Annotated in this window: 108 protein-coding genes and 2 pseudogenes (2 of these 110 only partly in view); 56 read left to right on the top strand and 54 right to left on the bottom strand. The window is 59.8% G+C overall.

Annotation, left to right across the window (positions count from 1 at the left end; translation table 11 throughout):
• From ACA057_RS04650 to ACA057_RS04640, 3 genes are all read right to left on the bottom strand, one after another.
• Positions 1 to 662, bottom strand: partial view of a LuxR C-terminal-related transcriptional regulator gene (locus tag ACA057_RS04650; protein ID WP_497346289.1) — the 5' end (the start) only. The gene continues 1,894 nt to the left of window position 1, outside the view; only the first 662 of its 2,556 coding nucleotides appear in the window; it begins with the start codon at positions 660 to 662; its stop codon lies beyond the left edge, outside the window.
• A 139-nt stretch (positions 663 to 801) separates the two neighbouring features.
• Positions 802 to 2,169 carry a DUF1329 domain-containing protein gene (locus ACA057_RS04645; RefSeq protein ID WP_497346287.1) on the bottom strand — a complete coding sequence of 456 codons (1,368 nt, stop codon included), beginning with the start codon at positions 2,167 to 2,169 and terminating at the stop codon, positions 802 to 804.
• A 23-nt stretch (positions 2,170 to 2,192) separates the two neighbouring features.
• Positions 2,193 to 3,986 carry a DUF1302 domain-containing protein gene (locus tag ACA057_RS04640; protein WP_497346285.1) on the bottom strand — a complete coding sequence of 598 codons (1,794 nt, stop codon included), beginning with the start codon at positions 3,984 to 3,986 and terminating at the stop codon, positions 2,193 to 2,195.
• A gap of 750 nt (positions 3,987 to 4,736) precedes the next feature.
• Here ACA057_RS04640 and ACA057_RS04635 point away from each other — a divergent pair.
• On the top strand, positions 4,737 to 6,779 hold the full coding sequence (locus ACA057_RS04635) for an S-type pyocin domain-containing protein (protein ID WP_497346283.1): 2,043 nt from the start codon (positions 4,737 to 4,739) through the stop codon (positions 6,777 to 6,779).
• Entirely contained in the window at positions 6,776 to 7,033 is a 258-nt protein-coding gene (locus tag ACA057_RS04630) for an immunity protein (protein ID WP_497346281.1), read from the top strand. The genes ACA057_RS04635 and ACA057_RS04630 overlap by 4 nt, the downstream gene beginning before the upstream one ends.
• Positions 7,034 to 7,091: 58 nt before the next feature.
• On the opposite strand, the gene ACA057_RS04625 is transcribed toward ACA057_RS04630, so the two are convergent.
• The 5 genes and pseudogenes from ACA057_RS04625 to ACA057_RS04605 form a co-directional block, all read right to left on the bottom strand.
• The gene (locus tag ACA057_RS04625) at positions 7,092 to 8,003 is read right to left on the bottom strand and encodes an SDR family oxidoreductase (protein WP_497346279.1); all 912 of its coding nucleotides are present in this window, start codon (positions 8,001 to 8,003) and stop codon (positions 7,092 to 7,094) included.
• 239 nt (positions 8,004 to 8,242) lie between these two features.
• Positions 8,243 to 9,145 (bottom strand): alpha/beta fold hydrolase, encoded by a 903-nt coding sequence (locus ACA057_RS04620; protein WP_497346277.1) that lies wholly within the window; start codon positions 9,143 to 9,145, stop codon positions 8,243 to 8,245.
• Entirely contained in the window at positions 9,145 to 9,927 is a 783-nt protein-coding gene (locus tag ACA057_RS04615) for a class II aldolase/adducin family protein (RefSeq protein WP_497346275.1), read from the bottom strand. The genes ACA057_RS04620 and ACA057_RS04615 overlap by 1 nt, the downstream gene beginning before the upstream one ends.
• Before the next feature lie 130 nt (positions 9,928 to 10,057).
• A pseudogene (locus tag ACA057_RS04610) lies at positions 10,058 to 10,165 on the bottom strand (LrgB family protein); the annotation flags it as partial.
• Between the two features lie 21 nt (positions 10,166 to 10,186).
• Entirely contained in the window at positions 10,187 to 10,642 is a 456-nt protein-coding gene (locus ACA057_RS04605) for a flavodoxin (protein WP_497346273.1), read from the bottom strand.
• Positions 10,643 to 10,788: 146 nt separating this feature from the next.
• On the opposite strand from ACA057_RS04605, the gene ACA057_RS04600 reads away from it, so the two are divergent.
• Entirely contained in the window at positions 10,789 to 11,265 is a 477-nt protein-coding gene (locus tag ACA057_RS04600; RefSeq protein ID WP_497346271.1) for a PAS domain-containing protein, read from the top strand.
• A gap of 54 nt (positions 11,266 to 11,319) precedes the next feature.
• On the top strand, positions 11,320 to 11,925 hold the full coding sequence (locus ACA057_RS04595) for a hypothetical protein (RefSeq protein WP_401356277.1): 606 nt from the start codon (positions 11,320 to 11,322) through the stop codon (positions 11,923 to 11,925).
• A 3-nt stretch (positions 11,926 to 11,928) separates the two neighbouring features.
• Here the strand turns inward: ACA057_RS04595 and ACA057_RS04590 are convergent, their stop codons facing one another.
• Positions 11,929 to 12,888, bottom strand: coding sequence for a MerR family transcriptional regulator (locus tag ACA057_RS04590; RefSeq protein WP_497346269.1), 960 nt, complete (start codon positions 12,886 to 12,888; stop codon positions 11,929 to 11,931).
• Between the two features lie 212 nt (positions 12,889 to 13,100).
• Here ACA057_RS04590 and ACA057_RS04585 point away from each other — a divergent pair, with 212 nt between their 5' ends.
• The 11 genes from ACA057_RS04585 (at position 13,101) to ACA057_RS04535 (ending at position 22,014) form a co-directional block, all read left to right on the top strand.
• Positions 13,101 to 13,670 carry an antibiotic biosynthesis monooxygenase gene (locus ACA057_RS04585; RefSeq protein WP_497346267.1) on the top strand — a complete coding sequence of 190 codons (570 nt, stop codon included), beginning with the start codon at positions 13,101 to 13,103 and terminating at the stop codon, positions 13,668 to 13,670.
• A gap of 157 nt (positions 13,671 to 13,827) precedes the next feature.
• Positions 13,828 to 14,538, top strand: a complete 711-nt coding sequence (gene folM, locus ACA057_RS04580; protein ID WP_497346265.1) for a dihydromonapterin reductase — start codon at positions 13,828 to 13,830, stop codon at positions 14,536 to 14,538.
• 21 nt (positions 14,539 to 14,559) lie between these two features.
• The gene (folE, locus tag ACA057_RS04575) at positions 14,560 to 15,135 is read left to right on the top strand and encodes a GTP cyclohydrolase I FolE (protein WP_497346263.1); all 576 of its coding nucleotides are present in this window, start codon (positions 14,560 to 14,562) and stop codon (positions 15,133 to 15,135) included.
• Between the two features lie 2 nt (positions 15,136 to 15,137).
• Entirely contained in the window at positions 15,138 to 15,509 is a 372-nt protein-coding gene (gene folX, locus ACA057_RS04570; RefSeq protein WP_401356262.1) for a dihydroneopterin triphosphate 2'-epimerase, read from the top strand.
• 111 nt (positions 15,510 to 15,620) lie between these two features.
• Entirely contained in the window at positions 15,621 to 15,917 is a 297-nt protein-coding gene (locus ACA057_RS04565; RefSeq protein WP_059403283.1) for a DUF1244 domain-containing protein, read from the top strand.
• Positions 15,910 to 16,248, top strand: coding sequence for a HopJ type III effector protein (locus ACA057_RS04560; RefSeq protein WP_497346261.1), 339 nt, complete (start codon positions 15,910 to 15,912; stop codon positions 16,246 to 16,248). The genes ACA057_RS04565 and ACA057_RS04560 overlap by 8 nt, the downstream gene beginning before the upstream one ends.
• 132 nt (positions 16,249 to 16,380) lie before the next feature.
• Entirely contained in the window at positions 16,381 to 17,631 is a 1,251-nt protein-coding gene (locus tag ACA057_RS04555; RefSeq protein ID WP_497346259.1) for a 2-aminoadipate transaminase, read from the top strand.
• 289 nt (positions 17,632 to 17,920) lie between these two features.
• Positions 17,921 to 18,895 (top strand): amino acid ABC transporter permease, encoded by a 975-nt coding sequence (locus ACA057_RS04550; RefSeq protein WP_497346257.1) that lies wholly within the window; start codon positions 17,921 to 17,923, stop codon positions 18,893 to 18,895.
• A 69-nt stretch (positions 18,896 to 18,964) separates the two neighbouring features.
• Complete coding sequence (locus ACA057_RS04545; protein WP_497349809.1) at positions 18,965 to 19,693, top strand: amino acid ABC transporter ATP-binding protein; 729 nt, start codon at positions 18,965 to 18,967, stop codon at positions 19,691 to 19,693.
• Positions 19,694 to 19,738: 45 nt separating this feature from the next.
• Entirely contained in the window at positions 19,739 to 20,566 is an 828-nt protein-coding gene (locus ACA057_RS04540) for a transporter substrate-binding domain-containing protein (RefSeq protein WP_497346255.1), read from the top strand.
• A 164-nt stretch (positions 20,567 to 20,730) separates the two neighbouring features.
• Positions 20,731 to 22,014 (top strand): NAD(P)/FAD-dependent oxidoreductase, encoded by a 1,284-nt coding sequence (locus ACA057_RS04535; RefSeq protein ID WP_497346253.1) that lies wholly within the window; start codon positions 20,731 to 20,733, stop codon positions 22,012 to 22,014.
• Between the two features lie 175 nt (positions 22,015 to 22,189).
• On the opposite strand, the gene trxB is transcribed toward ACA057_RS04535, so the two are convergent.
• On the bottom strand, positions 22,190 to 23,152 hold the full coding sequence (gene trxB, locus ACA057_RS04530) for a thioredoxin-disulfide reductase (RefSeq protein WP_497346251.1): 963 nt from the start codon (positions 23,150 to 23,152) through the stop codon (positions 22,190 to 22,192).
• Positions 23,153 to 23,467: 315 nt separating this feature from the next.
• Between trxB and cysZ the strand changes: the two genes are divergently transcribed.
• Both cysZ and ACA057_RS04520 read left to right on the top strand, forming a co-directional pair.
• Positions 23,468 to 24,223 carry a sulfate transporter CysZ gene (gene cysZ, locus ACA057_RS04525; protein ID WP_497346249.1) on the top strand — a complete coding sequence of 252 codons (756 nt, stop codon included), beginning with the start codon at positions 23,468 to 23,470 and terminating at the stop codon, positions 24,221 to 24,223.
• A 40-nt stretch (positions 24,224 to 24,263) separates the two neighbouring features.
• Positions 24,264 to 25,463 carry a glycosyltransferase family 4 protein gene (locus ACA057_RS04520; RefSeq protein ID WP_497346247.1) on the top strand — a complete coding sequence of 400 codons (1,200 nt, stop codon included), beginning with the start codon at positions 24,264 to 24,266 and terminating at the stop codon, positions 25,461 to 25,463.
• A gap of 126 nt (positions 25,464 to 25,589) precedes the next feature.
• On the opposite strand, the gene ACA057_RS04515 is transcribed toward ACA057_RS04520, so the two are convergent.
• The 3 genes from ACA057_RS04515 to ACA057_RS04505 form a co-directional block, all read right to left on the bottom strand.
• Positions 25,590 to 26,693: an NADH:flavin oxidoreductase gene (locus tag ACA057_RS04515; protein ID WP_497346245.1), complete on the bottom strand. Its 1,104-nt coding sequence runs from the start codon at positions 26,691 to 26,693 to the stop codon at positions 25,590 to 25,592.
• A 208-nt stretch (positions 26,694 to 26,901) separates the two neighbouring features.
• A complete protein-coding gene (locus tag ACA057_RS04510; protein WP_497346243.1) occupies positions 26,902 to 27,384 on the bottom strand; it encodes a glutathione peroxidase in 483 nt (160 codons plus the stop codon).
• Positions 27,385 to 27,508: 124 nt separating this feature from the next.
• Positions 27,509 to 27,994: an FKBP-type peptidyl-prolyl cis-trans isomerase gene (locus tag ACA057_RS04505; RefSeq protein WP_007901600.1), complete on the bottom strand. Its 486-nt coding sequence runs from the start codon at positions 27,992 to 27,994 to the stop codon at positions 27,509 to 27,511.
• Here ACA057_RS04505 and ACA057_RS04500 point away from each other — a divergent pair.
• The 3 genes from ACA057_RS04500 to yihG are packed head-to-tail and all read left to right on the top strand — an operon-like array spanning position 27,963 to position 31,355.
• Positions 27,963 to 28,289, top strand: a complete 327-nt coding sequence (locus tag ACA057_RS04500) for a DUF3565 domain-containing protein (protein WP_497346241.1) — start codon at positions 27,963 to 27,965, stop codon at positions 28,287 to 28,289. The genes ACA057_RS04505 and ACA057_RS04500 overlap by 32 nt on opposite strands.
• A 60-nt stretch (positions 28,290 to 28,349) precedes the next feature.
• Entirely contained in the window at positions 28,350 to 30,449 is a 2,100-nt protein-coding gene (pta, locus tag ACA057_RS04495; RefSeq protein WP_497346239.1) for a phosphate acetyltransferase, read from the top strand.
• Positions 30,450 to 31,355, top strand: a complete 906-nt coding sequence (yihG, locus tag ACA057_RS04490) for a 1-acylglycerol-3-phosphate O-acyltransferase, YihG family (RefSeq protein ID WP_497346237.1) — start codon at positions 30,450 to 30,452, stop codon at positions 31,353 to 31,355.
• A gap of 169 nt (positions 31,356 to 31,524) precedes the next feature.
• Here the strand turns inward: yihG and cysN are convergent, their stop codons facing one another.
• The 3 genes from cysN to ACA057_RS04475 all read right to left on the bottom strand — a co-directional run bounded on the left by cysN (position 31,525) and on the right by ACA057_RS04475 (position 35,358).
• Complete coding sequence (cysN, locus tag ACA057_RS04485) at positions 31,525 to 33,423, bottom strand: sulfate adenylyltransferase subunit CysN (RefSeq protein ID WP_497346236.1); 1,899 nt, start codon at positions 33,421 to 33,423, stop codon at positions 31,525 to 31,527.
• Positions 33,424 to 33,432: 9 nt separating this feature from the next.
• A complete protein-coding gene (gene cysD / locus ACA057_RS04480) occupies positions 33,433 to 34,350 on the bottom strand; it encodes a sulfate adenylyltransferase subunit CysD (protein WP_059403267.1) in 918 nt (305 codons plus the stop codon).
• 249 nt (positions 34,351 to 34,599) lie between these two features.
• Positions 34,600 to 35,358: a Nif3-like dinuclear metal center hexameric protein gene (locus tag ACA057_RS04475; RefSeq protein WP_059403266.1), complete on the bottom strand. Its 759-nt coding sequence runs from the start codon at positions 35,356 to 35,358 to the stop codon at positions 34,600 to 34,602.
• Between the two features lie 102 nt (positions 35,359 to 35,460).
• On the opposite strand from ACA057_RS04475, the gene algW reads away from it, so the two are divergent.
• Positions 35,461 to 36,633: a Do family serine endopeptidase AlgW gene (algW, locus tag ACA057_RS04470; protein ID WP_497346234.1), complete on the top strand. Its 1,173-nt coding sequence runs from the start codon at positions 35,461 to 35,463 to the stop codon at positions 36,631 to 36,633.
• A 122-nt stretch (positions 36,634 to 36,755) separates the two neighbouring features.
• On the opposite strand, the gene hisC is transcribed toward algW, so the two are convergent.
• The 10 genes from hisC to ACA057_RS04420 all read right to left on the bottom strand — a co-directional run bounded on the left by hisC (position 36,756) and on the right by ACA057_RS04420 (position 44,709).
• A complete protein-coding gene (gene hisC, locus ACA057_RS04465) occupies positions 36,756 to 37,808 on the bottom strand; it encodes a histidinol-phosphate transaminase (protein ID WP_497346232.1) in 1,053 nt (350 codons plus the stop codon).
• A 2-nt stretch (positions 37,809 to 37,810) separates the two neighbouring features.
• Positions 37,811 to 39,136, bottom strand: coding sequence for a histidinol dehydrogenase (gene hisD / locus ACA057_RS04460; protein ID WP_059403263.1), 1,326 nt, complete (start codon positions 39,134 to 39,136; stop codon positions 37,811 to 37,813).
• A gap of 124 nt (positions 39,137 to 39,260) precedes the next feature.
• Positions 39,261 to 39,896 (bottom strand): ATP phosphoribosyltransferase, encoded by a 636-nt coding sequence (hisG, locus tag ACA057_RS04455; protein WP_007901570.1) that lies wholly within the window; start codon positions 39,894 to 39,896, stop codon positions 39,261 to 39,263.
• A 127-nt stretch (positions 39,897 to 40,023) separates the two neighbouring features.
• Complete coding sequence (gene murA / locus ACA057_RS04450) at positions 40,024 to 41,289, bottom strand: UDP-N-acetylglucosamine 1-carboxyvinyltransferase (RefSeq protein ID WP_059403262.1); 1,266 nt, start codon at positions 41,287 to 41,289, stop codon at positions 40,024 to 40,026.
• 22 nt (positions 41,290 to 41,311) lie between these two features.
• Positions 41,312 to 41,551 carry a BolA family protein gene (locus ACA057_RS04445; RefSeq protein WP_007912386.1) on the bottom strand — a complete coding sequence of 80 codons (240 nt, stop codon included), beginning with the start codon at positions 41,549 to 41,551 and terminating at the stop codon, positions 41,312 to 41,314.
• Between the two features lie 114 nt (positions 41,552 to 41,665).
• A complete protein-coding gene (locus tag ACA057_RS04440) occupies positions 41,666 to 41,971 on the bottom strand; it encodes an STAS domain-containing protein (RefSeq protein ID WP_401356216.1) in 306 nt (101 codons plus the stop codon).
• On the bottom strand, positions 41,968 to 42,624 hold the full coding sequence (locus tag ACA057_RS04435) for an MlaC/ttg2D family ABC transporter substrate-binding protein (RefSeq protein WP_401356214.1): 657 nt from the start codon (positions 42,622 to 42,624) through the stop codon (positions 41,968 to 41,970). The genes ACA057_RS04440 and ACA057_RS04435 overlap by 4 nt, the downstream gene beginning before the upstream one ends.
• Before the next feature lie 11 nt (positions 42,625 to 42,635).
• Positions 42,636 to 43,103: an outer membrane lipid asymmetry maintenance protein MlaD gene (gene mlaD, locus ACA057_RS04430; RefSeq protein WP_401356211.1), complete on the bottom strand. Its 468-nt coding sequence runs from the start codon at positions 43,101 to 43,103 to the stop codon at positions 42,636 to 42,638.
• On the bottom strand, positions 43,103 to 43,900 hold the full coding sequence (gene mlaE, locus ACA057_RS04425) for a lipid asymmetry maintenance ABC transporter permease subunit MlaE (protein ID WP_497346228.1): 798 nt from the start codon (positions 43,898 to 43,900) through the stop codon (positions 43,103 to 43,105). Before mlaE ends, mlaD begins: the two co-directional genes overlap by 1 nt.
• Entirely contained in the window at positions 43,900 to 44,709 is an 810-nt protein-coding gene (locus ACA057_RS04420) for an ATP-binding cassette domain-containing protein (protein ID WP_059403257.1), read from the bottom strand. Before ACA057_RS04420 ends, mlaE begins: the two co-directional genes overlap by 1 nt.
• 272 nt (positions 44,710 to 44,981) lie before the next feature.
• Here ACA057_RS04420 and ACA057_RS04415 point away from each other — a divergent pair, with 272 nt between their 5' ends.
• The 10 genes from ACA057_RS04415 (at position 44,982) to ACA057_RS04370 (ending at position 52,098) form a co-directional block, all read left to right on the top strand.
• Entirely contained in the window at positions 44,982 to 45,956 is a 975-nt protein-coding gene (locus ACA057_RS04415; protein WP_497346225.1) for a KpsF/GutQ family sugar-phosphate isomerase, read from the top strand.
• Positions 45,956 to 46,480 carry a KdsC family phosphatase gene (locus ACA057_RS04410; protein ID WP_059403255.1) on the top strand — a complete coding sequence of 175 codons (525 nt, stop codon included), beginning with the start codon at positions 45,956 to 45,958 and terminating at the stop codon, positions 46,478 to 46,480. The genes ACA057_RS04415 and ACA057_RS04410 overlap by 1 nt, the downstream gene beginning before the upstream one ends.
• A gap of 7 nt (positions 46,481 to 46,487) precedes the next feature.
• Complete coding sequence (gene lptC / locus ACA057_RS04405; protein WP_497346223.1) at positions 46,488 to 47,060, top strand: LPS export ABC transporter periplasmic protein LptC; 573 nt, start codon at positions 46,488 to 46,490, stop codon at positions 47,058 to 47,060.
• Positions 47,047 to 47,595 (top strand): lipopolysaccharide transport periplasmic protein LptA, encoded by a 549-nt coding sequence (gene lptA / locus ACA057_RS04400; RefSeq protein ID WP_497346221.1) that lies wholly within the window; start codon positions 47,047 to 47,049, stop codon positions 47,593 to 47,595. The genes lptC and lptA overlap by 14 nt, the downstream gene beginning before the upstream one ends.
• Positions 47,595 to 48,320 (top strand): LPS export ABC transporter ATP-binding protein, encoded by a 726-nt coding sequence (gene lptB / locus ACA057_RS04395; protein ID WP_054049904.1) that lies wholly within the window; start codon positions 47,595 to 47,597, stop codon positions 48,318 to 48,320. The genes lptA and lptB overlap by 1 nt, the downstream gene beginning before the upstream one ends.
• A gap of 273 nt (positions 48,321 to 48,593) precedes the next feature.
• Positions 48,594 to 50,087 (top strand): RNA polymerase factor sigma-54, encoded by a 1,494-nt coding sequence (locus ACA057_RS04390; protein WP_497346219.1) that lies wholly within the window; start codon positions 48,594 to 48,596, stop codon positions 50,085 to 50,087.
• Between the two features lie 74 nt (positions 50,088 to 50,161).
• Positions 50,162 to 50,470 carry a ribosome hibernation-promoting factor, HPF/YfiA family gene (hpf, locus tag ACA057_RS04385; protein ID WP_007941242.1) on the top strand — a complete coding sequence of 103 codons (309 nt, stop codon included), beginning with the start codon at positions 50,162 to 50,164 and terminating at the stop codon, positions 50,468 to 50,470.
• A gap of 12 nt (positions 50,471 to 50,482) precedes the next feature.
• On the top strand, positions 50,483 to 50,947 hold the full coding sequence (gene ptsN / locus ACA057_RS04380; protein WP_401356195.1) for a PTS IIA-like nitrogen regulatory protein PtsN: 465 nt from the start codon (positions 50,483 to 50,485) through the stop codon (positions 50,945 to 50,947).
• Between the two features lie 2 nt (positions 50,948 to 50,949).
• Entirely contained in the window at positions 50,950 to 51,807 is an 858-nt protein-coding gene (gene rapZ, locus ACA057_RS04375) for an RNase adapter RapZ (RefSeq protein ID WP_401356193.1), read from the top strand.
• A 15-nt stretch (positions 51,808 to 51,822) separates the two neighbouring features.
• Positions 51,823 to 52,098: an HPr family phosphocarrier protein gene (locus ACA057_RS04370; protein WP_497346216.1), complete on the top strand. Its 276-nt coding sequence runs from the start codon at positions 51,823 to 51,825 to the stop codon at positions 52,096 to 52,098.
• 24 nt (positions 52,099 to 52,122) lie between these two features.
• Here the strand turns inward: ACA057_RS04370 and ACA057_RS04365 are convergent, their stop codons facing one another.
• The 6 genes from ACA057_RS04365 to pmbA form a co-directional block, all read right to left on the bottom strand.
• Positions 52,123 to 53,016, bottom strand: a complete 894-nt coding sequence (locus ACA057_RS04365; protein WP_497346214.1) for a ZIP family metal transporter — start codon at positions 53,014 to 53,016, stop codon at positions 52,123 to 52,125.
• 28 nt (positions 53,017 to 53,044) lie between these two features.
• On the bottom strand, positions 53,045 to 53,656 hold the full coding sequence (locus tag ACA057_RS04360) for a superoxide dismutase (RefSeq protein WP_401356186.1): 612 nt from the start codon (positions 53,654 to 53,656) through the stop codon (positions 53,045 to 53,047).
• 1 nt (position 53,657) lies between these two features.
• Positions 53,658 to 54,086: a DUF2753 family protein gene (locus ACA057_RS04355; RefSeq protein WP_497346212.1), complete on the bottom strand. Its 429-nt coding sequence runs from the start codon at positions 54,084 to 54,086 to the stop codon at positions 53,658 to 53,660.
• Positions 54,087 to 54,113: 27 nt separating this feature from the next.
• A complete protein-coding gene (locus tag ACA057_RS04350; RefSeq protein ID WP_497346210.1) occupies positions 54,114 to 55,490 on the bottom strand; it encodes a class II fumarate hydratase in 1,377 nt (458 codons plus the stop codon).
• On the bottom strand, positions 55,471 to 55,878 hold the full coding sequence (locus ACA057_RS04345) for a FagA protein (protein WP_497346208.1): 408 nt from the start codon (positions 55,876 to 55,878) through the stop codon (positions 55,471 to 55,473). The genes ACA057_RS04350 and ACA057_RS04345 overlap by 20 nt, the downstream gene beginning before the upstream one ends.
• A gap of 160 nt (positions 55,879 to 56,038) precedes the next feature.
• Positions 56,039 to 57,385, bottom strand: a complete 1,347-nt coding sequence (pmbA, locus tag ACA057_RS04340) for a metalloprotease PmbA (protein WP_059403244.1) — start codon at positions 57,383 to 57,385, stop codon at positions 56,039 to 56,041.
• Between the two features lie 108 nt (positions 57,386 to 57,493).
• Here pmbA and yjgA point away from each other — a divergent pair, with 108 nt between their 5' ends.
• Complete coding sequence (gene yjgA / locus ACA057_RS04335; RefSeq protein ID WP_033058015.1) at positions 57,494 to 58,018, top strand: ribosome biogenesis factor YjgA; 525 nt, start codon at positions 57,494 to 57,496, stop codon at positions 58,016 to 58,018.
• A gap of 59 nt (positions 58,019 to 58,077) precedes the next feature.
• Here yjgA and tldD read toward each other — a convergent pair whose 3' ends face one another.
• The 8 genes from tldD to mreB all read right to left on the bottom strand — a co-directional run bounded on the left by tldD (position 58,078) and on the right by mreB (position 69,382).
• Positions 58,078 to 59,520 (bottom strand): metalloprotease TldD, encoded by a 1,443-nt coding sequence (gene tldD, locus ACA057_RS04330; protein ID WP_497346205.1) that lies wholly within the window; start codon positions 59,518 to 59,520, stop codon positions 58,078 to 58,080.
• A 12-nt stretch (positions 59,521 to 59,532) separates the two neighbouring features.
• The gene (locus tag ACA057_RS04325; RefSeq protein WP_497346203.1) at positions 59,533 to 60,387 is read right to left on the bottom strand and encodes a carbon-nitrogen hydrolase family protein; all 855 of its coding nucleotides are present in this window, start codon (positions 60,385 to 60,387) and stop codon (positions 59,533 to 59,535) included.
• A gap of 178 nt (positions 60,388 to 60,565) precedes the next feature.
• Positions 60,566 to 64,369: a YhdP family protein gene (locus tag ACA057_RS04320; protein ID WP_497346201.1), complete on the bottom strand. Its 3,804-nt coding sequence runs from the start codon at positions 64,367 to 64,369 to the stop codon at positions 60,566 to 60,568.
• Positions 64,370 to 64,444: 75 nt separating this feature from the next.
• Positions 64,445 to 65,902: a ribonuclease G gene (gene rng / locus ACA057_RS04315; RefSeq protein ID WP_059403239.1), complete on the bottom strand. Its 1,458-nt coding sequence runs from the start codon at positions 65,900 to 65,902 to the stop codon at positions 64,445 to 64,447.
• A 57-nt stretch (positions 65,903 to 65,959) separates the two neighbouring features.
• Positions 65,960 to 66,556 (bottom strand): Maf family protein, encoded by a 597-nt coding sequence (locus ACA057_RS04310; RefSeq protein ID WP_497346199.1) that lies wholly within the window; start codon positions 66,554 to 66,556, stop codon positions 65,960 to 65,962.
• Between the two features lie 43 nt (positions 66,557 to 66,599).
• A complete protein-coding gene (mreD, locus tag ACA057_RS04305; protein ID WP_497346197.1) occupies positions 66,600 to 67,091 on the bottom strand; it encodes a rod shape-determining protein MreD in 492 nt (163 codons plus the stop codon).
• The gene (gene mreC, locus ACA057_RS04300; protein ID WP_497349807.1) at positions 67,091 to 68,203 is read right to left on the bottom strand and encodes a rod shape-determining protein MreC; all 1,113 of its coding nucleotides are present in this window, start codon (positions 68,201 to 68,203) and stop codon (positions 67,091 to 67,093) included. Before mreC ends, mreD begins: the two co-directional genes overlap by 1 nt.
• A 141-nt stretch (positions 68,204 to 68,344) precedes the next feature.
• On the bottom strand, positions 68,345 to 69,382 hold the full coding sequence (mreB, locus tag ACA057_RS04295) for a rod shape-determining protein MreB (RefSeq protein ID WP_002555108.1): 1,038 nt from the start codon (positions 69,380 to 69,382) through the stop codon (positions 68,345 to 68,347).
• 210 nt (positions 69,383 to 69,592) lie between these two features.
• Between mreB and gatC the strand changes: the two genes are divergently transcribed.
• The 6 genes from gatC to ACA057_RS04265 all read left to right on the top strand — a co-directional run bounded on the left by gatC (position 69,593) and on the right by ACA057_RS04265 (position 74,815).
• Entirely contained in the window at positions 69,593 to 69,880 is a 288-nt protein-coding gene (gatC, locus tag ACA057_RS04290) for an Asp-tRNA(Asn)/Glu-tRNA(Gln) amidotransferase subunit GatC (protein ID WP_007901429.1), read from the top strand.
• 16 nt (positions 69,881 to 69,896) lie between these two features.
• The gene (gene gatA / locus ACA057_RS04285) at positions 69,897 to 71,348 is read left to right on the top strand and encodes an Asp-tRNA(Asn)/Glu-tRNA(Gln) amidotransferase subunit GatA (RefSeq protein ID WP_401362979.1); all 1,452 of its coding nucleotides are present in this window, start codon (positions 69,897 to 69,899) and stop codon (positions 71,346 to 71,348) included.
• A gap of 10 nt (positions 71,349 to 71,358) precedes the next feature.
• Positions 71,359 to 72,804, top strand: coding sequence for an Asp-tRNA(Asn)/Glu-tRNA(Gln) amidotransferase subunit GatB (gatB, locus tag ACA057_RS04280; protein WP_497346194.1), 1,446 nt, complete (start codon positions 71,359 to 71,361; stop codon positions 72,802 to 72,804).
• A 148-nt stretch (positions 72,805 to 72,952) separates the two neighbouring features.
• Positions 72,953 to 73,327 carry a septal ring lytic transglycosylase RlpA family protein gene (locus ACA057_RS04275; RefSeq protein ID WP_059403233.1) on the top strand — a complete coding sequence of 125 codons (375 nt, stop codon included), beginning with the start codon at positions 72,953 to 72,955 and terminating at the stop codon, positions 73,325 to 73,327.
• 50 nt (positions 73,328 to 73,377) lie between these two features.
• Positions 73,378 to 74,448 carry a calcium/sodium antiporter gene (locus ACA057_RS04270; RefSeq protein ID WP_497349805.1) on the top strand — a complete coding sequence of 357 codons (1,071 nt, stop codon included), beginning with the start codon at positions 73,378 to 73,380 and terminating at the stop codon, positions 74,446 to 74,448.
• The gene (locus ACA057_RS04265) at positions 74,435 to 74,815 is read left to right on the top strand and encodes a carboxymuconolactone decarboxylase family protein (protein ID WP_059403231.1); all 381 of its coding nucleotides are present in this window, start codon (positions 74,435 to 74,437) and stop codon (positions 74,813 to 74,815) included. Before ACA057_RS04270 ends, ACA057_RS04265 begins: the two co-directional genes overlap by 14 nt.
• A 158-nt stretch (positions 74,816 to 74,973) precedes the next feature.
• Here the strand turns inward: ACA057_RS04265 and ACA057_RS04260 are convergent, their stop codons facing one another.
• From ACA057_RS04260 to kdgD, 5 genes are all read right to left on the bottom strand, one after another.
• Positions 74,974 to 75,915 carry an AEC family transporter gene (locus ACA057_RS04260; RefSeq protein WP_497346192.1) on the bottom strand — a complete coding sequence of 314 codons (942 nt, stop codon included), beginning with the start codon at positions 75,913 to 75,915 and terminating at the stop codon, positions 74,974 to 74,976.
• Positions 75,916 to 76,102: 187 nt separating this feature from the next.
• Entirely contained in the window at positions 76,103 to 77,656 is a 1,554-nt protein-coding gene (garD, locus tag ACA057_RS04255; protein ID WP_497346190.1) for a galactarate dehydratase, read from the bottom strand.
• Between the two features lie 11 nt (positions 77,657 to 77,667).
• The gene (locus ACA057_RS04250) at positions 77,668 to 79,035 is read right to left on the bottom strand and encodes an MFS transporter (RefSeq protein ID WP_497346188.1); all 1,368 of its coding nucleotides are present in this window, start codon (positions 79,033 to 79,035) and stop codon (positions 77,668 to 77,670) included.
• Positions 79,036 to 79,188: 153 nt separating this feature from the next.
• Complete coding sequence (locus tag ACA057_RS04245; protein ID WP_497346186.1) at positions 79,189 to 80,634, bottom strand: aldehyde dehydrogenase family protein; 1,446 nt, start codon at positions 80,632 to 80,634, stop codon at positions 79,189 to 79,191.
• 61 nt (positions 80,635 to 80,695) lie between these two features.
• Entirely contained in the window at positions 80,696 to 81,607 is a 912-nt protein-coding gene (kdgD, locus tag ACA057_RS04240) for a 5-dehydro-4-deoxyglucarate dehydratase (RefSeq protein ID WP_497346184.1), read from the bottom strand.
• 234 nt (positions 81,608 to 81,841) lie between these two features.
• Here kdgD and ACA057_RS04235 point away from each other — a divergent pair, with 234 nt between their 5' ends.
• Together ACA057_RS04235 and ACA057_RS04230 are read left to right on the top strand one after the other, a co-directional pair.
• On the top strand, positions 81,842 to 83,158 hold the full coding sequence (locus ACA057_RS04235; protein ID WP_497346182.1) for a phospholipase: 1,317 nt from the start codon (positions 81,842 to 81,844) through the stop codon (positions 83,156 to 83,158).
• Between the two features lie 14 nt (positions 83,159 to 83,172).
• Positions 83,173 to 83,364 (top strand): hypothetical protein, encoded by a 192-nt coding sequence (locus ACA057_RS04230; RefSeq protein ID WP_497346180.1) that lies wholly within the window; start codon positions 83,173 to 83,175, stop codon positions 83,362 to 83,364.
• Between the two features lie 144 nt (positions 83,365 to 83,508).
• Here ACA057_RS04230 and ACA057_RS04225 read toward each other — a convergent pair whose 3' ends face one another.
• From ACA057_RS04225 to ACA057_RS04210, 4 genes are all read right to left on the bottom strand, one after another.
• Positions 83,509 to 84,258 carry a FadR/GntR family transcriptional regulator gene (locus tag ACA057_RS04225; RefSeq protein ID WP_401363004.1) on the bottom strand — a complete coding sequence of 250 codons (750 nt, stop codon included), beginning with the start codon at positions 84,256 to 84,258 and terminating at the stop codon, positions 83,509 to 83,511.
• Positions 84,259 to 84,438: 180 nt separating this feature from the next.
• Positions 84,439 to 86,166, bottom strand: coding sequence for an ABC transporter ATP-binding protein/permease (locus tag ACA057_RS04220; protein ID WP_497346178.1), 1,728 nt, complete (start codon positions 86,164 to 86,166; stop codon positions 84,439 to 84,441).
• Positions 86,167 to 86,263: 97 nt separating this feature from the next.
• Complete coding sequence (locus ACA057_RS04215; RefSeq protein WP_008148925.1) at positions 86,264 to 86,830, bottom strand: response regulator transcription factor; 567 nt, start codon at positions 86,828 to 86,830, stop codon at positions 86,264 to 86,266.
• Complete coding sequence (locus ACA057_RS04210) at positions 86,823 to 88,085, bottom strand: ATP-binding protein (RefSeq protein WP_401363011.1); 1,263 nt, start codon at positions 88,083 to 88,085, stop codon at positions 86,823 to 86,825. The genes ACA057_RS04215 and ACA057_RS04210 overlap by 8 nt, the downstream gene beginning before the upstream one ends.
• A 342-nt stretch (positions 88,086 to 88,427) precedes the next feature.
• Here ACA057_RS04210 and ACA057_RS04205 point away from each other — a divergent pair, with 342 nt between their 5' ends.
• From ACA057_RS04205 to ACA057_RS04160, 10 genes and pseudogenes are all read left to right on the top strand, one after another.
• Entirely contained in the window at positions 88,428 to 89,144 is a 717-nt protein-coding gene (locus tag ACA057_RS04205) for an SIMPL domain-containing protein (protein WP_497346175.1), read from the top strand.
• A gap of 114 nt (positions 89,145 to 89,258) precedes the next feature.
• A pseudogene (locus tag ACA057_RS04200) lies at positions 89,259 to 89,492 on the top strand (ABC transporter substrate-binding protein); the annotation flags it as partial.
• A gap of 259 nt (positions 89,493 to 89,751) precedes the next feature.
• Positions 89,752 to 91,377: an ABC transporter substrate-binding protein gene (locus tag ACA057_RS04195; RefSeq protein ID WP_497346173.1), complete on the top strand. Its 1,626-nt coding sequence runs from the start codon at positions 89,752 to 89,754 to the stop codon at positions 91,375 to 91,377.
• 305 nt (positions 91,378 to 91,682) lie between these two features.
• Entirely contained in the window at positions 91,683 to 93,284 is a 1,602-nt protein-coding gene (locus ACA057_RS04190; protein WP_497346171.1) for an ABC transporter substrate-binding protein, read from the top strand.
• A 174-nt stretch (positions 93,285 to 93,458) separates the two neighbouring features.
• Positions 93,459 to 94,892 (top strand): OprD family porin, encoded by a 1,434-nt coding sequence (locus ACA057_RS04185; RefSeq protein ID WP_497346169.1) that lies wholly within the window; start codon positions 93,459 to 93,461, stop codon positions 94,890 to 94,892.
• Positions 94,893 to 94,971: 79 nt separating this feature from the next.
• Positions 94,972 to 96,567 carry an ABC transporter substrate-binding protein gene (locus ACA057_RS04180; RefSeq protein ID WP_497346167.1) on the top strand — a complete coding sequence of 532 codons (1,596 nt, stop codon included), beginning with the start codon at positions 94,972 to 94,974 and terminating at the stop codon, positions 96,565 to 96,567.
• A gap of 72 nt (positions 96,568 to 96,639) precedes the next feature.
• A complete protein-coding gene (locus ACA057_RS04175) occupies positions 96,640 to 97,650 on the top strand; it encodes an ABC transporter permease subunit (RefSeq protein WP_059403215.1) in 1,011 nt (336 codons plus the stop codon).
• A gap of 4 nt (positions 97,651 to 97,654) precedes the next feature.
• Positions 97,655 to 98,584: an ABC transporter permease subunit gene (locus ACA057_RS04170; protein ID WP_497346165.1), complete on the top strand. Its 930-nt coding sequence runs from the start codon at positions 97,655 to 97,657 to the stop codon at positions 98,582 to 98,584.
• A 10-nt stretch (positions 98,585 to 98,594) separates the two neighbouring features.
• Positions 98,595 to 99,563: an ABC transporter ATP-binding protein gene (locus ACA057_RS04165; RefSeq protein ID WP_497346163.1), complete on the top strand. Its 969-nt coding sequence runs from the start codon at positions 98,595 to 98,597 to the stop codon at positions 99,561 to 99,563.
• Complete coding sequence (locus tag ACA057_RS04160) at positions 99,563 to 100,543, top strand: peptide ABC transporter ATP-binding protein (protein ID WP_497346161.1); 981 nt, start codon at positions 99,563 to 99,565, stop codon at positions 100,541 to 100,543. The genes ACA057_RS04165 and ACA057_RS04160 overlap by 1 nt, the downstream gene beginning before the upstream one ends.
• A 167-nt stretch (positions 100,544 to 100,710) precedes the next feature.
• Here the strand turns inward: ACA057_RS04160 and ACA057_RS04155 are convergent, their stop codons facing one another.
• From ACA057_RS04155 to ACA057_RS04145, 3 genes are all read right to left on the bottom strand, one after another.
• Positions 100,711 to 100,962, bottom strand: coding sequence for a hypothetical protein (locus tag ACA057_RS04155; RefSeq protein WP_497346159.1), 252 nt, complete (start codon positions 100,960 to 100,962; stop codon positions 100,711 to 100,713).
• 155 nt (positions 100,963 to 101,117) lie between these two features.
• Positions 101,118 to 102,356: an MFS transporter gene (locus ACA057_RS04150; protein WP_497346157.1), complete on the bottom strand. Its 1,239-nt coding sequence runs from the start codon at positions 102,354 to 102,356 to the stop codon at positions 101,118 to 101,120.
• 244 nt (positions 102,357 to 102,600) lie between these two features.
• Entirely contained in the window at positions 102,601 to 104,184 is a 1,584-nt protein-coding gene (locus ACA057_RS04145; protein ID WP_401363043.1) for a peptide chain release factor 3, read from the bottom strand.
• Between the two features lie 444 nt (positions 104,185 to 104,628).
• On the opposite strand from ACA057_RS04145, the gene ACA057_RS04140 reads away from it, so the two are divergent.
• The 5 genes from ACA057_RS04140 to ACA057_RS04120 all read left to right on the top strand — a co-directional run bounded on the left by ACA057_RS04140 (position 104,629) and on the right by ACA057_RS04120 (position 109,709).
• Positions 104,629 to 105,345: an ABC transporter permease gene (locus tag ACA057_RS04140; protein ID WP_497346155.1), complete on the top strand. Its 717-nt coding sequence runs from the start codon at positions 104,629 to 104,631 to the stop codon at positions 105,343 to 105,345.
• Positions 105,346 to 105,365: 20 nt separating this feature from the next.
• Positions 105,366 to 106,259 (top strand): glycine betaine ABC transporter substrate-binding protein, encoded by an 894-nt coding sequence (locus ACA057_RS04135; RefSeq protein ID WP_497346153.1) that lies wholly within the window; start codon positions 105,366 to 105,368, stop codon positions 106,257 to 106,259.
• Between the two features lie 12 nt (positions 106,260 to 106,271).
• Entirely contained in the window at positions 106,272 to 106,925 is a 654-nt protein-coding gene (locus tag ACA057_RS04130; RefSeq protein ID WP_477790635.1) for an ABC transporter permease, read from the top strand.
• Complete coding sequence (locus ACA057_RS04125; protein WP_401363052.1) at positions 106,922 to 108,079, top strand: osmoprotectant ABC transporter ATP-binding protein OsmV; 1,158 nt, start codon at positions 106,922 to 106,924, stop codon at positions 108,077 to 108,079. Before ACA057_RS04130 ends, ACA057_RS04125 begins: the two co-directional genes overlap by 4 nt.
• Positions 108,080 to 108,545: 466 nt before the next feature.
• Positions 108,546 to 109,709: a type III PLP-dependent enzyme gene (locus ACA057_RS04120; RefSeq protein ID WP_033058084.1), complete on the top strand. Its 1,164-nt coding sequence runs from the start codon at positions 108,546 to 108,548 to the stop codon at positions 109,707 to 109,709.
• Positions 109,710 to 109,888: 179 nt separating this feature from the next.
• Here the strand turns inward: ACA057_RS04120 and ACA057_RS04115 are convergent, their stop codons facing one another.
• Together ACA057_RS04115 and ACA057_RS04110 are read right to left on the bottom strand one after the other, a co-directional pair.
• Positions 109,889 to 110,644, bottom strand: a complete 756-nt coding sequence (locus tag ACA057_RS04115) for a tetratricopeptide repeat protein (RefSeq protein WP_497346150.1) — start codon at positions 110,642 to 110,644, stop codon at positions 109,889 to 109,891.
• Positions 110,641 to 111,321 carry a Fe2+-dependent dioxygenase gene (locus tag ACA057_RS04110; protein WP_497346148.1) on the bottom strand — a complete coding sequence of 227 codons (681 nt, stop codon included), beginning with the start codon at positions 111,319 to 111,321 and terminating at the stop codon, positions 110,641 to 110,643. The genes ACA057_RS04115 and ACA057_RS04110 overlap by 4 nt, the downstream gene beginning before the upstream one ends.
• Positions 111,322 to 111,526: 205 nt before the next feature.
• Between ACA057_RS04110 and ACA057_RS04105 the strand changes: the two genes are divergently transcribed.
• Positions 111,527 to 113,381: the 5' portion of a TonB-dependent receptor gene (locus tag ACA057_RS04105; protein ID WP_497346146.1), read on the top strand. Its footprint extends 470 nt past the window's final position; only the first 1,855 of its 2,325 coding nucleotides appear in the window; it begins with the start codon at positions 111,527 to 111,529; the stop codon falls past the right edge of the window.

Here is a 113,381-nt window from a genome sequence, read left to right as displayed (position 1 = left end):
TCGCCCGCCCACTGACAGCCCTCGAGTAACGCAATCCGCACACCCGCGCACCAGCCACCACTGCGCTGGACAACCTTTCTGGCAGTCTTCGTCGCCACCGGTTGGGCGACATGGCGGAGCACCTGCTCGATCTCGTCCTCGGTGAACGCCAGCGTTCGCCCCTCGCATTCGTACAACTCATCATCGAGCAGCAAACGAGGCCAATTGCAGTGCGGACGTCGGCGGGCACTCAGCCACCAACTGAGTGCCGGGCTGCTGACCGCCAACAGCCGGTCGAGCAAGGTGTCGAGTTCAGGGTTCGGGACCCGGCAGTAATCATCGAGAAACAGCCAGGTCGGCACCTGCACACGGGCCAGGTGCCTGAGCAGCGCCGCTTCATCTTTCGACGGCAGCCCTAACGCCTCCGCCAAGCGACCACACAACTCGGCGCAATTAAATGTCGCACCGGCCAATGGCAACCAGTGGACAACGCACTGCGGCGGTGCCTGTAAAAGGCATTCGGCGAGCAATGCACTTTTGCCGCTGCCGGCCGGCGCACAGAGCAGTTTCACCCGGGCGGTCGAGGCGAGCAGCGGTTCGCTCAATCGCAGCCGCGACAGGTGATGGGACGACAAGCGAGGTAAAAAACCAGGGCGGTCCAGACACAGACTCATGGCGGTCATCGGGTGTGCCTTTTTATAGTTGTGAGGCCACCCTAGCCCTCTCCGGATCGCTTGTTGAGAAGTATTCAGCACGCTGATTGGCACCCATAAAAAAGGCGACCCGAAGGTCGCCTCGCGCATCATCAATGTATCAAAACCCTTACCGGACGCCCTCGGCACGCAAGGCCGATGGTGTGTAGTCGGCAGCCTTGGCTTCGAAGCCGAATTCGAAACTGTGCTTCTCTTCGTTCTTCATTCCCAGGGCAATGTATCGGCCAGCGATGATGTCGTAGAGCGCTTCGAGGGTGTAGGCCGGGGTCTGGTGATCGTAGTAGTACTGAGCGTGACCTTCGGCCACGCGCCACAGCTGACCGCGACCGTCGTAGTGGTCTGCCAGCGCCACTTGCCAACTGTCTTCGTCGATGTACATGTGGCGTTTGGCGTAGATGTGCCGCTCGCTTGGCTTGACCGTACCAATCACTTCCCAGACCCGATGCAACTCATAGCGCGTCAGGTCCTGGTTGATGTGCCCGGCTTTTACAATGTCGTCGTACTTGAGGCTCGGCGAGTCGAGCTTGTAGCTGTTGTAGGGGATGTACATTTCCTTCTTGCCGATCAACTTCCAGTCATAGCGATCCGGTGCGCCGGAAAACATGTCGAAGTTGTCGGAAGTGCGCAGGCCGTCGGCGGCAGTACCTGGCCCGTCGTAGGCCACTTGCGGTGCACGACGAACGCGACGCTGGCCGGCGTTATAGATCCACGCCAGACGTGGCTCTTTCACTTGATCGAGGGTTTCGTGCACCAGCAGCACGTTGCCCGCCAGACGCGCCGGAGCGGTCACTGATTGCTTGAAGAAGGTCAGGACGTTGGCGGCTTTTTCCGGGTCCAGGTCCTTCATCAGTTGCGGTACGGCGATCTCTTCTTCGAAGCGGATCGGCGTGTAGCTGCCGTTAGTCTGTGGCGTCACCTGAGTGATGATGCGGCGCAGGTTGCCGCCGTGATAACGGGTGATGTGGTTCCACAACACCTCCACGCCAGTCTTCGGAATCGGGAACGCGTAGTAACGGTTGCCGGTGAAATTGGCCAGGCCGTTACCGTCATTGATGCTGTTCACGTTCAGCGCGCTGCGCTTGGCCGACTCGTAGATTTCCGGCGGCACGGCCACGGTGCGGTGAGTCGGGTAGACCGGAATCTTGTAGGTTTCCGGGTAGCGCTTGAACATCGCCACCTGGCCTTCCGAGAGCTTGTCCTTGTACTTGTCGACGGTCGCCGCGGTGATGGTGAACAGCGGTTTTTCACTGGCGAACGGGTCAGCCAGGAAGCCTTTGCTGTCCACCGCGCCGGCGTTTTTCGGGATGCCGCCGGTCCAGGCCGGGATGGAACCGTCGGCGTTACCGGCCTTCTCGGCGCCCAGTGGCGTGAGGCTGGTGCCGAGTTTGTTGGCTTCTTCCGGCGACACCGCCGCCATCACGTTGGCCGCCAGCAGGCTCAAGGCCAGGGCGCCGCATTGCAGAATCATCTTGCGCATTAAAATCATCCTTCTCAGCCAGATCAGAAGTTCACGCCGAAGCTCAGCGCCAGGAAGTCGCGGTCTTCCAGGACGTTGTAGTCACCCCCGAAAAAGTCGGTGTAACTGAGGCTCGCGGTATAGGTGTTGCGGTAGTCGGCATCGACGCCGACGCTGACCGCCTTGGCGCCTTCGTTGAACAGCCCGTTGGGGCCATAGCCGGCGACGTCATGGGACCAAGACAGGTTGGGTTTGAGGTTGACCCCGCCGATCACGTTGGCGTAATCGAGGATGGCCCGGGCGCGATAACCCCAGGACGTCGAGGTGACGAAACCGTCGGTATCGCCACCAAAACCGTATTGGCCATAGACCGAGTCGCGGCCGTAACGCAGTTTGGTCCGGGACTCCAACCCACCGACGCGCACCACCGCGGCTTCACCCACCAACGTCAGCCGTTGGGCGCCGAGCACCTGATCGAAGAAGTGGGTCAGGGTGCTCTGGACTTGCGTCACTTCCTTGCGACGATAGCCTTTGTTGTCGGCGCCTGGCGTGGTGGCAATGGGCGATGCCGCGCCGCCGGCGATCGGGTTGAGCAAGGCCAGGGTCAGGTCGTTGGTGTTGACCTGCACGGGAGCGTTGGGGCGATAGCTGATCTCACCGGTCCACGCGGTGCCCGTGGGCAAAGTGGTGGAGAAGCTCGCGCCGTAGAGACGAATGTCTTCCGGGTAATCGAGGTAATACTGGCCGCGACCGAGCATCACACTTTGGGCGAGGCCCGATCCGCTGCCCGGTGCAAGACGGTTGGCGGTGGTGACAATGCCCGGAATGCTCGCCAGCGTACTCAGGCCGGCGGTGACGGTGCCGACCGTTGGGGTACGGCTGTGGTAATTCATGAAGTACAGGCCGTACTCGGTGTCGTCGCCGAGCCAGCGCAACGCGGTCCCCCATTGCCCGGAATCCCGGGCATCGCGGTCACCGCCACGCGGAACGATCACGCCTTCCTGACTGACTTCGAAGCCTTGGCCAAACGCCGCAGCGATCGGTTGCAACGGTGCGATCGCCGGGCTGGCAACCGTGTAATTCTTGTTGCAGCCGTCCGCCGCCACGTCGACGCCGAAGAACGTGCCGCAGTTGTCGAGAACGGTCTGGTCCCACTCCAGTTGATAGAAACCTTCCACCGAGAGTTGGTCGGTGAGGCCCTGGGAGGCGAACAGCATGTTCACCGGAATCAGGCCTTCCTTGATCTCGGCGCCGGGACGACGGAACGCGGAAACGTCGATCGGGTTGATGCTGTTGATCGAGTTGCCGATGAACGTACTTTCACCCCAGCTGACCACTTGCTTGCCCGCACGCACGGTGCCCGGCAGATCGGCGATGGAGTAGTTGTGATAGACGAAGGCATCGAGGAGTTGCGCGCCGGAGGACTTGGCGCCTTCCTTGCGGCCGTTGTCACTGATCTGCTTGAACTCGCGATCCTCGTCCTTGAGTTCGAAGTCATACCAGTACTTGCCACGGACGAACACACCGGTGTCGCCGTACTTCAGTTCAAGGTCGTGGATACCCTTGAAGATCTTCGAGAAGGTTTCACCTTTCTTGAAGTTCAGACGACCATCGTCACCGGTCGAAGACTGGCCGGTCCCGCCATTGACGGTGCCCACCAGGGATTTGTCGGCATCACGCATGCCCCAGCTCGCGCCGACCGACAGCGAGGAATCGAACTGCCCCTCGATTTCCCCGATGTTGAATGAAACAGCCTGCGCCTGGGCACAGCAACCCAAGGCCACCGCAGCGGCCAGCGCCTGCGGCTTGAAGATGGCGCGCATTGTTGTTTTTGTCATGCGTCTTCCCCGGTGAGTGACAGAAGGCCACACCCTACTGCCGCACGCCGAGAGCGATAAGCGCACCAAGGAGGTATTCGTGGTGTACCTCTAAAGGATGACTGCCCGCATGGGGCGGCGTTTTGCGCGAGGTATGGACGGGCTGGATGGAGGGTTATCAGTCTGACGCATCGGGCGCTGTGAACACGCACCTGCCGCGTCCGTCGAGGACGGGACTGTTACCCAGACTGCAACAGTGCATGTCTGGAATCGCTGTTTTTCCTTTGCCGGCAAGCGCTTATGCTGACCGGGCTTTCAAGGCGAACGGCCTGAAAGCACGAAGCAATGACGCGTGACCCGCCCGCGCCATGGGCAACAGATTTCAGATGAATTGAATATTTCGACTCATCACCCCGTGTTCACTGACGTTGATTTATAGCTCCTGATCAATCGTCTTACTTTGGCCGCTGCGTTTGCAGCGGCCTTTTTTATGGGCGAGTTTTAGCGCCAGGTACTTAAAACAGTCCTACAAGAAATTTCCTATAACAGCATAGGAAACATCTTTTTCAGCAAAGGATAATCTTTCCTTTGTTCCTTCCTTGTCGAAACCCCTCTCGACATCACGAGTAAAAACTCACACGTCTCTCAGACCCATTAATTTCAATATCGCTGTAGCTTGAAATGGCACAAAACGACAACTGGCATCCATTTTCCGGACAACCAACCAGCCACCCATTTTAAAAATATGAAGCACATTCAAAGGATATGAATATGCAAAAGCCTCCAGGGCCGCACGACAAAAACAGACCAGGCTTTCTTAATATCGATACGCCTGTCGTAACAATAGGTGTTGCACCCGACCACATGATGCCCGCCCCTCGAACATCAAATGACAATAGAGCAGGGCCATTCGGTCACGGCTTCGTGGGGACCTACAATCAAAATATGGTAACGATCCAACGCACAACCAAAGCACTGGAGCAAGAACTTCAGGTCCGAGCCAGTCAACTACCGAATTCCATTGAGTCCGAACTTGCAGCGGTTAGATCTGAAGGCCCCACTGATCCTGTTCCGCCGATTCATTCAATAGTCCGCGAACTGGGCGTTTTAAATAAGCTTTGGCAAATAAAAGTCGCTGAACATAATAATAAAATAGCAACTGCCAATGCGTTTTACGGAGGAGATCCTTTCTACCGGCATACTAACGAATTCATGGTAAAAGCCACGACGCTGGAAAAGTGGCCGGGACCGAACGGCATCGCCATGCAGGCCCTGAATCAATCACTCAGAGCCGCTGTTGACGTCAGGTTACTGTCGCAAACCATACACTCGCTAAATCAGCGATCTCTTAATCTGCAGCATTCCCTCAGTGTTTTGCAGGCGTCTGAACAAGCGCGCATTAAGGCAGAAGCTGAAGCACTGGCACATGCTCAAGAGCAGGCACGATTAACCGCGCTGGCAGAGGCCGAACGGTTGGCCGCCGAGCAAGCACGAATTGCCGCTGAAGCCGCCGCTCGGTACATCGCTGCTGAACAGGCACGTCTCGAAGCTGAGGCCGAGGTTCAGCGACAAGCCGAGCAACTGCGCCTCGAAAAGCAACAGCAAGCAGAGGAAGAAGCACTACTCAAAGCGATGGAGTCACTGGACGCGGCTCAAATTAATCGACCATTTCCCGTATCCGGATCAGTGGCAGCATCTGGCCCAGTGTTCACTGTTGCAGCAGGGACACTCGCTACAGATGCGGCGATTTCCCTCGCCATTAAAACTGCCCTACAAAGAGCCGTGGCGGGAGTGATTGCAGCATCCGTCACATCGGCAGGTGCGGTAGTTGGCGGGTTTGCAACGCTGCTATTCCCCTCATCACTGGGTAACAGCGACCTACACGCCTTAAGTGTGCCGCTCTCCGACCTCACGCCCAACCATCTCGATGACTTACATGCGATTGCCGCAGTCAATGGGAACGTCGAACTGCCGGTAGTGATCGGTTTCAGAAATACGGATTACACAACGGAGTTTTTTGCTGCCGCCGCAAATGGAACGACGGTGCCCTCCAACGTCCCGGTGCGGCTAGTCACTTTCGATCCCGGTTTGAATGCTTATAGGACCTATAGTCCGGATGCAGCTTCGACCGGAATGACCTGGACACCAATTGTCCGGCCGGAAAACGCGTCAACGACTCTTCCTGCGCAAGAGCCGAGCATTGTTGCCTACAACGGCACGACTATAACCGCTGTCGACGGAAGAATAGATACATCCCCGGCGCTGGATTTTTATAGCTTTGGTGGATTCGTCTATGTATTCCCGATTGAGTCGGGTATTCCGCCGCTGTATGTCGTATTCAACAGTCCTTACGAGGGCGCGACGGTCAAAGGCGGATTCAGTGGACGCTACTACAATCCGGAGCAAGCAGGGGGGCCTATAGTTCACTTGAACTGGCGCACAGCAGTGATCACCCGAATAGGAATAGACACTGTCAGATTACATACTGCTCGTTTCGAGCAATCCGACGCTAACGACATCATGATTAAGCGTCTTGACAAAATATTCAACGGACAACTAGACATAACAGATGCTGACCTGCGCTACTACACCCATGAAATACGGGAACTGGAGCGATACAGAGCACTCGGTTATAACGACGACGTCTCCCCTTCCGATGACTCTTCAGCGTGGAACAATGCACATACAGCTACGCTTGAGGATTACCAACTCGGAAGCGAGCTTTCACTCCTTTACACCGAAGAAGCAATCAATGCGATGAATGCACAAGACCAAAGAGAATACGAAAAAGACATCAAGGGGCGTGAACAATGAGTACTGTCGAGCAAATCATAAAAAACGAACCTGTAGAAGATGTTGTTTCAGTGTTCGCTTTATTCAGAACTGCCTCAGCGGTGGATAGGATGTACGGATGCTTCCGTCAAGAAGTTATATTAAAAGGCGAACTGGTGAAAGCTTATAACGTGCTGTTCAAGGAAGGTGTATTAATGAGTGACGAAAATGGCAAGACGGTCAAAGGTCCAAACTGGAAAGCCCCTGACTTTTTCATAGAGAAACGATACGTCTGAGGTGGTCTAAATTTTCAATACCAAGCCGCACAGTGCTGCGGCTTGGTATCTCCATCTATTAAATCGAATACCTCTGCAAATTCCCCATCATTTCCTTCAACGCTTCAATATTGTCCTTCGGATGCGCCGCCCCTTCGAAATCACAGATCTGCGCCCAATGTGCCGCCACATCTTCCGGCGAGAACCCCACACGAGGATCAAACCCAGCGCCCAGGCTACGCTCCCAACGCACCTTGCCCATCCAGCCGCCACCGACTTCAAACAGTCCCGATGTTTCCTGGCAATTCTGGCTGGCCAGGTAAACCACCAACGGGCTGACCAGCTCCGGTTTGAGTTGTTCGAACACCTGCGGCGGGATCAAGCCTTCGGTCATGCGGGTGCCGCCGGTGGGGGCGATGGCGTTGACCAGGATGTTGTTTTTGCGGCCTTCGATGGCCAGGGTGCGGGTCAGGCCGTAGAGGCCGAGTTTGGCCATGCCGTAGTTGGACTGGCCGAAGTTGCCGTAAATGCCCGAGGTCGATGCGGTGAAGATGATGCGCCCGTAGTTTTGCTCGCGCAGGTGCGGCCAGGCGGCGCGGGTGACTTTGTAGGCGCCTTCGACGTGGACGCGGTAAACCAGGTCCCAGTCGCCGTCTTCCATTTTGTGGAAGGTCTTGTCCCGCAGGATGCCGGCGTTGTTGACCACCACGTCGACACGGCCGAAAACGTCGAGGGCGTTCTGAACGATTTTGTCGCCGTCGGTGACGGAGTCGTGGTTGGCTTCGGCGATGCCGCCCGCTTCGCGAATTTCCGCCACCACACGGTCTGCCGCTGACGCGTTGGCGCCTTCGCCCTGAGCCGAGCCGCCGAGGTCGTTGACCACTACTTTGGCGCCCTGTTTGGCGAACAGCAGTGCATGCGCCCGGCCAAGGCCGCCACCTGCCCCCGTGATGATCACGACTTTATCTTCGAAGCGCACAGACTCATTCATTGGGGGGACTCCAGCAGGCCAGGGGACAATGGGGTCCAGTGTCGGGCACGGCGCTGCGGGTCACAATGAACTGGGGTGAGGCTGAATGGTGCGCGATAAGGCTGGGGGATGATGAGTTTGAAATAGGGGTGAATGTAAAAGATCGCAGCCTCGTTGCACTCGACAGCGCCTACATTGGGATGGTGTACACCCTGTAGGAGCTGTCGAGTGCAACGAGACTGCGATCTTTTCGGCCCGATTCAGGAACACGCGGCCTTGCGCGGCGCGGAAACCAGTCGGTCGCGAAACGCCAGATAGTGCTTGAGCACCTGCCCCGGCGCCTCGGTCTGCGGGTAGTGGCCGATGCCGGGCAACAGGACCGTGTCCGGGTTCGGGATCAGCTCCCGATAGCGCTCGACCATGTGGCCGCCGGAAATCGGATCGACCTCGCCGTCGATCACCCGCAGCGGCACTTCATCACGCTGCATCGCGCCGACCCAACGGTCGCGCTGGGCACGTCGCTCGGGGATGTAGGCGATCAGTTTGTGCATGATCCGTGGCCCGTGATTGCTCTCGACCAGGCTCCAGAAATCGTCCATCTCGCTTTCGCTGGGGCGGCTCTGCGGACCGAAGACCTGCCGGAAACTCTTCACCAGACCGTCCCGGGAAAAGGCGCGGCCAATCATCCATCCCAGGGGGCTGAGCAGCAGTTTTTGCATCAGGATCGGGCGATGGGTTTCGGGAAACAGGCCGCCATTGAGGAACACGCAACTGGCGATATGAATGCGCGCTTCGTAATGCCGGGCCAGCAGTTCCTGAGCCACGCTGTCACCGTAATCGTGAGCGAGCACATGCACCGATGGCTCGACTTTCAAGTGTTCCAGCAACGCCTGTTGCAGGTCGGCCTGTTCCAGCAGGCTGTATTCGTGGTTCACCGGTTTGGCGGAGTCACCGAAGCCGAGCATGTCGCAGGCAATCACCCGAAAACGCTGAGTCAACGGCTGCCACAGGTAATGCCAGTCCCAACTGGCGGTGGGAAAGCCATGAATGAGCAGCAGCGGTTCACCCTGCCCCGCCGTCCAGTAGCGGACAGTGTGGCCACGGAACACGAACGTCTGGCCGCGTTTGCGCCAGACACACAGAGGGATCTCGGCGAGAGGCATCAGAGTTTATATCCCGCGTCTTGTTTATCGAGTTTGCGCAGCAGCGCTGGCCACGCCAGTGCACCGCCCATCCCTTGAGCGCTTTTGGTGACGCCGGCAATCATCGCCTTGGCGCCCGCCAGAATCTGCGGTTCGATGGCGATCAGTTCGGCGCCGCCGTTCTGCGCCAGCACCTGGATATCGCAGGCACGCTGGAAGGTAAACATCATCAGAAAGGTATCGGCGATGGTGCCGCCACAGGTCAGCAGGCCGTGGTTGTGCAGCATCAGGAAATTGTTTTCGCCGAGGTCGGCTTGCAGTCGCGCCTTCTCTTCGTGGTTCAGCGCCACGCCTTCGTAGGCGTGATACGCCAGGCTCGACAGGACAAATAATGATTGCTGGCTGATCGGCAAAACGCCTTGTTTCTGCGCCGACACCGCGACGCCTGCCGCCGTGTGCGTGTGCAGCACGCAAACCACGTCGTGACGCACTTCATGCACCGCGCTATGGATGGTGTACCCCGCCGGATTGATCTCGTAGGGACTGTCCATCAGCTTGTTACCGGCCTGGTCGACCTTGACCAGGCTCGACGCGGTGATCTCGTGGAACATCAGCCCGAACGGGTTGATCAGGAAGTCTTCAGTGCCCGGCACCTTGGCCGAGATGTGCGTGAAGATCAGATCGTCCCAACCATGTTGGGCGACCAGACGGTAGCAGGCAGCCAGATCGACACGGGTCTGCCACTCGGCGGCGCTGACCTGGTCTTTGATAGTGGTGGGGGATTGGACGGGGGCTACGCTCACGGCAAGGAACTCCTGTTCTTATTGTTTTGCTCACGTAAAGCAGTCTAGTCAGCCCCCGAGGTTCGTGTAGTTGCATTGGCAGCCAGCTTGATGGCCTAGCGAGTCAGCGCGCCGACACTTTGGATCCGTGTCAAAGTATTGCCGTCAGCAATGGCGCCGCGAACACGTTCAGCGGTCCTGTCAGAACCATGACCGGCCCCGCCACCGAACCTTCTTCACCGCCGACTTCATGGGCCCGCCCCGTTGCGCGAGCGGCCGTTCAGCCCTGCAGCGCGCTGACCAACTCTGCCAGCCAAGGCTCGGCGTCGGTCTCCGGGGTCACGCTTTCACTGGCGTCGAGGCGCAGCATCGGCAGCACTTCGCGGATGCCCAGTTCGCCGAACAATTCGCGCATCAACTCGCCGCCACCGCAGAACGTGTCGCCGTAACTCGCATCGCCCAGGCCGATCACGGCGCCCGGCAAACCACGCCAGGCGGCCGGCAACTGGTCGCGAATCGAGAAATACAACGGTTGCAGGTTGTCCGGTAATTCGCCCATGCCAGTGGTGGACGTCACCGCCAGAAAAGCTTCGGGACCGAAGGCCTGCACATCGGCGAGGCTTGCGCGCGGGTTGTGAAAGGTTTCGAAACCTGCGGCTTGCAAAATGCTCGCGGCATGGCGAGCGACTTCTTCAGCCGTGCCGTACACCGAGCCGGAAAGGATGGCGACTTTCATCAATCTGATCCTGAAGCTGAGTAAAAAGACGGAGATATTAACAGCCGCAGCCCAGAAGATGCGATACGCTCTCAATAAGCGCTGACGGCCAGTGCCTGATGTGCTTCCAGCATGCACCGCTCAATCAACGTGGAAAGGATTCTCTGATGATCAACGCCCAATTGCTGCAAATGGTGATCAACGCCTCCAATGATGGAGTCGTGATTGCCGAAAAGGAAGGCGAGCTAGACAACATCCTGATTTACGTCAACCCGGCGTTCGAGCGCCTCACCGGATACACCAGTGAAGAAATCCTCTACCAGGATTGCCGTTTCCTGCAATCCGGAGACCGTGACCAGGAGGCTCTCCCGTTGATTCGCGAGGCGCTGCAAAAGGGCGACTCCTGTCGGGAAATCCTCAGGAATTACCGCAAGGACGGAACGCCGTTCTGGAACGAGCTGTCCCTTTCGACGGTAAAAAACCCGAGTGATGGGCAGACCTATTTTGTCGGGGTACAGAAAGACGTCAGCGTGCAGGTCAAGGCACAGCAGCGAGTTACGCAGCTCGAAGCGCAGCTCGCAGAAGTCCAGGCGGAACTTGCCGCTTTAAAAGCGACGAACGGCAAAAACAAAACCGCTAATTAATTGTCATTAACTACAATCACCGATGGGTTTGTAACTTTTTCTTTCGAGCAGATCATGCAGCGCGACGCACTCCTGACACAGGATGAGCTGGATTTTATCCAGACCATGCAACACAACCCGCAACTCAATGTGCGGGATGCGACGTCGAGCCTGCTCGTCAACGGTGGCTCGCAGATCCGTGATTTGCTTACGCGCCTTGCCGCGCATGAGCAAGTCACTATCCAGGCCAACTTTGAAAACCAGCAAATGACCTTCCCGCTGCACTTGGTGGAAGACGAGTTTCATGCGCTGCATTTGCGCCTCGGCGTCCCCAGCATCTATGAAGACGGGCCGTCGGTCCGGCCATGGCGGCTGGTGCTCGAAGAGCCGGTGGCACTGGAAAACGCCAGCGGCCAACCCGGCACGATGTGGGTGCACGAAGTGTCGTTCAAAGGGGTTTTGCTGGAAGTTCGCAACAGGACCAAACCACCGAAACATTTCGCCTTGTGGTTCAGCCCTTCAGGCTATGAGCGAATCGCATTGCGCGGCACGTTCGAGAAAGAAACCGAACAGGGTTTCTATGCCTACCAGCTGAGCCAGAGCGACAAGGACGAAACCGAGCGCCTGCGCCAGTACATTCTCCAGCAGCATCGCCTGACTCATCCCGCCATGCACCTCTGAATTTCAAGTGTCCAGGTTACCGGCCAGTAACTGTTTCAGACGCTGACGCATCACCACTCCTTCGCGCCCCAGGCAACCGATCGACGAACCGGCCAGGCTTTCCTGCGCCAGGTCGGACGCATCACCGGCCAACATCAACTGACAATCGAGACTCATGGCCAGGCGATTCAAACGCCGTGGCAATTCGGTGGTCGGCGCGTGATTGGAAATCAGCACCAGCGCCTTGGGCTTGATCCTTTCGCAGAGCAAGGTCAATTCCTCGAATGGCTGACCGATAGCCAGCACTTGAATCGCCGAATCGACACTGCTCAGAAACAGCGCCGTGACCAGCACGTCGAGTTCTCGGCACTGATCGGCCAAGGCGCAGACAATCACTCGCCGAGGCTGCATCACACGCACCAGCAGCAGGCGCTGCAACACCCGGGAACGCAAAAAGCCATCGAGGAAAAGCCACGCGCTGGCCTGACCGAACGCTTCCTGGCGCTGCAACAATCGGGTCCAGAGCGGCATCAGGATGTCCTGAAACACCACCGTCAGGGGGTAACTGGAAAAGATCTGTCCATAGACCTGCTCCAATTGAACCTCGTCAAAGTCATTCACTGCCGCCTGAACCTGCCCTTGCCATTGCGCGTAGTCAGCCTGCACCCGTTCAGTGGGAATGATCTGCGCCAGCGTCTTGAGCGGTTCGGACCTGGCCAATATCTTGCCGACCTTGCTGCCGGCAACGCCGCGATCGATCCAGCCGATAATGCTGCGGACCCGATCGATATCGGTCATCGAGTACAGCCGATGCCCGCTTTCAGTGCGGGTTGGCTGGATCAGACCATAACGACGCTCCCATGCGCGTAGCGTGACTGGATTGACCCCGGTCAGGCGCGCCACCTCACGAATCGGAAAAAGCTCTTCCCGTTCAAGAGAGGCAGCGTTTGGCACACCTGGATTAGCGTCAGTCAGGACAGGCATTTTGTCGGCATACGTCCTTGTATAAATTGGATCCCATTCTACCCCTCTTGCCCCATCACCCTTCAACCCATTGATCGGCACCGATTGTCACTGACGCCACAGGCCGAATCAGGAATAATCCTTGCTAGTCCCAAGACGCAGCCCACCACCCCGGCGCTGCGCCTGGCGGAGCTCCTACCCGGAGTGACGCGTTTGTCATATGGAGATACACAATGTCTACCTCACCCGTCACGCTGATGGTTGCCCGCCGCGTCGCCGATGGACGTTATCAGGACTTGATCGCCTGGCTGCGCGAGGGCGAACAACTGGCCACCGACTTTCCCGGTTATCTCGGCTCTGGCGTGCTCGCCCCGCCGCCCGATGATGACGAATTCCAGATTATCTTCCGCTTTGCCGACGAGCAGACCCTGCACGCCTGGGAGCATTCCGTCTCGCGCACAGCCTGGCTCGGGCGCGGCAGCGATCTGTTTGCTCACCCTATCGAGCATCGGGTCAGCGGTATCGAGGGCTGGTTCGGCGCTGCCGGGCAACGTCCACCACGCTGGAAGCAGGCCGTGGCGATCTGGCTGGCGTTCTTCCCGGTTTCGCTGCTGTTCAACGTTGTGCTCGGGCCACTGCTCGGCGAGATGAGTCTGCTGCCTCGCGTGCTCATCAGCACCTTGTGCCTGACCCCGCTGATGGTCTACTTCTTCATCCCGTTGTCGACCCGCCTGCTGGCCAACTGGCTGAATAGCACGCCTGCACGTCGATTGCCCGCCGAGCCCTCCACCCAGAATCAATAACCCTTGTAGGAGCGAGGCTTGCCCGCGAATGGTGCAACGCGGTCCATCGGTCAAACCGCGTCATCGTTCTTCGCGGGCAAGCCTCGCTCCTACAGGACGTAGGTGAACATCGACCGTCGCTGGTATAGTTTTGCTCTCACCGCGACGCGAGCCGTTCATGACCTCTTCCGCAGCTCCGATCCTCATCACCGGTGCCGGCCAGCGTGTCGGCCTGCATTGCGCGCAGCGCTTGCTCGAAGACGGCCATCCGCTGATCTTCAGCTACCGCAGCGAGCGCCCCGGCGTGCAAACCCTGCGCGACCTGGGAGCGACCGCGGTGTTTGCCGACTTCTCCACTGAAGCCGGGATCTTCGCCTTCATCAGCGAATTGAAAACCCACACCGACAGCCTGCGGGCAATCATCCATAACGCCTCCGAATGGTTGGCCGAAACGCCGGACACCGACGCCACGGCGTTCACACGCATGTTCAACGTGCACATGCTTGCGCCGTACCTGATCAACCTGCATTGTGCGGACTTGCTGCAACGCACAAGCCCCGCCGACATCGTGCACATCAGCGACGACGTGACGCGCAAGGGCAGCAGCCAGCACATCGGCTACTGCGCCAGCAAAGCCGGGCTCGACAGCCTGACCCTGTCCTTTGCCGCGAAATACGCGCCGACAATCAAGGTCAACGCAATTGCGCCAGCCCTGCTAATGTTCAATCCCGACGATGACGCGGCCTACCGCGCCAAGACGCTGGCCAAGTCCGCGCTGGGCATCGAACCCGGCGCTGAAGTGATCTACCAGAGCCTGCGTTATTTGCTCGACAACCCTTATGTCACCGGCACGACCCTGACCGTCAACGGCGGACGGCACGTCAAATAAGCTGCCCCGCGAGGATGTTCCATGACGTTATCCCTGCCCCAGAACGCCCTATCCCAGAGCTATCGTGAAATCCTCATCGGCCTCGGTGAAAATCCCGACCGCGAAGGCCTGCTCGACACCCCGGTACGCGCGGCCAAGGCCATGCAGTACTTGTGTCATGGTTACGAACAAAGTGTCGAAGAGATCGTCAACGGTGCGCTGTTCGCGTCCGACAACGATGAAATGATCATCGTCGACAACATCGAGCTGTACTCGCTCTGCGAACATCACATGCTGCCCTTCATCGGCAAGGCCCATGTGGCTTATATTCCAACGGGCAAGGTGCTGGGCCTGTCGAAGATTGCGCGGCTGGTGGACATGTTCGCCCGTCGCCTGCAAATCCAGGAAAACCTCACCCGGCAGATCGCCGATGCGGTGCAGCAAGTGACCGGCGCGGCGGGCGTCGCGGTGGTCATCGAAGCCAAGCACATGTGCATGATGATGCGCGGCGTCGAGAAACAGAATTCGACCATGAACACCTCGGTCATGCTCGGCGCCTTCCGCGACTCGAGCAACACCCGCCAGGAGTTCCTGCAATTGATCGGACGGAGCAAGTAGCAATGCCACAACTTCAACCAGGAACGGCACGCATCCGGGTCAAGGACCTGTGCCTGCGGACCTTTATCGGGATCAACGAGGATGAAATCCTCAACAAGCAGGATGTGTTGATCAACCTGACCATCCTGTATGCGGCCCAGGAAGCGGTGCGTGACAACGACATCGATCACGCGCTGAATTACCGCACCATCACCAAGGCGATCATCGCTCACGTGGAAGGCAATCGCTTCGCCCTGCTCGAACGCCTGACCCAGGAGATTCTCGACCTGGTCATGGCCAACGCGTCGGTGTTGTACGCCGAGGTCGAAGTCGACAAGCCCCACGCCTTGCGTTTCGCCGAGTCGGTGTCGATTACGCTCGCCGCGAGCCGCTAAGCTTCAAGCTTCAAGCTTCAAGCTTCAAGCTTCAAGCGGTAAGCTAAAGGCCACCGCCATCCAACTTGCAGCTTGAAGCTTGCCGCTTGAAGCTATCTCGCAGAGACTCCCATGACCGAGCAACAACGCCTGGAACTCGAAGCCGCCGCCTTCCGCCGACTGGTCGCACACCTGGACAGCCGTAAGGATGTGCAGAATATCGACCTGATGAACCTCTCCGGTTTCTGCCGTAACTGCCTGTCCAAGTGGTACAAGGCCGCGGCGGATGAACGCCAGATCGAGGTCAGCCTCGACGATGCCCGCGAAGTGGTTTACGGCATGCCGTACGCTGAGTGGAAAGCCCAATACCAGCAAGAAGCCAACGCCGAACAACAAGCGGCGTTCGCCAAAGGAAAACCCAATGAGTGATTTGAACACCCTGCGCGCCAGCCTCCAGAGCGGCGAACACGTATTTGCCGACACCCTGGCGTTCATCGCCGCCGGTTACGATTACCAGCCCCAGGCGTTCACCAATGGCAGCGTGGAAAACGCCGCCGGGCAGAACGAAGGTTCGTGCAAGACCTTGGGTCTGGCGCTGCTGGAAGGCTTGAGCGATGAAGAAGCGCTGCTGGCATTCGGCGAGCATTACCGCTCGGTGGTGGCGACGCCCGAGGGCAGCGACCACGGCAACATCCGCGCGTTGATTGCTCATGGTCTGGCCGGTGTGAAGTTCTCTCAGCAACCGCTGACTCGCCGCTGATTCAAACTTAAAAGATCTTCCAAGGCACATCCCGACTTTTAAGATTGACCCGGCGACTTTATTTCGTTTGCCGGGTACCGCTGCTCACGGCTTAGATAAAAAGAAGCAACCCTTCTTCTGAGTCAGGTATCCATGAGCAGCGAAACCATCAGCCAGTCGATCAACATCGTTCACCCCGTCACACTCAGCCACGGCAAAAATGCCGAGGTCTGGGACACCGATGGCAAACGCTACATCGATTTTGTCGGCGGCATCGGCGTGCTCAACCTCGGCCATTGCCATCCGCGCATCGTCGAGGCCATTCGCGAACAAGCCACCCGGCTGACTCACTACGCGTTCAACGCCGCCCCGCATGTGCCCTACATCGAACTGATGGATCGCCTGACGGCGTTTATCCCGGTGGATTACCCGGTCAGCGGCATGCTCACCAACAGCGGCGCCGAAGCGGCAGAAAACGCCCTCAAGATCGTCCGTGGCGCCACCGGCCGCACGGCCGTGATCGCCTTCGACGGCGCCTTCCACGGCCGCACCCTGGCCACCCTCAACCTCAACGGCAAAGTCGCACCCTACAAACAGAAAGTCGGCGTGCTGCCGGGCCCGGTGTACCACCTTCCCTATCCCAGCAAAGACAATGACGTGACCTGCGCCGACGCCTTGAAGGCCATGGATCGACTGTTCAGCGTCGAAATCGATGTCGATGACGTCGCCTGTTTTATCCTCGAACCGGTGCAGGGCGAGTCTGGCTTCCTGGCGATGGACATTGAATTCGCCCAGGCACTGCGGCGCTTCTGCGACCAGAAAGGCATCCTGCTGATCGCCGATGAAATCCAGTCCGGCTTCGGCCGCACCGGCCAGCGTTTCGCGTTCTCACGACTGGGTATCGAGCCGGACCTGATCCTGCTGGCCAAAAGCATTGCCGGCGGTGTCCCGCTGGGTGCGGTGGTCGGACGCAAGTCGCTGCTCGACACCTTGCCCAAGGGCGGGTTGGGTGGCACCTATTCGGGCAATCCCATTGCCTGCGCCGCCGCGTTGGCGACTCTGGATGAAATGACTGACGCGAATCTGCAAGCCTGGGGCACGCAACAGGAAGAAGCCATCGTCAGCCGTTACCAAGCCTGGCGCGCCAGCAAGCTGTCGCCGTATCTGGGCCGTTTGACTGGCGTGGGTGCGATGCGCGGCATCGAGCTGAGCAACGCCGACGGCACACCGGCATCGGCACAACTGACCCAACTGCTGGCGCTGGCGCGAGACGCCGGTTTGTTGCTGATGCCCAGCGGCAAGTCGCGCCACATCATTCGGCTCCTGGCACCGCTGACCACCGAAGCGGTGGTGCTGGAGGAAGGGCTGGACATATTAGAAGCGTGTCTGGCGAAACTTTCCTGAAAAGCAAACTACGATCAGGGACTGACATAGCGAATTATGTTCGCTTGTAGTCGCCGATTTGGCGTCGCAATACTGACCAAAGACCCGACTCATGCCGATCAATTAACGGAAAACGGAAAACGAAACTGTAGGAGCCAGGCTTGCCGGCGAAGGCGATCTCAAGGACGCCTTCGCCGGCAAGCCTGGCGCCTGCATAAAATAAAAAACAGTTCGCCTGACCGTTCGAAATTTGCCAAACACCCTCATTTTATTTAGCGAGATCACGACCACCGACAAGCCTGAGGCATTCATGTATCACGACAATATAATTTATAAAAAAAAGTCCAATGATCCTCAATTCCTGCTTGGCGTCGCCGTGGTGTTGTTTCTCGGCGCCTACCTGATGAACCTGGGTAACAGCGCCCTCAGCCATTTCCTGCAGCCATTGCTGGGCGATGCCCCCGACAGCCTGCCCGCACGCAACATCGCCATCGGCCTGGCGATCGCCTTTCTGGGCACGCTGAACTTCCACGTCCTCGGACGCTTGAAATTCAAGGTGCAGACCACCGTGGTCTGGATCGAACTGCTGATCCTGTTCCTGGCGTTCTTCGACACCTTCGACCTCTCCTACAGCTTCATTCTCGACAAGATCGGCTTCCTGATTATCCAGGGCACCGCCACCACGCTGTACATCTCCGCCATTGCGATTGTGATTGCCTTCGTGCTGGCGTTGATCGGCGCGGTGGCCAAGCTGTCGAACAACGGCCTGGCCAACGCCATTGCCTCGTTCTACACCTCGTTCTTTCGTGGTGTTCCGCTGCTGATTCAGATCTACCTGATTTACCTGGGGCTGCCGCAACTCGGTTATGTGGTCGACGCGGTGCCTGCCGGCATCCTCGCATTGTCCCTGTGCTACGGCGCCTACATGACCGAGATTTTCCGCGCGGGTATCCAGAGCATTCCGGTCGGCCAGTGGGAAGCCTCACGCGCCCTGGGCATCAGCCCGTTCAAGACCTTGAGCCGGGTGATCATGCCGCAAGCCTTGCGGGTGATCATCCCGCCCACCGGCAACCAGTTCATCGCCATGCTCAAGGACAGTTCGCTGGTGTCGGTCATCGGCGTGTGGGAATTGATGTACCTGGCCAAGACCCAGGGTCGCGCGGACTTCCGCCACCTGGAAATGCTGATCACCGCCGCGATGATTTACTGGGCCCTGTCGTTCATCCTCGAACGGGTGCAAGCGCGGATCGAAAAACGGGTCAACCGATCCATCGCAAGGGGTTGATGCGTGATGACTCGAACCACTACCGCTGAACGACTCGACCTGGCGCCTGTTTCACAGGCCAGTCCCTCCATGATTTCGATCACCGGCCTGAACAAGTGGTACGGCGATTTTCACGCCTTGCGCGATGTCGATCTGAACGTCGCCACCGGCGAAATCCTGGTGGTGTGCGGGCCGTCGGGCTCGGGCAAGTCGACGATGATTCGTTGCATCAACCACTTGGAAAACTTCCAGAAAGGCCACATTCAGGTCAACGGCATCACCCTCACCAGCGAGGCAGAAAGTGTCAGCGCGGTGCGCCGGGAAATCGGCATGGTGTTTCAGAGCTTCAACCTGTTCCCGCATTTGAGCGTGTTGGACAACCTGACCCTGGCGCCGCAATTGGTGCAGGGCGTGTCGAGCGCCGAGGCCAAAAAACGCGCTCAGGTTTACCTGGAACGGGTGCGCATTGCCGAGCATGCGCACAAGTACCCCTCGCAACTGTCCGGTGGCCAGCAGCAACGCGTGGCGATTGCCCGGGCGCTGTGCATGAACCCCAAAGTGATGCTGTTCGACGAACCTACCTCAGCCCTCGATCCGGAAATGGTCCACGAAGTGCTGGACGTCATGGGCGAACTGGCCACCGACGGTATGACCATGATTTGCGTGACCCACGAGATGGGTTTTGCCAGCAAGGTCGCCGACCGCGTGCTGTTCATGGACCAGGGCCAGGTCATCGAACAAGCCACCCCCGCCGAGTTTTTCAACAACCCGCAAACCGAACGCGCACAGAAATTCCTGTCACAGATCATTGGTCACTGAGCACCGTTTTGCCCTTCATAACAATAACCATAAGTGGAGATGGACATGGTCAGCAAAAAACACGTAATCGCAGCCGCACTCTCGCTGGTGTTCGTCGGCACCGCCAATGCCGGTGCCGTCCTGGATAAAATCCAGAGCAGCAAAACCATGACCGTCGCCACGTCGGCGACCTGGCCACCCCAGGGTTTTATCAACGACAAAAATGAAATCGACGGGTTTGATATCGACGTGTCCAAGGAGATCGCCAAGCGTCTCGGCGTCGCGGTCAAGTTCATCACGCCTGATTGGGATGTGATCACGGCGGGCAAGTGGAACGGGCGCTGGGACATGTCCGTGGGCTCGATGACCGCCACCAAAAGTCGCGCGCGAATCCTCGATTTCCCGGCGACCTATTACTACGTGCCGTACGTGTTTGCGGTTCACAACAAGTCCACGCTCACCGACCACAAAGCGCTGAATGACAAGACCATCGGCGTCGAAGGCGGCACCACGTCCGAGGACTTCCTCAACCAGGCGCTGGCCATCGAAACCACGGATGTGCCGCCGGTGGTCTACGACGTCAAGACAAAGAAAATGAAAACCTACTCCGGTTCCGTCGGGCCGCTGGATGATCTGCGCCTGGGCGACGGCACTCGCCTGGACGGCATCCTCACGCAACGCAGTACGCTCGACGCAGCCGTCAAGAAAGGCTACCCGCTGCGCGCCGTCGACAATGCCGTGGCGTTCTACGAACCACTGGCCATTGCCACCGACAAGGGTGACCCGGAGCTGACCAGCAAACTCAATGAAATCGTTGGCCAGATGCACAAGGACGGCACACTGACCAAGCTCTCGGACAAGTGGTACGGCGTGGACTACTCAACCATCAAGTAGTACGCCTTTCCACTGTGGGAGCGAGCCTGCTCGCGATGGACGTCAACGATAACGAGTGCTGTCTGAATGCACGCCGTCGCCCTTACGTTTTTCGTCGGAACGCCGCCCGGAGCAAGCTCGCTCCTACAATGTTTGATTTACTGGCCATTTCTCAAGGATTGACCATGTCCTTTCCCAGCACCTGGTATTCCCAAACCTCGCAGCCCCGCCCGGCCAGGCCGCAACTGGCCGCGGACAAAAACTGCGATGTCTGCATCATCGGCGCCGGTATCGCCGGCCTCACGGCCGCCCTGGAACTGACCCGACGCGGCAAACGCGTAATCATCCTCGAAGCCCATCAAGTCGCCTGGGGCGCGTCCGGGCGTAATGGCGGCGTGGTCTCGCCAGGCTGGGCTGAAGGGTCGGGAGCGATTCGCAAGAAACTGGGGCTGGAACAGGCCAAGGCGCTGTTCCAGATGTCGGTCGAGGGCGTGGAGATCGTCCGTCGCAACATTGCCGAACTGGCGCTGGCGGGGTGCGATCCATCCGCCGGCACGATTCGGGTCAAGCGGTACGACGACAGCGCCAGCGTGAAAAACCACATTGAAACCATGCGCCGCGACTTCGGGTATGAACTCAACTTCCTCGACACGGCCCAGGTCCGCGAACGAGCACACACCCTGCGCTATTTCCAGGGCATCGAGGACCCGAACGCCCTGCACTTTCACCCACTGAATTATTGCCTGGGGTTGGCCCTCGCCATCGAAGCGGCTGGCGGTCGAGTTTTCGAACAATCCAAAATGCTCGCCTGGCATCGCAAAGGCGCGCACAAAATCGTCGAGACCGCTCACGGCACGGTGCGTTGCCAGGACCTGGTGTTCTGCGCCGGCGGTTACGGCGGGCCGGAGCTGCAAAAACTCAGCCGCGCCTACCTGCCTATCGCCACCTACGTGGTGTTGACCGAGCACCTGGGCGACTCGATCAAAAACGTCCTCGACTCCGGCGCCGCCTTCTCCGACGATCGCCGCGCCTCGGACTATTACCGCGTGGTCGAAGGTGATCGGCTGCTGTGGGGCGGACGCATCACCACCCGTAACGAACAAAACGAAAAAGCCCTGGCCACGATGCTCAAGGCGGATATGGTCGCGGTGTACCCGCAACTGGCCCCGGTCAAGATCGAACTCGCCTGGTCCGGCCTGATGGGTTACTCCACCAACAAAATGCCCAACCTGGGATTGCTGGAACCCGGCGTCTGGGCCTGCACCTCGTTTGGCGGACATGGTTTGAACACCGGCTCGATCGGCGGCAGGGTCATCGCCGAAGCGGTGTGCGGGGAAAGTGCCCGTTATGAAGTGTTCAAGCCGTACTTGCTGGACTGGAACGGCGGGCCGTTCGGGCGGGTGGCTGCCAATGCGATCTATCAATCGCTGAAGCTCATGGACTTCGTACAGGAACGCTTTCGCGGCTGATCAACACACATCCTGTAGGAGCGAGGCTTGCCCGCGAAGGCGATTTAACATTCAGCACTGATGTCGACTGACACGACGCCTTCGCGGGCAATCCTCGCTCCTACAGGGGATGTGGTGAACGCATTTTTTGGGCACAAAAAAACCGGCCGAAGCCGGTTTTTTCATTTCAGCGAAATCAGAACGAAGCGTTCTGCAGGTCGTCGAGGTAGCGCTCAGCGTCGAGTGCCGCCATGCAGCCGGCGCCGGCCGAGGTGATGGCCTGACGGTAAACGTGGTCAGCCACGTCACCGGCAGCGAAGATGCCTTCGAGGCTGGTCGCTGTGGCGTTGCCGTCACGGCCGCCTTGCACCACCAGATAACCGTCTTTCAAGGTCAACTGGCCTTCGAACAACGAAGTGTTCGGGGTGTGGCCGATGGCGATGAACACGCCGTCGACGGTCAGCTCGTCGAAGCTGCCGTCGTTGTTCTTCAGGCGAGCACCGGTCACACCCATGTTGTCGCCCAGGACTTCGTCCAGGGTCGCGTTCAGCTTCAGGATGATTTTGCCTTCAGCCACGCGGGCATTCAGCTTGTCGATCAGGATCTTCTCGGCGCGGAAAGTTTCGCGACGGTGGATCAGGGTCACGGTGCTGGCGATGTTGGCCAGGTACAGCGCTTCTTCGACAGCCGTGTTACCGCCACCGACCACAGCCACTGGCTTGTTGCGGTAAAAGAAACCGTCGCAGGTGGCGCAGGCCGAAACGCCTTTGCCCATGAACGCCTCTTCCGACGGCAGGCCCAGGTAACGCGCGCTGGCGCCGGTGGCGATGATCAGGGCGTCGCAGGTGTAGGTCGCGCTGTCGCCAGTCAGGGTGTATGGCTTGGCAGCGAAGTCGACGGCATTGATGTGATCGAAGACGATCTCGGTTTCAAAACGCTCGGCGTGCTCTTTCATGCGCTCCATCAACGCCGGGCCGGTCAGGCCGTGGACGTCGCCAGGCCAGTTGTCGACTTCGGTGGTGGTGGTCAGTTGACCGCCGGCCTGCATGCCGGTGATCAGCAGTGGCTTGAGGTTGGCACGGGCGGCATAGACCGCGGCGCTGTAACCGGCAGGGCCGGAACCGAGAATAATCACTCGCGAATGACGGACTTCAGACATGACCTGCTCCTGTTGACCGGCCCAACCATCTGGGGCGGAACGCCGGGTTGCCGGCGGGAATAAAAAAGGACCGTTGAAAGCACTTGGGGAAGGGCTTGAACTCGACCGTCCTGTAAAAAGATTGGGTGCAGCGTATCGAGGGGGCGAAGATTAAGGAAATACGGTTTAACAATCCAGCTCATAGGCGGTCTCTATCCCGTTGCGATGCATTTATAGACGCCTTTGTTACAGTTAATGTCGATACCCAAACCGCGCTATCGCCCCTCTGGCAAAGCCGGTAAGGTCGGCGCGATTTCCCTTTGTTCGGAGCACGTTATGCCCGCCCCCGTTCTGTCCGGCCCGCAATACCTGCGCGAAGGCCTCAAGCTGGTCCTGAGCCCAGGCCTGCGTTTGTTCGTGTTGCTGCCCCTGGCGATCAACCTGGTGCTGTTCGTCGGATTGATCTACCTGGCCAGCCATCAATTCAGCCTGTGGGTCGATACGCTGATGCCGTCCCTGCCCGATTGGTTGAGTTTTCTCAGTTACGTCCTCTGGCCAATTTTTGTCGTCTTGGTGGTGTTGATGGTGTTTTTCACCTTCACCATGCTCGCCAACGTCATTGCCGCGCCGTTCAACGGCTTCCTCGCGGAGAAAGTCGAAGTGGTGGTGCGTGGCACCGACGACTTCCCGTCCTTCAGCTGGGGCGAGCTGATCGCCATGATCCCGCGCACGTTCGCCCGGGAGATGCGCAAACTCGGTTACTTCCTGCCGCGAGCGCTTGGGCTGCTGATCCTCTCGTTCATTCCAGTGGTGAATATCATTGCCGCGCCGCTGTGGCTGCTGTTCGGGGTGTGGATGATGGCGATCCAGTACATCGACTACCCGGCAGATAACCACAAACTCGGCTGGAACGAGATGCTCGCCTGGCTGCGCGAGAAGCGCTGGCAGAGCATGAGCTTCGGCGGAAGTGTCTATCTGGTGCTGCTGATTCCCGTGGTCAACATCCTGATGATGCCGGCCGCCGTGGCCGGGGCGACCTTGTTCTGGGTGCGTGAGCGCGGTGCCGAAAGCCTGGTGGTGGCGCAACGCTGATCCGGTCACAAATCCATCATCCTATCGTCACAACGACGACATGGCCCCAGTCGACACTGGGGTCATGACGACAGCTCTGCATATCACCCTGATCACCGAAACCTTCCCTCCCGAAATCAACGGCGTGGCCAATACCCTCGGCCGCTTGTGCGATGGATTGCGCGCGCGCGGGCATCAAGTGGAGCTGGTGCGGCCTCGTCAGGGTTGCGACCAGCAGATGGGCAGCGACGATGAACTGCTGCTGTGCCGGGGCTGGCCGCTGCCGGGTTATCCCGGTTTGCAATGGGGTCAGTCGTCGATGCACAAGCTGCTGCGGCGCTGGAAACGCCATCGCCCGGACGTGCTGTACATCGCCACCGAAGGCCCTTTGGGCTTGTCGGCATTACGCGCGGCTCGGCGCTTGGGCATCTCGGTGGTCAGCGGCTTTCACACCAATTTCCAGCAGTACTCCAGCCAGTACGGGCTCGGGTTGCTCGCACGTTTGCTGACCCACTACCTGCGCTGGTTTCACAATCGTTCGACCCTGACCCTGGTGCCGAGTGTCAGCCAGCGCCTGGAGCTGGAACGCCGGCATTTTGAACGCCTGGCGTTACTGTCCCGAGGGGTCGACAGCCAGTTGTTTCACCCGAGCAAACGCTTGAAAGCGCTGCGCGAACAGTGGGGCCTGGCGGACGATGACATCGCCGTGATTCACGTAGGACGCCTCGCTCAGGAGAAAAATCTAGGCTTGCTCAAGCGCTGTTTCGACACGCTGAAAGCGACTTATCCACAGCGAACCATCAAGTTGATTGTGGTCGGCGACGGTCCGCAACGACTGTTCCTGGAGAAGGAACTGCCCGAGGCGATTTTCTGCGGTTCACAACGCGGCGAAGCCTTGGCCAGCCACTATGCGTCGGGAGATATGTTTGTGTTCCCGAGCCTGACCGAAACCTTCGGCAATGTAGTGCTGGAGGCGCTGGCGTCGGGGCTGGGCGTGGTGGCGTACGATCAAGCGGCCGCCGCTCAGCATATTCGCCATGGTTACAACGGCGTGCTGGCGATGCCGGGGGATGAAGCGGCGTTCTGCGATGCCGCTGTGTGGTTGCTGGAACAGGACGAAACCTTGCGGTGCGTGCGGCTCAATGCGCGCCAACATGCGAGTCGGCAGGGTTGGGCGGCGATTATCGAGCAGTTCGAGGGGCAGTTGCGCGGGGCTTGCGTTGGGGAGCCGGTGATGCCGAACGCACCGACTGTACCCTGAAACTTTGGTGTTATTGAGTCAGCCTTCGCTGGCAAGCCCGCTACCACATTTGACCGAGTTCTACCTGAAGAATGCGGTTAAATGTGGGAGCGGGCTTACTCGCGAAGGGGCCAGACCTGACGTCGCTTAAACCAGCGTCATCAACGCCTCACGGCTGAACGGCAAAATGTCTTCCTCACGACCGTCACGCACTTTCTGCGCCCAGTCCGGGTCAACCAACAACGCACGCCCCACGGCAACCAGGTCGAACTCATCGTTGTTCAACCGCTCCAGCAGTTTTTCCAGGCTGGCCGGCTGGGCGATCTTGTCGGTGTTGACCATGAATTGCAGGAACTCGCCATCCAGACCGACACTGCCTACGGTAATGGTTGGCTTGCCAGTCAGTTTGCGCGTCCAGCCTGCCAGGTTCAGCTCGGAACCGTCGAACTCCGGCTCCCAGAAACGGCGCGTCGAGCAGTGGAAAATGTCCACGCCAGCGTCGGACAACGGCTTGAGGAACTCACCCAATGCCTCCGGGGTTTGCACCAGGCGCGCAGTGTAGTCCTGCTGCTTCCACTGGGAGAACCGGAAGATGATCGGGAAGCCTTCGCCGACGGCCGCACGCACCGCTTGAATCAACTCGATGGCGAAACGCGAACGGTTGGCCAGGTCGCCACCGTATTCGTCGGTGCGCTGGTTGCTGCCTTCCCAGAAGAACTGGTCGACGAGGTAACCGTGGGCACCGTGGATTTCCACGCCGTCCATGCCGATGCTCTGGGCGTCTTTGGCCGCCTGGGCGAATGCGGCGATGACGTCCTGGATGTCCTGTTGGGTCATGCCGTGAACCACAACCTGACCGTCCTTCAATTTTTCCGACGGACCGTAACCCGGCACGCTGGCATCCGGCTCGGTGCCGATGCGGCGCACGCTGCCGACGTGCCACAGCTGCGGAACGATCTTGCCGCCTTCGGCGTGGACCGCGTCGACCACTTTCTTCCAGCCGGCCAATGCCGCTTCACCGTAGAAATGCGGGACGTTCGGGTAGCCGTTGGAAGCCTGGTGACCGACGGTGGTGCCTTCGGTGATGATCAGGCCAACGCCCGCAGCCGCGCGGCGACGGTAGTACTCGATGACTTTGGAATTGGGTACGCCACCCGGCGAAAACGAGCGAGTCATCGGCGCCATGACGACGCGAGTCGGCAATTCGAGGGTGCCGAGGTGGAACGGTTTGAACAGGGCTTTGACAGGCATGAGGGCGCTCCACGGGGAATGACTTTATGACAGGGATAATATGGAGACGGGAGCGCCTTGAACAGCACTATTGATTTTGGTGATTAAGGATCAAAAGACAGAAAGCATCGTAGGAGCGAGGCTTGCCCGCGAAGGCTTTCAGTCAGTTGACATCATTACTGACTGATCTGACGCCTTCGCAGGCAAGCCTCGCTCCTACAGGGGGATGTCAGCTCAGCGCTTTTTCGATCGCATGAACGACCGTCGGATCATCCGGCGCCGTGCGCGGCGAGAACCGCGCCAGTACACGCCCGTCCTTGCCCAGCAGGAATTTTTCGAAGTTCCAGGTAATGTCACCCGGGAACTCGGCGCCCTCGCCCGCCAGCAGACGGTACAACTGATGACGATCATGACCGTTGACTTCCAGCTTGCTGGACAACGGAAAGGTCACACCATAGTTGAGCTCGCAAAACGCCTGGATCTCTTGCTCGGTGCCCGGTTCCTGACCGGCAAACTGGTTGCACGGCAGGCCCAGCACGCTGAAACCCTGACCCTTGAATTTCTGGTGAAGGTTCTCCAGCGCTGCGTACTGTGGGGTCAAACCACATTTGGAGGCCACGTTGACCACCAGCACGACTTGCCCTTTAAAAGGAGCCAGCGGTAGCTCCTGACCATCCAGGGCTGTCAATGTAAGGTCGTGAAAAGCACTCATGACGAACTCCAAATTCCCGTGTTCTTCTCGAAACAGCCTCTTGGCGGCGCCGCCGAGGACAGCCGCGGACTAAAAAAGGCGCCCCTCGGGCGCCTCTCCAGTTCTCGAAGCTTAGCGCAGAAAATCAGTGGTGATGGCCACCTTCGCCATGGACGTGACCATGAGCGATTTCTTCCTGGCTGGCATCACGGATGTCGATGATCTTGACCTGGAAATTCAGGCGCTGACCGGCCAACGGGTGGTTACCGTCGACGGTGACGTCGTCGCCGTCCAGATCGCGAATGGTGACGATCTGCATCTGGCCGTCCGGCGCGGAAGCGTGGAACTGCATGCCCACTTCCAGTTCGTCGACGCCTTCGAACATGCTGCGGCTCAGGGTGCTGACCAGTTCGGCAGCGTATTCGCCGTAGGCATCTTCAGGTTCAACGGCTACGGTCAGCTCGTCGCCGACTGCTTTGCCTTCCAGCGCCTTTTCCAGGCCCGGAATGATGTTCCCTGCGCCTTGCAGGTAGACCAGCGGCGCGCCGCCGGCGGAGCTGTCGATGACCTCACCAGCGTCGTTGGTCAGGGTATAGTCGATGGAGACAGCCTTATTGGCGGCGATCAGCATGGGGCGAGACCTTTTGCATAAGAATGAAGAATGTCCAAGTTTAGCGAAGCAATCGTCCGAAAGCGAACACAACCCGGACAGACGGGGTGCGACGATCACAGGCTTCCATCAAGACGAGGACGGCCACTGGGTGGCCGAGCTTTCCTGCGGCCACACACAGCACCTGCGCCACCAGCCGCCCTGGCAATCCCGGGCCTGGGTGTTGGAGCCGTTGCTGCGCAATGAAAAAATAGGTCAGCCCTTTGATTGCGGTTGGTGCGCACAAGGCTCGGTTAGCGATAACCTTGGCGACTGAATTTCGGTAGAAGGCCAGTCATAGGCGTTCACCACTGCCATGCACCTCCAGAGAATTCGCATGCAAACTTTTTTTATCGCGCCCACCGATTTTGGTGTGGGTCTGACCTCCATCAGCCTCGGGCTGGTACGTACCCTTGAGCGGGCCGGCCTCAAAGTCGGTTTTTTCAAACCGATTGCCCAACCCCATCCGGGTGATACCGGGCCTGAGCGCTCCACCGAGCTGGTGGCGCGCACCCACGGTCTGAAACCGCCCCAGCCGCTGGGCCTGGCGCATGTCGAGCGCATGCTCGGTGACGGTCAGCTGGATGAGCTGCTTGAAGAAATCATTACCCTTTATCAGCAAGCCGCCATCGGCAAGGACGTGCTGATTGTCGAGGGCATGGTCCCGACCCGCAGCGCCAGTTACGCCGCACGGGTCAATCTGCATTTGGCCAAGAGCCTCGACGCCGATGTGATTCTGGTGTCGGCACCGGAAAACGAAGTGCTGACCGAACTCTCGGGCCGCGTGGAATTGCAGGCGCAATTGTTCGGCGGGCCGAAAGACCCGAAAGTGCTCGGCGTGATTCTCAACAAGGTCAAGACCGACGAAAGCATGGACGCCTTCGCCGCACGCCTGAAAGAGCATTCGCCGTTACTGCGCAGCGGCGATTTCCGCCTGTTGGGTTGCATCCCGTTCCAGCCGGAACTGAACGCGCCGCGCACCCGCGACGTGGCCGACCTGATGGGCGCGCAAATCCTCAATGCCGGTGATTACGAAACCCGGCGCATGACCAAAATCATCATCTGCGCCCGCACCATGCGTAACACCGTGGAGCTGCTCAAGCCCGGCGTGCTGGTGGTGACCCCCGGCGATCGCGATGACATCATCCTCGCCGTCAGCCTCGCGGCCATGAACGGCGTACCGCTGGCCGGCCTGTTGCTGACCAGCGACACCCTGCCCGACCCGCGCATCATGGACCTGTGCCGTGGCGCGTTGCAGGCGGGCTTGCCGGTGTTGTCGGTGAGCACCGGTTCCTACGAAACCGCCAACCAGTTGAACGGCCTGAACAAGGAAATCCCGATCGACGACCGTGAGCGCGCGGAGATCATCACCGATTTCGTCGCCAGCCACCTCGACGCCAACTGGCTGCACCAGCGCTGTGGCACGCCACGGGAAATGCGCCTGTCGCCGGCAGTGTTCCGCTATCAATTGATCCAGCGCGCCCAGGCCGCCAACAAGCGCATCGTCCTGCCCGAAGGCAGCGAGCCGCTGACCGTGCAAGCGGCGGCGATCTGTCAGGCGCGCGGCATTGCCCGCTGCGTGTTGCTGGCGAAACCGGAAGACGTCGAAGCCGTTGCTCGTGCCCACGATATCGAGCTGCCGCCAGGACTGGAAATTCTTGATCCGGACCTGATCCGCGAACGTTATGTCGAACCGATGGTTGCACTGCGCAAGAGCAAAAGCCTCAACGCGCCGATGGCCGAGCAGCAACTGGAAGACACCGTGGTGATCGGCACCATGATGCTGGCGCTGGATGAAGTCGACGGCCTCGTGTCCGGCGTCATTCACTCCACCGCCAACACCATCCGCCCGGCCTTGCAGCTGATTAAAACGGCGCCGGGCTGCACGCTGGTGTCGTCGGTATTCTTCATGCTCTTCCCGGAGGAAGTGCTGGTCTACGGCGACTGCGTAATGAACCCGCACCCGAGCGCCAGCGAACTGGCCGAAATTGCCCTGCAAAGCGCCGATTCGGCAGCAGCGTTCGGCATCACCCCGCGCGTGGCGATGATCAGCTACTCCAGCGGTGAATCGGCCAGCGGCGAAGAAGTCGAGAAGGTGCGCGAAGCGACGCTGCTCGCCCACGAACAACAGCACTCGCTGCTGATCGACGGCCCGTTGCAATACGACGCCGCCGCCAACGAAACCGTGGCGCGGCAACTGGCGCCGAACAGCCAGGTGGCCGGTCGCGCCACGGTGTTCGTGTTCCCCGACCTGAACACCGGCAACACCACCCACAAAGCCGTGCAGCGCAGCGCCGACTGCGTCAGCCTCGGGCCGATGCTGCAAGGCCTGCGCAAACCGGTGAACGATTTGCCGCGCGGCGCGCAAGTCGACGACATCGTCTACACCATCGCGTTGACCGCGATTCAAGCTGCCAACCGACCTTTGGATCTTTAAATGCTGGCTTCCCTCCCTGCACCGCTGCGAGGCGTGATTGCCTCGTTGCTGTTGGCACTGAACACGATTTTGCTGTGCTCGTTTCTGTTCTGCGTGGCGATCTTCAAAGTGTTGCCCTTCGCCTTCACCCAGCGTTTCACGCGCTGGCTGATGAGCCATACCCATGAAGCCTGGATCAGCAACAACAAGGCCTGGATGAACCTGGTCTGCCGCACCCGCTGGCACCTCAGCGGCCTTGAAGGGCTGGACTATCAGCACTCGTACCTGATCACCAGCAACCATCAGAGCTGGGTCGACATCATGGTGCTGCAATACGTGCTCAACCGGCGTATCCAGCCGCTGAAGTTCTTTCTCAAGCAAGAGCTGATCTGGGTCCCGGTGATTGGTCTGGCCTGGTGGACCCTGGGCTTTCCGTTCATGAAACGCTACTCCAAGGCGTACCTGGAAAAGCACCCGGAGAAGAAAGGCAAAGACCTGGAAACCACCCGCAAGACCTGCGACAAGTTCCGCAATAACCCGGTGGGGATTTTCAACTTCGTCGAAGGCACGCGCTTCACCGAGGGCAAACATGCGCAGCAGAAATCACCGTTCCGCTACTTGTTGAAACCCAAGGCCGGCGGCATTGCGTTTGTGCTGGATGCGATGGGCGAGCAGCTGGAATCGATCGTCAACGTGACCATTCACTACCCGGGCGGGCGTCCGGGGTATTGGGATTTGCTCTGCGGGAACGTTAAAGATGTGGTGGTGCATTTTCAGGAGTTGAAGATTCCGCCGCAGTTCATTGGCAAGAATTACGACCAGGATGGCGAGTATCGCTTGCAGTTTCAGGGCTGGATCAATCAGCTGTGGGAAGACAAGGATGCGTTGCTGGCGCAGATGCATCGCGAATACCCAGGCAAACATTGATCCCCTGTGGGAGCTAGCCTGCTAGCGATAGCGGATCCACCTCCAGCGGATCTGTTGACTGATTCACCGTAATCGCTAGCAGGCTAGCTCCCACAATTAACCGTGTAGGTCTCAATAAAAAACCCGCCGATGATCACTCATCGGCGGGTTTTTTGTTTGCGGCTAACGCTTAGATCGCGCCACGCTTGCGCAGCAGATCCAGCACTTGCTTGACGCTTTCTTCCAGCGACAGCGACTGGGTGTCGACCACGAGGTCGGCGTCCAGCGGCACGTCGTACGGGAAGGAGTCGCCCGGGATGTTATCCCCGGCCGCCGCGTACAGGCCTTGTGGATCACGCTCGGCGCAGACCGTCGGCGAGGCCTGGACGTAGACCGTCAGCAGACGCTCCTTGCCGATCAGCTCTCGAGCCTGCTCACGACCTTCGGCACTCGGTGCCACGAAGGCCGCCAGCGTCAGCAAACCGGCTTCGTTGAACTGACGCGCAACGTGCGCCGCACGACGCCAGTTCTCGGTACGTCCGGCGCGATCCTGTGGCAGACCTTTGTTCAGGTCGTGACGCAGGTTCTGGCCATCGAGTACGAATACCGCACGGCCCAGGTCGAACAGCTTGCGCTCGACCGCGTAGGCCAGGGTACTTTTACCGGCGCCCGACAAACCGCTGAACAACACGGTGGCCGGTTGCTGGCCGAAGCGCTGGGCGCGTTCTTCGGTGGCAACGTGAGCCAGTTTGCCGTGGTGTGTGCTGGTGCCATGGCTCAACGGCTGAGCGATGATCATGCCGGCGGCAACGGTGCCATTGGTCAAACGGTCAATGACGATGAACGAACCGGTGGTGCGGTTGCTTGCGTAACCGTCCAGCGCGATGGCCGCGTCGAGGCTGATCTTGACGCGACCGATCTCGTTCAGGTGCAACGAACTGGCCGCACCTTCTTCCAGGGTGTTCACGTCAACGCGGTTGACGATGCTGGTGATCGAACCCGGCACGTAAGTCGTGGCGCGCTTGATGTCGTATTTCTTGCCCGGCAGCATCGGCTCTTCAGCCATCCACACCAGCATGGCGTCGAAGGCGTCAGTCACTTGCGGCAGGTTGTCGGCGTGCACCAGCAAGTCGCCGCGAGAGATGTCGATTTCGTCTTCCATGGTCAGCGTTACCGCCTGACCTGGACCTGCGTGTTCCAGCTCACCTTCGAAGGTCACGATGGATTTCACGCGGCTGCTCTTGCCCGACGGCAGCACAACGACTTCGTCGCCCTTGTGCACGACGCCGCTGGCCAGGGTGCCGGCGAAACCACGGAAGTTCAGGTTCGGACGGTTGACGTACTGCACCGGGAAACGCAGGTCGGTGTAGTTGCGGTCGCTGGCGATTTCGACGGTCTCGAGAATCTCCATCAGCGACTGGCCGGTATACCACGGCGAACGCTCGGACTTGTTCACCACGTTGTCGCCCTTCAGAGCGGACATCGGCACGAACGCCATGGTGGTCGGCTTGAAGGCGATGCCTTCGGCGAACTTCAGGTAATCGGCCTTGATCGACTCGAAGACGGTTTCGTCGAAGCCGTTGAGGTCCATCTTGTTGATGGCGACCACGATGTGCTTGATGCCGAGCAACGAGGCGATGAAGCTGTGGCGACGGGTCTGGGTCTGCACGCCGTAACGGGCGTCGACCAGGATGATCGCCAGGTCACAGGTGGAGGCACCGGTGGCCATGTTGCGGGTGTACTGCTCATGGCCAGGGGTGTCGGCGATGATGAATTTGCGCTTGGCGGTGGAGAAATAACGGTAGGCGACATCAATGGTGATGCCCTGCTCCCGCTCGGCCTGCAGGCCGTCGACCAGCAATGCCAGGTCGATGTCATCACCGGTGGTGCCGACTTTTTTCGAGTCGCGGGTAATGGCTTCCAGGTGATCTTCGTAGATCATTTTGGAGTCGTGCAGCAGGCGCCCGATCAGGGTGCTCTTGCCGTCGTCGACGTTGCCACAGGTCAGGAAGCGCAGCATTTCCTTGCGTTCGTGCTGGCCCAGGTAGGCGAGGATGTCCTCGCTGATCAAATCAGATACGTGCGACATGACAACCCCTTAGAAATAACCCTGACGTTTCTTTTCTTCCATCGAGCCTGCGCCATCGTGATCGATGACCCGGCCCTGGCGTTCGGAAGTTCGCGTCAGGAGCATTTCCTGAATGATGTCGGTCAGGCTGGTGGCCTCGGACTCGACCGCACCGGTCAGCGGGTAATCGCCGAGCGTACGGAAACGGACCTTCTTCTTGACGATGCGCGCCTTGTCTTCGTCGCTCAGGTGATTGAGCAGGCGTTCGTCGTCGATCATGATCCAGGTGCCATTCATCTCGATGACGTCGCGCTCGGCGGCGAAATACAGCGGCACGATCGGGATGCCTTCGAGGTAGATGTATTGCCAGATGTCCAGCTCGGTCCAGTTCGACAACGGGAACACACGAATGGATTCGCCCTTGTTGACCTTGCCGTTGTAGACGTTCCACAACTCCGGACGCTGGTTTTTCGGGTCCCAGCGGTGCTTGGTGTCGCGGAAGGAGTACACGCGCTCTTTGGCACGGGATTTCTCTTCGTCGCGGCGGGCACCGCCGAAAGCGGCGTCGAAACCATGCTTGTCGAGGGCCTGCTTGAGGCCTTCGGTCTTCATGATGTCGGTGTGCTTGGCGCTGCCGTGGGTCAGCGGGTTGATACCCTGCGCAACGCCCTCGGGGTTGACGTGCACAATCAGGTCCAGACCCAGTTCTTCGACCATGCGGTCGCGGAACGCGTACATTTCCTTGAACTTCCACCGGGTGTCGACGTGCATCACCGGGAACGGCAGCTTGCCCGGGAAGAATGCCTTGCGCGCAAGGTGCAGCATCACGGCGGAGTCTTTACCGACGGAGTACAGCATCACCGGGTTATCGAACTCGGCGGCGACCTCGCGGATGATGTGGATGCTTTCGGCCTCCAGCTGTTTCAGATGCGTCAGTTTGTCGACCATGGCTACTCACGAAAACGATCTTATGGACGGCCAGCGGGCCGTGTTCGAGCGAGGAATCCTAGCACAGCGACCTCTTCTAATCAGGACGTGAGCTAGATCGAAAGGGTATATGAATATACCTGCCCGTTCGGGTGTACCGGGTCCTGTGGGAGTGAGCCTGCTCGCGATAGCTGTGTGCCAGTCACCTCAATGTCGAATGTGACGCAGCCATCGCGAGCAGGCTCGCTCCCACAGTGGATAGGGGGTGATTCAGATGGGATTGGGGCAATCGATGAAGATATGTTCGAGGGCAAACCGCCGTGCCAGGTAATCCCCGAGTGCCTGCACGCCATAGCGCTCGGTGGCGTGGTGGCCGGCGGCGATGAAGCTGATGTCGTTTTCCCGGGCGCTGTGGAAGGTTTGCTCCGAGGCTTCACCACTGAGGTACAGATCGACGCCGGCCAAAACCGCCTGATCGATGTAACCCTGGCCACCACCGGTGCACCAGCCGACCCGGCGAATCATCTCGCTGCCTTCGATCAGCAACGGCTCGCGGCCCATGACTTCCTGCACGCGGCGGGCAAAATCCCGTGGCGTCACCGGTTCGTTCAATGAACCGACCAGGCCGACAACCTTGAGGTTATCCGGGTCAAGCGGACCTTCGACAGTAATGTCCAACTGACGCGCCAGTTGCACGTTATTGCCGACGTCCGGGTGCAGGTCCAGCGGCAGGTGGTAGGACAGCAGGCTGATATCGTGCTTGAGCAACGTTTTCAGACGACGCTGCTTCATGCCGGTGATGCACGGGTTCTCGCCTTTCCAGAAGTAGCCGTGATGCACCAGCACCAGATCGGCGTTGGCTTCCACGGCGGCGTCGAGCAAGGCCTGGCTGGCGGTGACGCCACTGACGATGCGCATCACCTGCGGCCGGCCTTCAACCTGCAAGCCGTTGGGGCAGTAATCGGCAATCTTGGCACTGTTGAGGTAACGGTCGGCTTCTTCGACCAGGGTGCTCAGGGCGACGGCCATAAAAGACTCCTAAATATCCCGTTCAGAGGCGCGCGCGGCCTCGTATAATGCGCGACATTATGGGCGGTCTCATACCGCCTGCAACCTTTCAGGACGTGCTTAATGCTCAAGGCGCTGCGTTTTTCCGGCTGGCCGCTGTTGGCCGGCGTGCTTATCGCTCTGTTGATCATCCAGCGTTACCCGCAGTGGGTCGGGCTCCCAAGCCTCGACGTCAACATGCAGCAAGCGCCGCAAACCACCACCATGCAACAGGGCCCAGTGTCCTATGCCGACGCGGTGACGACGGCCGCGCCGTCGGTGGTCAACCTGTACACCACCAAAGTGGTCAACAAGCCGAATCATCCGCTGTTCGAAGACCCGCAGTTCCGGCGCTTCTTCGGCGACAACTCGCCCAAGCAGAAACGCATGGAATCGAGCCTCGGCTCCGGCGTGATCATGAGCCCGGAAGGCTACCTGCTGACCAACAACCACGTGACCAGCGGCGCCGACCAGATCGTCGTCGCGCTCAAGGACGGTCGTGAGACCCTGGCCCGCGTGATCGGCAGCGACCCGGAAACCGACCTCGCGGTTCTTAAGATCGACTTGAAGAATCTTCCGGCGATCACCGTCGGCCGCTCCGACAACATCCGCATCGGCGACGTGGCCCTGGCCATCGGCAACCCGTTCGGCGTCGGCCAGACCGTGACCATGGGCATCATCAGTGCCACCGGGCGCAATCAGTTGGGCCTGAACAACTACGAAGACTTCATCCAGACCGACGCGGCGATCAACCCCGGCAACTCCGGCGGTGCGCTGGTCGACGCCAACGGCAATCTGACCGGGATCAACACGGCGATTTTCTCCAAGTCGGGCGGTTCGCAGGGCATCGGTTTCGCGATCCCGGTCAAGCTGGCCATGGAAGTGATGAAGTCGATCATCGAGCACGGCCAGGTGATTCGTGGCTGGCTGGGCATTGAAGTGCAGCCGCTGAGTCAGGAACTGGCGGAGTCGTTTGGTCTGTCGGGGCGTCCGGGCATTGTGGTTGCGGGGATTTTCCGTGACGGTCCGGCGCAGAAGGCCGGGCTGCAGTTGGGTGACGTGATTCTCAGCATCGACGGCGAACCGGCCGGCGATGGTCGTCGTTCGATGAACCAGGTCGCGCGGATCAAACCGACCGACAAGGTCACGATTCAGGTGATGCGTAACGGCAAAGAACTCAAGCTCACCGCAGAAATCGGCTTGCGTCCGCCACCGGCACCGGCACCGGCACCGGTCAAAGAGAAAGAAGAAGAGTAACCACTCGACACAAAACCACTGTGGGAGCGAGCCTGCTCGCGATTGCGGTTTAACAGTCAACGATGATGTTGAATGTTATGGCCTCATCGCGAGCAGGCTCGCTCCCACAGGTTTGATGCGGTTTAGAGGTGGTCGAGGCCGTCGATGAGGGCCTGATTCTGCTCTGGCGTGCCGATGGAAATCCGCAGGAACTGGGCAATCCGCTCCTGCTTGAAGTGCCGAACGATCACCCCTTGCTCACGCAACTTCGCCGCCAGGCCAGCCGCATCGTGCTGCGGGTGCCGGGCGAAAATGAAGTTCGCCGCCGACGGCAACACTTCAAAACCCTTCGCCTGCAACTGCCCGACCACCTTGTCACGGTGCTCGATCACCAGTCGGCACGTCTTGTCGAAGTACTCGCGATCCTCGAACGCCGCCGCCGCCCCGACAATCGCCAAGCGATCCAGCGGGTAGGAGTTGAAGCTGTTCTTGATCCGCTCCAGCGCCTCGATCAGGTCCGGATGCCCCACCGCCAGCCCTACCCGCAAACCGGCCAGCGAGCGCGACTTGGACAGTGTCTGAGTGACCAGCAGATTCGGATAACGGTCCACCAGCGTGATCGCCGTTTCGCCGCCGAAGTCGATGTACGCCTCATCCACGACCACCACCGAATCCGGGCTGGCCTTGAGGATTTGTTCGACCGCGTCCAGTGCCAACAGGCAACCGGTCGGCGCGTTCGGGTTCGGGAAAATGATCCCGCCGTTGGGCTTGGCGTAATCCGCCGGGTCGATCTGGAACTGCTCGTCCAGCGGCACCGCGTCGAACTTGATGCCGTACAAACCGCAGTACACCGGATAGAAGCTGTAGCTGATGTCCGGGAACAGCAGCGGCTTATCGTGTTGCAGCAGACCGTGGAAGATGTGCGCCAGGACTTCATCGGAACCGTTGCCGAGGAACACCTGATTGCCCGGCACGCCGTAGTACGTGGCCACGGCTTGCTTGAGCACGTCACTGTTCGGGTCCGGGTACAGACGCAGGTTGTCGTTCAGTTCGGTTTGCATCGCCGCCAACGCTTTGGGCGACGGACCGTACGGGTTTTCGTTGGTGTTGAGCTTCACCAGTTTCGCCAGTTTCGGCTGCTCACCCGGCACGTAAGGCACCAGATCCTTGACGAACGGGCTCCAGAATTTACTCATGTTCAGTTTCCCTCTTGATCGTCAACGATGCGGTATTCGGCGCTGCGGGCGTGGGCGGTCAGCGACTCGCCACGGGCCAGCACGGAAGCGGTCTTGCCCAGTTCGGACGCACCCTGCTCGGAGCAGAAGATGATCGACGAGCGTTTCTGGAAGTCATACACACCCAGCGGCGAGGAGAACCGCGCGGTGCCCGACGTCGGCAATACGTGGTTCGGACCTGCGCAGTAGTCGCCCAAGGCTTCGGAGGTGTGACGGCCCATGAAGATCGCGCCGGCGTGGCGGATCTGCGGCAGCCAGGCTTGCGGATCGGCCACCGACAACTCCAAGTGCTCCGGCGCGATACGGTTGGCCACTTCGATGGCTTGCTCCATGTCGCGGACCTTGATCAGCGCGCCGCGACCATTGATCGAGGTCTGGATGATCTCGGCGCGTTCCATGGTCGGCAGCAGCTTGGCGATGCTGGCCGCGACCTGGTCGAGGAACTCGGCGTCCGGGCTGACCAGAATCGCCTGGGCATCTTCGTCATGTTCGGCCTGGGAAAACAGGTCCATGGCGATCCAGTCCGGATCGGTCTTGCCGTCGCAAACCACGAGGATTTCCGATGGGCCGGCAATCATGTCGATGCCGACCTGACCAAACACGTGGCGCTTGGCAGTGGCGACATAGATGTTGCCCGGGCCGACCACCTTGTCGACCTTCGGCACGCTTTCGGTGCCGTAGGCCAGCGCGGCGACCGCTTGCGCGCCGCCGATGGTGAACACGCGATCGACCCCGGCGATGCATGCCGCGGCCAATACCAGCTCGTTGATTTCACCACGCGGGGTCGGCACGACCATGACCACTTCGGTCACGCCCGCGACCTTGGCCGGAATTGCGTTCATCAGCACCGAGGACGGGTACGACGCCTTGCCGCCCGGCACATACAGTCCGGCGCGGTCCAGCGGCGTGACCTTCTGGCCCAGCACCGTGCCGTCGGCTTCGGTGTAGCTCCAGGAATCCTGTTTCTGTTTTTCGTGGTAGCTGCGCACGCGGGTCGCGGCGACTTCCAGGGCTTCGCGCTGGGGCACGGTAATGCGCGTGAGCGCCAGTTCCAGGCGTTCGCGCGGCAGGATCAGGTCGGCCATGGACGCAACGTCCAGCCCGTCGAACTGTCGGGTGAATTCGACCAGCGCCGCATCGCCGCGCTCGCGCACAGCCTTGATGATGTCCAGCACCCGCTGATTGACCGAGTCGTCAGACACACTTTCCCAGCTCAGCAGATGATCCAGATGATGCGCGAAATCCGGGTCAGCAGCGTTGAGTCGGCGAATTGCAGTCGGTGCGGTCATAGCGAGAGCCTCATAGGAATGGCGAAAACTCAGGTACCCGAAGCTACCATCGATCCGCTTGGGCACCTGAGAATTCTGGCTATGAGGCGGATAGACGGGCGCGACTTAACGTCGCGCAGGTGAATCAGCCGCGGTGTCGAGACTCCACTGCCTTGCGCAGGGTGTCGATCAACGCCTGGATACGGGCGTGCTGCATTTTCATCGAAGCTTTGTTGACGATCAGCCGGGAGCTGATGTCGGCAATGAAATCCTGGGGTTCCAGGCCATTGGCGCGCAGGGTGTTGCCGGTGTCGACCACGTCGATGATCTTGTCCGCAAGACCGATCAGCGGCGCCAGTTCCATCGAGCCGTAGAGCTTGATGATGTCGACCTGGCGGCCCTGCTCGGCGTAGTAGCGCTTGGCAACGTTGACGAACTTGGTCGCCACCCGCAAGCGGCCCTTGGGCTCGACATCGCCGACACGGCCAGCGGTCATCAGCTTGCAGAGGGCAATTCTCAGGTCCAAAGGCTCGTACAGACCCTGGCCGCCATATTCCATCAGCACATCTTTACCGGCGACGCCCAGGTCCGCGGCACCATGCTCGACGTAAGTCGGCACATCGGTGGCGCGCACGATCAGCAGGCGTACATCGGCCTGGGTCGTGGGGATGATCAGCTTGCGGCTCTTGTCCGGATTCTCGGTCGGCACGATGCCCGCTTCAGCCAGAAGCGGCAGGGTGTCGTCAAGGATGCGGCCCTTGGACAGTGCGATGGTCAACATGGGAAACGTCAGTCCTTATCAAGGTACTCATGCCCGGTCGCAAATGGCGCCGGACACACATCGAGCCTGAAACAGGCTCGACTTTGAACAATTCAACGGGCGCGTCCTTGCGCCCATGCAGCAGAAACTAGCCCGGTACGCGGCGGATCTTGGCGCCGAGCATCTGCAGTTTCTCTTCGATGCACTCGTAACCACGGTCGATGTGGTAGATGCGGTCGATCAGGGTGTCGCCTTCGGCGATCAACGCCGAGATCACCAGGCTGGCCGAAGCACGCAGGTCGGTGGCCATGACTGGCGCGCCCTTGAGCTTTTCGGTACCGGTGACGATGGCGGTGTTGCCTTCGACCTGGATCTTGGCGCCCATGCGGTGCAGTTCGTACACGTGCATGAAGCGGTTTTCGAAGATCGTCTCGATCACTGCGCCCGTGCCTTCGGCAATGGCGTTGAGGGAGATGAACTGCGCTTGCATGTCGGTCGGGAACGCTGGGTACGGAGCGGTCCGCACGTTGACGGCTTTCGGCCGCTTGCCGTGCATGTTCAGCTCGATCCAGTCTTCGCCGCAGGTGATTTCGGCACCGGCTTCACGGAGTTTTTCCAGAACGGCTTCGAGAATGGTCGGATCGGTGTCCTTGACCTTCACGCGGCCGCCCGTTACCGCCGCCGCCACCAGGTAGGTGCCGGTTTCGATACGGTCAGGCATGACTTTGTAAGTGGCCGGGTGCAGACGCTCGACGCCATCGATGGTGATGGTGTCAGTGCCGGCGCCAGTGATCTTCGCGCCCATGGCGATCAGGAAGTTCGCCAGGTCGATGACTTCAGGCTCACGAGCGGCGTTGGCCAGGACGCTACGGCCCTTGGCCAGAGCGGCTGCCATCATGATGTTTTCGGTACCGGTCACGCTGACGGTGTCGAAGAAGAAGTGCGCGCCGCGCAAACCGCCTTCAGGCGCCTTGGCCTTGATGTAGCCGCCTTCGACGTCGATGACCGCGCCCATGGCTTCAAGACCACGGATGTGCAGGTCGACCGGACGCGAACCAATGGCGCAACCGCCAGGCAGTGCGACTTCGGCTTCACCGAAACGGGCAACCATCGGGCCCAGCACCAGGATCGACGCACGCATGGTTTTAACCAGTTCGTACGGAGCGATCAGGGTCTTGATGGTGCGCGGGTCGATTTCGACGCTGAGTTTCTCGTCGATCACCGGCTCGATGCCCATGCGACCGAACAGCTCGATCATGGTGGTGATGTCGTGCAGGTGCGGCAGGTTGGCAACGGTAACCGGGCCGTCGCACAGCAGCGTTGCTGCCAGGATCGGCAAGGCAGAGTTCTTTGCCCCGGAGATGCGGATTTCGCCATCAAGACGAACGCCACCGGTAATAATCAATTTATCCATAAGAATCTCGACGCCCTTGGGCTCAGGTGCGCTCGGCCCAGGCCGCGCTGCTGAAAAATTTCATAGTGACCGCATGGATGCTGCCATCGGTGATCCATGGGTTCAAATGGGCATAGATCTGCTGCTGACGCTTCACCGGGCTCAACGCCGCCAGTTCATCGCTAATCACGTTCAGCTGAAAGTTGCAGCCTTCGCCCTCAACTTCTACCAGCGTTCCGGGCAGCTTTCCTTCAAGGAAGCTCTTCACTTCTACGGCCTGCATGCTCAACCTCAATCGGCGCCCTGTGCGCGCGGGTCGGACATCATACAAAAAAGCCCCGCGCCTGCGAACCCCGGGAAGCAGGACTCTGACGGGGGGCTACTTTATAGATGCGGGTTAGGGATGCGCCAACAGCTCGGTCAGCTCGCTGACCTGAGCAATTTCACGCATGTCTTCTGGCATCCCACGGATGCTCCACGCCTTGCCGGCCGCCTCTGCATCACGCATGAAGCACAGCAACAGCGACAAGCCGACGCTGCTGGACTTCAATACCGCCGTGCAATCGACCACCAGCGTAGCGGCTTTGCTGGAATTGATCAGCGCCTGACCTTGCTTGCGCAGGCCCGGGCCGGTGCGGTAATCCAGCATCCCGCTGAGCATCAGCTCGCCGGCATCGCTCATGCGAATGGCCGACACACTCATTGGGCTTGCTTCGCAGGCGGTTGCTTCTCGGTGGCTTCCTTGGCTTTGGCGACTTCCCCGGCCCAATTGTTGATGGTCTTGTCCAGGTCGTTGCCATTGCGCTGCATCGCATCAGCGAACTGATCGCGGAACAGCTTGCCGATGTTGATGCCGTTGATGATGACGTTACGCAGCTTCCACTCGCCATTGATCTTTTCCAGTGTGTAGGACACAGGATAGATCGCGCCGCTGCTGCCTTTGACCGTCATGCCAACGCTTGTACGGTCGCCCGACTCATCCTTGGCAGGATCAACGGTGATGCCCTGGTTGTTGTACTCGAGCAAGGCGTTGCCATAAAACTGGAACAAACCCTTCTTGAAGTTTTCCTGAAAGGTCTTCATTTGTTCAGGCGTGGCTTTGCGCGAGTACTTGACCGTCATGATGCTCTTGGAGATGCCCTCGGCATCCACAACGGGCCCGACGATCGTATCCAGTGCCGTATAAAAATCTTTCGGATCCTGTTTGTACTTTTCTTTGTTCGCCGCCAGATCGGCCAGCATCCGGGTCGTGGTGTCCTGTACCAGATCATGCGCGGAAGGCGCCGCCACGGCGTTAGCCATCAACGGCAAGGCCGCGAGTAATACCAACAGGCCACGTCGCAAGGTAGAGATCATTCAAAAGCTCCTCATTTGGCGTCTTTACTAACGGTATTGAGCAGGAATTTACCGATCAGGTCCTCGAGCACCAGCGACGACTGGGTGTCGTGGATGGTCGAACCATCCTTGAGCAAGGCTTCTTCGCCGCCCACGCTGATACCGATGTACTTCTCGCCCAACAGGCCAGCGGTCAGGATAGATGCAGTGGAGTCGTTCGGCAGATTATCGACGCTCTTTTCCAGCTGCATGGTCACTCGACCGGTGAAACTGTCGCGGTCCAGATCGATCGCCGTGACCTTGCCGATGGTCACACCGGCCATGGTCACTTTAGCTCTGACCGTCAAACCTGCGATATTGTCGAAGTAGGCATAAAGTTTATACGTATCGGTGGTCGCGCTCGGGGACAGGCCACTTACCCGCAACGCCAGCAACAGCAAAGCCAGGATGCCAGCGAGCAAGAAAAGGCCGACACCGATTTCCAGGGTGCGGTTTTGCATCAGAAATCTCCAAACATCAAGGCGGTCAGAATAAAGTCCAGGCCGAGCACAGCCAAAGAGGCATACACCACGGTTTTGGTAGTGGCACGACTGATCCCCTCGGAAGTGGGCTCGCAGTCATAGCCTTGGAATACGGCGATCCAGGTCACGACAAAGGCGAAAACAACGCTTTTGATGATGCCGTTGAGCACATCGTCGGTAAACGTCACGCTGTTTTGCATGTTCGACCAGTAGGAACCCTCATAGACACCCAGCCAGTCGACGGCCACCCACGAACCGCCCCAGATACCCACCACGCTGAAGATCATCGCCAGCACCGGCAGGGAAATGAAGCCGGCCCACAGGCGCGGGGCAATGATGTACTTGAGCGGGTCGACGCCAATCATTTCCAGGCTGGACAACTGCTCGGTCGATTTCATGTTGCCGATTTCAGCGGTCAGGGCCGAACCCGCACGCCCGGCGAACAGCAAGGCCGTGACCACCGGGCCCAGTTCACGCAGCAGGGTCAGCGCCACCATCTGCCCGACCGCCTGCTCCGAACCGTAGCTGGACAGGATGTTGAACCCTTGCAGCGCCAGCACCATGCCGATGAACACCCCGGAGACCACAATGATCACCAGGGACATTACGCCTACCGAGTGCAGTTGCTTGACCAGCAGGCCAAACCCGCCGCCGATGCCACCACGACCGAGCAAGGCATGAAACAGGAAGATCGCCGAACGGCCGAACACCCCCAGCACATCAATGCCGGCGTGGCCGAAGCGGCGAACGCGTTCTATCAGTGAAATCTTGCGCATCAACGCTTCCCCAGAAGATCTGCGCGGTAATCCGTCGCTGGAAAGTGGTATGCGACCGGACCGTCGGGCTCGCCTGTCATGAATTGACGGATGCGTGGCTCCTGCGAGTTCATCAGCTCCTCGGGCGTGCCCTGCCCCAACACCTGGCCTTCGCCGACGACATAGATGTAATCGGCGATGCTCGCGGTCTCGGCCAAATCGTGCGAGACCACGATACTGGTGATGCCCAACGCATCGTTGAGCAGGCGGATCAGGCGCACCAGCACGCCCATGGCGATCGGGTCCTGGCCGACAAAGGGCTCGTCATACATAAGGATTTGCGGATCGAGTGCAATCGCCCGGGCCAGCGCGACACGGCGCTTCATGCCGCCGGACAATTCGTCAGGCATCAGGTCGATGGCACCGCGCAAGCCTACGGCCTGCAATTTGAGCAGGACGATGTCCCGGATCATTTCTTCCGGCAGCTCGGTATGAACGCGCAGCGGAAAGGCGACGTTCTCGAACACATCGAGGTCGGTAAACAGCGCGCCACTCTGAAACAGCACGCCCATGTGCTTGCGCGCATCGAACAGGTCGCTGCGAGACAGTTTCGGCAGATTCTGGCCGTTGACCCAGACTTCGCCCTTGGTGGGCCGCAACTGTGCGCCCATCAGCCGCAACAGCGTGGTCTTGCCACACCCGGAAGGTCCCATGATGCCGGTGACCTTGCCGCGCGGGATACGGATATCGACGTTATTGAAAATGCTGCGCGCGCCGCGCTTGAAGGTCAGTCCCTTCAGCTCGACCGCGTAGGCTTTATCGGCACTCATCTAAACTCCTTGCGATGCAGCCTCTCACTCGGACGCCTGACTTTCTCTCGAAAGCACATACCTCCCGGGCAGGCCGAACTGGCGGCGAACTATATCACTGCACAGGCCTGGCGCCAAAGGCCGAAGCCGGGCCATATTCAGCAATATGACAGGCAAAACGCTTCATTCAGAGGGATTAAGTAACAGCGAATTACAATGCGCGACGAACTTGCGTGAGGGTTTCGATCATTACCGTTATAATCGCCGCCTTTTCAGGCTATACGATTTCTAACATGAGCCAATCCAGCGACCTGATTCAATCTGCACAACGCACCATCCGCCTCGAACTGGAAGCCGTCCAAGGCTTGCTGCCCCGTATCGACGCAGATTTCGTACGCGCTTGCGAGATGATTCTGGCCAGCAAGGGCCGCGTCGTCGTGGTCGGCATGGGCAAGTCAGGGCACATCGGCAACAAGATCGCCGCCACCCTGGCCAGCACCGGCACCACGGCCTTTTTCGTGCACCCGGCCGAAGCCAGCCACGGCGACATGGGCATGATCACCCGCGACGACATCATTCTGGCGCTGTCGAATTCGGGCTCCACCAATGAAATCGTCACCCTGCTGCCGCTGATCAAGCGCCTGGGCATTCAACTGATCAGCGTGACCGGCAACCCCGATTCACCGCTGGCCAAGGCCGCCGAAGTGAACCTGAACGTACACGTCGAGCACGAAGCCTGCCCGCTGAACCTGGCACCGACCTCGTCGACCACCGCCGCCCTGGTCATGGGCGACGCCCTGGCCGTTGCGTTGCTGGAAGCCCGTGGTTTTACCGCTGAAGATTTCGCCTTTTCCCACCCGGGCGGCGCACTGGGCCGACGCCTGCTGCTGAAAGTGGAAAACGTCATGCACGCCGGAAAAGAGCTGCCGCAAGTCCCGCGCGGCACCCTGCTCAAGGACGCGCTGATGGAAATGACCCGCAAAGGCCTGGGCATGACGGCAATCCTCGAAGCCGATGGCAAACTCGCCGGGATCTTCACCGACGGCGATTTGCGTCGCACGCTGGACCGCCCCGTCGATATCCATCACACGACCATCGACGAAGTCATGACCCTTCACGGCAAGACTGCGCGCCCCGACATGCTGGCGGCCGAAGCCCTGAAAATCATGGAAGACCACCGAATCAACGCGCTGGTGGTGGTGGACAAGGAGGACCGTCCGATCGGCGCCTTCAACCTGTCCGATCTGCTGCGCGCAGGAGTCATGTAATGAGCACCGATCTGCTGCAACGCGGCAAGCACATCAAACTGGCGGTTTTCGACGTCGATGGCGTGCTGACCGACGGACGCCTGTACTTCCTCGAAGACGGCAGTGAATTCAAGACGTTCAACACCCTCGACGGCCAGGGCATCAAGATGTTGATGGCAGCCGGCGTGCAGACCGCTATCATCAGCGGTCGCAAGACCCCGGTCGTGGAGCGACGCGCGAAGAACCTCGGCATTCCACACCTGTTCCAGGGACGCGAAGACAAACTTGTGGTACTCGACGGGCTTCTTGCCCAGCTCAATCTAAGCTATGAAGAAGTGGCTTATCTCGGCGACGACCTGCCGGACCTGCCGGTGATTCGCCGTGTGGGCCTGGGCATGGCGGTGGCCAATGCCGCCAGCTTCGTGCGCGAACACGCCCACGGCATCACCCAGGCCCGCGGTGGCGAGGGTGCCGCTCGCGAATTCTGCGAATTGATCCTGCGCGCCCAAGGCCGCCTCGATGCGGCCAACGCTGCGTACCTGTGAGCCAACTATGCTGAGCAAAAAGTTTCGCAACATCCTGGTGTTCGGTTGCATCGCAGCGATATTCGCGGCGGTCGGCTACTGGAACATCAGCCCCGAACGCTTCCTCGACAAGCCTGTGGCCAAGGTCGATGAAACCGCGATCGACTATTACGCCATCAACGCCCACAGCGTGCAGTACTTGCCCGACGGCGGGCTGCAATACGAAATGACGTCCGACAAGGTCGAACACCTGAAAGCGACCGAAGTGACGTTGCTGACCAATCCGGACCTGAACATGTTTCGCGGTACCGCATTCCCTTGGCACGTCCAGAGTGAACGCGGCGAAGTCAATCCGGACGGCACTCAAGTCGAACTGATCGACTCGGTTCGCATTACGCGTTTCGATGAGAAAAACCGCAAGACCCTGATTACCACCACCCGTATGACTGTGTTCCCGCAGCAGCAATATGCGCAGACCGATCAACCCGTTAGAATCGACGGCGCTGGCGGTGTATCGACAGGCAACGGCATGAAAGCGTACTTGAAAGAAAGCAGGATACACCTGCTATCGAACGTAAGAGGACAGTATGAGGCTCGTTAAAACCCTCCCTATTTTGCTCAGTCTGGGCGCAGCACTGGGAAGCGTGAGCGCCTGGGCTCTGCCGAACGATCAAGAGCAGCCAATCCGCATTCAGGCCGACGATGCCCAACTGGACGACAAGAATGGCGTTGCCACCTATAAAGGCGACGTGATCATTACCCAGGGCTCGATGAAAGTCACCGGCAACACCGTGACGATCACCCGCACCCCGACCGGCGACATCGACGTCGTGACCTCGGTCGGCAACCTCGCCTATTTCGAGCAGCTGCAAACTGCGGGCGACACCAAGCCTGTGCAGGGTTACGGGGTGACTATCCAGTACCACGCCTCGCAAAACCGCGTCGTCCTGATCGATCGCGCCAAAGTCATCGACAAGGACAACAACGTCACCCAAGGCGAGAAAATCGTCTATGACACCGTTAAAAAGCTTGCGAGCGCCGGTCGCGCTACAGGCAACAAGGTCACCGAGTCGCGTCCGCGCATCGACATGGTGATTCAGCCGAAGAAGAAAACCGACGAGCAAAAGGCCCAGTAATGGCAACTCTGAAAGCTCAGCACTTGGCCAAGAGCTACAAGAGCCGCCAGGTCGTGCGTGACGTCAGCCTGTCTATCGACAGCGGTCAGATCGTCGGCCTGCTTGGCCCGAACGGCGCCGGCAAAACCACCTGTTTTTATATGATTGTCGGCCTGGTACAGGCCGATCAGGGTCGCGTGCTGATCGACGATCTGGACGTCAGCCACCAGCCGATGCACGGTCGTGCGAAGGCCGGTATCGGCTATCTTCCGCAAGAAGCGTCGATCTTCCGCAAACTCTCGGTAGCCGATAACATCATGGCCATCCTCGAGACCCGCAAGGAACTCGACAAGGCCGGTCGTCGCAAGGAGCTGGAAAGCCTGCTGCAGGAATTCCACATCAGCCACATCCGCGACAACCTTGGCATGAGCCTGTCCGGTGGTGAACGCCGCCGTGTGGAAATCGCCCGCGCTCTGGCCACCAACCCGAAATTCATCCTCCTCGACGAACCCTTCGCCGGTGTGGACCCGATTTCGGTGGGCGACATCAAGCAGATCATCCACCACCTCAAGGCCAAGGGCATTGGCGTGCTGATCACCGACCACAACGTCCGTGAAACCCTGGATATCTGCGAAACCGCCTACATCGTCAACGATGGCCAACTGATCGCCGAAGGTGACTCTGCCACCATCCTGGCCAACGAACTGGTCAAGGAAGTGTACCTGGGCCATGAGTTCCGCCTGTAAACGCCGGGGTGCGTGGCCAGTCGACCGAGCGCTTGTCTCGATAAAAAATCAACTTTTTTTTATTGTTACGGCGCTCTAGGCAAACGCGACGCTTCAAAGATTTTCCGAAGCCAGTCGGTTCAATGTGTCAATAAAACTTTGCAGCTTTTTATTGTTACGGCGCTCTAGGCAAACGCTGCAGTTTCGGGCATATAATTTGCTTATGTTTGGCGCTCCGGCGCTCTGTAGTGGATGGCGCATGTGCGCCGGCGAATAAGGTGTTAAGCCCCTGCCATGAAACCATCGCTAGTCTTGAGAATGGGCCAGCAGCTGACGATGACACCGCAGCTGCAACAGGCCATCCGCCTGCTCCAATTGTCGACCCTGGACCTGCAACAGGAAATCCAGGAGGCCCTGGAGTCCAATCCGATGCTCGAACGCCAGGAAGAAGGCGACGACTTCGATAACGCCGACCCGTTGGCCGACAAAGCCGAACAACTACCCAACGCCGATGTTTCGGAACCCTCTTACCAGGAAACCGCCCCGACGGTGGATAACCTCGAGGAAGGTGACTGGAACGAGCGCATTCCCAACGAACTGCCGGTCGATACCGCGTGGGAAGACGTCTACCAGACCAGCGCCAGCAGCCTGCCGAGCAACGATGACGACGAGTGGGATTTCACCACCCGCACGTCGGCCGGCGAAAGCCTGCAAAGCCACCTGCTGTGGCAACTGAACCTGGCACCGATGTCCGACACCGATCGCCTGATCGCCGTGACCCTGATCGACTGCATCAACAATCAGGGCTACCTGGACGAAACCCTCGAGGAAATCCTCGAAGCCTTCGATCCGGAACTGGACATCGAACTGGACGAGATTGAAGCCGTCCTGCACCGCATCCAGCAATTCGAACCTGCCGGCATCGGCGCCCGCAACCTGGGTGAATGCCTGCTGCTGCAATTACGCCAGTTGCCCGCCAAGACCCCATGGCTGACCGAGGCCAAGCGTCTGGTCTCCGATTACATTGACCTGCTCGGCAGCCGCGACTACAGCCAATTGATGCGGCGCATGAAGCTCAAGGAAGATGAACTGCGCCAGGTGATTGAGCTGGTGCAGAGCCTCAACCCGCGCCCCGGCTCGCAAATCGAGTCCAGTGAAGCCGAATACGTGGTGCCCGACGTGATCGTGCGCAAGGACAACGAGCGCTGGCTGGTAGAGCTCAATCAGGAGTCGGTGCCACGCCTTCGGGTCAACGCGCAGTACGCCGGGTTTGTGCGCCGCGCCGACACCAGCGCCGACAACACCTTCATGCGCAACCAGCTGCAAGAGGCCCGCTGGTTCATCAAAAGCCTGCAAAGCCGCAACGAAACCCTGATGAAAGTGGCCACCCAGATCGTCGAGCATCAGCGCGGCTTCCTGGAATACGGCGACGAAGCCATGAAACCGCTGGTGCTGCATGACATCGCCGAAGCGGTCGGCATGCACGAGTCGACGATTTCCCGGGTCACCACGCAAAAATTCATGCATACCCCTCGCGGTATTTATGAACTGAAATACTTTTTCTCCAGCCACGTCAGCACCTCCGAGGGCGGCGAATGCTCGTCCACGGCGATTCGCGCGATCATCAAAAAACTGGTTGCTGCGGAAAATCAGAAAAAGCCGTTGAGTGACAGCAAGATCGCTGGTTTACTGGAGGCACAAGGCATTCAGGTGGCTCGCCGCACCGTCGCCAAGTACCGCGAGTCCTTAGGAATCGCGCCTTCGAGCGAACGCAAGCGGTTGATGTAGAGCCACGCCACAGCGTTCCAGTGGCAGGCATTTCTGCCTGCCGCTTTATGCACTGGCAACGAAGGAGAAGCTGTATGCAAGTCAACATCAGTGGACACCAACTGGAAGTGACCGAACCTCTTCGCACCTACATCGGCGAAAAACTCGAACGATTGGAACGGCATTTCGACAAGATCACCAACGTCCAAGTGACGATGACGGTCGAAAAGCTCAAGCAGAAAATCGAAGCCACGCTGCATATTCCCGGCAATGAAGTGGTCGCTAACGCGGAACATACCGATATGTACGCAGCGATCGACGCATTGACCGACAAGCTGGATAAACAACTCAAAAAGCATAAGGAAAAGACCCAGAGCCTCCTCCAGGGTGCGACCGGTCGTTAACACTCCCAACTCATGATCCGACTTGAAAGCATCCTGACCCCCGGCCGTTCCCTCGTGAACGTGCCGGGCGGCAGTAAAAAGAAAGCCCTCGAGCAAATTGCCAACCTAATCCATCGCGAAGTGCCGGATCTGGCCATGCAGGATGTCTTCGAGAGTCTGGTCGCCCGTGAAAAACTCGGTTCTACCGGTTTTGGTAACGGCATCGCCATCCCCCACTGCCGCCTGAAGGGTTGCTCCGCACCCATCAGCGCCTTGATGCACCTCGACGCCCCTATTGATTTCGACGCCATCGACGGCGCCCCGGTTGACCTGCTGTTCGTTCTGCTGGTGCCGGAAGCCGCCACCGATGCGCACCTGGAGCTATTGCGCCAGATCGCCAGCATGCTCGATCGCAAGGAAGTGCGCGAAAAACTGCGCAGCGCCCCGAGCAATGAAGCCTTGTATCAGGTTGTCCTGGACGAGCAAAACGGTCAGTAATCATGCGTTTGATCATCGTCAGTGGCCGTTCCGGCTCAGGTAAAAGTACCGCGCTCGATGTCCTTGAGGACAACGGCTACTACTGCATCGACAACTTGCCCGCCGGCTTGCTGCCGGAGCTGGCCGAACGCGCGTTGATTCACACCGAACTGGCACAACCGCTGGTTGCCGTGTCGATTGACGCACGCAACTTGCCAAGTCACCTGTCGCGCTTTCCGGAACTGCTCGAAGAAGTCCGCAGCCGGCATATCCAGTGCGATGTCCTGTACCTGGATGCCGACGAAGAAACCCTGCTCAAACGCTTTTCGGAAACCCGTCGTCGCCACCCGCTGAGCAGCGCCAATCGCTCGCTGGCCGAGGCGATCAACGATGAAACCAGCCTGCTCGGCCCGATTGCCGACCTCGCGGATCTCAAAGTCAACACCACCAACCTGAACCTTTACCAGCTGCGCGACACCATCAAACTGCGCCTGTTGAACCAGCCGGAACCCGGTACTGCGTTCCTGGTGGAGTCTTTCGGTTTCAAGCGTGGCATGCCGGTGGACGCCGACCTGGTGTTCGACGTGCGCTGCCTGCCGAACCCGTACTGGAAGCCAGAACTGCGCGCGCAATCCGGGCTCGACCAACCGGTGGCCGAATACCTGGCCGCACAGCCGGACGTGGAAGAGATGTTCCAGGACATCTCCACGTACCTGCTCAAGTGGCTGCCCCGCTTTGCCGCCAGTAATCGTGCTTATGTCACCATTGCCATTGGCTGCACCGGCGGGCATCACCGCTCCGTCTACCTGACCGAACGTCTCGGCCAGACCCTGCAAAAAACCCTGAAGAACGTCCAGGTCCGCCACCGCGACCTCAGCTAAAGGATTCACATCGCGATGCCTGCTCTGGAAATCGAAATCATCAACAAACTGGGCCTGCACGCCCGTGCTTCCGCCAAATTCGTCGGTGTCGCCGGTGAGTTCAAGGATTGCACAATCAGGGTAGGACGCACGCCGGAAACCACGGTCGACGGTAAAAGCATCATGGCCATGATGATGCTGGCGGCGGGCAAGGGCACCAAGATCCACTTGATCACCGAAGGCGAAAGGGCTGATGAGGCGCTACAGGCGCTGGTAGCGCTGATCAACGACTACTTCGGCGAAGGCGAGTAAACCTCGCCGTTACAAACGTCCGCGTTAAGCTAATGCGGTATCCATGACCATCATCAAACAAAACCCGATCAGCAGCCCAAGGCTGGCCAGTTTGTCGTGACCATTGCGGCGCGATTCGGGAATGACTTCGTGGGTCACTACCAACAGCATGGCACCGGCCGCCAGTGCCAGGCCCAAGGGCAAGAGCAGTTCGGCCAGGCTCACCAGCCATGCGCACAACAAGGCGAATACTGGCTCGACCACCCCTGACGCAGCACCGATCAGGAACGCCTTGACCCGCGACATCCCGGCCCCGGCCAGTACCAACGCGATCACCAGCCCTTCCGGCACATCCTGCAAGGCAATGCCCATGGCCAGGCTGTCGGCATCCGGCATGCCGCCACCGGCCGAGACACCAACCGCCATGCCCTCTGGAATGTTGTGGGCAATGATGGCAAACACAAACAACCAGATCCTCGGTGGTATCACCGGTCGCTCCAGCGTGCCCACCAGCATTTCCGGACTGGCCCCGGAGACCTTGCGGTCCACCAGATACAGCCCGAACGCACCGAGCATGATGCCGAAGCTGATCAGGCCGCTGGCCGCCCAAGGCGTCAGGCCCAGGCCTTCAGCGGCGGAGATACCCGGAACGATCAGCGAAAACGCGGTCGCCGCCAGCATCACCCCGGCACCGAAACCAAGCAGCGTATCGCTGACCGCCTGCGGCATGCGCCGAATCACCAACACCGGCACCGCGCCCAAGGCCGTACCCAAGGCGCAGATCGCCCCGCCTTGCAAAGCACGCAGCAGTTTCGGCTCAAGGTCCAGCCACGCCAGTCCCTGGGCAACCAATAGACTCATGCCCGCCAGCAGTAAAAGCGATCCGAACGCGTAACGAAACATTCGTCCACTTCCGATCGCCAGTGTTTCAGTGCCCATAGTCAGCCTTAGATTTTTTATGGAAGACTCAAACCAGCGCAGCCTGATAGCGCGCGGCGACTTCGGGCCAATTGATCACGTTGTAGAACGCGTTGATGTATTCCGGGCGACGGTTCTGATAACGCAGGTAATAGGCGTGCTCCCAGACGTCCAGGCCAAGGATCGGCGTATTGCCGTTCATCAGCGGGCTGTCCTGATTGCCGCTGCTTTCCACGACCAGAGTCTTTTGCGGCGTGACGCTCAACCAGGCCCAGCCACTGCCGAAGCGGGTCAGCGCGGCTTTGGTGAAAGCTTCCTTGAAGCTGTCGAGACCGCCCAATTGTTCATCGATGGCCTTGGCCAGCTCGCCTTCAGGTGTGCCGCCACCGTGCGGTGCCATCACTTCCCAGAACAGCGAATGGTTAGCGTGACCGCCGCCCTGATTGATCACCGCAGCGCGGAGCTTCTCTGGCAGTTGCTGCACAGCGGCCACCAGTTTTTCCACCGGCCATTCGGCAAATTCGGTGCCTTCGACCGCCGCGTTGAGGTTGTTGATGTAGGTCTGGTGGTGCTTGGTGTAGTGGATTTCCATGGTCTGCGCATCGATGTGCGGTTCCAGGGCATCGTAAGCGTAAGGCAAGGCAGGCAAGGTAAAAGCCATTTCAATGAACTCCATGTTGTAGGGCCGCAGGCGAGGCAGCATCGATGTGCAGCAACCGATGGGTGCGCGGGTACTCGCCGTGTTCGCTGATGAAATTCAGCAACTCGACGTAGGTTTTGCTGCTCTGGCGCAGCGCCGCTTCACGCAGTGCCGGCGCCAGTCGTGGGTCCTGCATGGTCTGCAGCAAGCGTTGATGGATGGCGCACAGGTATTCGGCGCTCTCCTCCGGTTGGTTCAGGCGCAAATGCAGGTCGGCCAGGTTGTGGTGGGAAATCACGCAAGCCGCCACCGCTTCGTCGGCATCCGCCCAGCGTTCGAACAACACCTGGGCCAGGGCCAGTGCCTGCAAGTAAGCCTCGCGGGCATCGACCAGTTCACCCAGCATGAAACAGCGATTTGCCCGTTCGATCGTGCGTTTCCAGTGCTCCATGGTGAGCCTCCAAAGCGGTTGCGGGGATTACACGCCGCCTGCGGTGAGCTTTTCCGGGTTGAGTAACTCTTCCAGTTGGCTGCGCGACAGGTCGGTGTGTTCCAGGGCGACATCGATCACCGGACGGCCTTGTTGATAGGCCTTCTTGGCAATCTCCGCGGCTTTTTGGTAACCAATGATCGGGTTGAGTGCCGTGACCAGAATCGGGTTGCGCGACAGCGCTTCCTTGAGCCTGGCTTCGTTGACCTTGAAGCTGGCAATGGCTTTTTCGCCCAGCAGATGGCTGGAGTTCGCCAGCAATTCGATGCTGCTCAGCAGGTTCTGCGCGATGATCGGCAGCATCACGTTCAGTTCGAAATTGCCCGACTGCCCGGCGATGGTGATGACCGTGTCATTACCAATCACCTGCGCGGCGACCATGGCAGTGGCTTCCGGGATCACCGGATTGACCTTGCCCGGCATGATCGAAGAACCCGGTTGCAAGGCCTCGAGTTCGATTTCACCGAGACCGGCCAGCGGGCCGGAGTTCATCCAGCGCAGGTCGTTGGCGATTTTCATCAACGAGACCGCTGTCGCTTTGAGCTGCCCGGAAACGGCGACGGCGGTGTCCTGAGAGCCAATCAGCGCAAACAGATCCTTGCCTGGGGTGAATTGAACGTGAGTCAGCTCGCTCAGTTGTTGACTGAAACGCGCCGCAAACTGCGGGTGCGCGTTAATCCCGGTGCCCACCGCCGTGCCGCCCTGCGCCAGGGATTGCAGGCTCGGCAGCAGATCCTGCAGATGGCCGATGTTGGCCTTGAGCTGCTGCGCCCAACCGTTGAGTACCTGGCTCATGCGCACCGGCATCGCGTCCATCAAGTGCGTGCGGCCGGTTTTGACGTGGTGATGAACCTCTTCAGCCTTGCGCTCGATCACCTGCACCAGACGCACCAGCGCCGGCAACAGTTGCTCATGCAACGCCAGTGCGGCGCTGACATGGATAGTTGTCGGGATGATGTCGTTGCTGCTCTGACCGCAATTGACGTGGTCGTTGGAGTTCACCGGCTCGCCGAGCAGACGGCTGGCCAGGGTCGCGATCACTTCGTTGGCGTTCATGTTGGAACTGGTGCCGGAACCGGTCTGGAAGATGTCCACCGGAAAATGCGGCATGAAATCGCCCTTGAGCAGGTCCAGCGCTGCATCAACGATGGCGTTGCCCTGGGACTCGCTGATTTGCTTGAGCTCGACGTTGGCCCTGGCGGCAGCGGCTTTGGCCAGGATCAACGCGCGGATGAATTGCACCGGCATCGGTTTGCCGCTGATCGGGAAATTATCCACCGCACGTTGGGTCTGTGCGCCGTAGAGGGCGTCTACCGGGACCTTAAGCTCGCCCATGCTGTCGCGCTCAATACGAGTCTTGTTCATCAGAAAATCCTTGCACCAGTTCGTTTAGGGGAATCGAGGGCTGCAACTCGCAGGTCGCCAGTTGCCAGGTGTAGCTTTGCCAGCGCTTGAGGCGGCATTTGCACAGAGAGAGGCGTTCGAGCTCGCGCAATGGACGCCAGGCCTGATCCAGGCAGTAAGTGCGCCAGTGCCAGGGCAGCGCGACATCGGCGGCGGTGTCGAGCAATAAACGCAAGGAGGTTTCGGCGATGGTCCAGGGTGAGGTCGCCGTGCAACAGGCGAGATACCGGCCTTCAGCCAGGTAATGTTCGATCAGGCGGGGCTCGTCGGGATCCATCGCGCAACGGATCTGGCGACTCATCCAGCGCCAGCTTTCGAGGTAAGGCTGCTCGTGCAAGGCAGAACTCATGATCCGGGCTCATTCGGTAATGAGATTTATTATTAGATGATAATGAGAACCAAAACAACCCCGGCAATACACACACGCTCCCACAAGGATTTGTGCAAGGCTCAATAAAAAAGGCGCGCTATCCAATCGGGTAGCGCGCCTTTTTGTGTAGCGGTAAGCGTTAGCTACCGGCCACGGTCATCCGCTCGATCAACACTGAACCGGTGCGAATGTTGCTGCGCAGTTCCAGGTCATTACCCACCGCAACGATCTGCTTGAACATGTCGCGCATGTTGCCGGCGATGGTCACTTCTTGAACCGCGAACTGGATTTCGCCGTTTTCGACCCAATAACCCGCCGCACCACGGGAATAATCACCGGTGACCATGTTCAGGCCCTGGCCCATCAACTCCGTCACCAGCAACCCACGGCCCATGCGGCGCAACAGGGCCGCCTGGTCTTCATCGCCATGGGTGACGAACAGGTTGTGTACGCCACCGGCGTTGGCGGTGCTCGGCATACCGAGCTTACGGCCGGAGTACGTGCCAAGGATGTACGACACCAACTCGCCCTTTTCGACGAACGGTTTGGCGTAGGTCGCCAGACCATCACCGTCGAAGGCCGAACTGCCCATCGCACGCATCAAGTGCGGACGCTCATCGATGGTCAGCCATTCCGGGAACAGTTTCTGGCCCAGCGTGCCTTCAAGGAACGACGATTTGCGATACAAACTGCCGCCAGAGATCGCCGAGAGGAAACTGCCGAACAAACCACCGGCCAGCTCCGCAGAAAACAGCACCGGCACTTCACAAGTCGGCACCGGACGCGCGCCCAAACGGCTCGCCGCCCGTTGCGCGGCACGCTGGCCGATGCTCACCGGGTCGGCCAGCAAGGTGCCCTGACGGTTTACGTCGTACCAGTAATCGCGCTGCATCTGGCCATCGGCCTCGGCGATCATCACGCAACTCAGGCTGTGGCGCGTCGAGGCATAACCACCGATGAAACCGTGGCTGTTGCCGTAGACGCGGCAGCCCTGATGCGTGCTGAGGGTGGTGCCGTCGGCGTTCTTGATCCGGCTGTCGGTGGCAAACGCCGCCGCTTCACAGGCCAGGGCCATTTCGATGGCTTGTTCCGGGGTGATGTCCCATTCGTGGAACAGGTCGAAATCCTGCAGGTCCTTGGCCATCAGCGCGGCATCGGCCAGGCCTGCGGCTTCGTCTTCCGAGGTGTGCTTGGCAATGGCCAGCGCCGCCGCGACGGTTTCGCGAATGGCCTCAGGACCACTGGCCGAGGTGCTGGCAGAACCCTTGCGTTGACCGACGTACAAGGTGATGCCAAAGCCCTGATCGCGGTTGAATTCGACGGTTTCGACTTCACGCTGACGCACCGAGGTCGACAGGCCCTGCTCCAGGGACACCGCCACCTCACAGGCACTGGCGCCCTGGCGCTTGGCTTCAGCGATGATCTGCTCGACTTGCTCTTGCAGTGCCGGCAACGCTTGTGGGCCGACGCTTTCAACTGCACTCATGCTGTTCTCCACTCAAATTCTGCTTTCGGCGAGGGCCTTCGAGCGACCGGGCCGGACAAGCGGCCCCCGACTGGTTATCATGGCGGCGTTTCTTTGCGGACGGCCACCATGGTTGATTCTTACGACGACTCCCTCGATACGGGAGAAAAAAGCAAATCCCAGGTTAAACGCGAGCTGCATGCTCTGGTTGACCTCGGCGAACGCCTTACAACGCTCAAGCCTGACTTGCTGGCAAAACTGCCGTTGACCGACGCTATGCGCCGGGCACTGGCCGATGCGCCCAAGCACACCGCGAATATCGCGCGTAAACGGCACCTTATGTTCATCGGCAAACTGATGCGCGATCAGGACACTGACGCCATTCTGACTCTGCTCGATCAACTCGATGCCTCCACTCGGCAGTACAACGAACGTTTCCATGGCCTGGAACGCTGGCGCGATCGCTTGATCGCGGGCGACGATGCAGTCCTGGAGAAGTTCGTTGTCGACTACCCGGAGGCTGATCGCCAGCAATTGCGCTCCCTGATCCGTCAGGCCCAGCACGAACTGGCGACCAACAAGCCACCGGCATCGAGCCGTAAAATCTTCAAGTACATCCGTGAGCTGGACGAGACTCAACGCGGTCTGCGTTAAGTCCCGAATCGAGTGAGTTGCCTCGCAACTCACTCGAAGCTTCACTTATTCAAGAGCCCTCAAGATCCTGTGCCACCCACAGTGATCGCATCGATTTTCAGCGTTGGCTGGCCGACACCCACCGGCACCGACTGCCCATCCTTGCCACACGTCCCCACGCCGCTGTCCAGCGCCAGATCGTTACCGACCATCGACACTTTGCTCATGGCTTCCGGGCCGTTGCCGATCAACGTCGCGCCTTTGACTGGGGCGGTGATTTTGCCGTCTTCGATCAGGTACGCCTCGCTGGTGGAGAACACGAATTTGCCGCTGGTGATGTCCACCTGTCCGCCGCCGAGGTTGGCGCAATAGATGCCGCGCTTGACCGACTTGATGATTTCTTCCGGGTCGCTTTCGCCCGCCAGCATGTAGGTGTTGGTCATGCGTGGCATCGGCAGGTGCGCGTAGGATTCGCGGCGACCGTTACCGGTGCGGGCCACACCCATCAGACGGGCGTTCAGCTTGTCTTGCATGTATCCCTTGAGGACGCCGTTTTCGATCAGCGTGGTGCACTCGGTCGGGGTGCCTTCGTCGTCTACGCTCAAGGAGCCGCGACGCCCGGCGAGGGTGCCGTCATCGACGATGGTGCAGAGCTTGGACGCTACACTCTCGCCCATGCGCCCGCTGTAGGCGGAGCTGCCCTTGCGGTTGAAGTCGCCTTCCAGGCCATGGCCGACCGCCTCGTGCAGCAACACGCCGGACCAGCCGGAACCGAGCACCACCGGCAACGTACCGGCCGGCGCAGGAATGGCCTCAAGGTTGACCAGCGCCTGACGCAGCGCCTCGCGGGCATAGCTCATGGCGCGGTCTTCGCCGAGGAAATAGCGGTAATCGGTACGACCGCCGCCGCCATGCCCGCCGCGCTCACGACGGCCGTTCTGCTCGACGATCACGCTGACGTTGAAACGCACCAGCGGCCGCACATCCGCCGCCAGGCTGCCGTCGGTGGACGCCACGAGAATGCGCTCCCAGACACCCGCCATGCTCACGGTGACTTGCTGGATACGCGGATCAAGGGCGCGAGTCGCGACGTCGATGCGCTTGAGCAGTTCGACTTTCTCGGCGCGGGTCATCACTTCCAGTGGATTATCCGGCCCGTATAGCTGGGCGACATCCTGAGTGGTGAACGCCTGCACAGAGCCGTTTTGCCCGGCGCGGGAGATCGAACGGGCGGCACGAGCCGCCGCGCCCAAGGCTTCCAGGGTGATCGCATTGCTGTAGGCAAAACCGGTTTTTTCACCCGATTGCGCCCGCACACCGACGCCTTGGTCGAGGTTGAAACTGCCTTCCTTGACGATGCCGTCTTCCAGCGCCCAGGACTCGGAGATCTGCCCCTGGAAATACAGGTCGGCGGCATCAATGCCCGGTCCGGCCAGATCGCCGAGCACGCCTTGCAGGCTCTCGATCGTTACGCCGCCGGGCGCCAGGAGGTGTTCACTGACTGAGGACAACAACTCGCTCATATGCTTTACGCCTTAAATTCGTCGTTCTGAGGCAGGTCGCTGGGCGCCCTGCGAGAAAAAGCGCCGGTGACTGGACACCGGCATCCGCGCCCTGATGGACGCCTGTTCGCTGCTGTCGCGTTCGGCCAGCAGCACGGCCTCGCCTTGATCCTGTTGCGCCAGCACACGACCCCACGGGTCGATGATTGCGGCATGGCCCCAGGTTTCTCGCGGTCCCGGATGAGTCCCACCCTGGGCGGCCGCGAGCACGTAACATTGAGTCTCGATGGCTCGCGCGCGAATCAGCACATCCCAATGCGCCGCACCGGTCACCGCTGTAAACGCTGACGGCGCGGTGATCAATTCCGCCCCGGCAGCGCGTAATTCGCTGTAGAGCTCGGGGAAGCGCAGGTCGTAACACACCGTCAGGCCAACCCGACCAACGGGCGTGTCCGCCACCACGACCCCACTGCCATAAGCATAGTCATCGGATTCGCGATAGCGCCCGCGAGTGTCCGCCACGTCCACGTCAAACAGGTGCAGCTTGTCGTAGCGCGCCACCGTCTCGCCCTGATCGTCCACCAGCAATGAGCAGGCATGCACTTTGGCCGTCGGCTGATCCACTGGCGGCAACGGTAATGTGCCGGCCACTATCCATAACTTGAGGTCGCGGGCGGTCTGTTTCAACCATGGCAGGATCGGACCGTCGCCCAACGCCTCGGCGCGGCCGATGTCGGCGATGTCGCGACGGCCCATGGCGGCGAAGTTTTCCGGCAGCACGGCCAGCTTCGCCCCACCCGCGGCCGCTTGTTCAAGCAGACGACGGGCCTGGGCCAGATTGGCCAGCACATCGCTTTGGCTGACCATTTGAATCACCGCAAATGACATGGCCGTTTCCTTATCGGGAATCAATACATCCCTGTAGGAGCGAGGCTTGCCCGCGAAGGCATCTTGCCTGACACACCGCGGTGCGTCGGTTCGCGGGGAAGCCTCGCTCCTACAGGAATCGGGGGCGGGGCATCAGAGCCCAGCCCCATGCTACTCCATAGGCGTGGAAAGGGGCTTTTCAAAAAGGCTTGTCGAAGGTGATTTTCGGCTCTTTCCAAGGGCCTTTCACGGTGTATTTGACGCTGGCAAAACGCGCCACGCGGTCACCGATCAGCTTGTCGATCAGGAACAGCGCGCCGCCGATGGCCGGTGCGCCGACGATCAGTGCGGCAATCGGCAGGTTGTTGGTCACTGGCAAGGTCACCAGCAACTTGGCATCGACCTTATCGCCCACCAGGTCCAGCGTGCCGTTGAGCTCGATGTTGCTCGATGGTCCGGTCAGCAAGATCGGCTCGCGGGTGATGTATACCCCGTTGGTCGCCTCCAGCAAACCTTTGACCCGGTCATAGCTCAGGCCTTTGCCGAACAGGTCGGAGAAGTCCAGGCGCAGACGGCGGCCGATGGAGTTGAAGTTGAGCAGGCCGAATACCCGCAACGCCTGGGCGCTGCCCTCGACCTCGACAAACTGGCCTTTATTCAACGAAGCATCAAGGGTGCCGGAGAAGCGTTTGGAGGCCAGCCACGCGGGCGAACCCGGCCAGCGACCATCGACATCCATATGAAAGTCTTCGCTGGTGACACTCGGCGCAAAGCCCCAGCCCTTCAGCACATCGGCAAGGTTCTTGCCGCTGATCCGGCCTTTGAACCAACTGGTGGATGAACCAGGAATACCCTCCCAACCACCGCTGCCCTGCAAGAGAATGCCCTTGAGGCCAAGGTCCAGCGTATTGAGCGCAATGCCCTTGGCCGTCGGACGGACTTTCAGGTACCAGGCGCCAACAAGGTCTTGCCCCTGAAACAGCTGATTGATAGTGATATCCATCGCAGGGATTTTCGTCGGGTCCACTTTGACCAGCGGATCCGGCGAGTTTTCGTCGGCCAGCACGGTCGGATCCGGCGCCGGTAAACGCACGTACTGCAGATTGATTGCAATCGGCGTGGCTTTCGCATCGGGGATGTTCGCCGTGCCTTTGACCTGCTGGCTGTCGAGCTGCAAGGCCCACGCGCTTGGCTTGCGGTTTAACTGCACTGACGCCTGATCGAGAGTGGTGCCGATACCGCTGAGCTTGCCGACCTTGAAGTCCGCACTGCTGAGCAACTGCTTGGCGCTGCCGCCCGGATCCTGGCCGGCATATTTGTCCACCAGATCCTTCCAGGGCCCTACATCCAGTTCCGAGAGCACACCACGTACGCGCAGGCCCTTGGCACCGGGCAATACGGCGTTGCCGCCACCAAGGAATAATTCACCGCGGCCTTCGGCGAAATTGCCGGGCGGTGCTGCAAACGTGAAGCTCGCCAACTCACCGTAGTTGACCCAGTAGCGCCGCTCCGGCCCTTGCAGGGTCATGCGGAACGAGGTGTCGCGGCCCACGTCCGCCGCCATGCCGAACGGTGCCGGCAAATCCACGGCCACGCCTTTGAGGTTTGAATTGACCATCAACTGGCTGTCGGCGCCATCGAGGCTCAGTTGCAGCTGATAGGGGATCAAGCCAGACACCGGTAACGGCTGAGTGACGCTCAACCAGTCGGTGAGCTTCTTGACCTCGACCTGACCCGATGCCGTGACGCGAGTCTTGATATTACCCGGGCTGCCCTCGGCGAAAATCTGTGCGGTGACCGGTTTATCGAAAGCCCGCGCGGTGATGTTCTGCCCACTCAACCCCTTGGCGCTGTCAAAGCGGAAATCACCTTTGAGCTGGGTCAGTTCCAGCGGGGGTTCGGCCAGCTTCAGCCGCGCCTTGGCCGTCTTGAAGTCGACCAAAATCTTCGGCTGCTCGCCTTTGACCAGGGGAACATCGAGCTTCAGCTTGCCTTGCAGATCACCCTCGCCTTCCCAACCGGCAAAGGTGTCGGCGGTGCCAATCGGTGCTTGCTGAAGAATTTTCAGGCCATCGCCCAGTCCTCCGGCGAATCCGCCATCAAGGAACAGGTGCACGCTTTGCCCGGCAGGCGCGTGAGGAATATTGACGTAAATGTCGCTGACCTGGGTATCGAGCAATTGGCCCTTGCTGGCCAGAATCCGCACGCCGCTGTCTTCGACGAACACGTCACCCGTGACTTTGCTGACATGGGGCCAGCCCGGCTGGAAGGCCAGTTCGGCATCGTGAACCTTAAAGAACAGGCTGATGCTGCGGGCGGTGTCCTCGGCGCCGTGGTTCAGCGAACCCTGGTACTGGAAGAAGCCTTGGTCCACCGCGCCTTTGAGAATCGCGGTCCGCAGCCATTCGTCCAGCGCCGGGCTGAGCATTGCCGGCAGGTATTTGGCCGTGTACTTGCCGTCTCCATCCACCAGGCCGACCCGCAGGTCCATGTAGTCTTCCTGGGTGTGATCGAAATGCAGGCGGATCAGGAAGTCGCCGGCAATCTTGCCCTCTTCACCCAGCACTTTCAGGTACGGCGCGATCAGGGTGAAGCCTTCTTTGTCGAGCTTCCAGGTCAATGTTGCGTTGGCCTGGAGGTATTCCCATGGCTTGGCGAAGATCGGGTCGAGGTGCAAGACAAAGTCTTTGCTGTCCATGCGCAGTTCGCCCTTGCCGAGGTCGCCGCTGATGCTGCCGCTGACATTGCGTGCCGCCGGCGCGCCGTGATAGGCGTCGAAGCCGACCCGGTCGAGGTTCGCGGCAAAGCTGAACTTGCTGTCGTCGGTGGCGTTGGGCCGGAAGTCGATCAGTACGTTGCGCAAACCACCCGTGACCTTGAGTCGCTCGACGGCGGTGGCGACGCCTTCGGGCAGCGGCCCCAAGGCATTCAGCAACGGTGTGAGCGGGGTCAGGTCCAAGCGGTCGGCTTGCAGGTGCCAGAGCTCTTCAGTTTTGTCGGTGGCGGCGCTTTGCTTGAGTTGCAGGTGCGATTCCCAGCGGGTCTCCCCGAGGTTCATGGCCAGGGAATCCAGGGTCACCAGCACGCCTTCGGCACTGCGCTGGAAATAACCGTTGAGCGCCAGATTGTTGATCTGGATCGGCTTGCGCTCGGCGTAGGCGCCCTTGAGTTGCGGCGCATTCAAGCGGATTGCAGCGCTTTGCAGGGCGCCCTTGCTCCAGTTCACCCAGAGCTCGCCACCGGCCTTGATCTCGGAGAAATTCCATTGCCGGGTCACACGCCCGGGCAACCATTTCGACCAATCGCTTTGCGGCAGGCTCACGTACGCATCCGCCGCGCCGTCCTTCCACTCGCTGGCGCGTATCCGGGTGCGCAGACTCATGGCCACCGGCTGGCCGTCGGGCAAGGTCAACCGAGCGTCGAGGCGCTGACGGGAGGCACCGGTTTTCAGGTTCAGACCGACGTAGGTCAAGGTCAGCGGCGGATGATCCAACGGCTGCAAGGTGACCTGGCTGTCGAGCACCGATAACTGCTGAACCATTTGCATACGATTGAGCAACTGCTCCGGATCCAGCGGCTGATCTTGCTGCACCGGCAAACCTTCCAGCGCCCAGTGACCGTCTTCACCTTCCTTGAGGCTGATTTTCAGGCCGTTGAGTTCCAGGTGCGCGATGCGCACTTCGCGCGCCAGCAGGCTGGCCCAAAGATCCGGCACCGCACGTACCTGGTCCAGGCGCAGGGTATTGGCGCCCTCCCCGACCATCACATCGTGAGCCAGCAGGATCGGTGCAAAACCGCTCCAGTTGCCTTCCAGTTCGCCGATATGCAGCGGCATGCCCAAGGCCGCGCTGGCCTTGATTTCCACTTCGGCGCGGTATTCGGCCACTAACGGCGTCAGCTCTCGGCCGAGGCTGACGTACAACGCCATCAACACCAAGACCAACGCGCACAGGCCCAGACCCCAGCGGGTCAGTGCGGCCAAAATGCGTGTCAGACGTTCCATGTCAGTTGGCTCCCATGGCGAAATTAGTGCAAAAAGCTGAAGCCAGCCGTTTTAGTCGGGTTGCAACGCAGGGATTCAGAGCAACACCACGTCGTATTGTTCCTGGGAATACATGGTTTCCACCTGGAACCGAATGGTGCGTCCGATAAAGCCTTCCAGCTCGGCGACGTTGCCCGATTCTTCATCGAGCAAACGGTCGACCACTTTCTGGTTCGCCAATACACGATAGCCTTCCGCCTGATAGGCACGCGCCTCACGGAGGATTTCGCGGAAAATTTCGTAGCAAACGGTTTCCGGCGTCTTCAGCTTGCCACGTCCCTGACAGCTGCTACACGGTTCGCACAGCACTTGTTCGAGACTTTCGCGGGTGCGCTTGCGGGTCATCTGCACCAGGCCCAACTCGGTGATGCCGATGATGTTGGTCTTGGCGTGATCGCGCTCCAGTTGCTTCTCGAGCGTGCGCAGTACCTGGCGCTGGTGCTCTTCATCTTCCATGTCGATGAAGTCGATGATGATGATCCCGCCGAGGTTGCGCAGGCGCAGCTGACGCGCGATGGCGGTCGCCGCTTCGAGGTTGGTCTTGAAGATGGTTTCCTCAAGATTGCGATGGCCGACAAATGCCCCGGTATTGACGTCGATGGTGCTCATGGCTTCCGCCGGATCCACCACCAGGTAACCGCCGGACTTCAGCGGAACTTTGCGTTCGAGGGCTTTCTGTATTTCGTCTTCGACGCCGTACAGGTCGAAAATCGGCCGCTCGCCCGGATAATGCTCCAGACGATCAGCGATTTCCGGCATCAGTTCGGCAACGAATTGCGTGGTTTTCTGGAAGGTTTCCCGGGAATCGATGCGAATCTTCTCGATCTTCGGGCTCACCAGGTCGCGCAGGGTACGCAGCGCCAGGCCGAGGTCTTCGTAAATCACACTCGGCGCGCTGATAGTTTTGATCTGCTCGTTGATCTGGTCCCAGAGGCGGCGCAGGTAGCGGATGTCCATGAGGATTTCATCGGCGCCGGCACCTTCGGCGGCGGTACGCAGGATGAAACCGCCGGCCTCCTTGATACCTTCCTTGGCCACGCAATCGGTGACCACTTGCTTGAGGCGTTCGCGCTCGGCTTCGTCTTCGATCTTCAGGGAAATGCCGACGTGAGCCGTGCGCGGCATGTACACCAGATAGCGCGAGGGAATCGACAGCTGCGTCGTCAGGCGCGCGCCCTTGGAGCCAATCGGGTCTTTGGTGACTTGCACCACCAGGCTCTGGCCTTCGTGAACCAGCGAGCTGATGCTTTCCACCGCAGGGCCTTCGCGCAGGGAAATTTCCGAGGCATGAATGAACGCGGCGCGGTCCAGGCCGATGTCGACGAATGCCGCTTGCATGCCCGGCAAAACCCGCACGACTTTGCCTTTATAGATGTTGCCGACGATCCCGCGCTTTTGCGTGCGCTCGACGTGGACCTCTTGCAGAACACCGTTTTCAACCACCGCCACGCGCGATTCCATCGGCGTGATGTTGATCAGGATCTCTTCACTCATGGCAGGGTCTCGTTCAGGCATGTTCACGATAATGGCCGCATCTTGTCAGTACGGCGCTCAGCGCGCGTTAAGGGTTTGCCAACAGGGTATGCCGAAATGGCCGAGCAGCTCCGAGGTTTCGCACAGCGGCAGTCCGACCACCGCCGAGTAACTGCCATTGAGCCCGGCAACAAACACCGCACCCAGTCCTTGAATCCCGTAGCCACCGGCCTTGTCTCGCGGCTCGCCACTGGCCCAGTAGGCCGTCGCTTCATCGCGCGCAATGGGGCGAAAACGCACCAGACTTCGCACAACCCGTGACTCGCAACGTTCACCATCCAGCACGGCAATGGCCGTCAGCACTTCATGCTCTTGACCGGCCAACATCATAAGCATGGCGCACGCATCGGCTTCGTCCACCGGCTTGCCAAGAATTTTCCCGTTCAGCACCACGGCGGTATCTGCACCCAGCACGCAAAACGCTGCGTCGGACACAACCGCGCCGCGTCCGGCCTCAGCCTTGCCGCGCGCCAGACGCTCGACATAGGCCGAAGGGGTTTCATTGCTTAAAGGGGTTTCATCGATGTCCGCACTGATGGCGGTGAACGGCACGCCGATCTGCGTGAGCAGCTCACGTCGACGCGGCGAGCCTGAGGCGAGGTATAGCTGTTTCATCAAGACATCTCCCTGTCGAGGTGCGGGCAAATGCCTGACCGAATTAATTGATTTTGTAGTGGCGACGCAAACCACGCAAACCGTAGCTGATCCAGGGCCAGAGCAATGCACTGACCAGTGCCGGCAGGACCAGCGCCAGCGTCGGCTGACGGTTGCCGGTCAACGCGCTGAGCCACAGTTGAACCAGTTGCGCGAGGCCGAAAATCACCAGGATCACCAGGCTCTGTTGCCACATCGGGAACATGCGCAGGCGCTGTTGCAGCGACAGCACCAGGAACGTGATGAGTGTCAGGATCAGTGCGTTCTGCCCCAGCAGCGTGCCGTAGAGCACGTCTTCGGCCAAGCCCAGGCACCACGCGGTGACCATGCCGACTTTCTGTGGCATGGCCAATGCCCAGAAGGCCAGCAGCAAGGCCAGCCACAACGGGCGGAGGATTTCCATGAATTGCGGCAGCGGCGAAACGCTGAGCAGCATGCCGATGGCGAAGGTCAGCCAGACGATCCAGCCGTTTCGGGATGCGGTAGCACCGACCATTATTCTCGTCCCCCAGTGGTAGCCGGCGCGGAGACAGGCGGTTTGGCAGCAGGCTTCACGGCAGCGGGTTGCGCTGCGGGCGGCTTGGCAGCGGCAGGTTTCGTGGCAGCGGGTTTGGCCGGGGTTGCAGTCGCAGGGGCTGCGGCAGGAGCAGTTGGTGCAGCGGGCGCGGCAACAGCGGCCGGGACGATCGCAGGTTTTGGTACGGTCGCCGGAATGATCGGGCCACCGCCGTGCTGGTCCAGCGCTTCCTGAGCCTGGGCGGCTTCGTTGGCGCGCTCTTCGGCGGTGCGGCCGTCACTGAACACCAGCAGCAAGTAACGGCTGCGGTTCAAAGCGGCGGTCGGCACGGCACGGACAATGGCAAACGGCTGACCGGAATCGTGAATCACTTCCTTGACCGTCGCCACCGGGTAGCCCGCCGGGAACCGCTGACCGAGACCCGAACTGACCAGCAGATCGCCTTCCTTGATGTCGGCCGTGTCGGCGACGTGACGCAATTCCAGGCGTTCCGGGTTGCCGGTGCCGCTGGCAATCGCGCGCAGACCGTTGCGGTTCACCTGCACCGGAATGCTGTGGGTGGTGTCAGTCAGCAGCAGGACGCGGGAGGTGTACGGCATCAATTCCACCACCTGGCCCATCAGGCCACGGGCATCGAGCACCGGTTGGCCGAGGACCACACCGTCGCGTTCACCTTTGTTGATGATGATGCGATGGGTGAAGGGGTTGGGGTCCATGCCGATCAATTCGGCCACTTCGACCTTTTCGTTGACCAGCGCCGAAGAGTTGAGCAACTCGCGCAGCCGAACGTTCTGCTCGGTGAGGGCGGCAAGCTTTTGCATGCGCCCCTGCAACAGCAGGTTTTCGGTCTTGAGTTTTTCGTTTTCGGCGACGAGCTCGGTCCGGCTGCCGAATTGGCTGGCCACACCTTGCCATAGCCGCTGCGGCAGGTCGGTGATCCAGTAAGACTGCATCAGCACCAGCGACATTTGGCTACGCACTGGCTTGAGCAGTGTGAAGCGGGCATCGACCACCATCAGCGCGACCGAAAGCACGACCAGCACCAACAAGCGCACGCCCAGTGAAGGCCCTTTGGTGAAAAGCGGTTTAATAAGCCGCTCCTCTCAGGCAAATGTTCTCTTTATTCATACGGCATCAAACCGGCCTGGATGCAGACTGACAGAAGATAAACGCCAACAGGCAGCACTGCAAAGTGCTGCCTGCGCGCTCAACAGCATAGATGCATCGGGCGATCACTCGCTCGACAGCAGGTCCATGGTGTGTTTATCCATCATTTCCAATGCACGGCCACCGCCGCGAGCCACACAGGTCAGCGGGTCTTCGGCAACGATCACCGGCAGACCGGTTTCCTGGGCCAGCAACTTGTCGAGGTCACGCAGCAAGGCGCCACCACCGGTCAGGACCAGACCACGCTCGGCGATATCGGACGCCAGTTCCGGAGGCGATTGCTCCAGTGCGCTTTTCACCGCTTGAACGATGGTGGCCAGGGACTCTTGCAGAGCTTCCAGCACTTCATTGGAGTTCAGGGTGAATGCGCGTGGAACGCCTTCGGCCAGGTTACGGCCACGAACGTCGACTTCGCGAACTTCGCCGCCCGGGTAGGCTGTACCGATTTCCTGCTTGATGCGCTCGGCGGTGGATTCGCCGATCAGGCTGCCGTAGTTGCGACGCACGTAGGTGATGATCGCTTCGTCGAAGCGGTCGCCGCCAACCCGTACGGATTCAGCGTAAACCACACCGTTCAGGGAGATCAGGGCGATTTCAGTGGTACCGCCACCGATATCGACCACCATCGAACCGCGTGCTTCTTCAACCGGCAGGCCGGCACCGATCGCAGCGGCCATTGGCTCTTCGATCAGGAACACTTCACGGGCACCGGCACCGAGGGCCGATTCACGGATGGCACGACGCTCAACCTGGGTGGATTTGCATGGAACGCAGATCAGCACACGAGGGCTAGGCTGCAGAAAGCTGTTTTCGTGAACCTTGTTGATAAAGTATTGCAGCATCTTTTCGCAAACGCTGAAGTCGGCGATCACGCCATCCTTCATCGGACGAATGGCAGCAATATTGCCCGGCGTACGGCCAAGCATGCGCTTGGCCTCGGTGCCGACAGCAACGACACTTTTCTGGTTACCGTGTGTCCGAATAGCCACAACCGATGGCTCATTCAGAACGATTCCGCGCTCGCGCACGTAAATAAGGGTGTTGGCAGTGCCCAGGTCAATGGAAAGATCGCTGGAAAACATGCCACGCAGTTTCTTGAACATGGGGAAAGGACCCTAGGCAACGCGTGGGTAAAAAAGTGCGGCAAACTCTAACAACGACAGGGATTTTGGGCAAGGCGCCAATATGTTAAATTGGCCGCTTTTCTGTGCACCAACCCCCACAATCGCGGCCTTATGACCGTAGAAATGCGGTAGTGTTCCGACAATCTAACACACGGACGCCGTCCGTTCTGTTTTCCACTGGAGATTCCCATGGCGCTTGAACGCTCCGACGTGGAAAAAATCGCTCATCTGGCCTGTCTGGGCCTTAATGATGCCGATCTTCCACACATCACTTCGGCCCTGAACAGCATTCTCGGGCTGGTCGACGAAATGCAGGCGGTCAATACCGACGGTATCGAGCCGCTCGCCCACCCACTGGAAGCCAGCCAGCGCCTGCGTGCAGACGTCGTGACCGAGACCAATCATCGCGAGGCCTATCAGTCCATCGCACCAGCGGTCGAAAACGGCCTGTACCTGGTTCCGAAAGTCATCGACTAAAGGGAAAGAGCCTGCAATGCATCAATTGACTCTGGCCGAGATCGCCCGCGGACTCGCCGATAAAAAGTTTTCTTCCGAAGAGCTGACCAAAGTCCTGCTGGCGCGCATCGCCCAGCTCGACCCGCAGCTCAACAGCTTCATCAGCCTCACCGAAGACCTGGCGCTCCAGCAGGCGAAAGCCGCTGACGCACGCCGGGCCAACGGTGAAAGCGGCGCCCTGCTCGGCGCGCCGATCGCCCACAAAGACCTGTTCTGCACCCAGGGCATCCGCACCAGCTGCGGCTCGAAGATGCTCGACAACTTTAAAGCCCCGTACGACGCCACCGTGGTTGCCAAGCTGGCCGCTGCCGGGGCCGTGACCCTGGGCAAGACCAACATGGACGAATTCGCCATGGGTTCGGCCAACGAGTCGAGCTACTACGGCGCGGTGAAAAACCCGTGGAACCTGGAACACGTTCCGGGCGGTTCGTCCGGCGGCTCGGCGGCGGCGGTTGCCGCGCGTCTGTTGCCGGCGGCCACCGGCACCGATACTGGCGGCTCGATCCGTCAGCCCGCTGCACTGACCAACCTCACCGGCCTGAAACCGACGTACGGTCGCGTTTCGCGCTGGGGCATGATCGCTTATGCCTCCAGTCTCGATCAGGGCGGCCCGTTGGCGCGCACCGCCGAAGACTGCGCCATCCTGCTGCAAGGCATGGCCGGTTTCGACCCGCAAGACTCCACCAGCATCGACGAGCCCGTGCCTGATTACAGCGCCAGCCTCAACGGTTCGCTGCAAGGCCTGCGCATCGGCGTGCCGAAGGAATACTTCAGTGCCGGTCTCGACCCGCGCATCGCCGAGCTGATCCACAACAGCGTCAAAGAGCTGGAAAAGCTCGGCGCCGTGGTCAAGGAAATCAGCCTGCCGAACATGCAGCACGCGATTCCTGCGTACTACGTGATCGCGCCAGCAGAAGCTTCGTCCAACCTGTCGCGCTTCGACGGTGTGCGCTTCGGCTACCGCTGCGAAGACCCGAAAAACCTGATCGACCTGTACAAGCGTTCCCGTGGCGAAGGTTTTGGCCCGGAAGTGCAACGCCGGATCATGGTCGGCGCCTACGCGCTGTCCGCCGGTTACTACGACGCCTACTACCTGAAGGCGCAGAAGATTCGTCGCTTGATCAAGAACGACTTCATGGCTGCCTTTAATGAGGTCGACATCATCCTCGGCCCAACCACGCCGAACCCGGCGTGGAAACTTGGCGCGAAGAACAGCGACCCGGTCGCTGCGTACCTGGAAGACGTCTACACCATCACCGCCAACCTCGCCGGCCTGCCGGGCTTGTCCATGCCCGCCGGTTTCGTCGATGGCCTGCCGGTCGGCGTGCAATTGCTCGCTCCGTATTTCCAGGAAGGCCGCTTGCTCAACGTTGCGCACCAGTATCAGTTGAACACTGACTGGCACACCCGCACCCCAACCGGCTTCTGAGGAGAAACACATGCAATGGGAAGTCGTGATCGGGCTGGAGATTCATACCCAGCTCACCACCCGGTCGAAAATCTTTTCCGGTAGTTCCACCACGTTTGGCTCCGAGCCGAACACCCAGGCCAGCCTGGTAGACCTGGGCATGCCCGGCGTACTGCCGGTGCTGAACCAGGAAGCGGTGCGCATGGCGGTGATGTTCGGCCTGGCCATCGATGCCGAGATCGGCCAGCACAACGTGTTCGCCCGCAAAAACTATTTCTACCCGGACCTGCCGAAGGGCTACCAGATCAGCCAGATGGAATTGCCGATCGTCGGCAAGGGCCACCTGGACATCGCGCTGGAAGACGGCACGGTCAAACGCGTCGGCATCACCCGCGCGCACCTGGAAGAAGACGCCGGTAAAAGCCTGCACGAAGAGTTCAACGGCGCCACCGGCATCGACCTGAACCGCGCCGGCACACCGCTGCTGGAGATCGTTTCCGAGCCGGACATGCGCAGCGCCAAGGAAGCCGTGGCTTACGTCAAGGCCGTCCACGCGCTGGTGCGCTACCTGGGCATCTGCGACGGCAACATGGCCGAAGGTTCGCTGCGTTGCGACTGCAACGTGTCGATCCGTCCGAAAGGCCAGGTTGAATTCGGCACGCGCTGCGAGATCAAGAACGTCAACTCGTTCCGTTTCATCGAGAAGGCGATCAACACCGAAGTGCAGCGTCAGATCGAGCTGATCGAAGACGGCGGCCGGGTGATCCAGCAGACTCGCCTGTACGATCCGAACAAGGACGAAACCCGTCCGATGCGCAGCAAAGAGGAAGCCAACGACTACCGTTACTTCCCTGATCCGGACCTGCTGCCGGTGGTCATCGAGAACTCGTTCCTCGACGACGTGCGCGCCACCCTGCCGGAATTGCCGCCGCAGAAACGCGAGCGCTTCCAGGAGCAGTTCGGCCTGTCGGTCTACGACGCCAGCGTCCTGGCCACCAGCCGCGAGCAAGCCGATTACTTCGAGAAAGTCGTGAGCATCAGCGGCGACGCCAAGCTGGCGGCCAACTGGGTGATGGTTGAACTGGGCAGCCTGTTGAACAAACAGGGCCTGGACATCGATCAGTCGCCGGTCTCGGCCGAGCAACTGGGCGGCATGTTGCTGCGCATCAAGGACAACACCATCTCCGGCAAAATCGCCAAGGTGGTGTTTGAAGCGATGGCCAACGGTGAAGGCAGCGCGGACGAGATCATCGACAAGCGCGGCTTGAAGCAAGTGACCGACACGGGGGCGATCTCGGCGGTGCTGGACGAAATGCTCGCGGCCAACGCCGAGCAGGTCGAGCAATACCGCGCGGCAGACGAAGCCAAACGCGGCAAGATGTTCGGCTTCTTCGTCGGCCAGGCCATGAAAGCCTCCAAAGGCAAGGCCAACCCGCAACAGGTCAACGAACTGCTGAAAAGCAAGCTCGAAGGCTGATGAGCATGGAGCCAGCCGTCAAATCTGGCTCCACCCCTTGTGGGAGCCAGCCTGCTGGCGATAGCGGTCTGACATTCAACATACCCGTGTCTGATACTCCGCGATCGCCAGCAGGCTGGCTCCCACATTTGTTTCAGGGAAACCGTTTATGAAGCGTCTGCTCAGTGCCTGCGCCCTGCTTTCTTTACTGGCCGGTTGTGCCAGCAACGATGTCATCGATCCGCACGGCTACGACAAGACCGGCATGGCGTCCTATTACGGCGCCAAACACCAGGGCAAGCGCACCGCCAGTGGCGAGCGTTTCAACAAGAACTCCCTGACCGCCGCCCATCGCCAGCTACCCTTTGGTACGCGGGTGAAGGTCACCAACCTGAATAACGACAAATCCTGCGTGGTGCGCATCAACGATCGCGGGCCACATACCCGCGGGCGCCTGATCGATCTTTCACACGAGGCCGCCGAACAACTGGGTATGCTCAGGAGCGGCACCGCACGGGTACGCGTGCAAGCCCTCGACGACTGACAGACGGAGCCCCGACCATTTTCGGACTAACCGACATCCCCCTGATCAGCCTGATCGAATTGCTCAGCGGCCTGGTCCTGCTGATCGCTGGTGCCGAGCTGATGGTGCGCGCCGCCGTGCGCCTGGCCGCGCGGTTGCACGTGCGCCCACTGATTATCGGCCTGACCATCGTCGCCCTCGGCAGCAGCGCGCCGCAAATGGCTGTCAGCCTGCAAGCGACCCTGGCGCAAAACGCTGACATCGCCGTCGGCAGCGTCATCGGCAGCAGCATCTTTAACATCCTCGTGACCCTCGGCCTCTCGGCACTGATCATCCCGCTGCGGGTGTCGCGGCAACTGGTGCGCCTGGATATTCCGCTGATGATCGGCGCCAGCCTGCTGGTGTTCGTATTGGCGTGGAATGAAGAGCTGACCCGAACCGATGGCGTGTTACTGCTGGCGGCCATGACGCTGTATCTGGGCTTGCTGCTGCGCCAGTCGCGGCACTCGACCCGTCCGCAATCGACCACCCACGATACCCCGCAGGCGCCCTGGATCAGCAGCCTGCTGATGATCGTGGCCGGACTGGCGATACTGGTGTACGCCGGGCACTTGCTGTTGGGCGCGGCGGTGGCGGTCGCCACCGACCTGGGGCTGTCGGAACGGATCATCGGCCTGACCATCGTCGCCGTCAGCACGTCCCTGCCGGAACTGGCCACCTCGTTGATCGCCGCGTTGCGTGGTGAGCGGGAGATCGCCGTCGGTAACGTGATCGGCAGCAACCTGTTCAACCTGCTGGGCGTGCTCGGTTTCACTGCACTGGTCGCCCCGGCGCCGTTGTCGGTTTCGCCCAACGCCCTGGACTTCGACCTGCCAGTGATGCTCGGCGTCGCGACGCTGTGCCTGCCGGTGTTCTATTCCGGTTACCGGGTGACCCGCGCCGAAGGTCTGCTGTTCCTGGGTTTGTATCTGGCTTACGGTCTGCACGTGGTGTCATTCACCACCGGCATGCCGCTGGCCGGCAAGCTTGAACACCTGATGCTGTTTTTCGTCCTGCCGGCGCTGGTGGCGTTTTTGCTGTTCACGTCGCTGCGCGCCTGGCGTCGCCAACACCACAAGAGGGAATTGCATGACCGAGAATAAAAAGCCTGGCGTTGAAGTCCGCCGCCAAGTGATGGGCGATGCCTTCGTCGACCGCGCACTGGGCAACGCCACCGAGTTCAGCCAGCCGCTGCAGGATTTCGTCAACGAGCACGCGTGGGGCAGCGTCTGGAACCGTGAAGGGTTGCCGCTGAAAACCCGCAGCCTGATCACCCTCGCCGCGCTGACCGCGTTGAAGTGCCCGCAGGAATTGAAAGGCCATGTGCGCGGCGCGTTGAACAATGGCTGCACCGTGGAAGAGATACGCGAGACATTGCTGCATTGCGCGGTGTATGCCGGTGCGCCGGCGGCGATCGATGCGTTTCGGGCAGCGCAGGAAGTGATTGATAGCTATCAGAAGCCGGAATGAATATTCGAAGGTTGCGGTGAAAGATCTACCGTCATCGCGAGCAGGCTCGCTCCCACAGGGGATCTCCTTTGTTGCACAAATTGTGTGAACACCCAAGATCACTGTGGGAGCGAGCCTGCTCGCGATGAGGCCCGGAAGAACAACCCAAAATCCCTGAGCTAAATCCACCCGCCCCACTGCAACACAAAAATCCCGATGTTGGTGGTCACCGCCGCCATCAGCGTCGTAATCACGATAATCGCAGCCGCCAGTTCATGATTACCATCGGCCTGACGGGCCATGACAAAACTGGCCGCCGCCGTCGGGCTGCCGAAGTACAGAAACAGAATCCCCAACTCCGCCCCGCGAAAGCCCCACAACCACGCGCCCAGCGTCGCCAGCACCGGCAGGCCGATCATCTTCACCAGGCTTGAGCTCAACGCCATGTCGCCGCTTTTGCGCAACGCCGCCAGCGACAGCGTGCCGCCGATGCAGATCAGCGCCAGTGGCAAGGTGGTTTGCGCCAGGTACTGGCCAGAGGTTTCCAGCCATCCCGGCAAGCTGAGCTTGAAGTAGGCAAACGGCGCCGCTGCAAACACACTGATGATCAGCGGATTGACCATGACGCTCTTGCAGATGCTCCACGGGTCGGACTTGATCACCGGGCTGTACACCGCCAACACGATGGTCGAGAGCGTGTTGTAAAACAGGATCACCAGCGCCGCGAGGATCGCCCCGAGGGAAATCCCGTAGTCGCCATACATGTTCGCTGCCAGTGCCAGGCCGATCACGCCGTTGTTACCGCGAAAGGCGCCTTGGGTGTAGATCCCCCGGTCTTCGCGCGGGCACTTCAAGATCGCCCAGCCCCACGCGATGGCAAAACACAGCAGCGTCGCTATCGAGAAATAGATCAGCAGCGCCGGTTGCAACGCAGCGTGCAAGTCGGCATGCAGGATGCCCAGGAACAGCAACGCCGGCATGGTGACGTTGAACACCAGGGCCGAAGCCGTGTGGATGAAGTTGTCGTTGATCCAGTTGATGCGCTTGAGCAGCACCCCCAGAAACAGCATGGCAAACACCGGCGCGGTGATGTTCAGGGTTTCGAGGAAGATAGCCAGCATGCCGGGGGGGAACCTTGGGTGAGCGTCGATAGGCGGCTAATGATAAGCCACCCGGGACGTTGGCGTCTGGTAGACCGCTATCGCGAGCAGGCTCGCTCCCACATTTGTCCTGCCCCAAACACACAATCTGTGCACGACGAAAACCCCTGTGGGAGCCAGCCTGCTGGCGATGAACGATAACGCAGTCTCAGGTGATCGGCGCCGGGTTGAACAAGGTGATGTCGTTATGCAGTTTGTGCTGCTCGGCCCAGGTCTGTTTCTTGCCGCTGGCGACGTCCAGGTAGTAATGGAACAACTCCCAGCCAAGGTCTTCAATCGACGCCCGCCCGGTGGCAATCCGCCCGGCATCGATATCGATCAGGTCCGGCCAGCGCTGCGCCAGTTCGGTCCGGGTCGAGACCTTCACCACCGGCGCCATCGCCAAACCATACGGCGTACCGCGGCCGGTGGTGAACACATGCAGGTTCATCCCCGCCGCCAGTTGCAAGGTGCCACAGACGAAATCGCTGGCCGGCGTCGCGCAGAAGATCAGCCCTTTGCGCTTGAAACGTTCGCCAGGGCCAAGCACCCCGTTGATCGCGCTGCTGCCGGATTTGACGATAGAGCCCAACGACTTCTCGACAATGTTCGACAACCCGCCCTTCTTGTTCCCCGGCGTGGTGTTGGCGCTGCGATCCGCTTCGCCCTTGGCCAGGTAGCGGTCGTACCAGTCCATTTCGCGCACCAGTTCCTCGGCGACTTCCTTGGTTTCCGCCCGGGAGGTCAGCAGGTAAATCGCATCGCGCACTTCGGTGACTTCGGAAAACATCACCGTCGCACCCGCGCGCAGCAACAGGTCCGAGGCATAGCCAAGCGCCGGGTTCGCGGTGATCCCGGAGAACGCATCGCTGCCGCCGCACTGCATGCCGAGAATCAGCTCGGACGCCGGTACGGTTTCCCGGCGACGTTGATCGAGCTTCTTCAATCGGGTCTCGGCCAACGCCATGATCTGCTCGATCATCTCGGTGAAACCGTGACTCGAATCCTGCAAGCGGTACAACCACGGCTCGCTCAGATCCACCGAGCTGTCGTTCTCATGCATCACCTGCCCGGCCTGCAATTTCTCGCAGCCCAGGCTGATCACCAACGCTTCGCCACCCAGGTTCGGGTTGCGCGCCAGGTTGCGCACCGTGCGGATCGGGATGTACGCGTCAGCGGCGGTGATCGCCACGCCACAGCCATAACTGTGGGTCAGCGCCACCACGTCATCGACGTTCGGGTACTGCGGCAGCAGCTCGTCCTTGATGCGCTTGACCGCATGATCCAGCACACCCGTGACGCATTGAACCGTGGTGGTTATCCCCAGAATATTGCGCGTGCCGACGGTGCCGTCAGCGTTGCGATAACCCTCGAACGTGAAGCCTTCCAGCGGTGCCTGCGCCGCCGGCACTTCGGTGGACAGCGGCAAGCTGTCCAGCGGTGGCGCGGTGGGCATGCGCAGTTGATCTTCCTTGACCCAGCTGCCGCGTGGAATCGGCTGCAACGCGTAACCAATGGTCTGCCCGTAACGAATCACCTGGCCGCCCTCGGGAATGTCTTCCAGGGTGACCTTGTGGCTCTGCGGCACGAAGTCCACGGTGACCAGGCCGTCCGGAAATTCGGTGCCGGCCGGCACGCCTTGGTCATTGACCACGATCACCACGTTGTCCCGCTCGTGCAGGCGGATGTAGCGCGGCGAGTCGGAATGTTCAATCAACTGCATGACGCCGCTCCTCAGGAATGCGCTTCAGATAATTTGCTGTTGGTTTCAGGACCGCTGACCGGCGGCTCCTTGAGTACCACACGTTTGATCGGACCGACGATTACCAGGTAGCTGAACACCGCGACCAGCGCGTTGCAACCGACAAACACCAGCGCCCATTTGAACGAACCGGTGGAGCTGATGATGTAGCCGATGACAATCGGGGTGGTGATCGAAGCGATGTTGCCGAAGGTGTTGAACAAGCCACCGCTGAGACCGGCAATCTGTTTTGGCGAGGTGTCAGACACCACGGCCCAACCCAGCGCGCCCACGCCTTTGCCAAAGAAGGCCAGGGCCATGAAGCCGACGACCATCCATTCAACGTCAACGTAGTTGCAGGCCACGATGCTGCTGGAAACCAGCAAGCCGGCAATGATCGGTGCCTTGCGGGCGAAGGTCAGGGAATGGCCCTTGCGCAGCAGGTAGTCGGAAATCACCCCGCCGAGCACCCCACCGATGAAGCCGCAGATCGCCGGCAACGAGGCAATGAAACCGGCCTTGAGGATGGTCATGCCGCGTTCTTGCACCAGGTACACCGGGAACCAGGTCAGGAAGAAATAGGTGATGCCGTTGATGCAGTATTGGCCGAGGTACACGCCGAGCATCATGCGGTTGGTCAGCAACTGGCGGATGTAGTCCCACTTCGGACCGTCGACCTTTTTGCCTGTGCCTTTGTCCTGGTCCATGTCGACCATGCCGCCGTTGTCGGCGATGTGCTTGAACTCGGCCTCGTTGATCATCGGGTGCTGGCGCGGACTGTGGATAACTTTCAGCCAGATGCCCGAGAAGATGATACCGATCACGCCCATGACGATGAACACGTGCTGCCAGCCGAAGCTGTAGACGATCCAGCCCATCAGGGGTGCGAACAACACGGTGGCAAAATATTGCGCCGAGTTGAAAATCGCCGAAGCCGTGCCGCGTTCAGCGGTCGGGAACCAGGCCGCGACAATGCGCGCGTTACCGGGGAAGGACGGCGCTTCGGCCAGGCCCACCAGGAAGCGCAGCATGAACAGCGCCACCACCGCCGTGGACATGCCGAACTCACCGACATAGCCCTGCAGCACGGTGAACAGCGACCAGGTGAAGATGCTCAGTGCGTAGATTTTTTTCGAGCCGAAACGGTCCAGCAGCCAGCCACCGGGAATTTGCCCGGCCACGTAGGCCCAACCGAATGCGGAGAAGATATAACCGAGGGTGACCGCGTCGATGCCGAGGTCTTTTTGCAGGCTGGAGCCCGCGATAGCGATAGTAGCCCGGTCGGCGTAGTTGATCGTGGTCACCAGAAACAGCATGAGCAAAATCAAATAGCGGACGTGGGTCGGCTTGGTCGCTTGCATGTAGATGTACTCCCACTGATTATTTTTATGCGGGTAATAACGGTGTTGTTTTTGTGGGAGCTGGCCTGCCGGCGATGCGAGCCACTCGGTGTGTCAGTCACATCGCGGTGATGCCATCGCTGGCAGGCCAGCTCCCACAGGTATTGCGGTGTATCAGGAACCGATGTAAGAGGTCTTCACCACGGTGTAGAACTCTTGCGCATAGCGACCTTGCTCACGCGATCCGTAGGATGAACCTTTACGCCCACCGAATGGCACGTGGTAATCCACGCCGGCGGTCGGCAGGTTGACCATCACCATCCCGGCCTGGGAGTGACGCTTGAAATGGTTGGCGTACTTCAGCGACGTGGTAGCGATGCCCGCCGACAGACCGAATTCGGTGTCGTTGGCCATAGCCAGTGCTGCCTCGTAATCCGCGACGCGAACCACGTTGGCCACCGGGCCGAAGATCTCTTCACGGCTGATGCGCATTGCCGCTTCGCTGTCGGCAAACAGCGTAGGGGCGAGGAAGTAGCCTTCGGTATCGCAGGTTACCAAACCACCGCCGCTGACCAGACGCGCACCTTCGGACTGGCCGATGTCGATGTACTTCATGTCCTGTTCAAGCTGCGCTTGCGAGACGACCGGACCGATGTCGGTGCCGGCTTTCAACGCGTGGCCGACCTTGATCGACTTCATGCGCTCGGCCACGGCTTCAACGAACGTGTCGTGAATCCCGGCGGTAACGATGAAGCGGCTGGAAGCGGTGCAACGCTGGCCGGTGGAGTAGAACGCGCTCTGCACCGACAGCTCGACCGCTTGTTTGAGGTCGGCGTCGTCGAGAATGATCTGCGGGTTCTTGCCACCCATTTCCAGCTGAACCTTGGCCTGGCGGGACACGCAGTTGACGGCGATTTGACGGCCAACACCGACGGAACCGGTGAAGCTGATGCCATCGACTTTCGGGCTCTGCACCAGCGCATCGCCCACCACTCGACCGCTGCCCATCACCAGGTTGAACACACCCGCCGGGAAGCCTGCGCGGGAGATGATTTCGGCCAGCGCCCAAGCGCAACCCGGCACCAGATCCGCTGGTTTCAGCACCACGCAGTTGCCGTAGGCCAGGGCCGGGGCGATTTTCCAGGCGGGGATCGCGATCGGGAAGTTCCACGGCGTGATCAAGCCGACCACACCCAGTGCTTCGCGAGTGACTTCGACGTTGACGCCCGGACGCACCGACGGCAGGTAGTCGCCGGACAGGCGCAGGCATTCACCGGCGAAGAACTTGAAGATGTTACCGGCGCGGGTCACTTCGCCGATGGCTTCGGGCAGGGTTTTGCCCTCTTCCCGGGCCAGCAGGGTGCCGAGTTCTTCGCGACGGGCAAGGATTTCCGTACCGACTTTATCCAGTGAATCGTGACGAGCCTGGATGCCCGAGGTCGACCACGCCGGGAACGCGGCGCGAGCGGCGTCGATGGCGGCGTGAACCTGGGCCAGATCGGCCTTGGCGTATGCGCCAATGGTGTCGGTCAACTCGGACGGGTTGATGTTGTTGGAGTAATCGCTACCCGCAACCCATTCACCGTTGATGTAGTTATCGAAACGCTTTGTATCAGCCACTGGGAAATCTCCTCACGCAAAAGGCCGCTGATCACTCAGCGGCCTTGTTTAATCGGGGGTGTTATTGAGCACCTTGCTTGTCGATCAGCGCGGCGAGCATTTCGTACTCCTCCACCGTCAGATCGGTCAGCGGTGCACGCACAGGACCTGCGTCATAGCCGGCAATTTTTGCCCCGGCCTTGACGATGCTGACGGCGTAACCGGATTTGCGGTTACGGATGTCCAGGTACGGCAGGAAGAAGTCGTCGATGATCTTGCCGACGGTGGCGTGATCTTCGCGGGCAATGGCGTGGTAGAAATCCATCGCGGTTTTCGGGATGAAGTTGAACACGGCCGAGGAGTACACCGGCACGCCCAGCGCCTTATAGGCCGCAGCGTAAACTTCGGCGGTCGGCAAGCCGCCCAGGTAGCTGAAGCGATCGCCGAGGCGGCGACGGATCGACACCATCAACTCGATATCGCCCAGGCCATCCTTGTAGCCGATCAGGTTCGGGCAGCGTTCGGCCAGACGTTCCAGCAGCGGCGCGGTCAGGCGGCAGACGTTGCGGTTGTAAACCACCACGCCGATTTTCACCGACTTGCACACGGCTTCAACGTGGGCGGCAACGCCGTCCTGGCTGGCTTCGGTCAGGTAGTGCGGCAGCAGCAACAGGCCTTTGGCGCCCAGACGCTCGGCCTCCTGTGCGTATTCGATGGCCTGGCGAGTCGAACCGCCGACGCCGGCCAGGATCGGCACGCTGGTTTCGCAGGTGTCGACGGCGGTCTTGATGATTTCCGAATATTCGCTGGCCGCCAGAGAGAAGAACTCACCGGTGCCGCCCGCGGCGAACAATGCCGAGGCGCCGTATGGGGCCAGCCATTCGAGACGCTTGATGTAGCCCGCGCGATGGAAATCGCCCTGAGCATTGAAGTCGGTGACCGGGAAGGACAGCAGACCGGAAGAGAGGATGGACTTCAGTTCTTGTGGATTCATTATTCGAACACCCTGAGTAGCGACGTTATGTGAGAAAACCGTTCAGCCTGCGCCGAAGTTGTAGGTCATCGTACAACTTAAATAATAACCGTCAACTGCATTTCATCGCTCACCTGCAGTTTTTGTGTCGGAAAGGTATTTTCTTGACGTAGGAAAAATCTCCTCTATGCTCGGATTAACTGTATATGCATACAGTTAATTGATACATACCGACGACATATCAAGGAGCTAGAAATGTCAGGTCTACACATTCAACTGCAGGAAAACCCGGCGCCGGTCATTGCCGAACTGGATGAGCTTTTTACCGCGCAAGGCATTGGCATTTCCGGGGACAGCCATCATCTGCTGTTGCTGATCTCCGATTCGCATAACCCCGCGTCCAAAAAATCCGCATCACCCTCCACCGCTCATGGCAAAGCCTTGAAAAGCACGCCACAGCTACGGTTCGAGGGTGGTGAACACACCGCCATCGGTGACAGCACCCTGCTGCGTTTCGTCAAGGATGCGCCCGCCATTGCGGCTTCGCAGGTAGAGCTGCACCTGCCGAATGGGCTGGCACTGACCTATGGCCAAATCGTTGCACTGGGCGGTGATTTCTATGGAATCCCCGATCAACCGGTCAGCGAAGGCACGACAGCCATTGATCGAATCCAGCGGTTTACCAACGCCTTCAACTCCCTGGCGGTGCTGCCGGCTGCCAATGCCGAGGCCAGGTTGATTCTCGGCGTGATGCAAAAGGAGATCGCCGCAGTGAAGCAGGCGATCAACGACGGTAAACAACCTCACGAAGCCTATGACGCGCTGGGTGATACGTTGTCGGAAGAGTGGAACACGATCACCGGCGGAGGCAGTTTCGTCTCGGCGCTGTTCCCGCTGGGGCGTTACCTGAAGCTGGCCGCCAACAATGCCGATCACTTTGCCGAGTGGGCGCTGCTGGCGTACATCGCCGGGCACACGGCCGCGTTGCAACAAGCAGTCGCGGCCCGCAATAGCGGCGATGAGCAGTCGTTGGAACGGGCCTACGCGATGAACGCGTTTGCCGATCATTACCTGACCGACCTGTTTTCCGCCGGCCACTTGCGGGTGCCGCGCAAGCAGTTGGCGGCGGTGGTCACGCCCAGCGACCTGGGTTCGTTGATCACCCGTTTCATGCACGATGAGGACAGCAAGTTCGGCCTTAATGTGCGTAATACCAACGGTGAGCAGTGGCGCGCGTATGGGGACAAGCGTTACTTCGATGCCATCGACGACGCCAACCGCGTCCAGGTCAATCAAGCGGTGCAGGCGTCTGCGGATGAGATCTTTGCCGCGTACCTCAGCGGTATCGCGCCGACGCCCGCTAGCTTCGCAGCGTTGAAAAAGTTGCCGGATCTGCAAGCCACGCTGAACCCGACGGGCAATTTCTCGCCACTGTTCAAGGTTGAGGGCAGCAAGGTGCTGCGGCGCAAGGACGTCAACAACCTGAACGACACCGCCACTGTTGACGATTGGTGGGGCTGGAGCACGTATCTGCTGCTCAAGGATTACCAACCGACTGGCAACGTGGCCTGATAAGGAGATCAAAGATGACGATTAAATTGAAACTGGAATTGGCTTCGGGGCAATCGATGAAGGGGGCGCCGTTGGAGTTGTTGGCCAAGGGAGTGCCGATTGCTCGGGCGGTGGTGGGTGAGCAGGGGGATGTGGTGTTTGCTGCCAAACCTGGGGTTGTCGGGTTGGCGGTGCGAGTGGATCGTTCGATTTTGAAGATCAACTGAAAGACTGATTGAAGGCTGCTGGACCCATCGCGGGCAAGCCCGGCTCCCACAGTGTTTTGTGTGTGTTCGCACTATTGTGATCGACACACAACACTGTGGGAGCCGGGCTTGCCCGCGAAGGCGTCCTTTCTGGCAACGAAAATCTCAGCCCCGCTGCGCCTCTGCCTCTTCATGCGCATGCCGCAACCGCTCGCGACTGTTGGTCAGGTGCAAGCGCATCGCCGCGCGCGCCGCGTCGGAATCCTGGCGGGCGATCGCGTCGTAAATCTCTTCGTGCTCACGACTCAAGCGACTCATGTAGTGCTGCTGATCATCATGGGCCAGCCGCGCCGAGTTCAGCCGCGTGCGCGGAATGATGCTGGTGCCCAGGTGGGTCATGATGTCAGTGAAGTAGCGGTTGCCGGTGGACAGGGCGATTTGCAGGTGAAACTGGAAGTCCGAAGCCACGGCATCGCTGGCGTGAGAAGCACTTTCATTCAATGCATCCAGCGCGGCACGCATCAACGCCAGCTGCTCGGGGCTGCGACGTTGCGCGGCGAGGCCGGCGGATTCCACTTCGAGGCTGATGCGCAGTTCCAGAATCGCCAGCACATCACGCAAGGTCACCACGGTCGCCGGGTCGATCCGAAAACCGCTCGGGCTCGGGGTGTCGAGCACGAAGGTGCCGATGCCGTGGCGGGTTTCCACCTGCCCCGCCGCCTGCAAACGGGAAATCGCTTCGCGCACCACGGTACGGCTGACGCCATGGGCATCCATGATCGCCGACTCGGTGGGCAATTTGTCGCCGCGTTTGAGGTGACCGTCGCGGATCTGCTCGGACAGCACGGTCACCAGTTCCTGAGCGAGGCTGCGGCGCTTGCGAGGGAGGCGAGGTGCGTCGATCGGGTTTTCCATGGTGAACGTCTTTCTCGAAAAAATTCGGCTGAAACCGCATCATAGCGCAAGCGGGTTGTACGATCACCCACCGCCCTTGTAGGAGCGAGGCTTGCCCGCGAAGAACGATGACCCGGTCCCTGATTGGAACCGTGTGATGGCCTTCGCGGGCAAGCCTCGCTCCTACAAGAGGTGTGGTGTTCAGGCGGTCACGGTCTGATCCACCAGATGGCCATTGTCGATGCGGACATGTCGTGGATGGAAACGCTTCAGGCTGCTGCGATGACCGACGCTGACAATGCTCAGCCCCGGAATCTCATCGATCAACGCCTGATACAGCGACGCTTCATCCTCTTCATCCATCGCCGAGGTCGCCTCGTCCATGTACAGCCATTGCGGCGCATACAGCAGCGCTCGGGCGAAGGCCAACCGTTGCTGTTCACCCGGCGACAGCATGCGCTGCCAGTGATTGGCTTCATCCAGACGCGCCACCAGGTGCGGCAAGCGACAGGCTTCCAGCACGTGCACATAGCGCTCGTTCGGGTAGGTTTCGCCGGGCTGTGGATAACTCAGCGCCTCACGCAAGGTGCCAATCGGCAGATAAGGCTTCTGCGGCAGGAACAGATACCGCGCCGCCGGCAGGCGAATGCTGCCGTGGCCCGCCGGCCACAAATGCCCCATTGCTCGCAGCAAGGTTGATTTGCCGCTGCCGGAACGACCGCTGAGCATCACGCGCTCGCCCTCCTCCACGGTCATGTCGGCGTTGGTCAGCAGGTGACGACCATCCGCCAGGTCGAGGCCGAGGTTGTGCACCTTCAGCGCGTCCCCTTGATTCTGCACATCGATCGCCGGCACCCGCTCTTCGTTGTCGCGCATCGCCTGGTGGAAGCTCAACAGACGATCACAGGTGGCGCGCCACGCAGCGAGGTTTTGATACGCGCTGATAAACCAGCTGAAACTCTCTTGCACATTGCCGAACGCCGAACTGATTTGCATCAGCTCACCCAGTTCGATCTTGCCCGCGAAATAACGCGGTGCGGCGACCATGAACGGAAAGATGATGGCGGCCTGGCTATAACCGGCGGTAAAGAAAGTCAGGCGCTTGGACACTTTCATGATGTCCCAGAAATTGTGCCAGACCAGGCCGAAACGGCTGCTCAAGCGTCGGTTTTCATTCGGCTCGCCGTTGTACAACGCAATGCTTTCGGCGTTTTCGCGAACACGAACCATGGAGAAACGCAGGTCGGCTTCAAAGCGTTGTTGTTGGTTGTTGAGGCCGATCAGGCGACGACCGATCAAATGAGTCAGCCAGCTACCGACCACGGCGTAGACCAGCACACACCAAAACATATAACCGGGAATGGTAAAACCGAGCACTTCGATACTGCCCGACACGCCCCACAGAATGATTGAGAACGACACCAGGCTGACAATGTTGCGCAGCAAACCAATGCCCAGCTCCAGTGTGTTCGAGGTGAAGCTGTTAAGGTCTTCGGAAATCCGCTGGTCCGGGTTATCGGTGTAACCGCCCTGCTCCAGCTGGTAGTAATTCTTGTTGCCGAGCCAGCGCGCGAAATGCTTTTCGGTCAGCCAGGCCCGCCAGCGGATGGTCAGCATTTGGGTCAGGTAGAGCCGGTACACCGCACCGACAATCGCCACTGCCGCAATCGCGCAGAAATACAGAATCAACTGCCAAAACGCAGCTTCATCCTTCTTTTGCAACGCGTTGTAAAAATCTTTGTACCAGGTGTTGAACCACACCGAGATACCGACGCTGACCAGCGACAGCACAATCACCGCGATCAGCAGCGTCCAGGCCTTGCCCTTCTCTTCGCTGCGCCAGTATGGCGTGGTCATCGCCCAGACTTTGCGAAAAAACTGCCCGTGCACAGCATCGTTGACCGCGGAATATTCAGCGTTCTGATTCATGGATAAGGCTCGATAAAGAAAAGAACACACACGAACCGATCATAGATGATCGGTTCGGTTTATCGCGAGGAGCGGCCGGCATTCGTTCAGCGCAGGTTCAGCGACGAACGGGACGCTTCTGCAACTTGCGCTGCAACGTGCGGCGGTGCATGCCCAAGGCGCGGGCAGTGGCGGAGATGTTGCCTTCGTGCTCGGTGAGCACGCGCTGGATGTGTTCCCACTGCAGGCGGTCCACCGACATCGGGTTTTCCGGCACCAGGGTGTCGAGGTCGGCATGCTCGGAAAGCAGCGCGGCCAGCACGTCGTCGGCGTCGGCCGGTTTGCACAGGTAATTGCAGGCGCCGCGCTTGATCGCCTCGACAGCGGTGGCGATGCTCGAGTAACCAGTGAGGATCACCACGCGCATTTCCGGGTCCAGCTCGAGCAGTTTGGGCAGCAACACCAGACCGGAATCGCCGTCCATTTTCAGGTCCAGCGCGGCGTAGTCCGGCAGGTCGGCCTGGGCGATGGTCAGGCCTTCTTCGGCGGAACCGGCGGTGCTCACGCGAAAACCGCGACGGGCCATGGCGCGGGCCATGACGCGGGTGAACGTTGCGTCGTCGTCGACCAGCAGCAAATGCGGCAGTTCTTCGCCTTCGCCTTCGACTTGAATCTCGTCACTCATGTTCGTCTCCTCGGGCGACACGGGGCAGGCGCAGCTCGGTCAGCGTGCCACCTTCCTCATGACTGTAGAGTTTCACTGAGCCGCCGGCGCGTGTCACGCTGGCCTTGCTCAAAAACAGGCCCAGGCCGAAACCTTTGCCCTTGGTGGTAAAAAACGGTTTGCCGATCTGCTCGGCGATGGCCAACGGCACACCGGCGCCGTGATCGCGAATGCTGATGGTCAGGTCCTCGGCATTCCAGTCCAGCGTCACTTGCAACCCTTCGGGGCACGCATCGGCGGCGTTGTTGAGCAAATTCAGCAGCGCCTGGGTCAAGTCCGGCGGCGGCGCCATACGTGGCACGGCGCCTTGGCCGAGACGCTGGAAGCGGTAACTGGCTTCCGGCCGCATCAGGTGCCAGCGGTTAAGCGCTTCGTCGAGCCAGTCGGTGACGTCCTGCATTTCCACCGCCAAACGGCGATTCGCTTCCGCGGCCCGAACTAACTGCTGCAAGGTCTCTTTGCACAGTTTGACCTGATCCTGCAGCACGCTCAGGTCGTCCTGCAACATCGGATCATGATGGTCCTGACGCATTTCCTTGAGCAACACGCTCATGGTCGCCAGCGGTGTGCCCAATTCATGGGCGGCACCGGCTGCCTGGGTCGCGACGGCTAGCAATTGCTGATCGCGCAGGCCTTCTTCGCGACGGATGGCCCGCAATTCTTCCTGACGGCGCAGCTCTTCGGCCATGCGCGCGGCGAAGAACGTGATGACTGCCGCCGCCAGGGCGAAACTCAGCCACATCCCGTAGACCTGCAGGTTTTCCCGAGCGATCGGAAAGGTTTGCAGCGGGTAGAAGCGCGCCAGCAGCAGGGTGTACATCGTCAACGCGATGCCGGACAGAATCACCGAATAACGCCACGGCAGCGTCACGGCGGCGATGGTCAGCGGCACCAGGTAATAAGAAACGAACGGGTTGGTCGAACCGCCGGAGAAATACAGCAAGGCACTGTGGATAAACAGGTCGCAGGCCAATTGCACGGCGTATTCGAGTTCGGTGACGGGCCACGAGGTGCGCAGGCGGATCGCCGTGAACGCGCACAGCAACATCGAGCAACCGAGGGTCGCGGCCAGTTGAAACCAGGGCAGCGGCAGCAAGTCGAGCCAGTAGGCCAGGCCCACGGAACCGGCCTGGGCGGCCAGCACCAACGTGCGGATAAACGTCAGCCGCCAAAGGTTCTGGCGGGTGGCGGAAGTGATTTGAACGGCGGCGAGCATGAGCTCTCCTGATGAGCGCTGCAGGCGGATCGCCGGGAGTATAACCAAGCGCGGGGGCTGGCAGGCAAAAGTGCGGCAAACGGCCACAGGGCAGAAAGGTCAGTGGCGTCTATAAGACCGCCATCGCGGGCAAGCCACGCTCCCACAGATTTGAGTCACCAAATGATTTGTGCACGACACGGACCGGTGGGAGCGGGCTTGCCCGCGATTGAGCGCGATGCGATCACCTGCTGTTTGTCTGTATAGAAGTTGTAACTGTGCGAACCGGATCATTAAAGCTAGAGTCTGATGGTTTCACGCAGGCTCGGACCCTGACACCTGCGCATCGCCCAAGGAGTTTTCATGCACACGTTCCGCCGCAGCGCCGCCCTTCTTGCCCTCAGCGTTGGCACCGTCGCCAGCCTCCCGGCCCTGGCCGCCGACGAGCTTCATTACAACCAGATTTCCCTGCGCGCCGAAGTCAGTCAGGAAGTGGCCCGCGACCTGATGATCGTGACCCTCTACACCGAAGACCAAAACTCCGACCCGGCCAAACTCGCCGCCGACGTCAGCACCACCATGAACAAGGCATTGGCCCAGGCCAAACAGGTCAAAGACATCACCCTGCGCCAGGGCAGCCGCAACAGCTACCCGATCTACGACACCAAAGGCCAGAAAATCACCGGCTGGCGCGAACGCGCCGAACTGCGCCTGGAAAGCTCCGACTTCGCCGCCCTGTCGAAACTGACTGGCGAACTGCTCACCGACCTGAAAATGGGCGGCATGGACTTCGCCATCGCCACGCCAACCCGCAAGGCCAGCGAAGACGCGCTGCTCAAAGATGCCGTTACCGCCTTTAAAGCCCGCGCCCAACTGGCCACCGACGCCCTCGGCGGCAAGAGCTACAAAATCGTCAACCTGAACCTGAACAGCAACGGTTATCCACAGCCGTACATGCGTGGGCCGATGATGATGAAGGCCGCGAGCATGGATGCCGCCCCGGTGACCCCGGAAGTCGAAGCGGGCACCAGCCAGGTCAGCATGACCGCGGATGGGTCGATTGAAGTGTTGATGCCTTGATTGGCTAACTTTCTGCAAAAAAACGGCGATCACCCAGTGATCGCCGTTTTTTATACAACACCAAAATACCTGCCCCTGTAGGAGCGGGGTTGCACCCGGTACCACCATGACCGTGCCGAATGGTGCGACCCGGCGTACGGCAAACTCGTGCAGGAAGCCAAGGTGTCCACTGACCGACAGCAGCGAGTCAAACTGTGCCAACAGGCACAGCAAATCCTTAAACAACAAGTACCTATCACACCGATTGCGAACTCGACGGTGTTCCAGCCTTTGCGCAAAGAAGTCACCGATTTCAAGATCAGCACGTTCGGCCTCACACCTTTGTACGGGGTGGGTATAAATAAGTAACACCCCGCCCCAACCGGGTGCGCGCGCCACCCCGGTTGCCCCTTGCGGGGGCGCGGTTTGCACCGAAAAAAACACGCGCAAACGGTCAAATGCGCGTCAATTTATACATATGCGACATTAAGGTACGTTCGTGCCACTGTTTAAGGCTTGTAGCCGCTCTGCATCTTGCATTGGGTACGGCCCCTGCATAAGTATCCGCAGGCACGACTCACGAGGTCGTCCTCTAATTCCAAAAATGACAACAAATCATGAGGCCACCATGCTTAAACACGCGGTCATTCCGTTTTTAGTCGGCGCGGGCTTGTTAGCCAGCGCACCTTTCGCCCAAGCGGCGACTAACCTGGTGTTTTGCTCCGAAGGGAGCCCGGCCGGTTTTGATCCTGGTCAGTACACCACCGGAACCGACTTCGACGCCTCTGCAGAAACCATGTTCAACCGCCTGACTCAATTCGAGCGCGGCGGCACCGCCGTTATTCCTGGCCTGGCAACCAAGTGGGACATCTCCGATGATGGCCTGACGTACACCTTCCACCTGCGTGAAGGCGTCAAGTTCCACACCACGCCGTACTTCAAGCCTACTCGTGAGTTCAACGCCGACGACGTGCTGTTCACCTTTAATCGCATGATTAACAAGGATGATCCGTTCCGCAAAGCGTACCCGACCGAATTCCCGTACTTCACCGACATGGGGATGGATACCAACATCACCAAGATCGATAAAGTCGACGATCACACCGTCAAGTTCACCCTCAAAGAAGTGGATGCTGCGTTCATTCAGAACATGGCGATGAGTTTCGCGTCGGTGCAGTCCGCCGAGTACGCTGCCCAGCTGCTCAAGGAAGGCAAAGCCGCCGACATCAACCAGAAGCCGGTCGGCACTGGTCCGTTCGTGTTCAAGAGCTACCAGAAAGATTCCAACATCCGCTACACCGGGAACAAGGACTACTGGAAGCCTGACGACGTCAAGATCGACAACCTGATATTCGCCATCACCACCGACCCGTCGGTGCGTATCCAGAAGCTGAAGAAGAACGAGTGCCAGATCACTCTGTTCCCACGTCCGGCCGACCTGAAGGCGCTTCAGGAAGACAAGACGCTGAAAGTGCCTGACCAGGCTGGTTTCAACCTGGGTTACATCGCCTACAACGTCATGCCAGTACTCAAGGGCCGCACCGACGCCAACCCGTTGGCCGAGCTGAAGGTTCGTCAGGCGCTGGACATGGCGGTGAACAAGCAGCAGATCATCGACTCGGTTTACCAGGGTGCAGGTCAACTGGCGGTCAACGCCATGCCACCGACCCAGTGGTCCTACGACACGACCATCAAGGACGCCAAGTACGACCCTGAGAAAGCCAAGGAGCTGCTCAAGGAAGCAGGCGTCAAGGAAGGCACCCAGATCACTCTGTGGGCCATGCCGGTTCAGCGTCCGTACAACCCGAACGCCAAACTGATGGCTGAAATGCTGCAGTCCGACTGGGCGAAGATCGGCCTCAAGGTCAACATCGTCAGCTACGAATGGGGCGAGTACATCAAGCGCTCCAAGGGCGGCGAGAACCAGGCGATGCTGATTGGCTGGAGCGGCGACAATGGTGATCCGGACAATTGGCTGAACGTGCTGTTCGGCTGCGACTCGCTCAGCGGCAACAACTTCTCCAAGTGGTGCGACAAGAAGTTCGACGGCATCGTCAAGGAAGCCAAGCGCACGACCGATCAGGGCAAGCGCACCGAACTGTACAAACAGGCGCAACACGTCCTCAAGGACGCCGTTCCAATGACACCTATCGCTCACTCGACGGTGTTCCAACCCATGCGCGACAACGTGCAGGACTTCAAGATCAGCCCATTCGGCTTGAACTCCTTCTACGGCGTCAGCGTCAGCAAATAAGGTGTTGCAACGGCGACGTTTTTGACGTCGCCGTTGCTTTATCTACCGAGAACGCAGGAATCCGCCTACCTCTAAATCCACTGCGTACTACAGCAGCGCGTTAGGACGTATTGCCTTTTCCTACGAGTCTTTCAGGCTTTTCGCATTTACTGCCGGACCCACGGTTCATACCGTCGGGATCCGACCAGTGCATGCGTGGGCCATCGGTTTGCTGCATGTCATGGTTTGAGATCAGTGACGCCCCCCTCGTCCGCGGACGGGACCATGGCTCATTGAAAAACACTAAGAAAAAGAAAGGGAGCGTCATGCGCCATACCTTGGTTTTATCCGCATTGCTGGGCACCGGCCTGATGGCCGCCGCTTCAGTCAGCCAGGCCGCCAATAACAGCCTGGTGTTCTGCTCCGAAGGCAGCCCCGCTGGCTTCGACACCGCGCAGTACACGACCTCGACCGATAACGACGCCGCCGAACCGCTGTACAACCGACTGGCGGAGTTTGAAAAAGGCGCCACCAACGTCGTACCAGGCCTGGCCACTCGTTGGGATATTTCCGAGGACGGCCTCAAGTACACCTTTCACCTGCGCGAAGGGGTGAAATTTCACACGACCAAATACTTCACGCCTACCCGTGATTTCAATGCCGATGACGTGCTGTTCACGTTCAATCGCATGCTCGACCCGCAGCAACCTTTCCGTAAGGCTTATCCGACCGAGTTCCCGTATTTCAACGGGATGAGCCTGAACAAGAACATCGCCAAGGTCGAGAAGACCGGGCCGCTGACCGTGGTCATGACGCTCAACAGCGTCGATGCCGCGTTCATCCAGAACATCGCCATGAGCTTCGCCGCCATCCTGTCCGCCGAATACGCCGACAAGCTGCTGGCCGAAGGCAAGCCGAGCGAGATCAACCAGAAGCCGATCGGCACTGGCCCGTTCGTGTTCAAGAGCTACCAGAAAGACTCCAACATTCGCTACACCGGCAACACGCAGTACTGGGACCCGAGCCGGGTCAAGCTCGACAACCTGATTTTCGCCATCAATACCGATGCTTCGGTACGGGTGCAGAAGCTCAAGGCCAACGAGTGCCAGATCACCCTGAACCCGCGCCCTGCCGATGTCACCGCGCTGAAGAACGACCCGACACTCAAGCTCATCGAGAAGCCCGGTTTCAACCTCGGCTACATCGCCTACAACGTGCGCCACAAGCCTTTTGACCAGCTCGAAGTGCGCCAGGCGCTGGACATGGCGGTGAACAAGCAAGGCATTCTCAACGCCGTCTATCAAGGTGCCGGTCAGTTGGCGGTTGGCGCCATGCCGCCGACGCAGTGGTCCTACGACGACACCATTAAAGACGCCGCCTACAACCCGGAAAAAGCCAAGGAACTGCTCAAGGCCGCCGGCGTAAAAGAAGGCACCGAAATCACCCTGTGGGCCATGCCGGTCCAGCGTCCGTACAACCCCAACGCCAAGTTGATGGCCGAAATGCTCCAGGCTGACTGGGCCAAGATCGGCCTCAAGGTCAAGATCGTCAGTTACGAATGGGGCGAGTACATCAAGCGCACCAAGAATGGCGAGCACGACATCAGCCTGATCGGCTGGACCGGTGACAACGGGGACCCGGACAACTGGCTCGGCACGCTCTATAGCTGTGACGCCATTGGCGGCAACAACTACTCCATGTGGTGTGATCCGGCGTACGACAAGTTCATCAAGCAGGCCAAAGTCGTTACCGACCGCGATCAGCGCACCGTGCTCTACAAACAGGCGCAGCAGTACCTCAAACAGCAGGTGCCGATGACGCCAATCGCCCACTCGACGGTCAACCAGCCGTTGAGCGCCAAAATCGAAGGATTCAAGGTGAGTCCTTTCGGTCGTAACGTGTTCTCGGGTGTCAGCATAGAAAAATAACCGATTAGCCCAGAACCGCTGGGGGCGCTTTGCGCCCTCACGCAAGCGTATTGCCGTAAATCGCCAATCCGGCCCACAGCAAACGTTTGCGATGCCTTGAATGCGTTCTAAACCAAATAGCCGGATCACCAAAAAAGACCGGCATTAAAAAAAAGAAAGTAAGGAGCTTCACCCATGAAACTGAGCAGCACCGCGTTATTGGCCCTGGCCATCAGCAGCGTCACCGCCTCGGCGTACGCAGAAACCCAAAGCCAGGCATTCACCCCGGTTACGGTCAACACCAAAAGCGCTCAAGCCGATGCAACCGGCTTTATCGAAGGCAGCACGGTTACCGGCAGCACCCGTAACTGGTATGCCAACGAACAACTGAAACGTGGTGGCAATTTCACTTACCGTAAAGACGGTGTGGCGACCCCGACTGATCGTCGAATCAACTGGGTCCAGGGCACTATCATCAAGTACAACTCGGGCTTCACCGAAGGCACCGTGGGTTTCAGCACTGAAGTGGCAGCCTACAACGCCATCGCACTGGAACGTGACCGCGAGAACCTGGCCTCCAACAACGGTGGCGCACCGGGCACTCGTCCAGGCGCGGGCAACAACCGTACCCTGACCAAAGAAGGCGGCGACGCTCAAGGTCAGTGGAGCAAAGTCGGCCTGGCCAACGTCAAGGCCCGTGTCTCCAACACCACTTTGACCGCAGGCCGCATGAACTTCAGCAGCCCTCAGGTCGACGTCATCGGCAACCGTCCGTTGCCTTCGAGTTTCGAAGGTGTGGCCATCCACAGCGAAGAGCTGAACAACCTGGCCTTCGACCTGGGATCCTTTGACCGCGTTTCGCCGCGTACCGAAGAAAGCCTGAGCAAGTTCCGCTCCGAATACGGCAACTCCGATGCTGAAACCGATCACGTCAACACCGGCGGCATCACCTACACACCATTCGCCAGCCTGACCACCAGCCTCTGGGGCACCCAGGCTGAAGACCTGTGGAACCAGTACTACTTCGGCGCCACCCACGTGCTGGGTGACAGCTCGGTTCTGAGCCTGACCACCGGCCTGAACTACTACAAAACTGTCGATTCAGGTTCGGCCAAACTGGGCGAAATCGATAACGACACTTACTCCCTGTCGTTCGGCCTGACTCACCAGGCCCACAGCCTGACCTTCTCCTATCAGGAAGTGAACGGTAACGAGTACTTCGACTACCTGCACGAAACCAACGGCATCTACCTGGCCAACTCCCTGCTGTCGGACTTCAACGGCCCGAACGAGAAATCCTTCCAGGTTGCCTACGGTCTGAACATGGCCGAATACGGCGTGCCGGGCTTGAAGTTCAACATCTACCAGGCTCGCGGCTGGGGCATCGACGGTACTCACTACAACGGCAACCAAGGCGTAGCAGGCAAGGGTTACGACGGTATCCAGGTTCAGGACGGCGAACACCACTACGAATACGGTATCGGTGCTTCGTACGCTGTGCAGAGCGGCCCACTCAAGGCCACCGCTATCCGCGCGACCTACACCGCGCACCGTGCCAGCGAATTCCAGGCGGATGGCAGCATCAACGAGTTCCGTCTCGTGACCACCATCCCGTTCAACATCCTGTAATGCACCTGCCGAACGGCTGATTCAGTGATGAGTCGGCCGTTCGGCTTTTGTCCTTTCAACCGATTGCAGAGGGTTCTTGATGAAAATGCTTCCCCTACGTGCGGCCATCGCGGCCGCGTTGCTGAGTGTCGCTGTTGGCGTCTCGGCCAAACCCCTGGTGGTTTGCACTGAAGCCAGTCCGGAAGGCTTCGACATGGTCCAGTACACGACTGCAGTCACAGCCGACGCAGTGGCCGAAACCATCTTCAATCGCCTGGCGGACTTCAAGCCCGGTACCACTGAAGTGATTCCGGCGCTGGCCGACTCCTGGGACATCAGCGAAGACGGCCTGACCTACACGTTCCACCTGCGTAAAGGCGTCAAGTTCCACACCACCGACTACTTCAAGCCGACCCGCGACATGAATGCCGACGACGTGGTCTGGAGCTTCCAGCGTCAGCTGGACCCAAACCATCCATGGCACAAACTGTCGAGCGTGGGCTTCCCGTACTTTGAAAGCATGGGCTTTAAAGAACTGCTGAAAAGTGTCGAGAAGATCGACGACAACACAGTCACGTTCACCCTGACCCGTCGTGAAGCGCCGTTCCTGGCCGACATCGCCATGGCCTTCTCCTCGATCTACTCCGCCGAATACGCCGACCAGTTGCTCAAGGCGAACAAGACCGGCGACCTCAACAACAAACCGGTCGGCACCGGCCCGTTCGTCTTCCAGCGCTACAACAAGGACGCCCAGGTTCGCTTCAAGGCCAACCCGGACTACTTCCGTGGCAAGCCACCGGCTGACGCGTTGATCCTGGCCATCGCCACCGACAACAACGTGCGCCTGCAAAAGCTCAAGGCCAACGAGTGCCAGATCGCGCTGTATCCGAAACCGGATGACATCCCGAGCATCAAGAAAGACACCAACCTGAAAGTCGACGAACTGAACGCGATGACCGTTTCGTACGTCGCCATGAACACCTCGCACAAGTACATGAGCGATGTGCGGGTGCGCAAAGCCATCGACATCGCCTTCGACAAGGAAGCCTACGTCAACGCGCTGTTCGGCAAAGGCAATGCAACGGCGGCGGTCAACCCGTACCCGGATACCCTGCTGGGCTACAACCACACCCTGAAGAACCCGGCCCACGACCTGGACAAGGCGCGCGCCCTGCTCAAGGAAGCCGGCGTACCGGAAGGCACCACGTTCACCCTGTTCACCCGTAACGGTGGCGGCCCGACCAACCCTAACCCTATGCTGGGCGCGCAGATGATGCAGTCGGACCTGGCGCGAGTCGGGATCAAGGTCGATATTCGCGTCATGGAATGGGGCGAAATGCTCAAGCGCGCGAAAAACGGCGAGCACGACATGGTTTCCGCCGGATGGGCGGGTGATAACGGCGACCCGGATAACTTCCTGACGCCTATGCTCAGTTGCGAGGCGGCCAAAAACGGCGAAAACTACGCGCGCTGGTGCAATCAGAAGTTCCAGGCGCTGATCGATGAAGCTCGGGCTAAAGTTAACCCGGCGGAACGCGCAGCGCTCTACGAGCAAGCACAGGAGATTTTCAACCAGGACCAGCCATGGATCAGCATGGCGCACACCCGTATGTTCACCGCAATGCGCAACAACGTAGAGGGCTATCACATTAGCCCGCTCACCACTAATAACTTCGCCACCACCCAGGTGAAGTAGATAAGAAACTACCGGCATTCCTGACCCAGGAATGCCGGGCACGCCTAACCGGCTGATGAGGTACACCACAAGATGTTTAGTTTTATTGCCCGCCGACTGGGGTTATTGATCCCCACGTTCTTCGGCATCACCTTGCTGACTTTCGCGTTGATTCGCATGATTCCTGGCGACCCCGTGGAAGTGATGATGGGCGAACGTCGCGTCGACCCCGAAATGCATGCTCAGGCAATGGAACGCCTTGGCCTTAACAAACCGTTGTATGCCCAATACCTGGACTACATCGGCAAGTTGGCCCACGGCGACCTCGGTGAATCCCTGCGTACCCGTGAAAGCGTGTGGAGCGAATTCACGTCTCTATTCCCCGCGACCCTGGAACTGTCCATGGCCGCCCTGTTGTTCGCCGGCATCCTGGGCCTTTTGGCCGGGGTGATCGCGGCACTCAAGCGAGGATCCCTGTTCGACCATGGGGTGATGGGCATCTCCCTGGCGGGATATTCGATGCCGATCTTCTGGTGGGGCCTGATCCTGATCATGTTCTTCTCGGTGTCGCTGGGCTGGACCCCGGTGTCCGGGCGGATCGACCTGCTCTATGACATCGAGCCGCGGACCGGCTTCATGCTCATCGATACGCTGCTGGCCGATGACGTCGGTGCGTTCTTCGATGCCCTGCATCACCTGATCCTGCCGGCCATCGTGCTCGGCACCATTCCGCTGGCGGTGATTGCGCGGATGACCCGTTCGTCGATGCTCGAAGTGCTGCGTGAAGACTACATCCGTACCGCCCGCGCCAAAGGCCTGTCGCCGTCGCGCGTGGTGTTCGTCCACGGCCTGCGCAACGCGCTGATTCCGGTACTGACCGTGGTCGGCCTGCAAGTCGGCACCTTGCTCGCCGGCGCGGTCCTGACCGAAACCATTTTCTCTTGGCCGGGCATCGGCAAATGGCTGATCGAAGCCATTGGCGCACGGGATTATCCCGTGGTGCAGAACGGCATCCTGTTAATCGCCTGCCTGGTGATTGTGGTCAATTTCGTGGTGGACATCCTCTACGGCTTTGCCAACCCACGCATCCGTCACCAGCGCTGAGATCATGACCATGACCACTCCAGCTTCAACTACAAATCAAGCGGTAACAGTCGATCAAAGCCTGCTGTATCCGTCCCCTTACAAAGAGTTCTGGCAAGCGTTCTCCAAGAACAAAGGTGCCGTCGCCGGCCTGATGTTCATGCTGCTGGTGATTTTCTGCGCGATCTTCGCCCCCTGGGTTGCGCCGCATAACCCGAGCGAACAGTACCGCGACTTCCTGTTGACCCCGCCAGCCTGGCTGGAAGGCGGGCAGATTCAATTCCTGCTCGGCACCGATGAGCTGGGTCGCGACCTGCTGTCGCGCTTGATCACCGGTTCGCGCCTGTCCTTGATGATCGGCTTGTCGTCGGTGGTGATGTCGCTGATTCCAGGGATCCTCTTGGGTCTGTTCGCCGGGTTCTTCCCGCGCCTGCTTGGCCCGACCATCATGCGTCTGATGGACATCATGCTGGCCCTGCCGTCCCTGCTGCTGGCCGTGGCGATTGTCGCCATCCTCGGCCCTGGCCTGATCAACACCGTGATCGCCATCGCTGTGGTGTCCCTGCCGTCCTATGTCCGTCTGACCCGCGCCGCGGTGATGGGCGAACTGAACCGCGACTACGTGACCGCCGCGCGCCTGGCCGGTGCCACTCTGCCGCGCCTGATGTTCGTCACCGTGCTGCCTAACTGCATGGCGCCGCTGATCGTTCAGGCGACCTTGAGCTTCTCCTCGGCGATTCTCGATGCCGCCGCACTGGGCTTCCTCGGCCTTGGCGTACAACCGCCAACCCCTGAGTGGGGCACCATGCTGGCTTCGGCTCGCGACTACATCGAACGCGCCTGGTGGGTCGTCAGTCTGCCTGGTTTGACCATTTTGCTCAGCGTGCTGGCAATCAACTTGATGGGCGACGGCCTGCGCGATGCGCTAGACCCGAAACTCAAGAACGCCGCCTGAGGAGATTCAAATGTCACTGTTAGAAATCAAGAATCTCAACGTTCGCTTCGGCGACAAGAACGCCGTTCCGGTGGTCGACGGTCTCGACATTACCGTGGACAAGGGCGAAGTCCTGGCCATCGTTGGCGAATCGGGTTCCGGCAAGTCCGTGACCATGATGGCGCTGATGGGCCTGATCGAACATCCGGGGATCGTCACCGCCGACGCCCTGAATTTCGATGGCAAGAACATGCTCAAGCTCAGCAACCGTCAGCGTCGGCAGATCGTCGGCAAAGACCTTGCCATGGTCTTCCAGGACCCGATGACCGCGCTGAACCCGAGCTACACCGTCGGTTTCCAGATCGAAGAAGTGCTGCGCCTGCACCTGAAAATGTCCAGCAAGCAAGCCCGCGCCCGCGCCATCGAGCTGCTGGAAAAAGTAGAAATCCCCGGCGCCGCCAGCCGTATGGACGCCTACCCGCACCAACTGTCCGGCGGCATGAGCCAGCGCGTTGCGATCGCCATGGCGATTGCCGGCGAGCCGAAACTGCTGATCGCCGACGAACCGACCACGGCACTCGACGTAACGATTCAGGCGCAGATCATGGACCTGCTGCTGGCGTTGCAGAAAGAGCAGAACATGGGCCTGGTGCTGATTACTCACGACCTCGCGGTCGTCGCCGAAACCGCCCAGCGCGTGTGCGTGATGTACGCCGGCCAAGCGGTCGAAGTGGGTCATGTGCCGCAGCTGTTCGACATTCCGGCGCACCCGTACAGCGAAGCGCTGCTCAAGGCCATTCCGGAGCACAGCCTGGGCGAGTCGCGCCTGGCCACGTTGCCGGGCATCGTTCCCGGTCGTTATGACCGTCCGCAAGGCTGCCTGCTGTCGCCACGCTGCCCGTATGTGCGTGACAACTGCCGCACCCAGCGTCCGGCGCTCGACCCGAAAAGCAACAGCCTCGCCCGCTGCTTCTACCCGCTGAATCAGGAGGTGGCGTAATGGCCGTCGTACTTACCGCCCGCGACCTGACCCGTCACTACGAAGTGTCACGCGGCTTGTTCAAGGGCCATGCGACCGTACGCGCCCTGAACGGTGTGTCGTTTGAACTGGAAGCCGGCAAGACCCTCGCGGTCGTCGGCGAATCGGGCTGCGGTAAATCCACCCTGGCCCGTGCCCTGACGCTGATCGAAGAGCCGTCCTCCGGTTCCTTGAAAATCGCCGGGCAGGAAGTCACCGGCGCCAACAAGGCTGAACGCAAGCAACTGCGCAAAGACGTGCAGATGGTGTTCCAGAGCCCGTACGCGTCGTTGAACCCACGGCAGAAAGTCGGTGATCAGCTTGCAGAGCCGCTGCTGATCAACACCAACCTCAGTGCCTCGGAGCGTCGCGAGAAAGTCCAGGCAATGATGAAGCAGGTGGGCTTGCGTCCCGAGCACTACCAGCGTTATCCGCACATGTTCTCCGGCGGTCAGCGCCAGCGGATCGCCCTGGCCCGCGCGATGATGCTGCAGCCGAAAGTGCTGGTGGCGGACGAACCGACTTCCGCACTGGACGTGTCGATCCAGGCACAGGTGCTGAACCTGTTCATGGACCTGCAACAAGAGTTCAACACCGCCTACGTGTTCATCTCCCACAACCTGGCGGTGGTGCGTCACGTCGCCGACCACGTGATGGTGATGTACCTTGGCCGCCCCGTGGAAATGGGCCCGAAAGAGGACATCTACACCCGTCCCCTGCACCCGTACACCCAGGCGCTGTTGTCGGCGACTCCGACCATCCACCCGGATCCGGACAAACCGAAAATCAAGATCGTCGGCGAGTTGCCCAACCCGCTGAACCCGCCGTCGGGCTGCGCGTTCCACAAGCGTTGCCCCTACGCGACCGAGCGCTGCAGCACTGAAGAGCCGGCCCTGCGCCTGCTCGACAGCCGCCAGGTGGCTTGCCACTACGCCGAGCAATTCCTCGACGGCGCGGCATAGAAACGGCCCTGGAAAGATGTGGGAGCCAGCCTGCTGGCGATAGTGGAGTATCAGTCCAACATTTGCGTCGACTGGCACACCGAAATCGCTGGCAGGCTAGCTCCCACAGGGACTGAGTTGACTAAAAACCCCTTCCACCGAGAAGGGGTTTTTCTTTTGTCCGTCATTTACGCCTGGCTGTCGTCATCATCGTCGCTGTCAGGCTCATCGGTGGTCGAGTCGTCATCGCCCTCACTGCCACCCTGCCCCTGATCGCCCGGCTCCGATTCGGATTTGGCGAGCATCAGCTCAGCATGCCCCGCTTGCCCGTTCATCGCTTGCGTTTCGTGATCCTCGCACTCGGCCCACGCCGCCGACATCCCCACGGACAGCATCACCAAAACCTTAAGCAACAGCACAATTCGTTGAAAAATGTTCATAGCCGATTCCATCCTTTCTTGAGTGAAGCAGGGGGTGCGTGTCTGGCGTTGAGTAAATCTAGTTCCGATTCACCCGGCTCTCCAGATAGGACGCTAACGAATGGACAGAATGCCGCCGAGAGGGAGAATGGTTTTGCATAATGGCTATAACCGGATCAGCTAAGAGACGCGGACTCACTGCGCGCAGATGAAAGCAGCCGTTGCTGCTCCGACAAACGCGTCGCTTGATAAAACAACGGTATCGACAACAGCGCCATGGCCGCGCTGGCGAGCCAGACGCTGTGCCCACCAAAATGACCGTACAACTGGCCGCCAAGCGCTGGCGAAATCAGCACACTCGCACTCCAGCACATGAAAAAAAGGCCAAAGTACTGCCCGCTTTTTCCTGCCTGCGCATGCTGCATCACCAGCACGTTAAGGGGCGGCATGAACAGCGCTTCGCCGAGCGTCCAGATCACGGTCGACAGGCAGACGTACAACACGCCGGAACCCAAAGGCAGCATCCCGAGCCCGCCAGCCAACAACACACTGCCCGCCAGCAGTTGCCGGCGCACGCCCCACCGTTCACTCCAGTGAGATAACGGAATTTGCAGCACCACCACCAGCACGGCATTGAGTGCGAATTGCCACCCAATGACGTCGGTATTCAACTGGTAGTAATCGTGCAGATAGTTGGCCAGCATGCTGTAGACCGGGTCAAAGGCAATGCCGAGCAAGACGGCGCCCACCAACAACCAGAGGAAAGGTTTGTCTCGATAAGGTCCGCGTGCGCCCGACGCACTGTCAGGCCCTTCATCCGGCTGCAGAACCGGTCGACGAAATGTCACCCGGACAAACCAGAACAACGCCAACAGCGTCATGGCCGCACTGACAAAAAACACCCAGCGAAAATCTGCCTGCGCCAGAAACCCACCCATCACCCCTGCGCCCGCCATGCCCAGGTTCCTGGCAACACGGCTCAATGACTGCGCACGAGCCCGCTGCGCGACCGGGCAATACTCCATGATCAAGCGCTGATGCAGCGTGCGAATCGCACCATCGAGCACACCGCTGAACAGCAAAAAGCCCGCCAGCAACCACACGTCCGTGACTAGCCCTAACGAGACCAATACCCACGCCGAGGCAAAAAACAACGCCGCGGTGAGCCGCGCCGTGGGCCAATGATCACTCAGCAATCCGCCAACCATCGACCCAATCAGCAACCCGCCCCCGTACCCGGATAACAACCAGCCAACGGTTTCAATCGTCAGCCCCAGTTCCTGACGCAGGTACAGCGCCATGAACAGCTTGACCATGGCGCTCAACCGATTGATGAAGAGCAACGCGGCCAGCATCCAGGCCATCGGACAGAAATAGCCATCCAGTCGAATCAGGTGCGTGAGCCGACTAGTCATGCCAAGGGTTCCGGGTGCTCCTGCTCATGGAAAATCGCTCCTTGCGAACTGTTCTCTGAACCCTAGACGTCGACGAGTTCGTTGTCGCGGGTAAAAAACCCGATAACGGAAAACCAGAGTAAAGCTACGAACTCGGGGAAAAAGACCTACAGAAAGCCCTGACACTGAGATCGCGGGAGCCCTACAGGAATAAAAAAACCCCGCAGCTTTCGCAACGGGGCTTTTCGGTGTTCCGGCTTGACGCTTAGTGATGCTCACGCGTCGCGCGGAATTTCACGTCTGGCCAGCGCTCTTCCATCAGCGCCAGGTTGACCCGGGTCGGGGCCAGGTAGGTCAGGTGACCACCGCCGTCGATGGCGAGGTTTTCCACGGCCTTGACCTTGAACTCCTCGAGCTTCTTCCTATCGTCGCAATCGATCCAGCGCGCGGAATAGACGGTGATGGGCTCGTAGGAGCACTCGACCTTGTATTCCTCTTTCAAGCGGCTGGCGACCACATCGAACTGCAGCACACCGACGGCGCCGAGGATGATGTCGTTGCTGCGCTCGGGGAAGAACACCTGGGTCGCGCCTTCTTCGGCCAGTTGCTGCAAGCCTTGACGCAGTTGCTTGGATTTCAGCGGGTCACGCAGGCGCACGCGACGGAACAGTTCCGGGGCGAAGTGCGGGATACCGGTGAAACCGAGGACTTCGCCTTCGGTGAAGGTGTCGCCGATCTGGATGGTGCCGTGGTTGTGCAGGCCGATGATATCGCCGGCGAACGCTTCCTCCAGTTGCTCACGCTCGGAGGAGAAGAACGTCAGCGCATCGCCGATCCGCACGTCTTTGCCGGTACGCACGTGGCGCATCTTCATGCCTTTTTCGTACTTGCCGGAGCAAATCCGCATGAAGGCGATACGGTCGCGGTGTTTCGGGTCCATGTTCGCCTGGATCTTGAACACGAAGCCGGCGAATTTTTCCTCAACCGGTTCCACGGTACGCTCGTTGGCGACACGGGCCAGCGGTTTCGGCGCCCAGTTGACCACGGCGTCGAGCACGTGATCGACACCGAAGTTGCCCAGTGCGGTACCGAAGAATACCGGGGTCAGTTGGCCGTCGAGGAATTCCTGTTGATTGAATTCGTGACAGGCGCCCTGCACCAGTTCCAGTTGATCGACGAAGCGATCGTACTCGTCGCCCAAGTGCGCGCGGGCTTCATCGGAGTCGAGTTTCTCGATGATTTTCACATCGGTGCGCTCGTGGCCATGACCGGCGGTGTAGACGATGATGTAGTCGTCGGCGAGGTGGTAAACGCCCTTGAAGTCGCGGTAGCAACCGATCGGCCAGGTGATCGGTGCGGCCTTGATCTTCAGGACTGCTTCGATTTCGTCGAGCAGTTCGATCGGGTCGCGAATGTCACGGTCGAGTTTGTTGATGAAGCTGACGATCGGCGTGTCACGCAGACGGCAGACGTCCATCAGCGCGATGGTCCGTGGCTCTACACCCTTACCGCCGTCGAGAACCATCAAGGCCGAGTCGACCGCCGTCAGGGTGCGGTAGGTATCTTCGGAGAAGTCTTCGTGGCCCGGGGTGTCGAGCAGGTTGATCATGTGATCGCGATACGGGAACTGCATGACCGACGTGGTAATGGAAATACCCCGTTGTTTCTCCATTTCCATCCAGTCGGAGGTGGCATGGCGGTCGGATTTGCGAGATTTCACCGTGCCAGCAATCGCAATCGCCTTGCCCATCAGCAAGAGCTTCTCGGTGATGGTGGTTTTACCGGCATCGGGGTGGGAAATAATGGCGAAAGTGCGGCGTTTCGCGACTTCGGCGGCCTGTTTGGTCATGGGAAATCGCCTGGCAGGTGATTCAAAAAAGGGCGGCGAGTATAGCCCAAAACGTGACCTACGGACCACCGTTCGCCCCGTCGAAACGCAACCGATGTAGGAGCTGGCTTGCCAGCGAAGGGGCCAGCAGCCCCCTGCAAACCATCGGCCCTCTTCGCCGGCAAGCCGGCTCCTACAAGGACGCTGTCGGACATCAAGGGTGGCTAAATGCTGTAATTTATGGAACCTTTTAAAAGGTAGAGACGTCCACTCCCCTGTTACAGCTCTCGTAGCAGGGTTTGAAAAACCTGCAAGTTAGCCTGACGAGGCTGCGCTTATGGCTCGATCTCATGCGGTTTCATCAGCATGAAGAGCTGCTTCTCGCGAACGTTGTTATCCCGGCAGCCAGGAATGGCATTGCCACACGGGACTGCGTTCGCCGACAAAGAAAAAAGGAGTCCGCCTGTGGCTATTCGCTATGGCAAGGGGCTGATAGGAGGTGCGGTTGTCGCCGCCCTCCTGGCCCTGCTGGTCCACTGGATTGGCATCAACACGATCGAACATTACCGCGACGATTTGTTGTTTTACCTGCAAGCTCATCTGATTCTCGTCCTTGTTTCCATGCTGGCCGCCCTCGTTGTGGGCATCCCCGCCGGTATCTTCCTCAGCCGCCCGACCATGGTGGGCCGCGCTGAACGCTTCATGCAGATCTTCAACATCGGCAACACTGTGCCGCCACTCGCCGTACTGGCCATCGCCCTGGGGATCCTCGGCATCGGCAGCGGCCCTGCGATCTTCGCCCTGTTCCTCGCCTCGCTGTTGCCGATCGTGCGCAACACCTATGAAGGCCTGAAAAACGTCCAGGGTTCGCTCAAGGAAGCCGCCGTCGGCATCGGTATGACGCCGACTCAGGTGCTATGGCGGGTCGAACTGCCGAACGCCGTGCCGATCATCATCGGTGGCGTACGTGTCGCACTGGCGATCAACGTCGGTACTGCACCGCTGGCGTTCCTGATCGGCGCCAACAGCCTGGGCAGCCTGATTTTCCCCGGCATCGCCCTGAACAATCAGCCGCAACTGATGCTCGGCGCGGCCTGCACCGCCCTGCTGGCCTTGCTGCTCGACGGACTGGTGACACTTGCCAGCCGCCTCTGGCTCGAACGCGGGCTGCGCCCGTCTTAAGCCTCGGCAAAGGAATAATCATGAAAAGACTTAGCTTGTTATTAGGCTGCGCCCTGCTGCTCGCAGGATTTGCCCAAGCCGCTGAAAAACCGGTGATCCGCATCGGCGCCCGGGTGTTCACCGAACAGACCCTGCTCGCGGAAATCACCTCCCAGTACCTGCGCACCAAGGGTTACGACACCCAGGTGACCGGCGGTCTGGGCAGTAACCTCGCCCGCAGCGCTCAGGAAAGCGGCCAACTGGACCTGATATGGGAATACACCGGCGTGTCGCTGGTGGCTTACAACCACATCACCGACAAACTCGACAGTGCTCAGTCCTACGCGAAGGTGAAAGAACTCGACGCGAAAAAAGGCCTGATCTGGCTCACCCCGTCGAAGTTCAGCAACACCTACGCCCTGGCATTGCCGGAAAACACCGCGAAGGCTTATCCGCAGATCAACACCATCAGCGAGCTGAACACGGTGATGCAGGCTGAGGCGAAGACCAACCACCTCGTCGCCCTGGACACCGAGTTCGCCAACCGTTCCGACGGCATGGCCGGCATGGTCGACCTCTACGGCATGAATCTGACCCGCAAAAACACCCGCCAGATGGATGCCGGGCTGGTCTACACCGCCTTGCGCAATGGTCAGGTGTTTGCCGGCCTGGTCTATACCACCGACGGTCGTTTGAACGCCTTCAAGCTCAAACTGCTGGAAGACGACAAGCATTACTTCCCGGACTACACCGCCGCACCGGTGGTGCGTCAGGAGTACCTGAACGCCCATCCGAAACTGGCGGAAGAAATCAAACCGCTGGCCGAGCTGTTCGATGACGCCACCATGCGTGCGCTGAATGCACGGGTCGATGTCGGCCACGAAAGCCCTTCATCCGTTGCCGCAGATTTCCTGCGCCAGCATCCCCTGAACTGAGGAGGAGAAGACATGGAATTTTTAAACGCCTTTTCCCATCTCGACTGGCCGCTGGTCCTGCAACTGACCTGGCAGCACATCACCCTGGTCGGTATCGCCGTGACCCTGGCGATTCTGGTTGGCGTGCCGCTGGGCATCCTGATGACGCGCTTTCCGACACTGGCCGGCCCATTGCAAGCCAGCGCCACGGTGCTGCTGACCGTGCCGTCGATTGCGCTGTTCGGCCTGCTGCTGCCGTTCTACTCCAAGTTCGGCCAAGGCCTGGGCCCGATGCCGGCAATCACCGCCGTGTTTCTGTACTCGCTGCTGCCGATCATGCGTAACACCTACCTGGCGCTGACCGGCGTCGAACCGGGCATTCGCGAAGCCGCTCGTGGCATCGGCATGACCTTCGGCCAGCGCCTGCGCATGGTTGAACTGCCGATTGCGGTGCCGGTGATCCTCGCCGGTGTGCGCACCGCCGTGGTCATGAACATTGGTGTCATGACCATCGCCGCGACCATCGGCGCCGGTGGCCTCGGTGTACTTATTCTCGCTTCAATCAGCCGCAGCGACATGTCGATGCTGATCGTCGGCGCCGTGCTGGTCAGTCTCCTGGCCATCTTCGCCGACCTGCTTCTGCAATGGCTGCAACGCACGCTGACTCCAAAAGGACTCCTGAAATGATCGAACTTCAAAACCTCAGCAAGACCTTCCAAAGCAACGGCAAAGATGTGAAAGCCGTGGACTCGGTAAGCCTGACCGTCAATGAAGGCGAGATTTGCGTGTTCCTCGGGCCATCGGGCTGCGGCAAAAGCACCACGCTGAAAATGATCAACCGCCTGATCAAGCCGACCTCGGGCAAGATCCTGATCAACGGCGAAGACACCACCGACCTTGACGCCGTGACCCTGCGTCGGAACATCGGTTATGTGATCCAGCAGATCGGTCTGTTCCCGAACATGACCATCGAGGAAAACATCACCATTGTTCCGCGCCTGCTGGGCTGGGACAAACAGAAATGCCACGACCGCGCCCGCGAGTTGATGAGCATGATCAAGCTTGAACCCAAGCAGTACCTGAATCGCTACCCGCGTGAGTTGTCCGGTGGCCAGCAGCAACGGATCGGTGTGATTCGCGCGTTGGCGGCGGATGCGCCGCTGTTGTTGATGGATGAACCGTTCGGCGCGGTCGACCCGATTAACCGCGAGATGATCCAGAACGAGTTTTTCGAGATGCAGCGCGCGCTGAACAAGACCGTGATCATGGTCAGCCACGACATCGACGAAGCCATCAAGCTCGGCGACAAGATTGCTATTTTCCGGGGCGGCAAGTTGATCCAGGTCGATCACCCGGACACCTTGCTGGCCCACCCGGCGGACGAGTTCGTCAGCAGCTTCGTCGGCCAGGACAGCACGCTCAAGCGCCTGTTGTTGGTGAAAGCCGAAGACGCGGCGGACAACGCGCCGTCGGTGAGCCCGGAAACGCCGGTGGCCGAGGCCCTGGAGTTGATGGACGAACTGGACCGTCGTTATGTGGTGGTCACGGACAGTGAGAACAAGGCGCTGGGTTATGTGCGCCGTCGCGACTTGCACCGTCAGACCGGGACCTGCGCGCAATACCTGCGCGAGTTCAACGCCACGGCGGCGTTCGACGAACATTTGCGCATCCTGCTGTCGCGCATGTACGAGTTCAACCGCTCGTGGTTGCCGGTGATGGACGCGGAGCGGGTGTTCCTCGGCGAAGTGACCCAGGAATCGATTGCCGAGTACCTGAGCTCCGGCAAGTCCCGTGGCGGCAAGACCAGCATTGTTTCCCCGGCAGAGGCTGCGGTGGCCTGATCTGACGCATCGCGGGCAAGCCCGCTCCCACAGGGTTCTTGGTGTACACAGCATTTGTGTACGACAGAAATCACTGTGGAAGCGGGCTTGCCCGCGATTGGGCGCACCACAAATCCCCGCAGACACCCCGCAAATATCCCTACTACGGGAACATCACACTGTCATGCAGGTCCGTTACATCAGTAGATGTCCGGGACCGCACGACGGATGCGTGCAAAAACGCGACATTTTTTGTTGATCTCAAGCCCCTCACGCCCTAAAGTTCGCGCCGAACGTCCATGCTGGAAACGATCCATCCGGCTCAAGTACTGACGACGAGACAGCAAGGCCAAGGGAAAGCACCGCTTCCCATGGCCTTTTTGCTTTCGGCGACATGCCTTGGGAAGTAGGCGAACCAAAGTGGGGATACGGAGGACGTTCATTTGCACCCATTGTTAATTTCAGTTTGCCAGTAGGAGTTCCCAGCATGTCGATCAACGTCGAAGACTATTTCGCGCGCGATACCTTCAACAAAATGAAGGCGTTCGCCGACAAACAAGAAACCCCGTTCGTGGTCATCGACACCGCGATGATCAGCCAGGCCTATGACGACCTGCGCGCCGGTTTCGAATTCGCCAAGGTCTACTACGCGGTCAAGGCCAACCCGGCCGTCGAAATCATCGACCTGCTCAAAGAAAAAGGCTCGAACTTCGACATCGCCTCGATCTACGAGCTCGACAAAGTGATGAACCAGGGCGTTGGCCCGGATCGCATCAGCTACGGCAACACCATCAAGAAATCCAAGGACATCCGCTACTTCTACGAGAAGGGCGTGCGCCTGTACGCCACCGACTCCGAAGCCGACCTGCGCAACATCGCCAAGGCTGCACCGGGTTCGAAAGTCTACGTGCGCATCCTCACCGAAGGCTCGACCACGGCTGACTGGCCTTTGTCACGCAAATTCGGCTGCCAGACCGACATGGCCATGGACCTGCTGATCCTCGCTCGCGACCTGGGCCTGGTGCCTTACGGCATCTCGTTCCACGTCGGCTCGCAACAGCGCGACATCAGCGTCTGGGACGCGGCGATTGCCAAGGTCAAAGTGATCTTCGAACGCCTGAAAGAAGAAGACGGCATCCACCTGAAGCTGATCAACATGGGCGGCGGCTTCCCGGCCAACTACATCACCCGCACCAACAGCCTGGAAACCTACGCTGAAGAAATCATCCGTTTCCTCAAGGAAGATTTCGGCGACGAGCTGCCGGAAATCATCCTGGAACCAGGCCGTTCGCTGATCGCCAACGCCGGCATCCTGGTCAGTGAAGTGGTGTTGGTCGCGCGTAAATCCCGTACCGCGGTAGAGCGATGGGTGTACACGGATGTGGGCAAGTTCTCCGGCTTGATCGAAACCATGGACGAAGCCATCAAGTTCCCGATCTGGACCGAGAAGAAAGGCGAGATGGAAGAAGTGGTCATCGCCGGCCCGACCTGCGACAGCGCCGACATCATGTACGAAAACTACAAGTACGGCCTGCCGTTGAACCTGGCGATCGGTGATCGTTTGTACTGGTTGTCGACCGGTGCCTACACCACCAGCTACAGCGCCGTTGAATTCAATGGCTTTCCGCCGCTGAAATCGTTCTACGTGTAAGCGCTACACGCGGATAACAAAAAGCCCATGACCTGTCATGGGCTTTTTTACATCTGAAATCCCCCCGCTGATCGTTCCCACGCTCTGCGTGGGAGTGCAGCCCGGGACGCTCCGCGTTCCATCCAAAGCCGAACGCGGAGCGTCCGTTGAGGCATTCCCACGCGGAGCGTGGGAACGATCTATCCAGCAGCCAGCTCTAGAGCACGTTGCTGATACTCGGTGGCCAGTTCGTGAATTCCTGGATCAGTCGACGTCAATAACGTCTGACTCGCCACCCGCAGAAAATTCAGATTGCCGCCAGCCAGTGCCTTGCGCAACCAGTCCAGTGCCTCATCGATATGCCCTTCATCCGCCAGCACCGCGGCAAAACTGAACTGCCCACGAAAATCCCCGCCGAGCGCCGAGCGCCGATACCAGTCACGCGCCGCCTGCGGATCAGCCGGACAAACCCGCCCTTCTTCCAGATAGCGCCCCAGCAGGTTCATCGACTTGGCGTGGCCCAGTTCCGCAGCATCGCGATAGAGGTTCAGCGCTTGCGCCTGATCCTCGACAACCCCGCGCCCGGTCGCCAGCAGGTTGGCGTAGTTGTACATCGCCCAATCCAGCCCGGCCTCGGCCGCCTGGCGGTAATGCCTGGCGGCAACCGAGGCGTTGGCCGCGCAGCCCCAACCATGCTCATGACAACGACCGAGCATGTTGCGCGCCATCAGGTGCCCGCCGTTGGCGGCTATCTCGAACCAGCGTACGGCCAGCGGCTGATCCTGCGCGATGCCCTGCCCGTCCAGCAGAATCTGCCCAAGCAAGGCCTGGGCATCGAGCATGCCTTCGCGGGCCGCGATCAGAATCGCCTGGGCGGCTCGGGCGGGGCTTTCATCGAGCATGGCTTTGAGCCGATCACCGTCGAGCACTTCCTCCCGGCGCAGTTGGAAACTCATACCTCGACCCAACGCCGCAACAGGTTGTGATACGTGCCGGTCAGGCGGATCAGCGAAGGATGGTCGGGCATGTCCTGGGTCAGCTGTTGAATCGCCCCGTCCATCTCGAACAGCAGCGCACGCTGGCTGTCTTCGCGGACCAGACTTTGCGTCCAGAAAAACGAGGCATACCGCGTGCCGCGAGTAACCGCGTTGACCTTGTGCAGGCTGGTGCCGGGATACAAGACCAAATCGCCGGCCGGCAACTTCACGCGCTGGGTGCCGAAGGTGTCCTGGATTTCCAGTTCACCGCCGTCGTAGTCCTGCGGCTCGCTGAAAAACAGCGTCGCCGACAAATCGGTGCGGACCCGCTCGATGCTGCCCTTGGGCTGACGCACGGCGTTGTCGATATGGAAGTCGAAACTGCCGCCGGCCGTGTAACAGTTCAGCAACGGCGGGAAGACTTTGTGCGGTAACGCGGCGGACATGAACAACGGATTTCCCCACAAACGCTCAAGCATCGCCGCGCCGACTTCCTTGGCCAGCGGATGCCCCTCGGGCAGTTGCAGATTGTGCTTGGCTTTAGCCGACTGGTAACCGGCGGTGATTTTGCCATCGGCCCAATCGGCCTGCTCCAGAGCCTCGCGAATGCGCTGCACTTCTTCTTTCGCGAATACGCCGGGAATGTGCAGCAGCATGGGTGACACCTGAATGCAAAGGGACGGCAATGGTATTGATTCTTATTGCCCGTGTAAAACCCCCGCGACGAACGAAACACCTAAAACCGTAAGGGCAAATTGTAAAGAATGTAAATTCTTCACGAATGGTAACGTTTCGCAATTGATACAAATACCCGTTTACCCTATATTCCGCGGCCTCAAATCCTTGGGGAGGGGAATAAAAATGTCACGCCAACAACCACAACTACCGGTCAGTTCACCGCGTTTACTCGCTTCTGCAATTGGCGTGGCGATCACTGCCAGCTCCGCGGGCCACATGGTTTTCGCAGCTGAAAAAACCGACGAGAAAGCACCGAGCAACACCATTTCCCTGGGCGCTACCGCGATCACTGGCGAAGCTCAGGACCAGACTTCCTACAACGTCGAAAAAGCCTCCTCGCCCAAGTACACCGCGCCGCTGGTGGACACACCGCGCTCGATCACCGTCATTCCGCAACAAGTACTCAAGGACACCGGCGCCCTCAACATGCAGGACGCGCTGCGCACCGTTCCCGGCATCACCTTTGGTGCCGGTGAAGGCGGCAACCCGCAAGGCGACCGTCCCTTCATTCGCGGATTCGATGCCCAGGGCGACACTTACCTGGACGGCGTGCGCGACACCGGTTCGCAGAGCCGCGAAATCTTCGCCGTTGAATCCATCGAAGTCAGCAAAGGCCCGAACTCGGCTATCGGCGGCCGTGGCGCGGCGGGCGGCAGCATCAACCTGGTGAGCAAAAAGGCTCACTTGGGTGACTCGCTCGATGGCGGCTTCACCTGGGGCTCCGACCAGACCCAGCGCTACACCTTCGACGGCAACTACCAGTTCACTGACACCGCGGCTGGCCGCCTGAACCTGATGAGCCACGAAAGCAACGTCGCCGGCCGTGACAGCGTCGATTACGACCGTTGGGGCATCGCGCCGTCGCTGGCCTTCGGCCTGGGCACCGATACTCGAGTCAACCTCGACTACTACCATCTGGAAAGCAACGACACCCCGGACTCGGGCATTCCTTACTCGATCCCGGTTGCTGGCTCGGCTGCCCGCACCAAGTCCAACCCGGACAAGCCGGATGACGGCGGCGACAGCAGCAACTTCTACGGCCTCAATGATCGTGATTTCCGCAAGACTCGCGTCGACACCGCGACCTTCGCCATCGAGCACGACCTGAACGACGCGCTGACCGTCAAGAACACCCTGCGCCACGGCACCAGCATGCAGGATTACATCCTGACCCAGCCGGACGACAGCAAGGGCAACGTCAACAATGGCAGCGTCTGGCGCCGGGCCAACACTCGCGTGAGCAATACCGAGACGACAACCAACCAGACCGACCTGTTTGGTGATTTCTACATCGCCGGGTTCAAGAACAGCTTCGCCACGGGCGTCGAGCTGAGCCACGAAGAAAGCAAAAAATCTTCGTACAACGTCAACACCGACACCACGCCGGGCACAGCGGCTGTAACGACCAACTGCAACCCTGGATTGATCGGCACACCGAGCGGCTTCAACTGCACCTCGTTGTCCGGCCCGAACCCGAACGATCCATGGAACGGTGCAATCTCGCGTAACTACGCCGGCACCACCACCAAGGCCGACACGTACGCGCTGTATGTGTTCGACACCCTGGAGCTGTCCGAGCAGTGGCTGGTGAACATGGGCCTGCGCTACGACCATTTCGACACCGAGTACAAAACCTACACCGCAGCCGGTGGCACCACGTCCAAGGGCGACGACACCAGCGAGTTCGTTACCGGTCAGTTCGGCGTGGTCTACAAACCGGCGGAAAACGGCAGCATCTATGCGTCCTACGCCACGTCCGCCACACCACCGGGCGCAACGCTTGGCGAAGGTCAGGATGGCAACCCGCTGGGCGGCACCCCTGATCGCAACGGCAACCTGCTGAGCAGCGACATGGAGCCGGAAACCACCAAGAACTACGAAATCGGCACCAAGTGGGATCTGCTCAACGATCGTCTGTCGCTGACGGCGGACATCTTCCGCACCGAGAAAGACAACGCTCGGGTGCAAACCAACACCA

This window comes from Pseudomonas sp. LBUM1661, assembly GCF_059695925.1.
This window is presented reverse-complemented; position numbering and strand designations above follow the sequence as displayed.

What these genes read in the sequence shown, in the direction of transcription:
- ACA057_RS04645 (WP_497346287.1), bottom strand. Translation starts at nt 2,169, where the DNA reads ATGCGCAAGATGATTCTGCAATGCGGCGCCCTGGCCTTGAGCCTGCTG.
- ACA057_RS04640 (WP_497346285.1), bottom strand. Translation starts at nt 3,986, where the DNA reads ATGACAAAAACAACAATGCGCGCCATCTTCAAGCCGCAGGCGCTGGCC.
- ACA057_RS04635 (WP_497346283.1), top strand. Translation starts at nt 4,737, where the DNA reads ATGCAAAAGCCTCCAGGGCCGCACGACAAAAACAGACCAGGCTTTCTT.
- ACA057_RS04630 (WP_497346281.1), top strand. Translation starts at nt 6,776, where the DNA reads ATGAGTACTGTCGAGCAAATCATAAAAAACGAACCTGTAGAAGATGTT.
- ACA057_RS04625 (WP_497346279.1), bottom strand. Translation starts at nt 8,003, where the DNA reads ATGAATGAGTCTGTGCGCTTCGAAGATAAAGTCGTGATCATCACGGGG.
- ACA057_RS04620 (WP_497346277.1), bottom strand. Translation starts at nt 9,145, where the DNA reads ATGCCTCTCGCCGAGATCCCTCTGTGTGTCTGGCGCAAACGCGGCCAG.
- ACA057_RS04605 (WP_497346273.1), bottom strand. Translation starts at nt 10,642, where the DNA reads ATGAAAGTCGCCATCCTTTCCGGCTCGGTGTACGGCACGGCTGAAGAA.
- ACA057_RS04600 (WP_497346271.1), top strand. Translation starts at nt 10,789, where the DNA reads ATGATCAACGCCCAATTGCTGCAAATGGTGATCAACGCCTCCAATGAT.
- ACA057_RS04595 (WP_401356277.1), top strand. Translation starts at nt 11,320, where the DNA reads ATGCAGCGCGACGCACTCCTGACACAGGATGAGCTGGATTTTATCCAG.
- ACA057_RS04590 (WP_497346269.1), bottom strand. Translation starts at nt 12,888, where the DNA reads ATGCCTGTCCTGACTGACGCTAATCCAGGTGTGCCAAACGCTGCCTCT.
- ACA057_RS04585 (WP_497346267.1), top strand. Translation starts at nt 13,101, where the DNA reads ATGTCTACCTCACCCGTCACGCTGATGGTTGCCCGCCGCGTCGCCGAT.
- folM (WP_497346265.1), top strand. Translation starts at nt 13,828, where the DNA reads ATGACCTCTTCCGCAGCTCCGATCCTCATCACCGGTGCCGGCCAGCGT.
- folE (WP_497346263.1), top strand. Translation starts at nt 14,560, where the DNA reads ATGACGTTATCCCTGCCCCAGAACGCCCTATCCCAGAGCTATCGTGAA.
- folX (WP_401356262.1), top strand. Translation starts at nt 15,138, where the DNA reads ATGCCACAACTTCAACCAGGAACGGCACGCATCCGGGTCAAGGACCTG.
- ACA057_RS04565 (WP_059403283.1), top strand. Translation starts at nt 15,621, where the DNA reads ATGACCGAGCAACAACGCCTGGAACTCGAAGCCGCCGCCTTCCGCCGA.
- ACA057_RS04560 (WP_497346261.1), top strand. Translation starts at nt 15,910, where the DNA reads ATGAGTGATTTGAACACCCTGCGCGCCAGCCTCCAGAGCGGCGAACAC.
- ACA057_RS04555 (WP_497346259.1), top strand. Translation starts at nt 16,381, where the DNA reads ATGAGCAGCGAAACCATCAGCCAGTCGATCAACATCGTTCACCCCGTC.
- ACA057_RS04550 (WP_497346257.1), top strand. Translation starts at nt 17,921, where the DNA reads ATGTATCACGACAATATAATTTATAAAAAAAAGTCCAATGATCCTCAA.
- ACA057_RS04545 (WP_497349809.1), top strand. Translation starts at nt 18,965, where the DNA reads ATGATTTCGATCACCGGCCTGAACAAGTGGTACGGCGATTTTCACGCC.
- ACA057_RS04540 (WP_497346255.1), top strand. Translation starts at nt 19,739, where the DNA reads ATGGTCAGCAAAAAACACGTAATCGCAGCCGCACTCTCGCTGGTGTTC.
- ACA057_RS04535 (WP_497346253.1), top strand. Translation starts at nt 20,731, where the DNA reads ATGTCCTTTCCCAGCACCTGGTATTCCCAAACCTCGCAGCCCCGCCCG.
- trxB (WP_497346251.1), bottom strand. Translation starts at nt 23,152, where the DNA reads ATGTCTGAAGTCCGTCATTCGCGAGTGATTATTCTCGGTTCCGGCCCT.
- cysZ (WP_497346249.1), top strand. Translation starts at nt 23,468, where the DNA reads ATGCCCGCCCCCGTTCTGTCCGGCCCGCAATACCTGCGCGAAGGCCTC.
- ACA057_RS04520 (WP_497346247.1), top strand. Translation starts at nt 24,264, where the DNA reads ATGGCCCCAGTCGACACTGGGGTCATGACGACAGCTCTGCATATCACC.
- ACA057_RS04515 (WP_497346245.1), bottom strand. Translation starts at nt 26,693, where the DNA reads ATGCCTGTCAAAGCCCTGTTCAAACCGTTCCACCTCGGCACCCTCGAA.
- ACA057_RS04510 (WP_497346243.1), bottom strand. Translation starts at nt 27,384, where the DNA reads ATGAGTGCTTTTCACGACCTTACATTGACAGCCCTGGATGGTCAGGAG.
- ACA057_RS04500 (WP_497346241.1), top strand. Translation starts at nt 27,963, where the DNA reads ATGGAGACAGCCTTATTGGCGGCGATCAGCATGGGGCGAGACCTTTTG.
- ACA057_RS04505 (WP_007901600.1), bottom strand. Translation starts at nt 27,994, where the DNA reads ATGCTGATCGCCGCCAATAAGGCTGTCTCCATCGACTATACCCTGACC.
- pta (WP_497346239.1), top strand. Translation starts at nt 28,350, where the DNA reads ATGCAAACTTTTTTTATCGCGCCCACCGATTTTGGTGTGGGTCTGACC.
- yihG (WP_497346237.1), top strand. Translation starts at nt 30,450, where the DNA reads ATGCTGGCTTCCCTCCCTGCACCGCTGCGAGGCGTGATTGCCTCGTTG.
- cysN (WP_497346236.1), bottom strand. Translation starts at nt 33,423, where the DNA reads ATGTCGCACGTATCTGATTTGATCAGCGAGGACATCCTCGCCTACCTG.
- cysD (WP_059403267.1), bottom strand. Translation starts at nt 34,350, where the DNA reads ATGGTCGACAAACTGACGCATCTGAAACAGCTGGAGGCCGAAAGCATC.
- ACA057_RS04475 (WP_059403266.1), bottom strand. Translation starts at nt 35,358, where the DNA reads ATGGCCGTCGCCCTGAGCACCCTGGTCGAAGAAGCCGACCGTTACCTC.
- algW (WP_497346234.1), top strand. Translation starts at nt 35,461, where the DNA reads ATGCTCAAGGCGCTGCGTTTTTCCGGCTGGCCGCTGTTGGCCGGCGTG.
- hisC (WP_497346232.1), bottom strand. Translation starts at nt 37,808, where the DNA reads ATGAGTAAATTCTGGAGCCCGTTCGTCAAGGATCTGGTGCCTTACGTG.
- hisD (WP_059403263.1), bottom strand. Translation starts at nt 39,136, where the DNA reads ATGACCGCACCGACTGCAATTCGCCGACTCAACGCTGCTGACCCGGAT.
- hisG (WP_007901570.1), bottom strand. Translation starts at nt 39,896, where the DNA reads ATGTTGACCATCGCACTGTCCAAGGGCCGCATCCTTGACGACACCCTG.
- murA (WP_059403262.1), bottom strand. Translation starts at nt 41,289, where the DNA reads ATGGATAAATTGATTATTACCGGTGGCGTTCGTCTTGATGGCGAAATC.
- ACA057_RS04445 (WP_007912386.1), bottom strand. Translation starts at nt 41,551, where the DNA reads ATGCAGGCCGTAGAAGTGAAGAGCTTCCTTGAAGGAAAGCTGCCCGGA.
- ACA057_RS04440 (WP_401356216.1), bottom strand. Translation starts at nt 41,971, where the DNA reads ATGAGTGTGTCGGCCATTCGCATGAGCGATGCCGGCGAGCTGATGCTC.
- ACA057_RS04435 (WP_401356214.1), bottom strand. Translation starts at nt 42,624, where the DNA reads ATGATCTCTACCTTGCGACGTGGCCTGTTGGTATTACTCGCGGCCTTG.
- mlaD (WP_401356211.1), bottom strand. Translation starts at nt 43,103, where the DNA reads ATGCAAAACCGCACCCTGGAAATCGGTGTCGGCCTTTTCTTGCTCGCT.
- mlaE (WP_497346228.1), bottom strand. Translation starts at nt 43,900, where the DNA reads ATGCGCAAGATTTCACTGATAGAACGCGTTCGCCGCTTCGGCCACGCC.
- ACA057_RS04420 (WP_059403257.1), bottom strand. Translation starts at nt 44,709, where the DNA reads ATGAGTGCCGATAAAGCCTACGCGGTCGAGCTGAAGGGACTGACCTTC.
- ACA057_RS04415 (WP_497346225.1), top strand. Translation starts at nt 44,982, where the DNA reads ATGAGCCAATCCAGCGACCTGATTCAATCTGCACAACGCACCATCCGC.
- ACA057_RS04410 (WP_059403255.1), top strand. Translation starts at nt 45,956, where the DNA reads ATGAGCACCGATCTGCTGCAACGCGGCAAGCACATCAAACTGGCGGTT.
- lptC (WP_497346223.1), top strand. Translation starts at nt 46,488, where the DNA reads ATGCTGAGCAAAAAGTTTCGCAACATCCTGGTGTTCGGTTGCATCGCA.
- lptA (WP_497346221.1), top strand. Translation starts at nt 47,047, where the DNA reads ATGAGGCTCGTTAAAACCCTCCCTATTTTGCTCAGTCTGGGCGCAGCA.
- lptB (WP_054049904.1), top strand. Translation starts at nt 47,595, where the DNA reads ATGGCAACTCTGAAAGCTCAGCACTTGGCCAAGAGCTACAAGAGCCGC.
- ACA057_RS04390 (WP_497346219.1), top strand. Translation starts at nt 48,594, where the DNA reads ATGAAACCATCGCTAGTCTTGAGAATGGGCCAGCAGCTGACGATGACA.
- hpf (WP_007941242.1), top strand. Translation starts at nt 50,162, where the DNA reads ATGCAAGTCAACATCAGTGGACACCAACTGGAAGTGACCGAACCTCTT.
- ptsN (WP_401356195.1), top strand. Translation starts at nt 50,483, where the DNA reads ATGATCCGACTTGAAAGCATCCTGACCCCCGGCCGTTCCCTCGTGAAC.
- rapZ (WP_401356193.1), top strand. Translation starts at nt 50,950, where the DNA reads ATGCGTTTGATCATCGTCAGTGGCCGTTCCGGCTCAGGTAAAAGTACC.
- ACA057_RS04370 (WP_497346216.1), top strand. Translation starts at nt 51,823, where the DNA reads ATGCCTGCTCTGGAAATCGAAATCATCAACAAACTGGGCCTGCACGCC.
- ACA057_RS04365 (WP_497346214.1), bottom strand. Translation starts at nt 53,016, where the DNA reads ATGGGCACTGAAACACTGGCGATCGGAAGTGGACGAATGTTTCGTTAC.
- ACA057_RS04360 (WP_401356186.1), bottom strand. Translation starts at nt 53,656, where the DNA reads ATGGCTTTTACCTTGCCTGCCTTGCCTTACGCTTACGATGCCCTGGAA.
- ACA057_RS04355 (WP_497346212.1), bottom strand. Translation starts at nt 54,086, where the DNA reads ATGGAGCACTGGAAACGCACGATCGAACGGGCAAATCGCTGTTTCATG.
- ACA057_RS04350 (WP_497346210.1), bottom strand. Translation starts at nt 55,490, where the DNA reads ATGAACAAGACTCGTATTGAGCGCGACAGCATGGGCGAGCTTAAGGTC.
- ACA057_RS04345 (WP_497346208.1), bottom strand. Translation starts at nt 55,878, where the DNA reads ATGAGTTCTGCCTTGCACGAGCAGCCTTACCTCGAAAGCTGGCGCTGG.
- pmbA (WP_059403244.1), bottom strand. Translation starts at nt 57,385, where the DNA reads ATGAGTGCAGTTGAAAGCGTCGGCCCACAAGCGTTGCCGGCACTGCAA.
- yjgA (WP_033058015.1), top strand. Translation starts at nt 57,494, where the DNA reads ATGGTTGATTCTTACGACGACTCCCTCGATACGGGAGAAAAAAGCAAA.
- tldD (WP_497346205.1), bottom strand. Translation starts at nt 59,520, where the DNA reads ATGAGCGAGTTGTTGTCCTCAGTCAGTGAACACCTCCTGGCGCCCGGC.
- ACA057_RS04325 (WP_497346203.1), bottom strand. Translation starts at nt 60,387, where the DNA reads ATGTCATTTGCGGTGATTCAAATGGTCAGCCAAAGCGATGTGCTGGCC.
- ACA057_RS04320 (WP_497346201.1), bottom strand. Translation starts at nt 64,369, where the DNA reads ATGGAACGTCTGACACGCATTTTGGCCGCACTGACCCGCTGGGGTCTG.
- rng (WP_059403239.1), bottom strand. Translation starts at nt 65,902, where the DNA reads ATGAGTGAAGAGATCCTGATCAACATCACGCCGATGGAATCGCGCGTG.
- ACA057_RS04310 (WP_497346199.1), bottom strand. Translation starts at nt 66,556, where the DNA reads ATGAAACAGCTATACCTCGCCTCAGGCTCGCCGCGTCGACGTGAGCTG.
- mreD (WP_497346197.1), bottom strand. Translation starts at nt 67,091, where the DNA reads ATGGTCGGTGCTACCGCATCCCGAAACGGCTGGATCGTCTGGCTGACC.
- mreB (WP_002555108.1), bottom strand. Translation starts at nt 69,382, where the DNA reads ATGTTCAAGAAACTGCGTGGCATGTTTTCCAGCGATCTTTCCATTGAC.
- gatC (WP_007901429.1), top strand. Translation starts at nt 69,593, where the DNA reads ATGGCGCTTGAACGCTCCGACGTGGAAAAAATCGCTCATCTGGCCTGT.
- gatA (WP_401362979.1), top strand. Translation starts at nt 69,897, where the DNA reads ATGCATCAATTGACTCTGGCCGAGATCGCCCGCGGACTCGCCGATAAA.
- gatB (WP_497346194.1), top strand. Translation starts at nt 71,359, where the DNA reads ATGCAATGGGAAGTCGTGATCGGGCTGGAGATTCATACCCAGCTCACC.
- ACA057_RS04275 (WP_059403233.1), top strand. Translation starts at nt 72,953, where the DNA reads ATGAAGCGTCTGCTCAGTGCCTGCGCCCTGCTTTCTTTACTGGCCGGT.
- ACA057_RS04265 (WP_059403231.1), top strand. Translation starts at nt 74,435, where the DNA reads ATGACCGAGAATAAAAAGCCTGGCGTTGAAGTCCGCCGCCAAGTGATG.
- ACA057_RS04260 (WP_497346192.1), bottom strand. Translation starts at nt 75,915, where the DNA reads ATGCTGGCTATCTTCCTCGAAACCCTGAACATCACCGCGCCGGTGTTT.
- garD (WP_497346190.1), bottom strand. Translation starts at nt 77,656, where the DNA reads ATGCAGTTGATTGAACATTCCGACTCGCCGCGCTACATCCGCCTGCAC.
- ACA057_RS04250 (WP_497346188.1), bottom strand. Translation starts at nt 79,035, where the DNA reads ATGCAAGCGACCAAGCCGACCCACGTCCGCTATTTGATTTTGCTCATG.
- kdgD (WP_497346184.1), bottom strand. Translation starts at nt 81,607, where the DNA reads ATGAATCCACAAGAACTGAAGTCCATCCTCTCTTCCGGTCTGCTGTCC.
- ACA057_RS04235 (WP_497346182.1), top strand. Translation starts at nt 81,842, where the DNA reads ATGTCAGGTCTACACATTCAACTGCAGGAAAACCCGGCGCCGGTCATT.
- ACA057_RS04230 (WP_497346180.1), top strand. Translation starts at nt 83,173, where the DNA reads ATGACGATTAAATTGAAACTGGAATTGGCTTCGGGGCAATCGATGAAG.
- ACA057_RS04225 (WP_401363004.1), bottom strand. Translation starts at nt 84,258, where the DNA reads ATGGAAAACCCGATCGACGCACCTCGCCTCCCTCGCAAGCGCCGCAGC.
- ACA057_RS04220 (WP_497346178.1), bottom strand. Translation starts at nt 86,166, where the DNA reads ATGAATCAGAACGCTGAATATTCCGCGGTCAACGATGCTGTGCACGGG.
- ACA057_RS04215 (WP_008148925.1), bottom strand. Translation starts at nt 86,830, where the DNA reads ATGAGTGACGAGATTCAAGTCGAAGGCGAAGGCGAAGAACTGCCGCAT.
- ACA057_RS04210 (WP_401363011.1), bottom strand. Translation starts at nt 88,085, where the DNA reads ATGCTCGCCGCCGTTCAAATCACTTCCGCCACCCGCCAGAACCTTTGG.
- ACA057_RS04205 (WP_497346175.1), top strand. Translation starts at nt 88,428, where the DNA reads ATGCACACGTTCCGCCGCAGCGCCGCCCTTCTTGCCCTCAGCGTTGGC.
- ACA057_RS04195 (WP_497346173.1), top strand. Translation starts at nt 89,752, where the DNA reads ATGCTTAAACACGCGGTCATTCCGTTTTTAGTCGGCGCGGGCTTGTTA.
- ACA057_RS04190 (WP_497346171.1), top strand. Translation starts at nt 91,683, where the DNA reads ATGCGCCATACCTTGGTTTTATCCGCATTGCTGGGCACCGGCCTGATG.
- ACA057_RS04185 (WP_497346169.1), top strand. Translation starts at nt 93,459, where the DNA reads ATGAAACTGAGCAGCACCGCGTTATTGGCCCTGGCCATCAGCAGCGTC.
- ACA057_RS04180 (WP_497346167.1), top strand. Translation starts at nt 94,972, where the DNA reads ATGAAAATGCTTCCCCTACGTGCGGCCATCGCGGCCGCGTTGCTGAGT.
- ACA057_RS04175 (WP_059403215.1), top strand. Translation starts at nt 96,640, where the DNA reads ATGTTTAGTTTTATTGCCCGCCGACTGGGGTTATTGATCCCCACGTTC.
- ACA057_RS04170 (WP_497346165.1), top strand. Translation starts at nt 97,655, where the DNA reads ATGACCATGACCACTCCAGCTTCAACTACAAATCAAGCGGTAACAGTC.
- ACA057_RS04165 (WP_497346163.1), top strand. Translation starts at nt 98,595, where the DNA reads ATGTCACTGTTAGAAATCAAGAATCTCAACGTTCGCTTCGGCGACAAG.
- ACA057_RS04160 (WP_497346161.1), top strand. Translation starts at nt 99,563, where the DNA reads ATGGCCGTCGTACTTACCGCCCGCGACCTGACCCGTCACTACGAAGTG.
- ACA057_RS04155 (WP_497346159.1), bottom strand. Translation starts at nt 100,962, where the DNA reads ATGAACATTTTTCAACGAATTGTGCTGTTGCTTAAGGTTTTGGTGATG.
- ACA057_RS04150 (WP_497346157.1), bottom strand. Translation starts at nt 102,356, where the DNA reads ATGACTAGTCGGCTCACGCACCTGATTCGACTGGATGGCTATTTCTGT.
- ACA057_RS04145 (WP_401363043.1), bottom strand. Translation starts at nt 104,184, where the DNA reads ATGACCAAACAGGCCGCCGAAGTCGCGAAACGCCGCACTTTCGCCATT.
- ACA057_RS04135 (WP_497346153.1), top strand. Translation starts at nt 105,366, where the DNA reads ATGAAAAGACTTAGCTTGTTATTAGGCTGCGCCCTGCTGCTCGCAGGA.
- ACA057_RS04130 (WP_477790635.1), top strand. Translation starts at nt 106,272, where the DNA reads ATGGAATTTTTAAACGCCTTTTCCCATCTCGACTGGCCGCTGGTCCTG.
- ACA057_RS04125 (WP_401363052.1), top strand. Translation starts at nt 106,922, where the DNA reads ATGATCGAACTTCAAAACCTCAGCAAGACCTTCCAAAGCAACGGCAAA.
- ACA057_RS04120 (WP_033058084.1), top strand. Translation starts at nt 108,546, where the DNA reads ATGTCGATCAACGTCGAAGACTATTTCGCGCGCGATACCTTCAACAAA.
- ACA057_RS04115 (WP_497346150.1), bottom strand. Translation starts at nt 110,644, where the DNA reads ATGAGTTTCCAACTGCGCCGGGAGGAAGTGCTCGACGGTGATCGGCTC.
- ACA057_RS04110 (WP_497346148.1), bottom strand. Translation starts at nt 111,321, where the DNA reads ATGCTGCTGCACATTCCCGGCGTATTCGCGAAAGAAGAAGTGCAGCGC.